Here is a 115,343-nt window from a genome sequence, read left to right as displayed (position 1 = left end):
CCGGTAGCCCAAGTTGGGGTAATAACGCCATTTCCTGATCCTGTTGCTGTGGTCGTTTCAGTAAAAACTGCTGAAACATCTGCACTAACACCTGCGGTTGCCGGTGGTACTACTGTTGTTCTTCCTGTAGATTTACGATTGACATCTGAAAAAGTAACGTTGTTTGCTTTTAAAGAAGTTCCAACAACTGCTATTGATTCATCGTGTTCAACATCAAAACCATCTGCCCAACCGCTAACTACGACGTTATTAAATAGTCCTCTAGTTCCTCTTCGTAATTTTAAAGCATCATTTTCGGGATATGTTGTAGAAGCTGCTGTACTACCTGGACCAACGAGTGTAAGGTTGTTTATAGTAGGGTTAGAGAAAGGCGTATTTGTAAAACCTAATTCAAAGTTATCTGCTTCAATTCCTCTGTTTCCTTTCCCGAAAGAGATTTTACCATACCAGTTTGTATTGGTTCCATTCCAACCTTCTGTCCAATCAAATTGATCATCTTCATTGCCAAAAGCAACTAAATTTGACGTATTTACAGTTCCACCAAAAAATTCAAAACCATCATCTGCACCGTGAAATGTTTGAACGAATTCAACAGTAGTTCCTGAACCAACACCAAATAATGATAAACCATTAAATTCTTTCTCGCTATTAAAAGCAGCACCGCAGTATTCAAGTCTTAAATATCGTATGGTACCAGAATTATCGTTTGCAACAGCTCCTCCATAGGTTAACTCTGCCACTTCAGATTGTGCTGTTGAAGCACCACCAGTAACTCTGTTAATTGGCGCTTTTCCGCAAATTACTAGTCCACCCCAATCACCAGGAGCTTTGGTCGGTAAGCCACTTGTCATGATAACTGGGTTAGTAGCTGTTCCATTGATATTAATTTTTCCTCCTTGTGAAATAGCAATAAAAGATGCAGTTCCGCCAACACCTTCAATTTTTGTACCCGCAGGAATAGTTAAAGTTGCACCTGCATTTACCTGTAATCTTCCCGTTAACTTGTAGATTGTTCCAGCATTTAAAATTACTTCACCATCGTTAATTTGTCCTTTAAAATCTGAAGGGTTTAATTGAAATGATGAGGTAGGGGAATTTTCGTCATCTTCAACGATACAACTTGTGAAGACGAAACCAACAAGAGTTAGAATACTTAATAATTTAAAAATAGATTTTTTCATGTTTAAAAAGTTAAAATTTGATTAATGCAAATCTCGTTACTTAATTTTTATACAGCGTTAACTAAATATCAATGTTCAATTAAAATAAAGTATAGTAAATATTAAGAAAATGTTATTTAGGTTAACAAATAACAAAACTGTTTTTTACTAATAATTATTTTGTGATTTAAAATTGATAAGTAAGGTTTAAACTAAACATCATCCCTTTTTTATAGGATAACATTTTCACATCTCCATTAGAATTTTCTTGTGTTCTCTCGATTTTTGGGTCTAATAAATTTCTTGCAATTAAAGAAATTCCAAGATTTCTATTTATTTTAAATCTATTAACTAAGTCAAGAGTACCAACCGCTTTGTCAACAAGATTACCGTTTCCATTAGTTCCAATAGCATTTATTCTATCAGAGAAATAGGTAAATGCTAAAGTCGATGTTAACGAGGTGTTTTTATCATTCCATTCTTTAAAATAAGTTACATCGGCATTAATAAGCAAATCGGAAGCTCCAGTGAAGGCACTTTCAGTATTTGTGAAAGCAACATTATAATCGGTCTCTCTCTGAATTTTTTCGGCATCAAGATCTTGTGCAGTATGTAAATATGATACATTTAAACCTGAAGATATCTTCGCACCATTTTCTGGACTTAATATATTTTTTCTAATCTCAAGTTCGGCTCCAGTTACATAACCCTTATTCCCTGTGTTAACGAAAGAAACATCATTAGTTGAAGAGGCAATTGTAATCTCGTTGATTGGATTTTGAATATATTTTCCAAAAGCTGTAAATGAAACAACTTCATCCGATTTTGGAAAAAATTCCCATTTCAAATCTAAATTGTAGTTATCTGACTCATATAAATCAGGATTTCCAATTTTTACCTGAAGTACTTCTTCGTAAAGAAACAAAGCTCTTTCTTTAAACTGAGGTAAGGTATAGGTTTTGCTTGCACCCAATCTAAGATTTTGTTTTTCGTTTAGTTCATATTTCATCGTTAAACTAGGTAAAAAAGCATTCTTTATAAGCCTGTCGTTTCCGGTATCGCCTAACTGTGTATCCCACGATACTCTTTGGCTTATTCCTTCTCCTCTAAGGCCAATAACAGTTGTTAATTTGTTAAATTTATATTCTGTATTTAAGTATGCAGCATTAACAAACATTTCTCCGATATATGATTGCGGTCTTGTTGCGCCTGCAAGCTGATAGTTCCCTCTAAAGGTCGTAATTTCGAAAGCACCGTTTGCAAAGTTTGGCTGGTTGTAAAACAGGTCTAAATTATTGGGGTCTACTACCGTGTCTTCAAAACCTTGATTTGCTCTAAAATTAAATTGGTTAGCTGTTAAATCTCTATTTTTTAATCTGAAATTATAACCTGCAGTAATTTTTCCTAAATAATCGCCCTCACTATTTTTTTTAAATTTATAATCGATACTGGCTCTGGCAGCAAATTCATCTTCCGTTATGTTTTGAAAATAACGGTGATTGTCTGGTCTAGAAATGTTCGAAAGGACAAACCCATTAGTTTCCTCTCTAAAAATGTTCTGAACCCTGTCAGGCTGGTCACTTTCTACAGTGTTGTAAGATACACCCCAATTCGCCGAAAATTTTTCGCCAAATTTATGTTCACCCAGTAATTGATTAATCATTAATTGGTTTCTTTCATAAAAAAATCGACGCAGCAATCCATTATCATCATTGGCAATGTCGATAATTGTTCCTTCGTATTCTTCTTTTGATTGGCTAGAAGTATTAATGAATATTGTATTAAAATTGATTTTGTGGTTGGCGTTGATTTTATAAGCTGCGTTACCCATAACAGTCGTATTGGTAGTAAAGCTATTTTGTCTAAATTCTCTAAAATCTTTATTGGCAACGCCAAGACCATTAACACTTCCTTTCGCTGTACCATCGGTTATAGCATTAAATTCGTTGCTATAGTTTGCTGTTCCAAAAAGGCTTAGTTTCCCTTCATCACCTATTGAATAAGATGATCCAGCAGAAATTCCTAAATTTCCTGCATAAGGAGTCTTATTTTCTAATCGTAAAGTTTCAAAGTTGTAGGCAGTAAGCGGATTGTTTGGTTGAGAAGTAGTACTGAAACCTGTAATATTCTGACCTTTATGCAAAGAAAATTCATCTAAAGCAACAGCATTAGTATTTGCTTTTGAACCAATATCAATTTTTACAAATCCTTTTCCTTTGTAATCTTTGGAAACAACATCTACGTTTCCTCCTGCAAAATCTCCATAAAGTTTACTTCCGTATACTTTGTCAATGCCAACAGACTCTACAATATCAGTTGTGAAAATATCTAAATTAATGTTCTTTTTTTCGGGATTGTTAGAAGGTACAGGTAATCCATTGATGGTTGTTGCATTATATCTATCACCCAAACCACGAACAAAAATGTTTCCAGTTCCTTCTTGTTTAGTAACACCAGTGGTTTTAGTTACAGCACCAGACACGTCACTAACTCCTTTACGAGACATTTCTTGAGCACCAATACTCTGTTTAATTTCTACCGCGTTTTTTTGTTCAAGTAATAAAGCCGTTTCTTTTTCTCTACTAACGGTATTTTGTATAACTACATCTTTCAATTGATAACTTCCAGAACCCAATGCTTTATTAATAGTCATTGTTTCACCCGCTTTTACTTCTACTTTTTCTTCTACATTTTCATAACCAACGAAGCTAAAAACAATAATATAGCTTCCCGGTTGTAGGCCTATAGTATATTTACCATTTTCATCCGTAGATACGCCAATATTTAATCCTTTAACTTGTACATTAGCAAAGGGTAAAGGTTCGTTATTAAAGTCTTTATCGGTAAGCGTTCCTGTAATTGTTCCTTTACTTTGAGCAAATCCTAAAGCACTGACAAAAAACAGAATAAACAATAATTTAAATTTCATTTCTACTTATTTAAAAATTTGGTGCAAAGGAACTGTGGCATTGTAAAGAGCATGTTATTGCAATATTATGATTTTGTGTTTTTAGCATTAACAAATTGTTAACAGATTAAATAATGGTTAACTACCTTCTTGTGGCACTTTAACATTTTATATTATCTTTACATTTACATTCACAAAAGCAAGTTTGTCAATTATGAAAAAAAAAGACATTAAAATTTTATTAGTAGATGATGAGCAAGATATCTTAGAAATTGTAGGTTACAATCTCTCACAAGAAGGATATCAAGTTAGTACTGCCACTAATGGTAAAGAAGCGATAATCAAAGCTAAAAAAGAGTTACCACATCTTATCATAATGGATGTGATGATGCCCGAGATGGATGGAATGGAAGCTTGTGAAGCCATTCGTAAACTTCCAGAACTAAATAGTGTTATAATCGCTTTTTTAACCGCACGAAGTGAGGATTATTCTCAAGTTGCAGGCTTTGATGCGGGCGCAGACGACTACATTACAAAACCCATAAAACCAAAATTATTAGTAAGCAAAGTAAAAGCTTTACTGAGAAGATTAAAAAGCGATGAACAAGCTTCAGAAACACTCAATGTAGGTGGAATTGAAGTAAACAGAGAGGAATACAAAATCATCAAAGAAGGTAGAGAAATTGTACTTCCTCGTAAAGAATTTGAGCTTTTTTATCTTTTAGCATCAAAGCCAGGAAAAGTTTTTAAAAGAGAAGAAATTCTAGATAAAGTTTGGGGAAATGAAGTTATTGTAGGCGGAAGAACCATAGATGTACACATCAGAAAATTGCGCGAAAAAATAGGAGAAGATTTATTCAAAACCATCAAAGGCGTTGGCTATAAACTGGAAGTGTAAATGGCGCTAAAATTTAAAAAAACTTATACTTTTGCTTTAATATCTACACTTTACATAACCTTATTTTCATCGGGTTTTTTGGCCTTATTGTTATGGGCTTTCGACGAGTTCTCTCTTCTAATTATTAGTCTTTTTGCAATTTCTATATGTGTTTTTTCATTTTTTGTGATTCAATACAGAGTGGAACGATTTATTTATAGAAGAGTAAAAAAAATATACGACGATGTTTCGCTTTTAGAATCCACTTCTTTCAGAAATCAACCCATAACTACCGATATGGCAACTTTAACCAAACAAGTTAAGAAGTTTGCTACTGATAAAAAGCTAGAAATCGAAACACTTAAAGTTCGTGAAGAATATCGAAGAGAATTTCTAGGAAATGTTTCTCACGAGTTAAAAACACCGTTATTTACCGTTCAAGGTTATCTTGCCACATTACTCGATGGCGCCATGAATGATAAAAATATTCGTAAAAAATATTTAGAAAGAGCTGAAAAAGGAGTCGAACGATTAGTCTATATTGTGGAAGATTTGGATATGATTTCCAAACTTGAAATGGGCGATGTTAATCTGGAAATGTCTGATTTTAATATCGTGGAATTGGTTCAAAGTGTTTTCGATTTACTAGAAATGAAAGCCGATCAAAAAAATATTATTCTAATGTTTGACAGAAAATATAGTAAACCCATCAAAGTTTTTGCAGACAAAGAAAAAATCCAGCAAGTGTTAATCAATCTAGTGATGAATTCTATCAAATATGGTAAAGAAAACGGAACTACAGAAGTAAGTATAGAAGATTTAGTAAATGATAAACTTATCGTTCGGATTAAAGACAATGGCGAAGGAATTGAAAAGCACAATATTCCACGACTTTTTGAGCGCTTTTTTAGAGTTGATAAAAGTGGTGCCCGAAGCGAAGGCGGATCTGGACTTGGACTTTCTATTGTAAAACATATCATTGAAGCGCACGGCGAAAAAATATATGTAGAAAGTGAGTTTGGTAAAAGCTCGGAATTCTCTTTTACTCTAGAAAAGGGATAAAAAGTTGCCTCCAATTAATGGTTTGATTTAGTTTTGGCAGACCTTTATATAATTGAATTTCTATTAAATTTTCAATTCTAAAATTATCCTGATTTGCATAGGGTGCAAATCCATTACGCTTAAACCTTTTGGCCAAATATATTTGCTCAAATTGTCCTGGCGTTGGAATAAAAAACGCTTTTTTCTCTAGTTTTGCCAAATCCATAACTGTTGTATATCCTGACCGTGATAAAACAATCTCACTTTCGTTAAAAGTTTTTTCCAGTTCATCAGAAGTCATGAAATTATAATAAGTCACATTTTCTATCTCTTCTATTTTTTGGATGGGTTCAATAATTCCTTTAATAAAAATTACATTTCCAGCAAAAAGTCGAACCTCGTTTTTTAATTTTTCTTCCAGCATGGTGCGCTGAGGTTCAGGTCCAGAAAGAACTACCATTAATTTATATTTGATTGGCATTTCTTTTTTTTCCAATCTACTCAAAGGTCCAATATATCGTAGCGATAAAGAGCTGTTTTTAAGATGACCCAATTTTCCTGTAAGATTATGAATCTCCTGCATGTCTGGAACCCAACATTCGTTAAATTTTTTGATAAAATGTTGATGAAGTTTACTCGATATCCACGTAGTTTTTCCCGATAAAACATTTAATTGATGGGTAATGAAAATGCTTGGAATTTTTTTATTCCGAACACCTAAACGGTTATCCGAAATGATACCTTTTAAATCAAATTGTACTACCAATTTTTTAACTAATTTTTTTTCATCCAAAATTGCTTGTATCATCTTTGGACTGTTTTTTATCAGTTTCCACTTAAAATCATTACCATCTTTTGCATATTCAATTTCATACGAAGGCAATTCAATTGACTGCAAATGAGGAAATTCTTTTTGAAGCAATTGCAGCGCAATACCATCTGAAGCAATAACAGGTGTAAAACCCTGAATTTCCAAGGCTCGAATTATAGGAATACAGCGAGTAGCATGACCTAAACCCCAATTCAGTGGTGCAATAAGTATGTTTTTTGGCATAAACATTAATTTTTCAGAACACTTATAAATTGTTCTGCAAGTTTATTTTCATATTCAAAATGTTGTTCTTCATCGAAAAAATCATGAACAGGATTATGTTTGTAAAGTTTCCATTTTTTATTTGAATATTCCAATGCGGTCAAATTTTCAATCCAATCACCTGAATTTAAGTAGGTGGTTTTGCCTTTTTCGGTTTCAATCAACTTCATTTTTGGTTCATGAATATGCCCACAAACTACATAATCATACTTGTTTTCGATAGCTAATTCTACGCAAACATTTTCAAAATTAGTAATAAATTTTATGGCTGATTTTACATTATCTTTAATTTTTTTAGACAATGAGTAGGGTTCTTTATTGCATTTTGTCAAAAACCAATTTAAAACTCGATTAATTATTATCAGCAAATCATAACCCCAACCACCAAGTTTTGCCAGCCATTTTGCATGATTAATCGAAGCATCAAAAACATCACCATGAAAAAACCAAGCTTTCTTCCCATCTAAGTTTAACACAAGTTTGTTAATTAAACTCATATTTCCTAGATGTAAATCAGTAAATTTTCTTAAAAACTCATCGTGATTTCCTGTTAAATAGTACACTTTTGTGCCTTTTGTACTCAAAGAAATTAATTTCTTGATTACTTTTAAATGAGAGGCAGGAAAATAGGATTTTCTAAATTGCCAAATGTCGATTATATCTCCGTTTAGGATGAGTGTTTTTGGTTTAATAGCCGATAAATAATCAAATAATTCATTGGCATGACAACCATAAGTTCCAAGGTGAACATCTGAAATTACAACAACTTCTATGTTTCGTTTTTTCAAAATAATTTCGTTTTTCAAAAGAACGATTATTACATTGTAAACAGGTTATTTAAACATTATCAAAACTTTATTTAAACTCACTTGAAAATCATTAATTTTACCGAAAAATTAAATTTGTGGGTAGTAAGAATAAATTAAAGCGATTTAAAGAAAACGAAACTTTTGAAAATGTTTTTCAACCAACGAGAGAAGAAGTTGTAGGTGGCGAATTTCCTTTGAAAGGCAAATGGAATGATAATTTTTTCAAAAACAATAATTCAATCATTATTGAATTAGGTTGCGGAAAAGGTGAATACTCGATAGGTTTAGCAGAAAAATATCCGGATAAAAATTTTGTTGGAATTGATATAAAAGGTGCTCGTTTTTGGCGAGGTGCAAAAACAGCAGTTGAAAACGGTATGCACAACGTGGCGTTTGTTCGAACTCAAATTGAGCTGATTAATTTTATTTTTGATGAAAACGAAGTAGACGAAATTTGGATAACTTTCCCCGATCCACAAATTAAGTACAAGCGCACGAAACACCGAATGACGAACCCAGAATTCCTACAGTTGTATAAAAAAATATTGAAACCTGACGGTGTAGTTAATCTAAAAACAGATAGTGAATTTATGCACGGATACACACTAGGATTACTTCATGGTGAAGGTCACGAAGTCTTATATGCTAACCACAATATATATAAAAACGAAGGTGCGCCAACTGAGGTTACTCAAATTCAAACTTTTTATGAAAACCAGTATTTAGAAGCCAACAAAGCAATTACTTATATTCGTTTCAAAATCAAATAGATGACCATTATTTTTACTTTTGTATTGGGTTTTTGCATTTCATTTTTGGCAGCATTACTTCCAGGATTGATTAATATGACTGCTGCAAAAATTAGTTTACAAGAAGGAAAAACAGGAGCTTTAAGTTTTGCATTTGGTGCTGTAAGTGTTGTTTTAGTTCAAACATTATTAGCAGTCCTTTTCGCTCGTTTCATTAGCAGTCATTTAGAAATTGTTGCTATTATTCAAGAAATAGCCATTTTTATTTTTTTTGGGTTAAGTGTTTATTTTTTTTGGATTGCAAAAAGGCCTAAGAAAATAAAAACAGATATCAAAGTAAAAGGTAAGTCCAATCGGTTCTTTTTTGGAATGCTAATAGCATCAATCAACTTATTGCCCATTCCTTTTTATGTTTTTACAAGCATTAGTTTAGCCGCATCGGGTTATTTTACTTTTGATAAAATTCCTATCGCTGCTTTTGTTTCAGGAGTTGTAAGTGGTTCTTTTTTAATATTTTATATTTATGTAGTTGCATTCAAAAGGATAGAAAAGAAAACGGAGTTTTTATTCCACAACATCAATATTATAATTGGATCAGTTACTGCGCTGATTGCTATTTTTACACTTTTCAAATTCATCTTCAGTTAGCTATGGAAGATAATTTCTTTGAAAGAGTTTATGAAATTGTTCGTCAAATTCCAGAAGGGAAAGTTACATCTTATGGTGCAATCGCAAAAGCTCTCGGAACTGCCCGTTCAGCCAGAATGGTAGGTTGGGCAATGAATGCAAGTCATAATATCGATAATGTTCCAGCGCATAGAGTAGTAAACAGAAGAGGATTGCTCACAGGAAAACACCATTTTGATGGCACCAATTTGATGCAGCAATTGTTGGAAAACGAAGGAATTGTTGTTGTCGACAATCAAATTGTGGATTTTGAGAAACATTTTTGGTTGCCTAAGGTGAAAGAATAATTATTCTAACAAACAAACCGTAAACTTCGTTTGATTTTCTCCATTTTCAAAAGCTAAATAACCACCGTGAGCTTCGATAATATTTTTCGATAACGTCAGTCCAATTCCAGCTCCATCTTTTCTCGTGGTAAAAAACGGAAGGAAAATTTTATCTTCAATTTCACTGTCAATTCCTGTTCCAGTATCGGTAATGATTAAGTAAATTCGTTTTTCTTTCACTTCGGCTGAAATCGTGATTTCTTTGACTTCTTTCTCGGCTAAAGCATACATACTATTCGTTAGCAAATTAATGATAACCTGTTCCATCTGATTTTTATCGACCAAAACCCAACGATTAAAATCAACCAAATTCTCAACGGTTATTTGTTCTTTTTTAAATAACGGTTGCATGATTTGTAAACAACTTTCCAGCAGTTCTGAAAGTTCTGTTTTTTCCTTTTTTGGTGAAGGTAGCATTGCCAATTTTCGGTAGCTTTCAACAAATTCCTGCAAATGATTACTTCGGTTGTGCATCGTGGCAACACTTTGTTTGATGTCGTCTAAATCTTCGGTAGAAAGCGTTTCTTGTTGTACCAATTCGCTTAAATTTTGAGAAAGCGAACGAATTGGTGTAAGCGAATTTAATAACTCATGCGAAATCACTTTCATCAAGTTAATCCAAGCTTCTTTTTCTTTTTTCTCAACCACTTTTTGAATGCTGTCGAGTAAAATAATGTAGTATTCCTGATTGAATGTTCGAGTTGCAGAGGTTTGAATAATAAAGGTTTGCGTATCTTGTTTGTTCACTCTAATTTGCAACGATGTTTTCATTTCCTGAAAATGTTGCTCTTCAATAATTTCGCAAAGCGATGGCAATTGATTTTTTAAATAATGCCATTTGGATACTTTTGGAACAGTAAAATGCTTGGAAAAATAATCATTCATCAAAAAAATATTCCAATCGCTATTTTCCTTTTGTAAAATGATAATTCCGGTTTCAATATTGTTTAAAATCGAACGATAAATAATATCTTTTGAAAGTTCTTCGTGTTGCTTGTTTTTAAGTTTTTCATATAATTGAAATAAACTCGAATAATTTTCATAGGATTTATTTTTGGAAAAATCGGCAGAAAAATCATTTTGCAAAATCGAAGCAATCGTTCGATCATAAATCAAAAAAGCATTTTTGATAAAAAAATAAATTTCAGAAAGCAACAAAACCGAAACAAATACCACAAAAAATCCGGTATAAAGCAAATCTTTTGAAAACAAAAACATACTCAAACCAATACTGATTAAAACCAATACTAATCTAAAAAAAAGTGAGTTGTATATTTTTTGTTTTTTAAACACTGAGTTCGATTTGAAATTAATTGATTTTGTATTAAAACCATTAAGTAATTAAGATAATTAAGCGCAACAAATCTTAATGAAACTTAATTTCTTAATGGTTTTCATGTTTTTTTGATTTTAATTTTTCCGTCTATAATCATATTAAAATGTAATTTTTGAATTTAATGTTTTTTGGAATTTAGTGCTTTTAATTTGGAATTTTTATTTTGTATTTTTCCATTCTTCGATACAAAGCAGCACGAGACAAACCGAGTTCTTCTGCTGATTTACTAATGTTGTAATCGTGTTTTGCCAATACTTTTTCTATAGTTATTTTTTCCATATCTGAAAGCGGAATATCATCACGATTTTCAAAAGTTGTAACGATTTCTAAATCCAAATCGGAAGCCGAAATCGTGTTGTTTTCGCATAAAATTACAGCTCGTTCGATGCGATTTTCCATTTCGCGGATATTTCCGTTCCAAGCGTGTTTTTCTATTAGTTCCAATGCTTTTTCACTGAAAATAATTTCACTTCGGTCATATTTTGAAATCATTTTTTCTAATAAAAATTGTGCCATCGGAATTTTATCTTCTTTACGTTCTTTCAACGAAGGCAACGTAATTTCCATAGTGTTGATGCGATAATACAAATCTTCACGGAAATTCTTTTGGTTGACTTCTTCTTTCAAATTGAGATTGGTTGCCGTAATGATTCTAACGTCCAATGGTCGCGCTTTTGATTCGCCTAAGCGTGTAACGGTTTTGGTTTGGATAACCTGTAATAATTTGGATTGTAAATGCAACGGAACGTTTCCAATTTCATCTAAAAAAATAGTGCCGTTTTGTGCGTTTTCAAATCGTCCAGCGGTATCTGTTTTGGCATCGGTAAAAGCACCTTTGGCATAACCAAAAAGTTCGCTTTCAAAAATGTTATCATTCAACGAACCCAAATCAACATGAACAAAAGCATTATTTTTTCGGTCGGAATTCTGATGAATATAATGTGCCATAACAAATTTTCCGGTACCGTTTTCGCCTAAAATCAATACATTAGCATCGGTTTTGGCTACTTTTTCTCCCAAAGAATACGCTTTTTGTATCGTTTTTGATTCGCCAATAAAATAACGTTCTGCTGGAGTTTCTTTTTCGGCTTTTTTTCGGCTTTTTCTGGATTCGTCAACGGCTTGTTTTACCGTTTCAAGTAGTTTTTCGTTTTCCCAAGGTTTTAAAACATAATCAAATGCGCCATTTTTTAAACCTTCAACAGCAGTTTCAACTTTTCCAAAAGCTGTCATTAAAATCACAATCGTTTTTGGCGAAAGCGTTTTTATTTCTTTCAAAAAATACAAACCTTCGCGTCCATCTTCAAAACCAATGCGATAGTTCATGTCCAAAAGCACAACATCAATATCATTTTCGGCTAATAATTGGATAACATTCTTTGGATTATTGAGCGTAAAAATGGTTTCGAAATGTTTCTTCAAAAGCATTTTTGCGGCAAAAAGAATATCTTCTTGATCGTCAATAACTAAAATGTTGGCATTGGTTTTTTTCATCTATTTTATGTTTAAACCATTAAGATGTTAAGAAAATTAAGCTTTGTAATGCTCTAAATGAACCTTAATTTCTTAATGGTTTATATTTTTTTATAATTACTGTTTTTTCAAAGTGTTCGGTTTCGCACAAATGGTGTTCGATAATGAACACTATTGAAAATTAATCGGCTTGTAATTTATTTAAAATCAATAAATTGTGTTTTTTAAAACTTTGGCACAAAATTGTATTTAAGCATACCAAAGAATTTAAAATGGACACAGTCATCAATCGTAAAAGTAACAAAAAAAAATATCTGGCAATAGCAATTTTCGCCATTATAGTTTTGGGATATGGCGCTTTTTCAATGATTACCAAAAAGAGAACTTTTAATGTAAAGAAATCAGAAATCACGATTAAAACAGTAGAAGAAGATTTTTTTGAAGATTTTATGGTATTTCAAGCGCGAGTTGAACCAATGAATTCGATGTTAGTGAATATTGTTGAAGGTGGATCGGTTCAGGAAATTTTTGTTAGTAATGGTGATAGGGTTGTGCAAGGTCAACCGTTGGCAAGATTATACAATCCAAATACGGAATTGAATTATATGCAACAAGAAACCGCCATTATTGAGCAAATTAATAATCTGAATAAAGCCAAATTGGATTTAAGAAATCAAGAATTGAATTTGGCAAAAGATTTGGTTTCAATCGAACATGATTTTTTGGATGCTAAAAATTTATATGATTTGAATAAAAAACTTTTTGAACAAGAAATTTTAGCTAAAAACGAATGGGAAAAAACACAAGAGAATTTTCGTTTTCAAAAAGAGCGAATGAATATTATCAAACAAAGTGTAACTAAAGAAAAGCAAGCCAATCAAATCCAAATCGGGCAACTCAATCAATCCATCGGAATTATGGAGAAAAGTTTGGGAATCTTGAGAACCAACAAAAAGAATTTTCTAATTGTTGCACCACTTTCGGGAAGATTGTCGTCGTTTGAACCAGTTTTAGGACAAAGTTACCAACAAGGACAAACGTTAGGAAAAATTGACGTGATGAAAGGTTACAAATTATTGGCAGATGTGGACGAATTTTATTTGTCAAAAGTGAAACAAGGTCAAAAAGGAACGGTTGATTTTAATAGTAAACAAGTGGAAGTAGTGATTGCTAAAGTTATTCCCGAAATAAAAAGTGGAAGATTTCAAGTGGAATTGAATTTTGTGTCCAATGAAAATTTAGATTTACAACAAGGATTGAGTTTTGCCGTTCGTTTAACCTTATCCGAAAAAACAAAATCGGTAGTGCTTTCCAAAGGAAGTTTTAATCAAGATACTTCGGGCAAATGGATTTTTGTAGTAAACGGAAACAAAGCAGAAAGAAGAAACATTGAAATTGGGAGGGAAAATCCGTTGTATTTTGAAATCATCAGCGGATTAAAACCTGGCGAACAAGTGGTAACATCAAGTTATAAAGATTATCAAGAAGCAGAAATATTAAATTTTGAATAAAATGAAAAGTATCGTATTCTTATTATTATGTGCAATTAATTTAAATGCACAAACCATCAAATCAAGTGGAACTCATTTTGTTGATGGAATTAAAGACAAAAGTTGGTCCAATGCTAATGGAGAAAATTTTACCAACGCCAAATTCAAATCCTATACAGGTTCATGTTATGCATTGCTGGAAGTTGATGAAACTGTTGAAGTTAGTTTTCAAGCCTTTTCTGAAATAAAAGCTGGAAGACTTGAATTCAAATTAATCGATGAAAAAGAAAATCAGTATTTTTATTGTAGCGCAACGAAAGAATGTGAATTGTTGAAAGACGTTATTCTTGAAAAAGGCAAAAAATACAAACTGCTTTTCACAGGAACAAATGCCAATGGGAATTATGAAGTTACTTGGGAAATAAGAAAAAAATAAAAGTCAATCAAAAAACGAACAGTCATGATAAAAATCGAAAAAATTTCAAAAGTCTTCAGAACCGAAGAAGTAGAAACAAAAGCACTTAGCGAAGTTTCAATCACAATCAATCAAGGAGAATTTGTCACCATTATGGGTGCATCGGGAAGTGGGAAATCGACGCTTCTAAACATAGTTGGGCTTTTAGATGGTGCAACAAGCGGAAGTTACAAATTATTAAATCAAGAAATGATTGGCATGAAAGAACAAGAAAAATCAAAAATCAGAAAACAAAATATTGGTTTCATCTTCCAAAATTTTAACCTGATAGACGAACTTTCAGTTTTTGATAATATCGAATTACCATTGATTTATAACAATGTTCCATCATCGGAACGAAAGAAAAAAGTTGAAGCAATTGCCGAAAGACTAGGAATTTCGCATCGATTGAAACATTATCCGCAACAACTTTCGGGCGGACAACAGCAAAGAGTTGCTGTGGCAAGAGCGTTGATTAGCGATCCACAAATCATTTTAGCCGATGAACCAACGGGAAATTTGGATAGTAAAAACGGAAACGAAGTCATGGAATTATTGACGGATTTACATGCTAATGGTTCCACTATTCTAATGGTAACGCATTCCGATTATGATGCGTCTTTTTCGCAAAGAACGATTATAATGAAAGACGGAATGGTGCTTTCAGAAAAAACAAATAGCAGAAACGTAGATGTTTTTGTATCTTAAAACAATAATTTAAAATCATAAAATCATGACCAAATTAATAGTAACAATTGCCTCATTTATAGTAAGTTTAGTAGCAACAGCACAAGTTTCTGAAAATAGAAATGTAAGCGATTTTTCAAAATTGAAAGCTTCACAAGGAATTGAAGTTTTTTATACGGTTTCCAATTCAAATAGTTTAAAAGTTGAGACGGATGACAACGAAAGAATGCAAATGATTAAAACTGAAGTAGAAGGTGAAACTTTAAAAATTTTCGTCGATACGGATAATGCTAAAAAGCCAAAATCAAAAAAATGGAACAACAGAACCATCAACGGTGTAAGTTTTACTAGTATAAAAGTATATGTAACCGGAAAATCATTATCTGAAATCAAAGCCAGTTCTTCGGCAAGTATCAAAATTCAAAATTTGAATACAACTGAAAGATTAGAAGTTGCAGCAAGTTCTTCAGGAAGTGTTTCAGGAAGTTTTGATTGTACTGATTTTAAAGCCGATGTTTCATCAAGTGGCGATGTAAAAGGACAACTTTCGGCAAAATCAGTTTATGTAGAAGTGAGTAGTTCTGGCGATGTAACATTGGACGGAAATGCAACTTCGCTTGAAGTAAAAGCGAGTAGTTCGGGCGATTGTAATTTGAGAGGTTTATCAGTGGAAAACGCAACAGTAAAAGCCAGCAGTTCTGCCGATGTTACACTAACCGTTACAAAATCGTTAGAAGCTGCAGCGTCATCGAGTGCTGATGTTAATTATTATGGAAATCCTTCGCAAGTGAATGCTGATAAAAGTTCATCGGGTTCGGTGAATAGGAGATAATTATCAAAAGCAATCATCATCAAAATCATTATCAAAAAACGAATAAATCATGCTAAAAAACTGGCTACACCTATTTTTATATCAAATCAAAAACAACAAACTATTTACAGCTTTGAATGTTTTGGGATTGAGTATTGGAATCGCAGGATTAATTTTTGCCATTCTTTACTGGAACGACGAGCAAAGTTACAACGCTTGGAATCCAAACAAAGACAAAGTTTTTCAATCCATTAGTCAAGTTGCTCCAGACATGTATTGGGCAAGCAATGTTGCGGCATTAAAAACGTATTTCGAAAAAGATTTCCCCGAATTAGAAGCTTATTGTTATCTCGAAAATTGGTACTACGAAGAATTAGTTCAATATAAAAGCAAAAAAGAAATTCTAAAAATAACCGATTCTCAAAATAAATTTTTTGAATTTTTCCCGTTTCCGTTTGTTAAAGGTTCTCCAAAAACCGCTTTGAAAGACAATGCAAGTATGGCAATTTCAACAAAAGCTGCCGAAAGACTATTTGGCAATGAAGATCCGATAGGCAAAGAAGTGCGTTATTCAGGAAGAACTTTTGTAATCAGAGGTGTTTATGAAATCACTGGAAAATCTTCGTTAATGCCAGAAGCGGTTACAAATTTGATTGAGCCAAAATTACAAGAGAATATTAATCATTGGGGAAATTTTAATCACGGATTATTGTTAAAACTCAAAAATCCAGATGATGCTCCAAAAGTTGTTGCCCGAATGGAGAAAATCATGTTCGAAAATCGAGTAGTACGATGGGCAAAAGAAGAAGGAATAACGGTTGAAGAATGGCTGAAAAAGAACGGACAAGAAAGTACAAAAATAATTCTTGAACCATTGTCAAAATCTCGTTTGCATTCTATATCTGACGGTTTTGCAGAAGGAAGAGGAAATTATCAATTCTTGATGATAATGCTCGGATTATCCATCTTAATTTTGATTTTATCCATCGTAAACTATATAAACCTTGCAACGGCTAATGCTATAAAAAGAGCAAAAGAAGTTGGTGTTCGAAAAATTATTGGTGCGTCAAAAATGAATATTATCAAGCAATTTATTTTTGAAACTACATTGATTACGTTGTTTTCTATCTTACTTTCTTTGGTAATTGTGGAACTTTCGTTGCCTTATTATAATGAATTTTTGAATAAAAAATTAATCATTCATGGCGAACAATTTTATCTGCAATTGATTTTAATTTTCTTTTTCACTATTATAGTTTCAGGTGTTTTTCCAGCGGTTTATGTGTCAAATTTTGAAACGTTAAAAGTGCTGAAAGGCAATTTTGGCAGAAGTAAAAGCGGCATTTGGTTGCGAAACGGAATGCTGGTTATGCAATTTGCTATTGCAACATTTTTCATCATCGGTTCTTATATTGTTTACCAACAAGTACAATTTTTAAATACTAAAGATTTAGGTTTCAAAGGCGAACAAGTACTTTCTATTCGCTACAGAAATATATACGATTGGAAAGAGAAAGATTATAAGCAAAAACTTTTCAGTCGATATTATATGATTAAAGATCAGGTTTCAAAAATAAAAGGCGTAGAACAAGTTTCCACTGGAGCGTTTGATTTTGGAAATGGTTCGGGTTCGTCTTCTAGTTTTGATTATAATGGGATAACAGTTCAAGGTCAGAACATGGGAATTGATTTTGGAATGCTCGAAATGATGAAAATCGGGTTAAAAGAAGGAAGATATCTTACCGAAAAACTGGCTTCGGATACTATCAACACAATGTTGATTAATGAAACTTCGATGAAGCTAATGAAGGAAAAAAATCCATTAGGAAAAGAAGTTGAGTGGAATGGAAATAAACTTAAAATTGTTGGAGTTGTAAAAGATTTTAATTTGTATAGTCCACAAGCCGAAGTACCGCCAATGGTGTTTTTTCACTTCAAAACCATCGATTGGATGCTTCAAAATGCTAGTAGAATTCACGTAAAAGTGGATGGAAAAAACATGGAACAAACTATTGCCGATATTGAAAAATTTTGGACAAAAAATGTCGATTCTGAATATCCATTTGAATATGACTTTGTTGATAAGGCTTATGCAAGAACCTATGAAGCTTATGTCAAACAAAGAAATCTATTTTCATTATTAAACGTGATTGTAATCTTGATAGCCATTTTTGGATTATTTGCTTTGGCGTCATATTCCATCCAACGAAGAATGAAAGAAATCGCCATTAGAAAAACGCTCGGTGCTGAAACCAATGTTTTACTAAAAGAATTATCAAAACAATATGTGTTTTTCTGTATTATTGGATTTTTAATCGCTGTTTTTCCAGTGTATTATTTACTCGGAAAGTGGCTTGAAAATTTCGCTTCCCGAATAGAGATTAGTTTCGTTCCGTTTGTCGTTGGATTTGTTGTTTTGTTGATTTTAACTCTAATTGTAGTGCTTTCGCGAGCTTATCAAGCCACAAGAATGGATGTTTTAAAATATTTGAAATACGAATAACAATTTCAAAAATCAACATCAAAAGTCAATTTCAACATCAAAAGTCAATTTCAACATCAAAAGTCAATTTCAACATCAAAAGTCAATTTCAACATCAACTTTAAAAATCAAAATCAGTTTAATCCGTGAAATCTGTGGCAAAAAAATATTGACATGAATAAAAAAGTTTTTTTTCTAGTTTTCATTTATACACTTTGTTTTTCTGTATTTGGTCAAGAAAATTCCTGGCCTTTGCAGAAATGCATTTACGAAGCGATGAAGAATTCGATTGACATAAAAATCAGTCAACTTCAAGTAAAAAAATCACAAAAATTGCACAATTCTATAGCAAATCAAATGTTACCAGCAATTTCTTTTACAGGAAATCAAAGCTATAATTTTGGTTCAACCATTGATCCATCTACCAATGGAAGAGTTAGTTCTAACATTCAAAACGATAATTTCTTTTTGAATGCACAAATGAATTTGATTGATTTTAAAAATTTTGCCATGGCGCAAAAGACAAAAATTGACATAGAAAAAGCCAAAGCTGATTTAGCCGTTATTGAAAACGAATACCAACTTCAAATAGTGGAAAGTTATTATCAAGCACTTTTTACTCAAGAATTGCTTAAAATTCAAAATGAACAATTCAAAAACGCACAATTTAACTTGAATCGTGTGCAAAAAGAAGTTGAAATTGGCAGTAAACCTAAAAGCGATTTGTATGATATGCAACTCAGTTTCGCCCAAGAAGAAATGAGGATTTTACAAGCGGAACAATTGTTTTTAATACAAAAAAAGCAACTTTTTCAATTGATGAATGTTGAAAATCTTTCCATAGCCGAAGTTTTTTTGGAAAATTTTATTGATAAAAATACTGCCAAAAATTCCGTTGAAAATAATCCAAAAATTCGAGCTGCCGAACTTGGTTATCAAAGTAGTTTGAAAGATACAAAATTGGAACGAGCTAATAATTTACCAACGTTAACAACCTTTTACGGATTTTCAACTTTTTACTATAAACCATTAAATCAACCCGATGTTGTAGTAGATAATTTCAACAAACAGGTTAGTGACAATAAAAATCACCAACTCGGACTTCAATTAAGCGTGCCAATTTTTAATGGATTTAGAAATAATCGCCGAGTTTCAGCAACTAAGATCGAAGCCGAAAAATCGAAACTTGTAATCGAGCAAGAAAAGTTAAAAGTCAAAAACCAAATCGATATCGAAACCCAAAATAAAGTCAATTTTGAACAATTGGAAAAGAAATTAGAAGAGATGAAAACTTTTGCCGATGCTTCTTTTCGAACATCACAATCAAAATATGCTTCGGGAGTTATCGATGCTATCGTTTTTTCGGCAGTTAAAAATCAGTTGCTTTCTGCGGAATACGATTTGCTTAAAAATCAATTGCAAATTCAGTTTGCCGACATCAAAATCAATCTAATTCAAGGAAAAGTCTTGTAGCGGTTTTTCCCAATCAAACTATAAATATTTTCAATTCTTTAACTATTGTTTCCAAACATTTCGTAGTATCTTTGCAATTCATATTAAGTTTAAATAAAAAGTCTATCAACTTTTAAATTTTTAAACTCATAAACTTTTAAATAAGAAGATGAAGCTAGATAGAAAAGAAATCCTAAAAGCGTTAGAAACTATTACTATTGCTGGTGAAGGAAAAAATATGGTAGAAAGTGGTGCGGTTAAAAACGTACTTATTTTTGGCGATGAGGTAACAATAGATTTGCTGATTGCAACACCTGCAATGCACATAAAAAAACGTGCCGAAGACGATATTAAAAAATTAATTCACGAGCAGTTTTCTCCAAATGCAGTCGTGAAAGTAAATATTAAAGTTGAAGCCAAAGAAAATCCAAACGAAATCAAAGGAAAAGCCATTCCCGGAATTTCAAATATTATTGCAGTAGCTTCAGGAAAAGGTGGCGTTGGAAAATCTACAACTACAGCAAATTTAGCCGTTACTTTAGCCAAAATGGGATTCAAAGTTGGAGTTCTTGATGCCGATATTTATGGTCCAAGTATGCCAATAATGTTCGATGTAGAAAACGAAAAACCAATCTCTGTAGAAGTTGACGGAAAATCAAAAATGAAACCTATTGAAAGTTATGAAATAAAATTACTTTCAATCGGATTTTTCACTTCTCCAAGTCAGGCTGTTATTTGGCGTGGACCAATGGCTTCTAAAGCATTAAACCAAATGATTTTTGATGCCGATTGGGGAAATCTTGACTTCATGTTAATCGATTTACCACCAGGAACAGGCGATATTCATTTGTCAATCATGCAGTCGTTACCAATAACAGGTGCAGTTGTCGTAAGTACGCCACAAGCCGTTGCTCTAGCCGATGCTAAAAAAGGAGTTTCCATGTTTTTATCAGAAGCTATCAATGTTCCTGTTCTCGGAATTATAGAAAATATGGCCTATTTCACTCCAGAAGAACTACCAAATAATAAATACTACATCTTCGGTCAAGAAGGTGCAAAAAATCTTGCGCTTGACCTTCAAGTTCCATTTCTTGGCGAAGTTCCAATTGTTCAGAGCATTCGCGAAGCAGGAGATTATGGTCGACCAGCAGCGTTACAAACAGGTTCTGTCATAGAAACAGTTTTTGAAGAAATTACAAGAAATGTAGTTGAAGAAACGGTAAAAAGAAACGAAACACTTGCTCCAACCGAAGCAATAAAAATAACAACAATGGCAGGATGTTCTGCTGTGAAAAAATAGTACTCAGTTTACAGTCTCAGTTTATAGTTTACACTGTTTTCTGCGACTGAAAACTGCGACTGAAAACTAAAATAAAGTATGACAAACGAAGAATTAATTTTAAACATCGAAAAAGCACTGAACGAAATCAGACCATTTTTGAATTCGGATGGTGGCGATATTAGTTTGGTTTCTGTTGAAGATGAAAAGCACGTAAAAGTTCGTCTTCAAGGCGCATGTACGTCATGTAGTTTAAGCATCAGCACTATGAAAGCTGGCGTTGAAACTACCATAAAAAAGTACGCACCGCAAATCGAAACCGTAGAAAACGTAGCTTAATTTTTTTTGGCGTTACCTTTCAGGTCGGGCTTTCCGTTACAATCTTTTATTTTTTAAAGAAAAAATAAAAGGATTTTCACTGCAAACGAAGTTCTCAGAACTCCAAATTAAATAAATGTAAAGTGAAGAAATCCCTAACGCAAACTGTAAACTGACAAATATCATATGTTTAAAAATTTATGTTTTAGATTTTCACACTGTAAACCTCTAAACTCATAAATTCATAAACTTCTAAACTCTAAAAATGATTACAACAGATATACTCATCATTGGCGCAGGTCCAACAGGACTTTTCACTGTTTTTGAAGCTGGATTATTAAAATTAAAATGTCATATTATAGATGCCTTACCTCAACCTGGAGGACAATTAGCTGAATTATATCCTAAAAAACCTATTTATGATATTCCAGGTCTTCCAGATGTTTTAGCAGGCGATTTGGTCAACAATTTAATGGAACAAATCAAGCAGTTTCAGCCAGGTTTTACATTAGCAGAAACAGCTGAAAACATAGATAAATTAGATGATGGAACTTTTATAGTTACTACTAATAAAGGAACAAAACATCATGCTAAAGCCATCGCTATTGCCGGTGGTTTAGGAACTTTTGAACCAAGAAAACCCGAAATTCCAAATATTGCTTTTTATAAAGAAAAAGGAGTTGAGTATTTTGTAAAAGATCCCGAATTTTTTAGGGATAAAAAAATAGTGATTGCTGGTGGCGGAGATTCGGCATTGGATTGGAGTATTTTTTTAGCTGATGTAGCTTCGGAAGTTACTTTAATTCACAGAAGAAATGAATTTCGTGGCGCATTGGACTCAGTTGAAAAACTTCAGGAATATAAAAAATTAGGTTACGTAAATTTAATTACACCAGCAGAAGTTGTTGCTCTTCACGGTGAAGACCATTTGAATGCAATTACGATAAGCAAAGATGGTAATCAAGAAACAATAGAAACCGATTATTTCATTCCACTTTTTGGATTGACACCTAAACTTGGTGCAATCGCAAATTGGGGTTTAGAAATTGAAAAAAACGCCATTAAAGTTAACAACGCGTTAGATTATCAAACTAATATTTCTGGTATTTACGCCATTGGTGATGTGAATACGTATCCAGGAAAATTGAAGTTAATTCTTTGCGGTTTTCACGAAGCAACATTGATGTGTCAAAGTGTTTACAATAGATTAAATCCTGGAAAAAAATACGTATTAAAATATACAACGGTTTCTGGAGTAGATGGTTTCGACGGAACAAGAAAAGAAGCAGAAAAAGCAGTTGTAAAATCAATTGATTAATTATCCTGCAAGGTTTTTAAAACCTTGTAGGTGTTTATAAAAAGTAAAATGCCACAAGACATCACTCTAAAAATAACCGACCGAAACGGACAAATTCACGAAATTCAAGCACCAACAGACATGAACTTAAATGTCATGGAAGTTATTCGAATGTATGAGTTAGCCGAAGAAGGAACCATTGGTGTTTGTGGCGGAATGGCAATGTGTGCATCATGTCAATGCTACGTTTTAAATGATGTAATTTCGTTAGAACGAAATCCCGATGAAGAAGCTATGCTTTGGGAAGCGTATCATGTTAAAGACAATTCACGACTAGGTTGTCAAATACGAATTACAGAGGAAATTGATGGATTGGAGATAGAAATTGCACCAGAACAATAATAGAAGCGAGATGAAATTCTCGCTTTTTTTGTAACAAAATTTTAACACTTACGTATAAAAGAATATCTCATCAAATCAATTGGGATTTTACTTTTAATGGATCAAAATACCTATTCTCCGGGATTACATAAATTAGTCACACTTCAAGTAGATGAGGTAGATTTGCTAACTAACAGCAGTGCTTTTATCGAGTTTTCTGAAAAAATCATTCAAGATTTTGAACTTGAAAAAGTTGGAATAATTACCCACAATTTTGAAAATAATAGTTTTACCATTGCTATTTGTTTAAAAGAATCTCATATTTGTATTCATACTTGGCCTGAATTTAGACAGCTTACGTTGGATGTTTACTTGTGCAATTATTTACAAGATAACACTCAAAAAGTAAAAAGTATTACCAATGAGTTTGTAACCTTTTTTAAGGCAATTGTTTTAAAAGATTTTGAAATTAATAGATAAATTTGAGTATGGATTTTTCTTGCTATCATTGTAATACGGTTACCAAACTCGATGTCAAAATTGAAGTTTCTTATTTTTCCTGCCCAAATTGTGCAACTATTTATAGTAGAAACGATTCTAATGATTTTGTTTTCAAAGAAAGACACAAAAAAGTTGATTATAACAATGCCTTTTCTGTTGGTCAAAAAGCAGAATTTCATGGAAGTGTATTTACAATCATTGGTTTTTTGGTTAAAAGCGGTGATTACAATATCAGATGGATTGAATATGTGTTGCAAAATGATAAAAAAGAATTTTTATATCTTTCAGAATCATCGGGAAATTTTATACTCTTAGAACAAATTGAGTTTGAAAAAAAAGTAGGTAATCATCCATTAACCGTTGATTATTTGGATAAAACCTATGATAGATTCGATTATTCTTATCCAAAACTTGATTATGCGGCTGGTTTTTTTGATTTTAATGTTTTGAACAAAATAGAATTAATCGAATATATAAATCCGCCATTTATCTTGTCATTTGAAAAATTTGGTAAAGAGCAAACCGCGTTTTACGGTAAGCATATTTCAAGAAGTGCTGTAAAAAAAGCATTCAATGCATCGGCAATACCATCAAAATCAGAGATTGGAATGGTAGAACCTTTCTTTATTAATGTTAGAAATTTGGTCTTGACTTTTTGTGCAGTTGGGTTTTTAATCATTTTTACCCATTGGTATTTCAACCAAGATAGATTAGAACAAGAGGTTTTGAATGCCTCAATTCCATTTGAAAGTTTTACTTCCAAAGAATATGTAAGTCCATCTTTTGAGTTAAAAGGAAGTTCAGCACCATTGCAAATTTCGGTTTCGTCTAATGTAAATAATTCTTGGGCAAATGTTCAAATAGCTTTGGTAAACGAAAATACCAACGAGGAAATTTATGCCTCAAAAGATATCGAATACTATCACGGTTATACCGATGGCGAAAACTGGACTGAAGGAAGTACTTCTGAAGATTTTAATATTTGTGGCGTTGGTGCAGGAAAATATCATTTAACGATAACACCATCAAAAGCACCAGAAGATGTTGTAAATAGTTTAATTTCGGTTAAAGCCAATTGGAATGCACCGTCCAATAGAAATATTTACATGGTATTTATTTTTATGGCAATTGTTGCCGTCGGAATGTACTATTGGTCCAAATATTTTGAAAATAAAAGATGGGGTGAATATTAAAAAGTGAAAATGGAAAAAGTATCAAATTTTATCAAAGAAAATTATTTAGCCCTTTTAATTGGTTTATGTTTCTATGGAATATTTGTTTATTACACAACACAAGGTAATAGACTTTGCGACTGTGAATCGACTGAAAATTACAAACCCACAAATTCAGGACGTAGTTCTGTAAATCGTTTTTATCATAAATAACTAAAAATATAATATCATGAATATATCACAACTTGTTATCAACTCATTAGTGTTTTCTGCCGTTGGAATTGCAATACTTTTTATTGCTTATTTTATTGTTGAAAAAATAACGCCCGAAAACACTTGGAAAAAAATTACTCAAGAAAATAATGTTGCTGTTGCCATCGTTTTTGCGGCCTTAATTATTGGAATTTCAATGATTATTAGCGCAGCAATTCATGGGTAATAAATTCTTAAAATTTGAATATTTATTACTTTTTGCTGTTTTTACCATTGCCACTTGCGGACTAGTTTACGAATTAGTTGCCGGAACTTTGGCGAGTTATTTATTGGGCGATTCAGTAAAACAATTCTCCTTCATCATTGGAGTGTATCTCTTTTCGATGGGAATTGGGTCGTATTTTTCAAAATTTATTACCAAAAATCTACTCAATACTTTTGTGGAAATAGAAATTCTAGTCGGATTAATTGGTGGATTGAGTTCGGTTATTCTTTTTCTATTATTTGAAACCGCTTTTGCCTTTCAATTTATTCTTTATTTTTTAGTTTTCATCACAGGATGTCTTGTCGGATTGGAAATTCCGTTACTGATGAACATTCTTAAGGATAAAGTAGAATTCAAAGATTTGGTTTCTAATGTTTTTACATTTGACTACATTGGAGCTTTATTAGCATCCATTCTTTTTCCGTTAATTTTAGTTCCAAAACTCGGAATTATTGGAACATCTTTATTCTTCGGAATGATTAATATTTCTATTGCTATTGTACTTTGTTATTTGTTAAAATCAGAATTAAAAAAAGTAAAATTACTCAGAGCAAAAGCCATTTTTTCTTTTCTAGTTTTATTGGTTACTTTCTTTTTCTCCGAAAATATCCTGTCCTATTCTGAAGGTAAATTGTATGGAGAGAACATCATTTATACCAATTCAACTCAATACCAACGTATCGTTTTAACCCACAATAAAAGCGATTACCGATTATACTTAAACAACAATCTCCAATTCAGTTCTGCCGACGAGTATCGTTATCACGAAGCTTTGGTTCATCCAGCAATGTCAATGGCTAAAAAAGTTGATAATGTACTAGTTCTAGGTGGTGGAGATGGTTTGGCGGTTCGAGAAATTCTAAAATACAAAGATGTAAAAAAAGTCACTTTGGTCGATTTGGATGAAGGAATGACCAAGTTGTTCAAAACCAATCGGGTATTGGTCGATTTCAATAAAAATGCTTTGAATAACTCTAAAGTTACAGTGTATAACAAAGACGCTTACATTTGGGCAAAAGAAACGAAAGAGAAATTTGATGTCGTAATTATTGATTTTCCTGATCCTTCCAATTATAGTTTGGGTAAGTTGTATTCATTGAATTTTTACAGTACGATGCAACAGCTACTTTCAACGGATGCTGTAGTAGTAATTCAAACGACTTCGCCTTATTTTGCTCCAAAATCATTTTGGTGTATCAACAAGACTGTGATGCAAGTTTTTCCTCAAATTGATGCTTATCATGCTTATGTTCCGTCGTTTGGCGAATGGGGTTTTACCATTGCAGTAAATGGTTTTGGGACTAATTTCAATAAAGTCAATAGAACTGTTGACGGATTGCGTTTTTACAATTATCAATTTGAAAAATTCAATTATTTTTCCAAAGATATGATTTCAAAAGACATTGAAATTAATCGATTAGATAACCAAGTTTTAGTACGCTATTTCGATGAAGAATGGGGAAAATTATAGCAGTTCGAGAAGAAATTTCTTCAAATTTTTAGGAGCAACTTTACTGATTGTTCCGCTTCTCGATGCTTGTAAAGAAAAAGTAATTTCGCTTTTAATTCGGCTATCAGGAACCAATCATATTTTAGGACATAAACTTCGAGTTAAGAAATTTCCAAAACCTTCTAAACAAATTTCTATTCCGTATTTAATTGTTGGTGGCGGAATTACTGGTTTATCTGCTGCAAGACAACTTTCTAAGAAAGGAATTTCCGAATTTTTGTTGGTTGAATTAGAAAATCATTTGGGCGGAAATTCCTCCAATGGTGAAAATCAGTATTCTAAATTTCCTCTTGGCGCACATTATTTGCCTTTACCAAATCAGGAAGATAAAGAGTTGTTGCAATTTCTTGAAGAAGAAAAAATTATTTTAGGTTATGATGAAAAAGGATTTCCAAAGTTTGATGAAACACAACTAACGTTTTCACCAGATGAACGACTATTTTATAAAAACAATTGGCAAGAAGGAATAGTTCCAAAAGTTGGAAATTCAGCAGAAGAAGACGAAGAATTACTTCGGTTTTTTTCGATGATGGATGATTTTAGAACTAAAAAAGATGACTTTGGTTTGTATTGGTTCAATATTCCGATGGCTTTATCTTCTCAAAATGATGCCGTTAAAAGTTTGGATAAACTAACTATGAAAGAATGGTTAGAGCAACAAAATTTTAAATCAAATCCGCTTTTGGTTTATGTAGATTATTGTTGCAGAGATGATTTTGGTTTAGGAATTGAATTCGTTTCTGCTTATGCCGGAATTCATTATTTTGCTGCGAGAAAACAAAACAGTACGCAAGATAAAAATGATAACGTTTTAACTTGGCCTGAAGGTAATGCAAGACTTACGCATCATTTAAAAAAATATTCCAAAGGAAAAACACTGCAAAATCATTTGGTTTACGAAGTGAAAACCGAAAATGGTAAAGCAGTAGCCTTGGTTTTTGATGATAAAACAAAAACTTCTATTGAGATTATTGCCGATAAAATTATTATGGCAACACCGCAATTTGTAAATCAATATTTGTTTGACGACAGAAAAGAATTCACCAAAGATTTTCATTATGCGCCATGGCTTTTGGCAACATTAGTAGTTTCCGATTTGACCGATAATTTCAGTTTTCCTTTGTGTTGGGATAATGTGGCTCACGATTCAAAAGGATTGGGTTATATTTACGATCAACATCAGTCGTTGCAACAAATTCAGGATAAAAAAGTGATTACATATTATTACAGTTTTTCATCATCAAATTGTGGAAAAAGCAGAAGAGATATCTATAAAAAACCAAAGGAATATTGGAAAAGTTTAGTGTTGGAAGATTTAAAAATTTCGCATCCTAATATAGAAGAAGTAACAGAAAGTATCGATATTCATTTGTTAGGACACGGAATGATTAGCCCAAAACCAGAATTTCTATTTGGCGAAAGCAAACAAAGAGCAGCGCAATCTATTGATGATAAAATCTATTTTGCACATTCAGATTTATCTGGAATATCTATTTTTGAAGAAGCTTTTCATCAAGGAATTAATGTTGTAAATAAAATAGTGTAATGGTTCAACCATGGATACATAAAGGCAAAACCGACGGTTATTTTATACTTGCGCCATCTTTTATTGTGTTGGCAATTGTGTTGTTATTTCAAAGTTGGTTAACAGATATCGAAGAAAGTTATTCGTTTTATACTTGGCTGTTTTTAATTGTTTTTATTGATGTTGCACATGTTTATTCCACATTATTTAAAACCTATTTTGTTGCCTCAGAATTTCAAAGAAGGAAACAATTGTACATTGGATTGCCGATTTTTTGCTTCTTAATTGGTTTCATTTTATTTCTATTTGGAAGTCAGGTGTTTTGGTCGGTTTTGGCTTATCTAGCAGTTTTTCATTTCATTCGTCAGCAATATGGTTTTATGCGATTGTACTCTAGAAATGAAGATAAAACGTATGCATGGATTGACAATTTAATTATTTACTCTGCCACAATTTATCCAATGTTGTATTGGTTTTTATCTCCAAAACGAAAGTTCAATTGGTTTGTAGAAAACGAATTTTTGAAGTATGAAAACGCAAAATTACTTGAGGTTTTTAAATGGATTTATTTTGCAATAGTAGTATTTTATCTCGTTAGAACCGTTTATAATTCGATAAAATCAAACTATTTTAATGTTCCAAAAAATGCCATTATCATTGGAACATTACTTTCTTGGTATTTTGGAATTGTATACTTCAATAACGATTTGGTTTTTACATTGTTAAACGTTGTCTCCCATGGAATTCCTTATATGGCATTAATTTATCTAAACGAAATTGAGAAAAAAAGTGAAGAAGATTTGGGGTTTTTAAGTTTATTAAAGCAGCATAAAGGAGTGCTAATTTTTATTTCAATTCTTCTAATTATTGCCTTTTCAGAAGAGTTTTTATGGGAAATTTTAGTTTGGAATGAACAAATTTCAATAGCAAACTTTGACTTTTCAAATTGGCAATTTATCTTAGTTCCTTTGCTAACTGTTCCGCAGTTTACGCATTATTTATTAGATGGATTTATTTGGAAGTCAAAAAAAATATAATTTACAACCCCAAAACCATTTTTGCCCTTGGCAAAATACGTTCTACAAATTTAGTGTAAGCGATCGTTGACGGATGCAGACCATCACTGGCAACCAAATTAGGTTGTAATAATCCTTGTCTAGTAATATCGGTAATGTTTATAAAAGTGATGTTATTTTGAGTGCAATAATTTTCTGTAAAATCATTGTAAGTATCAATTTGAGTTTAAATAGTTGAGTTTCCATTTCCAAAAGGTGTATATGCATAATCTGGTATTGATACTACAATGACATTCTCTTTTTTACCTTTTGCTTTTTGAATAGCTATTGTTACTAATTCTGGAAATTCTTGTTCATATACAGAAAATGGAGTGTTTTGAAACTGATTGTTAACACCTATTAAAAGTGTAACCAAATCAAAATCATTTAAAGGATTTTGGGTAGCAATCGCCGATTTTAAATTGGAAGTTGTCCAACCAGTTTGTGCAATAATTTGAGTTTGAAAAGTGTCGTCTACTTTTAGATATTTCACAATACTGTCTTGTAGTTGAATTGGAAATCTACAACTTGTACAAACACTTTATCCAATAGTATAACTATCGCCAAGAGCTAAATAACGGTAAGTTTTAGAAATAACAACTGGAGTTTCATTTTCAATAATTGTATCATTTTCCGCACTGCATCCAAAAAAAAGTGTGCAAATCAAAAAAAATGATATTATTGAGCGAAAACATTTCATTGTTTATACTATTTCAACAGTTTTTTCGATTTTTTCTTCAATTGCATCCCAAAGTCCAATTCTTTTTTCTAATGCTATAATAGAAACTTCCTCTACGTCGCGCCATTTTTGAGCATCATTTTCGCAAAGCTCAGAAATCATTCGCATCGCCATTGGTCCGTGTTCATCGGCATCCAATTCAATATGTCTTTCAAAGTAATAAATGAGTTTTGATAAATCAGTTTCAGGGAAATTTTGCTGAAAACTTTTTAAAATCTCGGTGAACATATTCGGAATTAAATCTTCTCTACCAAAAGTAAAACAAGCAGCAATTTTATGTGCTTTTCCTTCTTCGATTACCCTAAATGTAAAGTCTAGAAACTCTTTTATATTAGCATGTAAATTACTTTGTTTTATGGCAATAAAAACATTTTTGGTATCGATTACATTTTGAAGAAATGTTTCAAGCTCAGCGGTTTTTGCGCCACAGTCTTTCATGGCATCAACATACATTTCGAAATGACTAAGCCTTTTTCCGTCTATTGATAAATCACTTTCTTCTGCTAAAACAATTTCGTTAATTAAATATCTTGTTTCAGGATTTACAGTGGCAAACCATGGAGTTGTTGTACAAGTCAATTTGCTTTGTAATGCTTTTAAAAGCGACATAAAATCCCAAACTGCATAAACATGACATTCCAAAAACTGTTGTAAATCATCAATTGTTTTTACTTTTTCATAGAGGGAATGAGTAAGTAATTGTTGCTTTTGCAAATCTATTTTAGTCTTAATTTGATCAGTAGTCATAATTTTTATATAAAAATTTAAAACAAAAGTAAAAATGCTTCACACAACAGCGAAGCATTTTATATCAATTTTATTTATTGTTTAATCTTATTTAAACGCAGGAATTCCTGTAATATCGGCACCTGTGATTAACAAGTGAATGTCGTGTGTTCCTTCGTATGTAATCACCGATTCTAAGTTCATACTGTGACGCATAATTGAATATTCGCCGGTAATCCCCATACCACCAAGTATTTGTCTAGCTTCACGAGCAATGTTTATAGCCATATCTACATTGTTTCTTTTTGCCATCGAAATTTGAGCTGTTGTTGCTTTTCCTTCATTTCGCAAAACACCTAATCTCCATGTCAATAACTGCGCTTTGGTAATTTCGGTAATCATTTCGGCTAATTTTTTTTGTTGTAATTGTGTTCCAGCAATAGGTTTGTCAAACTGAATACGCTCTTTTGCATAACGCAAAGCCGTGTCATAACAATCCATCGCAGCACCAATTGCACCCCAAGCAATTCCATATCGAGCGGAGTCCAAACACATCATCGGCGCACCTAATCCTGATTTTCCTGGCAGTAAATTTTCTTTCGGAACTTTTACATTATTGAAAACCAACTCGCCTGTTGCACTAGCACGAAGCGACCATTTATTATGCGTTTCAGGTGTAGTAAAACCTTCCATGCCGCGTTCTACAATCAAACCGTGAATTCTTCCTGCTTCATCCTTAGCCCATACTACTGCAATATCAGCAAATGGCGCATTCGAAATCCACATTTTGGCACCATTTAAAAGATAATGGTCACCCATATCTTTAAAATTGGAGGTCATTCCGCTTGGATTAGAACCATGATCAGGTTCGGTCAATCCAAAACAACCCATGAATTCTCCTGTGGCTAATTTTGGTAAGTATTTTTTGCGTTGTTCCTCTGTCCCAAATTTCCAAATAGGATACATTACTAATGAAGATTGCACCGATGACGTGGAACGCACACCGGAGTCGCCTCTTTCTATTTCTTGCATAATTAAACCATATGAAATTTGGTCTAATCCCGCGCCACCATATTCTTCTGGAATGTATGGTCCAAAACCACCAATTTCGCCCAAACCTTTGATGATTTGTTTTGGAAACTCAGCGCGTTGTGCATAATCTTCTATAATAGGAGAGACTTCTTTTTTAACCCAAGCTCTTGCTGAATCTCTAACTAATTTGTGTTCCTCAGTTAATAAATCGTCTAATAAATAGTAATCTGGCGATTGAAATAAATCTGGTTTCATAATGAATTTTTAAGTAACGAAAACGTTTGCAAATTTAGGTAAACTAAAACAAGAAACAAGTGAACAATTGTTATTTATTACTTTCAATAGGCTTTTTGAAGTCTTCATTTTTGTTTAATAAAAATTTTGTCGTTTCTAGTAGGTTTTGCCTTTCTGAAATGCCTTTTGATTTGATGTCAACTTCACAAAACGCTAAAAATAGTGGTACTTCATCAGGTTTTAGCTTGAGTTCATTAATAAAAAAATCAGATTTAAAATGTAGCGCGATATATTCACGGAAATCCATAAAAGGTTTTTGTTTTTTCTTGAACCAATTACCAATTCCTTTTCCAATTCTAACAAAGTCAACTCCGTTTTCGATTTCGCCAGTATGAACATTTTGAACTTTCAAGGTATTTTGTTGTTTGATTAACTTGGCTTCATCCATATCAGCTTGTGTAACTTTTATTTTCATACTTTCAGCTCTGGAAACAGTAACTCCGTCTAACTCAATTGGTCTTTTTTCAAGTTCAATAACTATACTTTCTTGCTCAAATAGTTTTTTGAATACAGTGATTTGTTGATCAAAATAATCGTTAGAAATAATGTAAAGTTCATCACCCATTTTAGCCTGAATGGTAAAATTTCCTTTATTGTCCGATTTTGTTACTTTTTTGGTTGTGCTATTAACAATATCAATTGCGGGTAAAGCAGTGCCTTCACAAACTAATCTTCCGCTGATATTTTTTGCGGTTTGGGAAAATCCGACAGAACTATAAATGAAAAGAAACGAATAAAATAAAAACTGTTTGATCATGGACTGTCGATAAAATTGATTGTCGAAAATTACATAAACTTTGTTTCTTTCATTAAAAAAAAATGTTAATTCTAAATTTGAGTTAAATAGTTAAACTTTTCCACCAGATAATTGAAAAGCATCTGCTGTAATTATCTTCCTATTCAAGATTTTGCATAAAGTTAAGTTAAATAAAATAGGGGAATTTTCTAAAATTTTACTTTTATAAATATTTCAAAATAACAACCGATGAAAAAAATCATCCTCCTATTCTTTCTGATTATCTATTCTCATGGTTTTTCGCAAGTTACTATTTCTGAAGTTGAAAAAAATAAGCAATTTGGCTTAGTGTGGGGTTTATTGAAATACCATCATCCTGAAATTAGTAATGGTAAATATGATTGGGATTTAGAATATGTAAATACATCAAGTTCATTAGATACTATCAAAAATCAGGACGGAATGAATGCTTTTTTATTTCGTTTTATTTCGAAATTTAAGACAGATAAGTTGAAAACAAAGAAGCTAACTACCGAACGTTTGTTTGTTAAAAATGTAGATTATGATTGGATTGACGAAACTGTTTTTGGAAAACAACTGACAAAAACCCTTCTAGAAATTAAAGAGAACTCAAATAAAAACAACTATTATGCTTCAACGAATAAGTTAGCTAAAATGCTATCATTTGATAACGAAAAAGGCTATCAAGATTTCAACTATGCTAATAAAAACCATAGATTATTGTTGCTTTATAGTTTTTGGAACGCAATTCAATATTGGAATGTAAACAAGTATTTAATGGACCATAACTGGGTCAGTATTTTACATCCAATGACTGAACTTTTTATAAACTGCAACACCAAGTTAGAATTTGAAATAGCAAAGTCAAAATTGATTGCCAAGTTAGATGACTCCCATTCTTATCATCTTTCCGATATTGTATTTGATACATTATTTAAGAATAAGCCCTATTTTTCAGTAAAAACAATCAGCGACTCTTTATTGGTCACTTCAATATTTAATAAATCTTTAGCCAAAAAAGACGGTTTAGAGCTAGGTGACATCATAACAAAAGTAAACACAACCGATATTTCAACAGCCATACATGAAAAAATAGCACCAATACTCTCTGTTTCAAATAAGAGTTTTTTAAATAAATGGTGTAATTGGTTGTTTTACAGTCAAAGTGACTCCATTAATGTTGCTATTAATAAGAAGAATGGTAGTGGTAAAAATCAATATATCCATCTTTATGAAAAATATGAAGTTGAAAATCCTACATATTTATGGACAGAACGAAATGATAAATGGACTTTAATTAAACCAGATATTGCCTATATTAATTTAGATGAAATAACTCAAAAAGAGTTGAAAGCCGTTTTCAAGCAAATAGCCAATAATACAAAAGGTTTGATTCTCGATTTAAGGAAAAATACCAAAAACATCAGAGAAAGTGATCTGTCAGATTTTTTATATCCAAAAAATAAAGAATTTATAAAAGTGCTTTTCCCAATGGAGAATTACCCGTCTTATGGAGAATATGATGGAGAAGCACCATTGAAACTAATTTCAAATCCCTTTCATTCCGGAAAAAATAATCCTGATTATTATAAAGGTAAAGTTATTCTTCTTGTTAATAGGAGAACGCAAAGCAAAGGTGAGTATATTGGGATGGCAATTCAACAATCCCCAAATTGTGTTACAATAGGAGAACAAACAGCTGGTTCAGTTATGAATATTGTAAGTTATAGGATGCCAGATAAGACGGAAGTTTATTTTACCGGATTAGGAGGATTTTATCCTAATGGTGATGAGGTTCAAAGAAAAGGGTTAAAAATTGACTATAATATAAAAGAGTCTACTAAAAATTACGACCCCGAATTGTATATCAAAGAGGCAATCAAGATTATTGAAAACTAATAATATTACATCTTCAAATAAAAATCTTTGGTCAAATTGATGTAGTCATCAGTGTATTCGTGACGATTAATTTCAATTACCAATTCATCAGCTTCTAGAACAGCAAGTTCGTAGCGTTTAAAAGCCAATAAACTTCTGACTATTGGAGTGGAATGCGACCCTTTTACACGAGTAACTTTTATAGGAAAAAGTTCCACTTCGGAACATAAATCGATAAATCGTTCTTCTTCTTTGTATGGAATAATGACTGCAAAAATGCCATTTTCAGATAATAATAAATCAGCGGCTTCCACCAAATCTTCAAAAGGCAGCGCATCCTCAAAACGCGCTAAATCTCTGGATTCACTATTGGTTTTGTAATTTTCGGAATAAAACGGCGGATTGGAAATAATGATATCATACTCTTGTTCGGGTTCTTCAACGAATTCGTCTAATCCAGCATGGAAACAAAATAATCTGTCAGACCAAGGTGAGTTTTCAAAATTTTCAACACATTCTTCGAAGGCATCTTCATCAATTTCTATAGCATCAATTTGTTCAGCCTTTGACCGTTGAGCAATCATCAAGGATAAAATTCCAGTTCCTGCTCCAATATCTAAAACAGAAAAAGGTTGATTTTCAATAGGACACCAAGCGCCAAGTAGAACGCTATCAGTACCAATCTTCATTGCAGATTTGGCTTGTTGAACTGAGAATTGCTTGAATTGGAACATGGAATTTTAAGATTATAAATTAAATAGTATTCTTTTTAGACTTTTATGATACTGAGCACTAAAAACTGTCCCGAAGCTTCGGGACTGAATACTTTTTAAAGGTACATTTCCACCAAACCTTCTGGTAAATCCATGATGACTTTTTTATTCTCTCTATCAATTTTTACCAAAAACTGATCAATCATTGGGACTAAAATTTCGACATTGCCATTTAAAACTTCAAAAAGGGGTTGTGCAGAAGTGTCATTAATAGAAACAATTTTTCCAAAAACACCTAATCGTTTGTCCTCTATTTCAAATCCAATAACTTCGTGAAAATAAAATTTGTTGCCCGAAAGCTTTGGTAACATTGAGAGTGGAAGATAAATAGAACAACCAAGTAATTTGTCAGCTTCTTCTTCGTTGTCAACATCTTCAAATTGCACTCGAAGAAAATCGCTTTTATGAAGCGAACTGCTTTGAATAAAAAATGGAACCAGATTATTGTTGAATTCAACAAAAACTGATTCCATATTCTCATATAATTCGGGTTGGTCTGTATCTAAGTAGATAAGTACTTCCCCTTTAAAACTAAATTTTTTAGCGATTTTGCCAAGATAGAAACATTCTTCTTTACGCATTATCGCAATAAATTAAGCTTCTGTTTCTTTGTTAGTTTCTTCGGTGGCAGGAGTTTCTTCTGTTGCTACTTCAGCAACAGTTTCTTCAACCGCAACTTCTGGAGTTTCTTCAACCGCAACTTCCTCTTCTACTTTTGCAGCTTCAACAGCAGCAGCAATTCGTTTCTCATTAGCTTCTTTTTCAGCTTTCAATGCTTTTGCTTTAGCAGCTTCTTGGGCTTTTGTTAAACCTTCTTTTTTGCTGTCAACTTTTCCAGCTTTCTCTTCCAACCATTTTGCTAATTTAGCATCAGCTTGTTCTTGTGTTAAAGCACCTTTACGAACGCCACCATCAAGGTGATGTTTCAACAAAGCTCCTTTGTAAGATAAAATTGCTTTAGCGGTATCTGTTGGTTGAGCTCCATTGTGTAACCATTGAACCGCTTGGTCTAGGTTTAATTCAATAGTAGCAGGGTTTGTGTTTGGATTGTAAGTTCCTAATTTTTCAAGGTATCTACCATCTCTTTTTGATCTAGCATCTGCAGCTACGATCCAATAAAAAGGTTTTTGCTTTTTACCGTGTCTTTGTAATCTAATTTTTACTGACATAATCTTTTGATTAATTTGAGGTACTCGACCTCGGTTATTTAAGGGCGCAAAGATAGTTTTTTTTGTTAAACAAACTAATTAAATTTTAAAAATCTAAATGTATTTTATTGTTTTAATACTTGTCTTTTAATTTTTTAATAATTCTTTAGTATTTATACATTAAAAAGTTATTTTTGTACTAAATATAATATCAAATGAAAAGATTTTTGCCCTTAATTTTAATTTCTATTGTTTTCGCATCATGCCAAGAAGATGTAAGATTTAATACACCAGGTTTTCAAGGACTTAAAGATGATGTCTTTTGGAGATCAAATGATACAAGAGCTTATATTTCGTCAACGGGACAACTAACAATTGAAGCTTTAACGCCTTTTGAAGAAATTACGCTCAGTACTTCAAGCGCTAATGTGGGAACTTTTATACTAGGTACAACTAATGTCAATAATTCGGCTACATACTCTTCGAGTTTTAACGATGTTCTTCTAGAATATGATACAGTTGCTGTTCCTGGTCCGGTTTCTGGTGTAAGTTTAAATAATAGCGGAACTGGATATTCAAGTGGCACTGCAGTTGCAACTACCGGTGGTTCTGGAAGTGGTTTGACGGTAAACGTAGTAGCAAATGCCTCAGGTGTTGTTACAAGTGTTTCAATTTCCTCGAGAGGAAACGCCTACCTAGCTGGAGATATTGTTACGGTTGCTGCCGGAAATTTAAACTGCAGAATCAGAATCTTAAACACTTTAAGCAGTAACGGAGAAATTCAAATTACTGAGTACGATAATGTAAATATGACTGTAACTGGAAAGTTTAAATTTAATGCAGCTAATACAAACAATAGCCCGTTTGGTGGTTCTGTTGTGAATTTTCAATTTGGAGAATTTTATAAAATTCCTATTTTTCCATCAATGTAGATTGATAATAAATGGTAATAAGTCAACCGTCTTCGGATGGTTTTTTTGTTAATTTAATAATAAAGTCCAAATTAATAGCAGTTTACATTTTAATTGAACTACCTTTGTATTTGAATTTTAAAAATTAAATATGAATATTTTTGTTGGAAGTCTCCCGTTTAGTATCGACGAAGCAGACTTAAGAGAATCTTTCGGGGTTTATGGAACGGTTAATTCCGTTAAAGTTATTACAGATAAATTTACTGGAAGAAGTAAAGGATTTGGTTTTGTGGAAATGGAAAATGACGCAGAAGCTGAAAAAGCAATTCAAGAGTTAAACGGTGCAACTGTTGAAGGACGTACTATTGTAGTAAACAAATCGGAACCAAAACCAGAAGGTGAAAGAAGAACCTTCAATAACAACCGTTCAGGCGGTGGTGGTTATAACGGTGGCGGAAATTCTAGAGGTGGCGGAAGCTACAATGATAGAAATAGTGGTGGTGGAGATAGAGGAAGATACTAGTCTTTTTTTAAACTAAATTATACCAAGAACCATTCGAGAAATCGGGTGGTTTTTTAGTTTTTTGTTGATAACTAAAATTGATTTTTAAATCGGTTACATGTACTTTTGAAAAACCTCCTTTTGCCAAGAAATTGCCAGACTTTATTGGAATTTGGATCTTAATTTTGGAATTTTCTACCTATGTACTTAATATTTGATACCGAAACCACTGGTTTGCCTAAACGCTGGACAGCGCCAATTTCTGATACCGATAACTGGCCTAGATGTGTTCAAATTGCGTGGCAACTCCATGATTCTTGGGGAAACCTTATCGAACATCAAGATTATTTGATAAACCCGGACGGATTTAATATTCCATATGACGCCGAGAGAATTCATGGAATTTCTACTGAATTGGCACAACAGAATGGGATACCGTTACAAGAAGTTTTAGAAAAATTTAATCTCGCTTTAGCTAAAGCCAAATTCATCGTTGGACAAAACGTTGGGTTTGATATTAACATTATGGGATGTGAATTCTACCGTACAGGAATTCAATCGCCCATGTCACAAATGCCAGTTTTGGACACTTGTACCGAAGTAACGGCTTCGCTATTAAAACTTTCTGGTGGTCGTGGTGGAAAGTATAAATTACCTACACTAACTGAGCTACACAGTTATCTTTTTAATATTCCATTTGATGAAGCGCACAATGCCACTGCCGATGTAGAGGCTACAACACGTTGTTTCTTAGAACTAATACGAAGAGAAATTTTCACAAAAGAAGAACTTGACGTTTCCGAGGATTATTTCAAAGATTTTAAACAGTATAATCCCGATGAAGTTCAGCTTATTGGACTAAAACACATTAATCTCAAGCAAGCTTCTGATGACATTAGAAGGCAATTTCAAAATAAGAAAGAAGATGGCGAAATAATAAATGTTGATAAAGTAGTTCATCATAACGTTTCCGAAGTTGATTTTGTGCATTTACACAACCATACACAGTTTTCGGTTTTACAATCCACCATTAGTGTTAAAGATTTGGTGGTAGCTGCAATTCAAAATAAAATGCCCGCAGTTGCCATGACTGATCATGCTAATTTAATGGGCGCTTTTCATTTTGTGCGAGATATTTTATATCACAATAAATCTGCTGAAGTCAAAAATAAACAAGCTTTAGAAAATGGAGAATTACCCGCAGAAACAATTGTTAAACCAATAGTTGGATGCGAGTTTTATGTTTGTGATGACTTAAGCGATAGAACAAGAAAAGACAATGGTTACCAAGTTGTTTTTTTAGCCAAAACAAAAAAAGGCTATCATAATTTAGCTAAACTTTCTTCCATAGCATACACCGAAGGATTTTATTACGTTCCAAGAATTGATAGAAAAGTGATACAGCAGTACAAAGAAGATATCATTATTTTATCGGGGAATTTATATGGTGAAATACCAAGTAAAATTTTAAATGTTGGCGAAAATCAAGCGGAAGAGGCACTGCTTTGGTGGAAGCAAGAATTTGGCGATGATTTTTATATCGAGTTGATGCGCCACAATCAAGAGGATGAAAATCGTGTAAACGCAACATTGATTGCTTTAGCTAAAAAACATCAAGTAAAAACGGTTGCCACAAATAACGTTTTTTATATCAATAAAGAAGACGCCAATGCGCATGATATTTTATTGTGTGTTCGCGATGGCGAAAAGCAATCCACACCTATAGGTCGAGGAAGAGGATATCGTTATGGTTTTGCCAATCAAGAATATTATTTCAAATCAGGCGATGAAATGAAAAAACTATTCTATGATTTGCCCGAAGCCATTGCTACTACAGAAGAAATCGTCAATAAAATTGAAATTTTCGACTTGTCTCGTGATGTATTATTGCCTAAGTTCGATATTCCTGATGCGTTTGTAGTAGCAGAAGATGATACTGATGGTGGCAAGCGTGGCGAAAACAAATACTTAGCGCATCTCACTTTTGAAGGTGCAAAAAAACGTTATGGAGAAATTACACCCGAAATTCAGGAGCGAATAGAATTTGAGTTAAAAACGATTGAAAACACGGGTTATCCTGGCTATTTTTTAATTGTTCAAGATTTTATTGCAGCAGCGAGAAATATGGATGTTTCTGTTGGACCAGGTCGTGGTTCCGCAGCAGGTTCAGTTGTAGCTTATTGCCTTGGAATTACAAATATTGACCCATTATTATATGATTTACTTTTTGAGCGCTTTTTGAATCCTGATCGTGTTTCTATGCCTGATATCGATATCGATTTTGATGATGAAGGCAGAAGTCGTGTTATGGATTATGTCATCAATAAATATGGCTCCAAACAGGTGGCTCAAATTATTACTTATGGAACTATGGCGGCTAAATCATCCATTCGCGATACCGCTCGAGTTTTAGATTTACCGCTATTTGAAGCCGATAAAATTGCCAAATTAATACCTACTACACTCAATTTAGCCAAGATTTTTTCTCTTGATAATGACAAGTTAAAAGCTGCGCTGCGTGCAGAAGATTACGACAGAGTAAAAGAACTAATTGTTCTTGCCAATGCCGATGACCTCGGTGCAGAAACTATTCAACAAGCCAAAATATTAGAAGGAAATCTCAGAAACACAGGAATTCATGCTTGTGGAGTTATAATAACTCCTGATGATATTACTAATTTTGTTCCTGTCGCTACTGCAAAAGACTCGGATTTATATGTTACCCAATTTGATAACTCAGTAGTAGAAAGTGCTGGATTGTTGAAGATGGACTTTTTGGGTTTGAAAACGCTAACGCTTATCAAAGACACAGTAAAACTCGTTAAATATAGAACAGGAGTGGAACTCGATCCTGATACTTTTCCTATAGACGATGTCAAAACTTATGAGTTGTTTCAAAGAGGCGAAACAGTTGGGATTTTCCAGTATGAGTCACCAGGAATGCAAAAATATTTAAAAGATTTAAAGCCTACTGTATTTGGAGATTTAATCGCCATGAACGCGCTCTATCGTCCTGGTCCATTAGAATATATTCCTTCTTTTGTGCGAAGAAAAAACGGAGAAGAACCCATCACTTATGACCTAGAAGCCAATGAAGAATACTTAAAAGAAACCTATGGTATCACAGTATATCAGGAGCAAGTGATGTTATTGTCTCAAAAATTGGCTAGTTTTTCCAAAGGCGATGCCGATGTGCTGCGAAAAGCCATGGGGAAAAAGCAAAAAGATGTGCTAGATAAGATGAAATCTAAGTTCATTGAACAAGCTGTTTCAAATGGGCATCCAGCCGATAAATTAGAAAAAATATGGAAAGACTGGGAAGCATTTGCCCAATATGCGTTCAATAAATCACATTCTACTTGTTATGCTTGGATAGCGTATCAAACTGCTTATTTAAAAGCGCATTATCCTGCAGAATATATGGCAGCTGTACTTTCAAATAATATGAACGATATCAAGCAAGTTTCGTTCTTTATGGAAGAATGCAAACGTATGGGATTGCAAGTGCTTGGTCCAGACGTAAACGAAAGTTTCTATAAGTTTACGGTAAACGAAAACTATGCGATACGCTTTGGAATAGGCGCCGTAAAAGGCGTTGGAGCGAATGCTGTAGACACCATAGTTCAAAACAGAAAAGATGCGCCTTATAAATCGATATTTGATTTAGCTAAGAAAATAGACCTTCGGGCAGCAAATAAAAAAGCGTTTGAAAGTTTAGCTTTGGCTGGAGGTTTTGATTGTTTTCAAAACACACATCGTGCACAATATTTTCATATTGAAGGCGAAGGCATCACTTTTCTTGAAAAAGCAATCCGTTATGGGTCAAAATATCAAGATAATGAAAATTCGTCTCAAGTAAGTTTATTTGGCGAAAGTAGCGATGTTCAAATTGCTGAGCCAATTGTGCCACCTTGTGAGGAATGGAACACTATGGAAAAATTGGCCAAAGAGAAAGAAGTTGTGGGAATTTATATCTCGGGACATCCTTTGGACGATTACCGTTTTGAAATGAAATATTTCTGCAATAGTAAACTTGAAAATCTAAAAAATCTTGGTAGTCATATCGGGAAAACGTTGAGTGTAGCAGGAATTGTAACCAATGTTCAATATAAAACCGCAAAAAATGGCAAAGATTGGGCATCGTTTACATTAGAAGGTTATGACGAAAGTTTTGATTTTAGAATTTTTAATGAAGAGTATTTAAAATTCCGTCATTTTTTAGTCAATAACCAGTTTATCTACTTTAAAATAAATATAAAAGACGGTTGGGTAAACAGAGAAACTGGCAAAAAATCTGACCCACAAATCAATTTTATTGAGGCAAAATTACTAGCCGATGTATTACCCACTTTTGCCAAAAAACTCGCTATTCAATTAAATATTCAGGATTTAAAACAAAATTTAATTCAGCAATTAAATGCAGTTTTTAAAGCTAATGAAGGCGATAAACAAGTAGATTTTGAAGTGATTGAAACTGAAGTTGTAAAACAAACAATTGACACAAGTGTTGTTAAAACGCAACCCATATTGAATGCAATTGATGAAGACACAGATGAGCGTATTGAAATAGAAATGGAAGAACTTGATAATGAAAGTGAGCCAAGCGACGAAACACCTATTACTGCTGAAAAAACCTATTTAGATGAAGTAAAAAAAGTAACTACACTCGAAATGAAAAGCCGAAAACTGAAAGTAAGAATTTCTAAAGATTTACTTGAAGAGTTGGAGAAAATGCAGATAAATTTTAGGTTGAATTAAAGTGTTTGTTTAAGAAATATTGTGATAATGAAATTACAAAAAATCAAACCTTGTGGAAGTTGAAATAACTCGTAATCTAATTAATAGTATGTTCGTAAATAAATTTTATACTTAGATGTAGTAGGTTTTTTCAGTACGTAAATAGTGGAACTATTTTTATTAATAATTAAAACAACTTTAACACACCATCGTAATTATCCTCGAGGCTATTTTTTCTGAATGACAGACTTTTTTTATTATCAAGTAGCAATTTATTTTCATCTACCAAATATGCTTTTAATAAACTGATTGCACATTTAAGTTGCTCATCAGTAGCATATTTAGTGAAGGGTTTGTTTATTTTTAAATCCCATTTGTCTTGAACTGTTATATCATAAGCAACTCTTAAAAAACAATGGTTTCTTAGATTTAACATCGTAAAATAGATTTTTTCAAGCCTATTGGAAAGAAATTTTATTTCGTTTACTATTTCTTTTTTATTCTTATTCATACTATTGCCGTAAAAAACACCATAAATATATGTGAAAAATAGCACTATCAATTCTATAAATCTACTGATAATTTAAACCGATTTATAATTAACATTGTCTTAAGGAAATAATTACTAATTTTGGTTTTAGTTATTTAAAACAATTCTAAAAAAAATAAATATGGCTTTAGCAATTACCGATGCTACTTTTGAAGAAGTAGTATTAAAATCAGATAAACCAGTAGTAGTAGATTTTTGGGCAGCTTGGTGTGGACCATGCAGAATGGTTGGACCAGTTATAGATGAAGTAGCAACAGAATATGACGGGAAAGCCGTTGTAGGAAAAGTAGATGTGGATGCAAACCAAGAATTTGCCGCAAAATATGGTGTTCGCAATATTCCAACAGTTTTGGTTTTCAAAAATGGAGAAGTAGTTGGTCGTCAAGTAGGTGTTTCACCAAAAAAGACTTACACTGATGCTATCGACGCTCTCTTGTAAAAAATAATTCGTCATTTTAAGGTGACTTGTACATAAGGTTCAATCGGGTTTTTAAAACTAGATTGAACTTTTTTTTGCTTTTTACCAGTCACAATACACTTATTACTATCTTTGAAATATGAAGTTAGAAGAACAAAAAGAAGTAATATCAGGGTTTAAGCACTTGGAATTACTCGCCAATCAAGTGGTGGAAGGTTTTATTTCAGGAATGCATAAAAGCCCTTTTCATGGTTTTTCGGCAGAGTTTGCAGAACATAAAGTTTATAATTCTGGTGAAAGTACGAAGCATATCGATTGGAAACTATTTGCCAAAACCGATAGATTGTATACAAAGAAATATGAGGAAGAAACCAATCTTCGATGTCATTTAATCATAGATAATTCGTCGTCAATGCATTATCCAAAATTGAAAAAAGAGGAGCTTTTTTTTCATAATAAAATTGGGTTTTCCGTTTTGGCATCAGCAGTTTTAATGAATTTACTCAAAAAACAGCGAGATGCAGTAGGTTTAAGCGTGTATTCAGACACCTATGAATATTATGCTCCTGAAAAAGGTAGTGATCGACACCATCGAATGATTTTGAACAAATTGGAAGATTTATTAGAAAATCCGAAGCAAACAAAAAGTACTGATACAGTTACCTTTTTACATCTGATAGCCGAAAAAATTCATCGTCGTTCGATGATTGTTTTGTTTACCGATATGTTTCATCCCGAAACTTCGGGAGCAAATACAGAAGCGCTTTTTAATGCACTACAACATTTAAAGCACAACAAACATAAAGTGGTTGTTTTTCACGTTTTTGATAAGAAAACAGAAATAGATTTTAAGTTTGATAATGCACCTCGCAAGTTTATTGACTTAGAAACGGGAGAGGAAATAAACATTTTTGCCGATACAATAAAAGAAGCTTACGAAGGGAAAGTTAATGATTACTTTAAATTACTTGCTATGACTTGCGCTCAAAATGGTATAAAGTATGTGCCAGTTGCTGTGGAAGATAATTTCGAAAAGATTTTGACAACCTACTTAGTTGAAAAGCAAATGTTTGGTTAGAAAAAAAATATTAATTTATTTTTTATAAAAAAAAGTTGCAGAAACAAAAAACGATTGTATATTTGCAACCGCAATAAAGCGAGGTTTGGTAGTTCAGTTGGTTAGAATACATGCCTGTCACGCATGGGGTCGCGGGTTCGAGTCCCGTCCAGACCGCTAGGAATAGCGAATTTAGGAAAAGGTTTTCAGAGATGAAAACCTTTTTTGTCCAAAAAGCATTTAAGATTAGTTGTGTTGTTTTGCTACGAATTTGTAACTCGTAGCTCGGTTTAGTAGTTAGACCAATGAAAAGCTTTCCCTTAACTGGGATGGCTTTTTTGATTTTATAGCGTTTCATTTCTAATAATGTATTGAAAATTTGTACATTGCGTTGCATTTAATGCAATGTGAAATTGTACATCTGTCAACCAACCAAACCAATTTTGAAATGAAAAAACAACTACTATTTTTAATTCTCGCGATTTTTGGAACTTTTCAATCCATTTATGCACAACCCACGTGTGGTTCGCTATTTACTGATCCTGCTGGTCCAAATGGCAATTATGCTAACAACACTGATGTTACTACAACAATTTGTCCAGCAAACGTCGGTGAGGTAGTTACCATAAACTTTTCCTCATTTGCCTTAGAAACTAACTTTGACTTTCTGAAAGTATATAACGGACCCAGCACAACTTCACCTTTATTAGCCAACTTAACTGGATTATCAATTCCACCATCGATTACATCAACAGATCCATCAGGTTGTTTGACCTTTGTCTTTACTTCCGATTCTTCTGTAAATTATGCGGGTTGGATTGCCAATATAATTTGTACTCAGCCAGTAAGTCCAAATTGTGTAGCGCCAACTTCGCCAATTGTTTCTAATGTTACTGCTGCTTCTGCCACGATAGGATGGACAGCTGGATCTAATGAAACAAGCTGGAATTTAAATATTGGTACTGCTGGTTCATCAACTACATCAATCGCGATGTCGCAAAATCCATTTGTGCTTGTTGGATTGGATTGCAATACAGTTTATAATTTTTCAATTACTGCTGTCTGTGGTAATTTTGTCTCTTTACCATCCAATCAAGTTTCGTTTGCTACTTTACTGTGTTCATCGCAACCAGGACAGCCAGTTGATTTATTCCAATGTTCGTTACTAGGCCAGGCTTGTTTTGATTTAACTGAAAATAATCTAACTATTTTAGGAGATTTAAATCCATCTGATTATGTGATCACCTATCATGAAACTTTAACTGATGCTAATACAGGTTCAAATTCGCTCGTTTCACCTTATTGTAGTTTAAGTGAAGTACAAACTATTTATACACGCTTAACAAAAGTTGTTGACAATTCGTTCCAAATTTTGACATTTACCATAAATGTGCAGTCCTTTTCTAGTGATATAATTGCACTTTCGAATATGGAGGAATGTGATGTGGATAACAACGGTTTAATCACGTTTAATTTCACAACAAATGCTGCTCAAATAAACACAACTAATACTTTAATGTATTATGCTAGTTTAACAAATGCTCAAAATGAAGTCAATCCTGTTGCTGTGCCAAGTAGCTTTGTTCAGAGTGTTCAACCCAATCCAATTGTGTTTTTCATTAGAGAAAATGTTCCAAATGGTTGTGATATCATTTATAGTTTTCAAGTGAGAGCTTATGCTAATTGTAATATTGCCTCGACTTGTTCGGGTGCTAATTCTTTGTGTAACTCGCTTGGTGTTCCATTCCAAAATACTGTAAATGCGGGATCAACTGGTCAAGCGGGTTGTTTAGGTTCAACGCCAAATCAAACTTGGTTTTATTTGCCAGTTTCAAGTGCAGGAACAATCAATTTGAAAATTGAACAGACTGTCGCAGCGACAGGTCAATTTTCAGATGTAGATTATATAGTATATGGTCCGTTTACATCGCTTTCTACTGCTTGTAGTCAAATTTCGCCAAACAATATTGCTAGTTGTAGTTTTTCTGCTGCTTCGATCGAGTTTCCTGTTATTCCCAATGCGCAACCTGGACAGTATTATTTAATGATGGTGACCAATTTTAGTAATCTATCGGGGTTAATCACTATTACGGCACTTGGAACCTCAACGGGTGCCATTGATTGTTCTGGTTTACGATTAAATGCCTTTTTAGATACTAATAATAATTCGATAAAAGATACTGGAGAACAAAACTTCACCTTGGGTCAATTTGAATATGAGTTAAATGATGATGCTGTAGTTCACAATGTGATTTCGTCAACAGGAGTTTATACTATTTATGACACCAATGCGGCCAATTCTTATGATTTGAGTTATTCTATAGACCCAAATTATTTATCTTATTATGGAATTTCTACTTCTTCATATGATAATGTAAATGTTGTTATTGGTTCGGGTGTGCAAACTTATAACTTCCCCATAACAGTTGCGCAACCTTATACTGATTTAGCTATAAACATTGTGCCCGATAATGCGCCACGACCTGGTTTTAGTTATCAAAATAAAATTGTTTACACTAATAATGGTAATCAAATTATTGGTGCAGGAACAGTGACTTTTGAAAATGATTCCGATGTAACCATTATTGCCAATTCGCAAGCAGGAGTGGTTCCAACTGCTACTGGATTTACTTATAATTTTACGAATTTATTACCTTTTGAAACAAGAATTATTACTGTTACGATGCAAGTGCCCAATATTCCAACAGTCGCACTAGGAGATTTATTGACTAACACGGCCAGTATTGTTCCTGTTAACGGTGACCTAATTGTACAGAATAACAGTAGCAGTTGTTCGCAAATCATTATTGGTTCTTATGATCCAAACGATAAGATGGAATCGCGTGGAGAAAGGGTTTTATTCTCTTCATTTGGCATTGATGATTATTTATATTACACTATTCGTTTTGAAAATACTGGAACAGCAAGTGCTATCAACGTTAGAATTAATGATGTGTTAGACAACCAAATTGATGAAAGTTCCTTGCGAATGATTAGTTCAAGTCATAGTTATGTTTTAGAAAGAGTAGATAACAATTTGACATGGCGATTTGATAATATATTTTTGCCGGTTTCTATTGCTGATACTGAAATAGGGAAAGGATATGTTACTTTTCAGGTGAAACTTAAACCTGGTTTTGCTCTTGGCGACATTATTCCTAATACTGCTTTGATTTATTTTGATTTTAATCCGGCGATTATTACTAATACCTTCCGTACTGAATTTGTACAGCAATTAGGCATCAATGACTTTGAAAATGGCGATTTTATTTTTTATCCTAATCCGGTTAGTGATGTAGTAACTATTTCAGTAAAAGATAGTAGTTTGATTTCTACTATTGCAGTGTATGATGTTCTTGGTAAGCAAATTTTGGTAAAAAAACCATCTGATGCTTTGTCTACGCAAACACTAGATTTATCAGCTATTGCGAAAGGGATTTATTTACTTGAAGTGACTTCGAATGCTGCTGTTAAAGTGGTAAAAAAGTTGATTGTAGAATAAAGTTATCTATTATTTGAATAAGCCTTCTCTAGGGAAGGCTTTTCTTTTTATGTCAAACGATAGTCTCGTAGCTATAATTTCTTATTTTTGAAAATAAAATGAATTCTTTGATGAAAAAGGTTTTTCATGTTGTTGTCTTATCGTTATCATTGCTTGTATCAAGTGAAGGTTTTGGACAAGAAAGCGTTTCAAAAGATGTAGATTTTCCGTTAAAAGAAAGCTTGTATAAAAAGTATAAGAAACAAATACAAGCCTATGATAAAAAAGAGTTTGAAGCGTTGTTTTTTGAATTTTTCCAAAAGCAAAATGATAAATGTTTGCTATTGAATAAAGAAGAATATTATACTTATACTATAAAGATTGCTGCTTATTCTGAGCGATTGGGACTGTTATATAAAGATCAAAAGGAAGAGTCGCAACGTACTAAACAGGAATGGTTTGACAAGAAGTATTCGGATTATTTAGTATTTAAAAAGCAATAATTTTGAAAAAACTTTTACCTCTTATTGCCTTTCTGTTATTGCAATCTTGTCAATACTTTGAGAAGAATGTTCCCAATGAAAAGGATTTGCTCGAGAAACAAATGAAGGAAATTGATTGGAAAGAAGTAGACGAATATCCATCGGTTACTGATTGTGAAAAGCTGACTGATAAGGAATTGCAAAAACAATGTTTTTTTGATTTTTTGACGGCTACTATTCAAGAAAAATTGGCTGTGGATACTCTTTCGAGTTTGTTTCCCAAACTAGATACTATAGAGGTAAAGGTTACTGTTTTTCCTAATTCAATGCTTGAGTTTGAGCCACAATTTCCGCAAGATTCTGTTGCTTATGATACTATTAAAATAGATAGTATTCTTAAAGCGCGCTTGGTAGATTTTCCACAAATTAATCCGGCTATTAAAAGGGGAATTCCTGTAAAAACACAGTTTGTATTGCCTGTTATTATTAAGCAGGAGTAGTTGGCATCCCTTGCTATTGCTACAACTGTTGACGTCATATGAGTTACTGTTGATGTCATTTGAGTAACTGTGGACGTCATTTGAATAACTGGAAGTGTCAAATGATTTACTGTGGGTGTCAAATGAGTTTTTTAGATTGTCAAATGAGTTTTTGTTGGTGTCAAATGATTTTCTGAGGGTGTCATTTTTACTACTGTAGGTGTCATTTTGTTTTACGTTGGTGGCAGATGAGTTACTGTGTTTAGCAGATGGGTTTTTGGGTGTTACTATTGTTTTGATAGCTATGTTGTATAAAAAAATCCCGCTGGTGGCGGGATTTTATATTAGGTATTTGTGGTAGCTTTTTTGGTGTTGTTTAATGCCTTGGCTACCTTGTTGAAGCTGAATTGGTCGGCTAAAGGTTTTTTATCTTTATAGAATTTAGAGGCTATTTGGGCTATTGCTATTATTTGATCGTAGATGGCGTTGAATTCTGCAATGGCTTCTTCGGTGATTTCTTTTCTTGTTCCTTTTGCTATTTCTTGTTCTACGTTTGCGTCTTTGAGTTTGTCTGCGTAGGTTGTTATTTCGTCGAGTGATGCTTGTGCTGTTCCTTTGTCGACTATTTTGCTGGCTAGTTGTGGGGTTAGGTTGGTTTTGAATTGGTAGAGTAGATCGATGAGTGCTTCTTGGTCACCGCGACGTGCTTTTGCGTAGTAGGTAGTATAGCCTAGTGTGTTTAGGATTTCGGATTTTTGCTCGGGTGTGTCTTTAAAGTCTTGCTCTATTTGGACTTTTACTTCGGCTAGTAGTGTGTTTGCGGGTTTTACAATGGCGAATACTGCTTGTGATTTTTCGCGGAGTTGTTTTGCGTTGTCCACGCCGAGGTGGGTTTGGATGGCGTTTTCGATTTGTGTTTCGATTGATTGAAAGAATGGCAGAGTCCACGTGGAGCGTTTTGTGCCGAGGAAGGCTTGGTTTGCGATAGCGCTGTTGATAATGGTGTCGGAAGTGATTAGGAATTCGACGTCTTTAATTGGGTATTTTCTTTGTAGTGTCATGATGTTTGTGTTTTTTAAATGTTATTAAATGATTTATTATATTAAAATTTGTGTACTCGTTACTATTTAAAAATTTGAGAATTTGTTTAATTTTTTGTGTTTATTATAGGTTAGTTTGTTTAGTGGTCACAGGTTATGAATGGGCTTTATCTGTAGACCGCTTTTTTAACTTCTTTTTACCATTTTTGCCGAGAGGAACATGTCTGTAGTTTTCGATAAATTTTTTAGTGAAAAACACTTTTTTTTCTTTAAAATCAAGCGTTTCTTCATATAGGAAAACAGTATCATTTTTTTCTACATCAACTATTTGAGGAATGATATCGTTAATTAATTTATAATCATTTTCAGTAGCGATTTGAGAAAAGACAGTATTAGAAAATAGTGTAAACACAATTAAAGTTATTATTGATTTCATAGCGTTTATAAAGAAGTTTTACAAAAAGAAATTGCCATTTGAAAATAGTAGCATTAAAGATTAATTAATTGAAAGGACAATGTTACAACATTGTGTATTGTCAAAAAAGGGGGATTCCCGCAATTCGTGTTGCGGGAATCCCCCTTTTTTTAGTTTTTAAAAAGGTAGTTACGGTTTTTTTACCGCAGAGGTCACGAAGAAGGCGCTAAGGACGCGAAGGGTTTTGAGGTGTTTTTTTTTACCACGAAGGTCACGAAGAAGGCGCGATGGACGCGAAGGGTTTTGAGATGTTTTTTTAACCACGAAGGTCACGAAGAAGGCGCTAAGGACGCGAGGGGGTTTTGAGATGTTTTTTTTACCACGAAGGTCACGAAGAAGGCGCTAAGGACGCGGAGGATTTTGAGGTGTTTTTTTTTATCACAAATGTCACGAAGAAGGCGCTAAGGACGCGGAGGATTTTGAGATGTTTTTTTTACCACGAAGGTCACGAAGAAGGCGCTAAGGACGCGAAGGGTTTTGAGATATTTTTTTAACCACGAAGGTCACGAAGAAGGCGCTAAGGACGCGGAGGATTTTGAGGTGTTTTTTTTTACCACAAAGGTCACGAAGAAGGCGCTAAGGACGCGAAGGGTTTTGAGATATTTTTTTTACCGCAAAGGTCACGAAGAAGGCGCTAAGGACGCGGAGGATTTTGAGATGTTTTTTTTTACCACGAAGGTCACGAAGAAGGCGCTAAGGACGCGGAGGATTTTGAGATGTTTTTTTTACCACGAAGGTCACGAAGAAGGCGCGATGGACGCGAAGGGTTTTGAGATGTTTTTTTTTACCGCAAAGGTCACGAAGAAGGCGCGATGGACGCGAAGGGTTTTGAGATATTTTTTTTACTGCAAAGGTCACGAAGAAGGCGCTAAGGACGCGGAGGATTTTGAGATGTTTTTTTTTACCACAAAGGTCACGAAGAAGGCGCTAAGGACGCGAAGGGTTTTGAGATATTTTTTTTACCGCAAAGGTCACGAAGAAGGCGCTAAGGACGCGGAGGATTTTGAGGTGTTTTTTTTTACCACGAAGGTCACGAAGAAGGCGCTAAGGACGCGGAGGATTTTGAGATGTTTTTTTTTACCGCAGAGGTCACGAAGAAGGCGCTAAGGACGCGAAGGGTTTTGAGATATTTTTTTAACCACGAAGGTCACGAAGAAGGCGCTAAGGACGCGAAGGGTTTTGAGGTGTTTTTTTTTACCACAAAGGTCACGAAGAAGGCGCGATGGACGCGAAGGGTTTTGAGATGTTTTTTTTTACCACAAAGGTCACGAAGAAGGCGCTAAGGACGCGAAGGGTTTTGATAAGGGCTGCTTGGATTACTGCAAATTTATTAGCGTGTAAACCTTCTGCCTTTCCAGGAAAAACTACCGAATAACGAGTAAATACCCACCAAACTGCTGTAGAAAGGATAGATCATACTTGAAGCTAGAGGCAAAATCCATTTTCCTTTAAGCAAATAGGTATTGGTTTTGAAGAGTAAGGCATAATCAACACCATATTTGGCTAAAAATAGTAGGAGAAGGATTTTCCAATTGAACAAGGGAAAAGGGAAAAGGGAAAAGGCAATAGCTATTGAGAGGTTCATTAGTAATACAACAATGGCTAAAAATTTTGCATAATTGCTGTTATACCCTGAGGTTTTGCTTGCCCAACGCACGCGTTGCATAAAAAGGTGGAACAGATCGTTTTCGGGTTTTGTTTTTACGATGAAATTCGGATTTTTTAAATAATGGATTTTATCCAAATGATTTTTTGTTGCTTTTTGTAACAAAAAAACATCGTCGCCACTTGCTATTTTGTTGTTTCCGTTGAAACCGTCAAGCGCACGAAATAGTTTTTTGGTGTAAGCAAAATTGGCACCGTTGCACATAAACGGTTTTCCGATGCCAAAACTCCCAATAGTTGTGCCTTGTAAACTCAATAAATCGAGCTGTTGGAATTGATGGAACCAGTTGTTTTTGGTTTTATAAACAACGGCACCAACAATCATTTCAACCTCATTATTTTGAATATAGTTATCCAAAGTGAGCAGCCAGTTTTTATTGACGGTGCAATCGGCATCGGTGGTGATAATCCAATCGTGTTTTGCGATGGGCATTGCTCTACCGATGGCATCTTTTTTTGGGGAATTAGACAGTCGGAGATTTTCTAGAAGTGTGGTATCGAGGTATTCATGTTCTAAACGCCATTTTATGCAAACACGTTCGGAAGTATCGGTAGAAAAATCGTCAACTAGTATGACTTCGATTAATTTATAGGGATAATTCAGTTTAGAAAAAGACTGTAAAAGTTTGGGTAGATTTTTTTCTTCGTTTCGAAAAGGAACTATGATGGTGAAAGCTGTTTTGGGAGAGACATCGGTTCTTTTAAATGATTTTACTTTATCATAACCCAAAATTAATTGGATAATGAAAACACTGTAGACTACTACAATCAAGCAGAGAAAAATTGGGATTAATTCCATTTTGGTTTAAATTTTAAGACAAAATAACTTCCGATAACAACAGGCAACACCACATTCAAAAACCACATTAAGGTTGAAATGAAAACGACAATCCATTCGTTAACCTCTAATTTTCCGAAGAAAAAAACGGCTACACTTCCTTTTACTGCAAAGTCCAAAAATTGAAAACTGGGTAAAGACGATGCCAAAAAATATACCGTTGCAATGGTTGCCATCATGGTTAGATAGTGTAAATCTACATCAAAAGCGAGAAATAAAAAATAGTATTGGTGCGAAAAAACTAAGTAGCGCGCAAGAGCCAGTATATTGTTTTTGGTGTGAATTTCTTTGGGTATTTCATTTAACTTCACCAAAAGTTTTTCGATGGAATAACCTTTTATTTTCACTTTTTTTGAGAGAAAAGAAAATAGAATAAAGAAAATAGACAGGCCAACAATAGCTAAAGCCCAGTGCCAATACCCAAGAATAAAAAGTCCAATAGTTCCAAAAACGATAGTGAAGAACATTTGAATTCCGTTGCAGATGAGGTTGAGAAAGATGATTTTTTTTGTTTTCTTTTTGTCGAAATAAAGTGCTTTTCCGGCGTATTCACCCAAGCCATTAGGAGTGAAAATTCCGGCAGTTAAGGCGCCAAGCACTTGCTTTGTAGATTCGCCAACGGTAATAGGTTTTATGTAACTAACCAGATTTTGCCATTTTAGAATTTCCAGATACCGATTGGCAATACTAAAGGAAAGCAAGAATAGAATTCCTAAAATGGATTGTTTTTCTTCGACCAAAGCGATAAACTTTTCCCAATCTAATTGGTCATTGTGGGCTAATTGATCGTAGATGAAATAAAAAGCACCAAGAACAATCAAAAGTTTGATTAGAAAAACGCCGAATTGTTTAGCTTTGTGAGGAATTGAAATCATTGTTGCAAAATAACGAAAATAAAAATTGGCAAACGAACGCATCATATTAGGAATTGACCCAGGAACCACCATTATGGGTTTTGGGTTAATTAAAGTAGTCAACAAAAAAATGGAATTCATTCAGTTGAACGAATTGCAACTATCCAAATATGACAATCATTACCAACGATTAAAATTGATTTTTGAAAGAACCATTGAACTTATCGACACGCACCATCCCGATGAAATTGCGATTGAAGCACCGTTTTTTGGTAAGAATGTGCAATCGATGTTGAAACTAGGAAGAGCACAAGGCGTGGCAATGGCAGCTGGACTTTCAAGAGATATTCCCATTACTGAATATGAACCTAAGAAAATAAAAATGGCAATCACCGGAAACGGAAATGCTAGTAAAGAACAAGTGGCAAAAATGCTGCAACAACTTCTCGGTTTGAAAACATTACCTAAAAATCTCGACAGCACTGATGGTTTGGCAGCTGCCGTTTGTCATTTTTTCAACTCTGGGAAAACCGTTGGGGAAAAAAGTTATACGGGTTGGGATGCTTTTGTGAAACAGAATGAAAGTAGAGTAAAAAAATAGTTTGCAGTGCTCAGTTTTTAGTGTTCAGTTAAAAATATACTTATGAGATTTCAAGATTTATTAGCTTATAAAAAAGGATTTGATTTAGCAATGGAAGTTTTTGCAATTACAAAATATTTCCCAAAGGAAGAAACTTATTCTTTGACAGATCAAATAAGAAGAAGTTCAAGAAGCGTTACAATAACTATTGCAGAAGCATATAGAAAAAGAGAATATCCAAAATATTTTCACAGTAAACTGACTGATGCTGATGCTGAATATTCAGAAACGCAGGGTTGGCTAGAATACGCCTTTGCATGTAAATAAATTTCTGAAGAGACATTTAATTATTTAACAGAAAAATCAAACGAAGTCGGAAAGTTAATAAACTACATGATTTTAAATCCTGAAAAATTTGGTGTCAAAAAGGAGTAATGATTACAGAAATGTCTACTGAACACTAAAAACTGAACACTGAGCACTTTCTAATGAGCGGCATCTACATCCATATTCCCTTTTGCAAACAAGCTTGTCATTATTGTGACTTTCATTTTTCGACTTCATTGAAAAAGAAAGACGAAATGGTTTTGGCATTGGCAAAAGAGATTGAATTGCGAAAGGATGAATGTGCTGAAGTTATTGAGACAATTTATTTTGGTGGTGGAACGCCTTCGATATTGTCGATTTCTGATATTAGATTTTTGATTGATGAAGTGTATCGAAGTTATAAAGTAATTGAGTGTCCTGAGATTACAATTGAAGCCAATCCGGATGATTTATCAAATGAACAAATTATAGCGCTATCAAAAAGTAAAGTAAATAGATTGAGCATTGGCGTTCAGTCATTTTTTGAAGATGATTTGAAACTCATGAATCGTGCGCATAATGCTGATGAAGCCAAAAAATGTTTGGAATTTGCTACCCAGTATTTCGACAATATTTCTATTGATTTGATATATGGTATGCCGAATATGAGCAATGAAAAATGGTTGAAAAACATCGAAACCGCTTTGTCTTTCAATATTCCACACATTTCCAGTTATGCTTTGACAGTTGAACCTAAAACGGCTTTGAAGAAATTAATAGCAACCGGAAAAATCGACGAACCAAAGGACGAAGTAGCTCAAGAACATTTTCAAATTTTGGTTGACAAACTATCCGAAAATGGATTTATTCATTACGAATTATCCAATTTTGGGAAGTCAACTTATTTTTCTAAAAACAATTCCGCTTATTGGTTGGGCAAAAAATACATTGGAATTGGACCATCAGCGCATAGTTTTGATGGTGTTTCCAGAAGTTGGAATATTTCTAATAATTCAATTTATATAAAATCAATAGCTGAAAATAAATTGCCATCCGAGACGGAAATTTTATCCAAAAATGATTGCTATAACGAATATGTTATGACGGGTTTGCGAACCATTTGGGGAATTTCTTTGGATAGAATTGAAAACGAATTTGGAACTGATTTTCTAGAATATCTTTTGAAACAATCCGAAAAATTTATTGCAGATGATTTACTTTATTTTGATGAAAAGATTTTAAAAGCAACCCAAAAGGGAAAATTTCTTTGCGACGGAATAGCAAGTGACTTGTTTTTGTTAAATTTGGAAAAATAACCACTAAGAACACGAAGAAGGCACAAAGAAACACTAAGCTTTGTGAACTTAGTGAAAACCTTGTGACCTTTGTGGTTAACTTTATGATAGCAACAATAAACAACTTCCAAATCGACTTATCAAAACCAATTGATATTTCCATTCCATTAACCAATACGGATGAAAACCCAATTGCGTGGTATCTAGAAAAACCAGTAATTGAACCAGTAAAATTTGGTTCCGAAGGTTCGGAATGGATTGGAAAAGTTTCGGAAGGAAGTTCGACCAATTTTAACAATATCTTCTTCAATCCGCATGGACATGGAACGCACACCGAATGCGTTGGACATATTACACGAGGGTTTTATTCGATTAATCAATGTTTGAAACAGTTTTTCTTTACGGCTGAATTGATTTCGGTTGAGCCAAAAACTATAGGTGAAGATTTGGTAATTGCGTTGGAATGCATCTCGACTACGCTCGATGTGACAAAAAATTGTCAAGCTTTAATAATCAGAACGCTACCAAATCTTGAAGAGAAAAAACATAAAAATTATTCACATACCAATCCGCCATATCTTTCAGAAGAAGCTGCGATTTTCATTCGAGAAATCGGAATAAAACATCTTTTAATTGATTTACCGAGTGTTGATAGAGAAGAAGATGAAGGCAAATTATTGGCACACAAAGCTTTTTGGAATGTGAAAGATGTCAATAATCTTAATGACGATGCACGTTTGGATTGCACTATTACCGAAATGATTTTTGTTCCCAATGAAATTCTAGATGGAAGTTATTTGTTAAACATTCAAATTGCTTCGTTTGAAAATGATGCAAGTCCGAGTAAACCGATTTTGTATAAAATAGAATAAAAATGAACATCCAACAACTCTATGAATACTGTCTTTCTAAAAAAGGGGTAACCGAACATTTTCCGTTTGATGAAGATACTTTAGTGTTTAAAGTAGCCGGAAAAATGTTTTGTTTGGCCTCGCTAAAAGATTGGGAAAATGGCAATCCATCTGTAAATCTAAAATGTGATCCAAATTATGCGATAGAACTTCGAGAAAAATTTGAAAGCGTTACGCCAGGATATCATTCCAATAAAAAGCATTGGAACACTGTTTTTGTAAACAAAGAAGTTGATGATAAAAAAATTATTCATTTTATCAATCATTCCTACGAATTGGTCGTGGCCGGTTTGCCAAAAAAAGAACGAGAAGCGTTTAAAAATGAGATTTAGGTATTACTTTTGCGAAACAATTATATAGAAACAACAAGAATCGAAAGATTCTGAAATAAATTCAGAATAAATGATTGATAATTTAAAGAAAATATTAAACGAAGATCAAGATCCAAAAGCCATCGAGAAGATAATTTCGAAACTTGATAATCTATTGATGTCTAATGAAGAAATAGGATACATTGCAGTACAAAAAAAACCTGCCGTAACTATTTTACCCGATAGTATTGTGGTAACCAATAAGCGAATTATTCTTTGCAAACCAAAAAATCTAGGATTATCCATGGAATTTGTTGATTATGATTGGGATGATGTTGCAGCAAGTTTTGTAAAAGAAGGAATTTTGGGTGCGGAATTTACGTTTTCTACCAAGTCTGATTTAACGCATACGGTAGATTATTTACCAAAAAATCAAGCCCGAAAGTTATATACTTTTGCCAAAGAGCAATTGGATTTATTGAAAAATCCGGTTGTGAATTCACCAATAATTGACGAACCAAAAGCTGTTGAAACTCCTGTTGAAATTATTGAAGAAGCAGAAGCTATCGAAGAAGTTCAAGCGGAAGAAGTAACCAATTTTGCAGAAATTATTCCTGTTTCTGGCTACAGAGATGAAAAGCAATTTCCTGATGACAAAAATGGTTTATCAGATCTATCGCAAGAAGCACTTTTTTCTAAACTTCAAAACTATAAAAAATTGTTAGACAACGGATTAATTCTTCAAGGCGAGTATGATAAGTTGAAAGCTGAGATTATAAAATATATGTAAAAGTGTATTTTTCTTTAAAATTAACCCTGTCAGAGTTTCAAACTCTGACAGGGTTTTTTCTATGTACTTATGCAATTAAACTACATTGATTTCTTTTGTTTTTCTACAAAACCATCGGCTTGAAGTTTCAATAATTCGGTTGCGCCTTTTTTCTTGTAATTGTACAATTCCTTGTCGTCTTTGATATCAGCGTACACTTTATCATAGATTTCAGCATCGGTTTTTCGTTGCAAGTCACTTTGATAACGATTTTGAGCTATTGCGTTTTTAATGCCCATTTCGCCATCTTCTTGTTTGAAATCATATTCACCTTTTGGCGATAATAATTTGGCAATAATAGGCGAAGTTTCTATTGCTAAAAATAACAACATAATAAAGAAGGATGGCAACCAAGGCAATTTGTTCAAAGCATTAATTCGCGCCATTAATCCGTCGAAACCATCAATAATAGGTTGGGTTTCGGTTACTTTTTTGTCTAGGTCAGCTTGTAGCGTTTTGGCTTTAACTTCCAAATCGGCAATTTTTGTTTGATTAGTTGTTTTCAAAGTGGCTAAATCTTGCAAAGCCGCATCGTGTTTTTCGCGTTTTTCTTTATAAACTGGACCTTTTCCTAACTTTTTGGTTCCGGCTGTTCCTTCAGCTTCGGTGATATAAGTTGAGTATAAATCGTTTACTTCTTTTTCTTTTTTGGTAATATCGCTTTTCAAACTATCTATTTGTGCTTTGTTTTTATCCAAATCACTTTGAAAGTAATTGGCAACTTGCTTTTTATTTGCCAAAGCCATTTCGTTTTTTTCTTTTAATAAAACGGTATTGATTTCTTTTTCAAAAATTTTGATTTCCAAAGGTTTTGAAATTACTACAGCAATGATTATTGCCAAAATAATTCGCGGCGAAGCTTGAATAAATTCGTCTAGAAAATTATCTCTTTTTTTGATAGTCGATACGATAAATCGGTCGAGATTGAAGATTAAAAATCCCCAAACTAAACCAAAAGCAATAGCAATATAAACGTTGTCAAAAACGGTAAATAAAGCATAAGAAGCGGCGATAAACGCCATAACAGCAGTGAAGAAAACTGTGGCCCCAATTCCGGCATATTTGTTTTGTTCGCCGTTGGAACAACCGTTCACAATGTCAGTATCGACACCAGAACAAAGAAGAAAAAAACGTTTTAACATGATTGATTGATTTTTGATTAATGATAACAATACAATTATAACGCCAAAAAATAGGTAATGTTGTAAGTTGATGGAAATTAGTTTAGTTAGCTACTAATTTGTCGCTTGTTTTACAAGAAAAATCCGCTTATTACAGCGGATTATTTAACCTCAATTTCTGAAAGTTGAATACCACTTTCATAATATTTTAACTTTATTAGCTTTCCTTTTTCGTCAAATACTTTCCATTCGTCGTGGTAGAACCAATGTGTTTCATCTTCTTTAATCTCTAATTTTGTGTTGCCTTCGAGACTCTTTTTTCCGTTGGGATAATAATAAATAACATGGCAAATTGTGCCTTTGTATTTTTCGGTCTTGTAGATTTTTTTGTTTTTAAAAATTTTCCACGTTTTAACTTCATTGCCTTTTTTATATTTCTCTACAATTTTAAGGACATCGTTATTTACTGTGTCTGTTAATATCCATTTACCTTCTTTTAATCCATTAACCGTTTGGTTGGTTTTACAACCAGAAAGCATTAAAATAATGATAGAAAAGAAAATGATTTTGAAATTCATTTGTTTTTATTGTATTGAAATAGGCAAACTATACATAGTCCGAACTGGTTTCTCTTTTACCTTTCCTGGTGTCCATTTTGGGGATTCTTTTAAAACTCGTATTGCTTCATCTCCAGTGCCGTAACCCATATCTCGAAGCGTTTTAATGTTAGACAAACTGCCATCTTTTTCGATAATAAATTGAACAAAAACTCTGCCTTTTAATTTGTTTTTTGTCACTTGTTCAGGAACTTTATAACTGGAACCAATATATTTATAAAAGGCTTCAAAACCACCATTGAAACTTGGTTTTTCTGTTAAGTCAATACTAGTATAAACTTTAGTTGTATCTTGAAAAGCTATATTTTCTTTATCATTTTCTTTCTTTTCTTTATTTTTCTGTACTCTATCAAAATTTGAAATTCTCATTTTTAGAGTATCTCCTTTGAATTTTAAATGACTATTTTTTAAATTTTTATCAAAATATTTTTTTGTGTACAGTGCATATTGGTATTCTTGAGGGAAACGTTTTGATCTAGCATTTTTGTGAACAAAACTGTAGGTATAATAGTTAAAATCGGTTCGTTTGTATTTCTTGATTTCCTCTTTAGAACTTACTTTTTCGTTAATCCAAACTGCCATGTTTTGGGTTTTCATTTTTTCAAATAATGCTGCAGGAAGTTCTTTTTCACTTATACTTTTTGGAATCCAGTTTAAATACCTTCTTTTCTCTTCTAATGTTAAATCCTCGTACATTTTATTGATTTCTAAATCGTATCGATTATCTATTAAAATAATACGAACTCCTGAGTAGTATTTGTCTCTTTTTTTGTCATCAATAGTAGAATCGCTTAATTCAATACCAGAAACTTCAACTGCTGTTGTGGCTTTTTCTATTGTTTTTTCTTGCGCTACAACTTCAATACAGAAAAAGTAAATTAATCCGGCAAGAATTGGAATAATTGCAACTTTTTTTAATAGTGCCATTTTTCGCGAAGTGTTTTTCGTCATCATGAGTAGTCGTTTTTTGGTTACTAAATAATTCAAATTACTGGCCAAGTAAATCGTTTGAACGTTGTTGCTTTTTTGCAAAAGTAAATTTTGGTAGAATAGAACATTGTTATAAGTTTTAACAATGGCTTCATCGGCAAGGAATTCGTGATTGAGTTGAATAGCTTTCTTGTAATAATAAAACAACGGATTGAACCAAAATATAACTTTGAGAATTTCGATAAACAAAATGTCTAACGTATGTTTTTGCGTTACATGAACCAATTCGTGGGCGTATAATTCGTCTTCAATGCTACTTTTATTATAATCATCGAAATTGATGAAAATTGAGTTTAAAAATGTGTGAGGAAGTATTCTTTCTTCTATTAAAACTAGTTTGGCACTTTGATAGTTTACCGATGGATTTGACCTTGCTTTCGAAATAAGTTTCCAGATATTTTTACCAAATCTTACTAAAAGTAGCATGCTAATTATTCCGTACAAACTCCATAAAACGTTGGGCATGTAAACTGTTTTTTCTTCAATATAGGTTTCTGTTGATGGAATAATGAAGGGTTCGTCGACAATAGTGTCAAAATGCTGTACAGCCGGAACAATTTTGATAATTTCAAATGTCAAAAATGGAATCGCAAATGAAATTATAATCGAACCCAATAGGTAAAATCTATTGAAGTTGTGCATTTTTTCTTTTTCTAAAAGCAAATAATAGGCAGCTAGAAAAATGCTCAAACAAACCGATGATGTTATTATGAAGTTTATCATTTTTTCTTTTTTTGAAGTTGAACATCAATAATTTTTTTAAGTTCTTCCAGTTCTTTTTCCGAAAGATTAGTTTCGGTTGTAAAAAAGGAAGCAAACTGTGATGCTGAATTGTCGAAGAAATTTTTAATTAAACCGTTCACGTGTTTCGAGAAATAATCCGATTTTTTGACTAATGGATAATATTCTCGTGAATTTCCAAACTCGTTGTAAGCCACAAATTTTTTATCAATCATTCGTTTTAAAAGTGTGGCAACGGTTGTTGTTGCAGGTTTTGGTTCTGGAAATGCTTCTAGCAAATCTTTCATGAAAGCTTTTTCAAGTTTCCATAAATGTTCCATTAGTTGTTCTTCAGAATTGGATAATTGCATTTCTACATTTTTAGAATTAACTCTACAAATGTAGAATTAATTTTTCATTCTACAAGTGTAGAATGAAAATTTAACATTTATTTCCTTTTGGTTGGGTTTGCGTTAGGGATTGCAGTGGAAATCCTTTTCCTTTTTTGTTTAAAAAGGGAAAGATTGTAACGTAAAGCCCGACCTTGTTGCTTAGGAAATTTTCAAATTATAGACAAAACGTTCTGCAACAAGGTAACGCCCAAAAGAAAAATCCGTTTACTCAGTAAAGAATAAACGGATTGAAATTTTAACCCTGTCAGAGTTTATCCCGAGACTTCGGGACTGACAGGGTTTAGTGTAGAAAATTTACTTACTCAACTCCACAAAATATTTATAAAACAAAGGAATAGTTTCAATTCCTTTTAAGTAATTGAAAATCCCAAAATGCTCGTTTGGTGAGTGAATGGCGTCGCTGTCGAGACCAAATCCCATCAAAATAGTTTTTGATTTCAACTCTTTTTCGAATAAAGCTACAATTGGAATACTTCCGCCAGAACGAACAGGAATAGCCTGAACACCAAAGGTTTCAGTATACGCTTTGTTAGCGGCTTTGTAGCCAATACTGTCGATTGGAGTAACATAACCTTGTCCGCCATGATGCGGTTTTACTGTTACTTTCACTGATTTTGGCGCAATACTTTCAAAGTGATTTTTAAACAATTCGGTGATTTCTTCCCAATCTTGATTTGGAACTAAGCGCATGGATATTTTTGCAAAAGCTTTACTGGCAATTACGGTTTTGGCACCTTCGCCAGTATAACCACCCCAAATTCCGTTTACATCCAGCGTTGGACGAATGGAGTTTCTTTCGTTGGTTGAATAACCTGTTTCGCCATGAACGTCGGCGATGTCTAATGCTTTTTTATAATTTTCTAAAACAAAAGGAGCTTTGGCCATTTCGGCTCTTTCAGCGGTAGAAAGTTCTTCGACTTTGTCATAAAAGCCAGGAATAGTAATGTGATTGTTTTCGTCGTGAAGTGACGCAATCATTTTGGTCAACACATTTATTGGATTGGCAACTGCGCCGCCATACAATCCAGAATGTAAATCGCGATTTGGACCTGTAACTTCAACTTCTACATAGCTTAAACCACGCAAACCTGTCGTAATCGAAGGTTGTTGGTTTGAAATCATTCCGGTGTCAGATATTAAGATGACGTCACAAGCTAATTTTTCTTGGTTGCGTTCTACAAACCAACTTAACGATTTTGAACCCACTTCTTCTTCGCCTTCAATCATGAATTTTACGTTGCAAGGCAAACAATCGCTGGCAATCATATATTCAAAAGCTTTCACATGCATGTACATTTGACCTTTGTCATCGCATGCGCCACGAGCAAAAATAGCTCCATCAGGGTGAATTTCGGTAGTTTTTATTACAGGTTCAAATGGTGGTGAAGTCCATAATTCCATTGGATCTGGTGGTTGAACGTCATAATGGCCATAAACCAAAACTGTGGGTAAAGATGCGTCGATGATATGTTCGCCAAAAACAATTGGATAACCTGGCGTTTCGCAAATTTCTATGTGTTTGCATCCTGCTTTATCCAAACTTGCTTTTACAGCTTCAGCCGTATTGATAACATCTTGAGCATAAGCGCTGTCTGCGCTTACCGAGGGAATTTTTAATAATTCAATTAATTCGTTTATAAATCGTTCTTTGTTTTCTTGAACGTAGTTTTTTATATTATCCATTATTTAGTTTGTAATTTATTGATTCAAAATTACTAAAAAAGACTTTTAAAAAAATTCATAATTCATAATTTATAATTCATTTTAATCTTTATATTTGCATTCACAATTTTTGCGGATATGGTGAAATTGGTAGACATGCCAGACTTAGGATCTGGTGCCGCAAGGCGTGTAGGTTCGAGTCCTATTATCCGCACAAAAGTTATATTTTAAATCCCTTTAGTCAACTGATTAAAGGGATTTTTGTTTTACTCTTTTCTTAATTTTAAACAAACGGTTGTTTATTTTGAATGTATGCGTCTTTATAATTGAGTAAACTGCAATTGAAGAAAGAGTTACTTTTTCACAACTTTGCTAAAATTCTCTTCAAATCATTTTAGTGGTTTTTTTACTGAAAATTTTTCATGAATTCTATTGTAAGTCTGTCAGTATGACATCTTTCAGTTTTTCAAGTATGCCTTTTTTTCTTTCATATAACTATGGCCTTTTTTTTGTAAATTGTAAAATGTTTAACTTTAAATTTTATGTATTATGGACTTAATTAAAAGAAACAACAATTTAATTTTTCCATCATTTTTAGATGAGATTTTTAGAGCAGACTGGAATGGCGGAACTCAAGATTTTAAGAGCACATTACCAGCGGTAAACATTAAAGAAAATGATGTGAACTTTACGGTAGAGGTTTACGCACCTGGATTTAAAAAAGAAGATTTAAAAGTAGAAATCAGCCAAAAAACATTGAGTATTTCTTCTGAAAAAGAGTATGACAATGAAACAAATCGGGAACACTACTCACGAAAAGAATATTCTTCAAATTCGTTTAAAAGAGTATTTAATCTTCCCGAGACTGTAAATGTTGATGCGGTGCAAGCTAATTATGAAAACGGTGTTTTGAATATATCGCTACCGAAACGGGAAGAAGCGTTACCAAAACCTAAAAGGTTGATTGAAATTACTTAATCGTTATCGGTACACTAATTTTAAAGCTTTCAAATTTTTGAAAGCTTTTTTTTATACTAAATTTAAAGAGTTACGCAATTAGTTGTTACACTTTCTGTTGAATTTATTTTTTCCTAATTAGATTAAGCATTATCTACACATGAAGTTACTTTATCCAGTAAAAATTACTGTTTATCGTTTAAATTTTTAATTTCACTTTTGAGGCTGTACATTCGTTCGCTATCTCATAGAAATATCTAATGAAGAACAAATCACTTGGAATTCTAATTTTAACACTGCTAGGTTATTTTCTAATTTTGCTATCCATTTTTTTCTTATACCAAGGAATAAGTTCAACGCGTGATGAAGTCGCGGAAACCAAAAAAGAACTTGAAAAAGCCAAAAAGAAAATAGAAAGTCTTAACAACCAAATAGTTCAAAAAAAGAATTTACCTATTAAAGCGACAAGTGTAGTTTTTCCAAAGTCTGATGAGTTTGCTGCGATGCTAGGTAAAAATATTCCGTTAATTGAAATCACTGATTTAGATTTATCCAACAAAAAGAGAAAAAGTAAAAAATCAGGTAAGTTATTGACTTATCAATTTCGATTTTATCTTTTTAATGTTGGGAAGAATTCGCTGAAAGATGTAATTGTGTCCGTTAAAGATATTTACAATGATCCTAGAAAAATTGAAATGAAAAGCCGAACTATAGGTAATGTGGAAGATGAAAGTGTGGCAACTAATGATTTAGAAATTGGAACATTTGAAAATTTTAATATCAATACTTTGAACTTAAAATCGCGGCGATTGGTTTATGCTAGCACCATGACTACAGAATATGGTGCTGATGGATATATTTTTAATGTAATTGTAGAATGGAAATGTGGTTTTTATCAAATTCAGGTCAAGATTAATAAAGTTAATGGCAAGCTCAATTATGTTTATGAGTATTATGATAGTAACGGAAAGCCAATTGATTTCGACAAATTGAAAAATGGCATAGTGAAATAATGTGTCCGTTTATAACCGTCAGCTAATTTTTGGTTGATAATGTGTTTACATATTATGATTATCACTTGCGAAACCTTTTTAAAATTGCTATATTTTTACAACATAATCAATTAATTACAGTATTTGTTCTACTGAAAGATAAACCTTATGATAACTGCGTTTTTAGCATTTTTTGGATTTGTATTACTAGCATTATCAGTTTACCTTCTTTATAAAAATGAGAATAGTAATGTGCCAGCTTCGAAGTTAAAAGAATTAGACGAAGCAATAAAACAAATTGAAGTACTTCATGCCGAAATTGTGGAAAGAGATAGAGTGGTTGAAGTTGCCGAGCAAAATATCAGAAAATTAAAATCGGCACCAATAGGTTTAACAACAGGGCAAAATTTACCAATTATTGAAATTGTCAATAATGATTTAAGCGAAGATACTGCCATGGATGAAGGTGATAAAAAAGTCCATAGATTAATGTATCATCATCAAATTCGATTTTCGTTGCTAAATGCCGGTAAAAGCTCTTTAAAAGATGTTATTTTTTCCATAAAAGATGATTACAATAGTAATAAAGAAAAGAATAAAAAATCGAAAGCAAAGGCAAGCGTTGACTATCTGGGTAAAAAAGTAGATAACGAAGAAATAGGTGCTTATCAAAATATTGAGGTAAATGTTCTCAATTTAAAATCAAAAAAATTGCTTTACACCAGTAATTTACCTGGTAGTTTTGGTATAGGAAAGTATCAATATCACATTATTGTTGAATGGAGTCAGGGTTTCTACCAAATGTTTTTAAAAATAGAAGAACTTGACGGGAAGTTAAAATACCATTATTCGTTTTATGATGTTCATGGGCACGCTATAGATTTCTCTAATTTAGAAAAGAGTATTACAGATTAAAAAAAATGCCTCTCTCCCGAAATTTCGGGAGAGAAGCATTTCTAACTTATTTTCCGGTCGCAATCCAGTTATTAATTTTCTTTTCCAATAATGCCAACGGCATAACTCCTGACTCTAAAACTTTTTGGTGAAAAATTTTGATGTCAAATTTGTTTCCCATTTTGTCTTGCGCTTTTTGACGCAACTCCACTATTTTTAACTGACCAATTTTGTATGATAATGCTTGTCCTGGCCAAGCCATGTAACGCTCAATTTCAGCAATAATACTTGACTCGCTTTCAGCTTCATTTTCTAATGAATATTTAATAGCCTGTTCGCGTGTCCAACCTTTTGAATGTATTCCAGTATCCACAACCAATCGAATAGCACGATGAATTTCATTGCCCAACATTCCAAAATATTGATAAGGATCAGTATATAATCCTAAATCTTTCCCTAAACTTTCGGTATATAATGCCCAACCTTCACCATAAGCGCCAAACCAATTGTATTTTCTAAAATCGGGTAAAGCGGCATTTTCTTGTTGCAACGAAATTTGGAAATGATGACCAGGAATGGCTTCGTGCAAAAACAAATCTTCATCACCATAATAATTATATTGTGTAACATCAGGAATAGGAACGTAGAAAGTTCCTGGTCTTGTGCCGTCTGCTGATCCTTGAACATATTCTGCACTAGCAGTTTTTTCCCTAAATGCTTCCGTTCTTTTTATAATGAAAGGAGTTTTCGGTTGTAATGAAAAAAACTTGTCCACATTAGGTTTTATAATTTCGTGAATTTTTTCAAAATTAGCTAGGACTTCTTCTGGTTTTTTAAAAGGCATTAACTCTTTTTTATTTCTTACATGATCAAAAAATTCAGTAATAGATCCTTTAAAACCTACTTGGTCTTTTACTTTTTCCATCTCAGCTCTAATTCGAGCAACTTCTTTCAACCCTAATTGGTGAATTTCATCCGGAGTTTTATCAGTTGTTGTTTGTTGTTTTACATATATTTTATATAAATCATTTCCTCCTTTTATACTTGCGATGCCACTTGTTGCTCTGCTTGCCGGAAGATATTCGGTCTTCATAAAGCTTATAAATTTCTGAAATTGTGGAATGAGTTTTTCTTCAATGGCTGTTGCATATTGTTTTGAAAATGTATTTTTTTGTTCCGCAGTAAAATCAGCGGGGAATTTTTTACAGCTAGAATAAAACAAATTATCTTCTACTTTCGCTGTGATTAATTCTTCAAATTGAGGAATGATTTTTACAGTTAACGCTTTGGGTAAAACCACTTTTTCTTTCATTCCTTTTTTCATATACACCAGCGCTGAGTCTATCCAAATGGAATACAAATCAATTCTTTTCAAGAAATTTTGATAGTCTTTCTCTGTTTTAAATGGTTGCGCACTTTCTGCACTAGCAAACTGACCCATTGTTAAATGCGTTCCGTCAAACTGATGAATGGGCATCAAATTGGCATTTTGATTTAATAATGAAATCCCAATTTCAGATTCCCATTTTATGATGTCATAACTGATCTTTTCTTCAACGCTAAGTTGTGTGGTATCAATGCTTTTTAAATCGGTTAGGTATTTTTCAAAAAAAGTTCTTCGCTTTTTCCGGTAGGAGTCAGTCATCTCAAAAACCAATTGGTCATTGTATTGTTCTTGACCATTTAGAGTCGCTTCCAATGGGCTTAATTCATTTTTACCATCAAAATAAGAATCGGTTAGTGCTTTAAAATCTTGTTCTTTTTTCTCTGATTTACAGTTAATGAAAAGCAAGGATAAAAAAATTACCAGTGAAAATTGGATTACTTTTTTCATAAATAAATTTGTTTTAGTGTTGTAAAGCTATACTATTTTTTGAACTATTGAAGATAAATTGAGAATTATCCGTGATAAACTCTTGATGCGATAATCTTCCCTTCTTTGGTTTCTAATACTTCTGCAACTAGCATATCTTCTTCATTAGCTACCTTTCGAACATATTCCATAAAAACCCTATCAGCATTAGATGTTAACGACGTCACTTTATAATGCAATGTTGGCAAACGGTCAAAAGCATCTTGCCACCAGGAACGCAATGCCTCTTTTCCCGAAACCAACCCATTAGTTTCAGGTTGGCGTATTTTTAATTTAGGACTATAATGTTGTGCATCGTCATCATATAATGACAACAATTTTTCAAGATTATGAGCATTAAACGCTTCAAACCAAAGATGTGCAATGGATAAATTTTTTTCTGTTGACATAGTTTTTTATATAAAAAATCCTCGCGTTCGAATAAACTTGAGGATTTATGGATTGTAAATATTTTGTTTTTAAACGTTTTTCAAATTGATAATTTCTTGCTCTGTTAAAAAACGCCAATTACCACGTGGTAGATTCTTTTTGGTTAAACCTGCAAAAGCAACACGGTCTATTTTTATAACATCATACTTAAAACTTTCAAAAATGGCGCGAACCACCTTCACGTTTGGAGTTCTTAATTTCAAACCAATTTCAGTTTTAGGTTCGCCTTCAACATAGGAGATTTCATCTACATAAAGCTTGTGTCCATCTAAAGTTACACCATTTGAAATTTTTTCTAAATCTTCAAATTTCAAATTTTTATCCAAGGTGACTTGGTAGATTTTTGCAGATTTTTGATTAGGTAAACTGAATTTTCTAACCATATCAGTGTCGTTAGTAAATAACAATAAACCCGTGGTGTTTTTATCCATTCTGCCAATAGGTTGTATGTTTGCTTTGGTTGCTCCACGAACTAATTCCAATACATTTCTATGATCAGCATCATCTTCATTGGAAGTAGTGAAGTTTTTAGGTTTGTTCAAAACGATGTATTCTTTGCGCTCTGGTGTTAAAACAGAACCATCAAAATTTACCACATCACCAGGTTTAACTTTGTAACCCATTTCAGTGATTACTACATTATTTACTTTCACATTTCCTGATTGGATGTAGATATCAGCATCACGACGAGAACAAACACCCGAGTTTGAAATGTATTTATTCAAACGAATATCGTCTGATTTTAACGGTTTTGAAATATTATTTTGTGCTGACTTTGGTGTTCTTGATACACGACCAGGCGCTGCAGATTTCTTTTTATCTGTTACAGTTTCTGTAGTTGGCTTCACTTTTTTTGGTCCTTGTGCTCTTTTTGCCATAGCAGGTTTTGGCTTATTAGAATTGGGTCGCGAACTATTGGGTCGTGAACTACTTCTTTTATTGTTGCCTTCCTTGTTATTCATAAATAGTGTATTAACTTTTTCATTTTGGTCATTTTGACCATGAAAGGGCAAAGATACGCATTTCTGTTGCTTTTTTTGGAGCTATTTCCAGCTATCCGCAGTATCTTTTTATTTGTCTTGCCACGGGTTTAAAACCGCGGCAAGACAAATAAAAAGGATACTTGCTTCTATCTGGGCTAAATATTGTAGCGTTTTAACTTATTTTATGATGACAGTCTCTATAACTTTTTTCCCATGGATCAGCACATCGGGTTCAATAAGGACAATGCAAAACACACCCGAAACGACAAGAAATTTTAGGATATTGTGTAGTTTTAAGTAATCAAGTTTGGAATTAGATTTCCACAACATTTGTAAAAAGAAAATTAGAACAATCAAACTAACATAGAAATAAATGTCCATATAACCTACTTCAAAAATTTCCACCAAAAAATAGATTGGGATAATTGTTGAAACGGTTAGTAAAGTGATTATTTTTTTGGAAATATTTTCGCCATACAACACTGAAATGGTTTGGTAATTATTGGCAATATCTCCTTTTATATTTTCTAAATCTTTTATCATTTCTCTAATCAAAAGCAATAAAAAGAGAAAGGTAGCGTGAGCAAAAATTTGTGGATATAAGTTTTTATAATACAATAAAATGGCAAAAAAAGGCAAAACCGCTAAAAACGAGGCAGTCAAATTTCCAACAACCACTATCTTCTTTAGTTTATGAGAGTAAAACCAAATCAAAAAGATATACACCGAAAAAAACAAAACGGCTCTAAAGGACACAAAAAAAGCTAACAGAAAAACAATAAAGTTAATACTAAAATAAACTTGAAGCTTGGTTTTTTGTCGCACCAATCGGTCCAATTGTGACTTGTTGGGACGATTAATAAGGTCTTTTTTGCTATCATAAAAATTGTTGATGATATAACCAGAGGCAATTGTTAAGCTAGAAGCAACAACAAGAATAAAAAGATTGAAATCTAAAACAACGTCAAGGGCTCTTTTGTTGGGAGAAAAAATAAAAACGGCCGAAAGATACTGAGCCAGTGCAATAATGGGAATGTTATAACCACGAACAACAGAAAACATACTGAAGATTTTCAGTAACAATAGTTTAGTTTTTCGGTTGGTCATTTTAGGGAATTAAAATTGGTAAACCACTTCTAATTCATAGTCTTTCAACGATTTTTTTGCTTTTTCTAAATCTTCGGTGAAACCAAGAATATAACCGCCACCACCAGAACCGCAAAGTTTTAAGTAATAATCGTTAGTGTCAATTCCTTGTTGCCAAATGCCATGAAATTGCTCAGGAATCATAGGTTTGAAATTATTCAAAACTACTTTAGATAATTGTTTCGTATTGGCAAATAACGATTTCATATCGCCACCCAAGAAACTTTCCACACAAGCATCAGTATATTTTATAAACTGCGATTTTAGCATGTTTCGGAAACCTTCTTCTTTTAGTTTTTCCATAAAAATGTTTACCATTGGAGCAGTTTCTCCCACAATACCTGAGTCTATTAAAAACACAGCACCCTTTCCAGTGGCACTTTGAGATGGAATTCCGGTTGCTTCAATATTATCTTTTGAATTAATAAGAATTGGAATGCTCAAATAACTGTTTAATGGGTCAAGGCCCGAACTTTTTCCGTGGAAAAAAGATTCCATTTGAGAGAAAATAATTTTTAATTGTAACAGTTTTTCACGAGTTAAATTTTCTAAAACCGTGATTTTATCATTAGCATATTTATCATAAATAGCAGCTACCAAAGCACCACTACTTCCAACACCATAGCCTTGTGGAATACTCGAGTCGAAATACATGCCACGTTCTACATCAGTTTTTAAAACTTCCATATTGAAAGTGGCCAACTCGGGTTGGTCTTTTTGCAATTGTTCCAAATAAGTAACAAACCGTTTCAAACTGGCATTGGATTCAATGGCAGCTGAAGAAGGATTTTCGTCGACTTTCAAAGCGCCGTTGTAAAAATTGTAAGGAATTGATAAACCTTTGGAATCTTTGATAATTCCATATTCTCCAAAGAGAAGAATTTTCGAGTAAAATAATGGTCCTTTCATATTTATTTAATGGATAATTAACAATTGATAATTGATAATTATTTTGTTTTTGAAGTATTAATTATACTAGTAAGCAATTTTAATATTTCTATTGTTTTTGGTTTAATCTTTTGAAATTCAACTTCCGTTAAATAATTAGTTTCAAATAGTAAATCTAACCAATATTCTGTTTCGTTTGCTTCTTTTAATGAAATAGATAATTTATGAATAAAATCAGCCTTACTTTGTGCATGTTCAGATTCTCTAACATTTGCTCCAATTGATGTTCCTGAACGTAATAATTGCTTTGATAAAACATATTCTTTTCTCTCGACTAAAACTTTGTAAAGAGAAACAATTTCGATGGCAAACAAAAAAGATTTTTCTTTGATAACATTCTCTCTCGCCATTCATTTTTTAAATTATCAATTATCAATTATCAATTATCAATTATCAATTATCAATTATCAATTATCAATTATCAATTATCAATTATCAATTATCAATTATCAATTATCAATTATCAATTATCAATTATCAATTATCAATTGACTCCCATTTCCAATTGTGTCACAAATATAGTTACCATTTTGACAATAGCCAACTAATTCGTCCTTAATAAATTGCAACACTGTTTCTCTAACGTTTTCGGGATACAAAACATGTACGTTTGCTCCTGCATCCAATGTAAAACAAACAGGAATTTTCGTTTCGCTTCTGAATTTCCTTATTTTGTTAATGATTTCCAATGTATTGGGTTTCATCAGTATAAAATAGGGAAGTGATGTCATCATCATAGCATGCAAAGTCAGCGCTTCACTTTCAACAATCGTTATAAATGCTTCCAGATTACCAGTTTCTAAAACAGATTTTATTTTGGATAAGTTTTCGTGAGCTTGCGCAAATCGTTGTGCTGCAAATGGATGATTGTGCATCAAATCATGGCCAACCGTACTCGAAACTTGTTTTTCGCCTTTATCTACTAGCAAAATCGTGTCTTGATAATTTTTAAAATTAGCATGAATTTGCCCCGAAAATTCCACCCCAAATAAATCGGAACTTCCATTTATTGCTGCATGTTTGCCCCAAACTACAACACTTCCTTTCACACTTCTACACGCACTTCCCGAACCCAATCGTGCTAAGAAAGAAGCTTTCTGATAAAAAAATGCTGCGGTAATTTTTGGGTTCAAAGCTTTTTCCAAACTCATAATATTCATGGCCAATGCCGCTATGCCTGAAGCCGATGACGCAATGCCAGAACTATGCGGAAAAGTATTTTCGGTAGCAATGATAAAATGATATTCGGTTAAATAAGGACAATATTTTTCGATGCGCTCAAAGAATTTTTGAATTTTTGGCTTAAAATCTTCTTTGGGTTTTCCTTCGAATAGCAAATCAAATGAAAATTTCTCTTTTGTGGCGCCAATCGTAATCGTGCTATTTTTTTTAACAAATGAGAGTTTGGTGATTGTTTTACAGTTATTCAATGTAAAACTAATCGAAGGGTTGGCTGGAACTTGGTTTTCTTTTTTCCCCCAATATTTTACTAAAGCAATATTACTTGGTGCACTCCATTGAAAATCACCTGCATCAATTGTATTGGCTGCGCTGGTAAATACAAAATCCTTTTCGGTTACCATAAATTCTAAATTTCAGCAAAGATACTTTTTTTATAAAAGGACAGCTGATTTGTTTAGTATATTTGGCTTTTATTTAAACATTTATCCAATGCAAAAGATTGTAAGAATTGCTTTAGTTGTAACCACATGTGTTATTATTGGTTATTTATCAGGAATGGTTACTCGCGAAAGCATTACCACTTGGTATCCAACATTGGTAAAACCCGTTTTTAATCCGCCAAATTGGATTTTTGCTCCTGTTTGGACTATTTTATACATTATGATGGGTGTTGCTGGTGGCATGATTTGGAATCGTATGGAAACCGATGAAGAGAATGTAAAAAAGGCATTTAAATTTTTTATTTTACAATTAGCTTTAAATGCTTTGTGGTCATATCTTTTCTTTGGTTTACAAAATCCTTTGTTAGCTTTAATCGAAATAATTTTGTTGTGGTTATTGATATTTGAAACCTATAACCAGTTTAAAAAGATTGATAAAGTAGCCGGAATGCTCTTAGTACCTTATTTAGCTTGGGTAAGTTTCGCTACAGTTTTAAACGGAAGTATTTGGTGGTTGAATAGTTAAAAATCGAATTGTTTTTAACCACGACAAAAATAGATGTGCGTTAAACGGAAACTCTTTTGACACGATTAGAAATTAATTTGTCCTCCTCTGAAACTCTTTTGACACCACCAAAAATCAATTTGCTATCGACAAAAATGCTTTTGACATCATTAAAAACAAATTTGCTATCGGCAAAAACGTTTTTGTCACCAACAGTAAAACATATGACGCCCTCAAAAGCTAATTTGACACCGACAGTAACCTTTATGACGTCGACAGTTGTAGCAATGACAAGGGTTAACGACCGATAAATTTTTAAAATCGAATAAAGGATAAATTAGTCAACCACACTATTTGCCACAATAAATCCACTTGTCCAAGCATTTTGAAAATTAAATCCGCCAGTGATAGCATCAATATTAACAATTTCGCCAGCAAAAAATAAGTTTTCGTGCAATTTGCTTTCCATGGTCTTGAAGTGTATTTCCTTTAAATCAATGCCACCAGCAGTAACAAACTCTTCTTTAAAAGTGCTTTTCCCGTTCACTTGAAATTCGCCGTTGGTCAATTGGCTGGCCAAATTTGTGAGCTGTGTTTTGGATAAATCTGCCCATTTCACTTCGCTATCAATTTGGGAAGCTAAGACCAAACTCTCCCACAATCGATTTGGTAACTCAAAAGGTGATTTTTTAGAAACAACTTTTTTAGCGTGTTCGTGTTTTAGTTCTTTTAATTGCTCTAAAGTTGCTTCAAACGTGGCATCACCCAACCAGTTGACTTGTATGATAAACTGATACTTTTTTTCAGCCAAAATAATGGCACCCCAAGCTGAAAGTCTTAAAATTCCTGGTCCACTCATGCCCCAATGGGTAATTAATAATGGTCCAACAGCTTCAAGCTTTGTGTCTTTTACTTTTACTTTGGCGAAAGCTGAAACACCCATTAAAGCTGCAATTCGGCTATCTTTGATATTAAAAGTAAATAATGAAGGAACAGGCGAAACAATCGTGTGTCCTATATTTTGTAGCATTTCCCATATCTTAGGATTACTACCTGTAGTCATTATTAGCTTTTGACACGAGTAGGTTTCATGATTAGTTTCCACTTTCCAATAGTCATTTCCTTTAAAAATCGATTGCACACTTTGTCCGGTCAAAACTTCAATTTTCAATTTTTTAACCGCAATCAAAAAGCAATTTATAATGGTTTGTGAATTATCCGTTGTGGGAAACATGCGACCATCATCTTCTATTTTCAATTCCACACCATGTTTCTCAAACCATTCAATAGTATCGCCCGAACAAAATTGATGAAATGGTCCGCGCAATTCTTTTTCTCCACGAGGATAAAATTTAACCAAATCATTGGGAACAAAACAAGCATGCGTCACATTACATCGTCCGCCACCAGAAATCCTAACTTTTTCTAAAACGCTTTTTCCTCTTTCGAGGATAGCAACCTTTATATGCGGATTATTTTCTACGATATTAATAGCCGTAAAAAACCCTGCTGCACCGCCACCAACGATTATTATATCAAAGTTTGAGTTCATGTTTTTTAAACCATTAAGGTCATTAAGTTTCATTAAGATTATTCATCTGCTAATCTAAAGAAATATTCATTTACAAGAGGCTTTGTAGATTTTGTAATATTTGTAGAATTAAAATTAATCAACAATCCTTGAGGAATACTTAATAATTTCATATAAGTCATCAATTTTGCTTCGTCTATTGGATGAAACTTTTCAACTGTTTTTAATTCAACTATTATACAATCATTTACAAGTAAATCTAGTCGTAAAGGATTCTCCAATTGTAAATCATAGTAATCAACTAATTTCATACGATAATTGAGTTACTTCTTTTTTTGTCATTTTTCAATTTTTAAGTGTAATTCGCTTGTATCTAGCTTAATTCTCTTAACTTTCTTAATGGTTATAAATCTATATTCTATCGGGATAATCCGTTATTATGCCATCAACATTCAAAAACTTCACAAAGGTAATGTCTGTTTGGTCATTAACCGTCCATGGAAAAACTTTAAAATTTCGAGATTGCATTTGTGCCACGTTTTCTTTGTTGAGCAATTTATAGTGAGGATGAATGGAGTAAGCTTTTATAAATTTGGCGAAGGCTATGGCGAGCTCTAAATCAGTTTCGGTTAAAACACCAATCCGAATTTCATCATCATGAAACCGAACTTCTTGCAAAGCATTCCAATCAAAACTCGAAATCAAGATTTTGTCTTTTGAAAAAATATTCGAATCTATTAAATCCAAAATGCTTTTTACCGCTTCAAATTCTTTGATTTCAACATTAATGTCACATTGATTATTAACCAATTGAAAAACATCTTGTAAAGAAGGAATGCCAAATTCTTGAAGTTCACGTACAGAAAAACTAGAAACCAAACCAAAGCCAGAAGTTGTTCTATCTATTGTCTTATCGTGAATGACAACTGGAATAGTGTCTTTACTCAAAAAAACGTCTAATTCTATCATGTCGACATTGAGTTGTAAAGCTTTTTCGAAAGAAGCCAAAGTATTTTCGGCTAGGTGTCCTTTTGCTCCACGATGTCCAATTAGTATCATTTAGTCAATAAAGCATTGGTACGACGGATGGCTTCTTCATCTTTATAGTCAAGCCACGCTTGCCCTTTTCTTTTTCGCATCCAATTATCATAGTGTCGAATAATGGCCACATTTGCAAATCCTTTCAATAAATTACTAGGTTTGCTTGCCAATGAACGTAAGCTTAATGAAAAACCGGGTGTTAAATACTTCATATAGTGCCACCAACCTTCGGGCATGTATAACATTTCGCCGTGCTTTAAGTGGGTAATATAAGGTTTAACATGTTTTAAAGCAGGAAATTTATCAAAATCAGGGTTTTCAAAGTCTATATCTTCGTGGCAGAGCCAAGAATAGGGAAGACGATACATGTATTTGGTTTCTTTTGGGTCAATGATGATACATTGTTTTTCTCCTTGAAAATGAAAGTGAAAAAGATTTGGAAAATCAATATCATAATGGATAAAAACTTTTGCACCTTCACCTCCGAAAAACACCAATGGTAAACTTTTTAGTAATCTCGGACCTAAATCGGGCCACTTCATATCGTCTTTCATTGATGGCACATCTTTCATAAGGTTATAAAGAAAGATGCGTAAATCTGTTGGTCCTTTTTCTAAAATATCGATATACTCAGACATTGTCATTGTAAAATCGGGCTCGTTCACTTTTTTAGTGTAGTCGGTTTTTCGACTGTCATACAACGGGACAGTTTTATCGCCTGCAACTTCTCTTAAAAAGTCAAAATTCCATTTTGTAAAAGCGGGCCAATCTTCAATTTGATTAGTCACCACCACAGGTTTTTGAGGTTTGTAGTAATTTTTTATAAATTCCTCTTTAGTAAGTTTTTCAACTCTTTCAATTTCAATGTATTCAAAAGGCATAATTTATAAAGGTGTTTTTGTATTAAATCTTACATTTTTTCAAGTAATACGATGTTGTAATTCGTATCGATACTTACTTTTTTATTTTCAACTATTGCTGTTTTTCCAGAATAAGCATCTTTGACTTTGGTCCCATTTGCAAAAATAGTACCTACGTTTATTTCTTTTTTACCAGATGGTAAATCTAAACCTACTACTACTTCGTCTTTGTAATTATTTTTTACGAAGGTACGACTAAAAACATAAGGAGTGCTAGAAATTTGTTTATGAATTCCTGCGCCTATTGCTGGGTGATTAGCTCTAAATTGTCCTAACTTTTTATAATGCTCATGAATTTTATAGGTCGTTTTATTAAATTCAAATTCTTCCCAGTTCATAAAAGAACGTAGTGTAGCATCACCTTGTGTACCAGGAATATCTAACGGTCTAGATGTTTCATCACCATAATAAACTTGAGAAATTCCGGGAGTTAATAAGAGTTTTGTTCCTGCTTCAAAAATCTTTTCTCTTTGCTTGTCAAAGGGATATCCATCATCATGCGATGAAACATAATTCATTACGCTGTAGCCTTTTAAATCGTTTTGAAGTATCGAATTGTATTTTGAAAATAAGTCTTCATAATTCATTTTGGCTTCGTTTCTAAAATCAAAATTGATTAAACTAGAAAATCCATTTATAAAATAGTCTACCTTTTTGTCTCCAAAATCATAGAACTTTTTTCCGCTGATATTGTAACCATATACTTCACCAACGGTAAAGAATTTGTTATCGTCAAGCACTTTTGCTGGATTATTTTTTTTGTATTCCTCAAAAGTTGATTGACAAACGGTTTCAAAATCTTTCCAAACATCTTCGTAAGTGTGTTTCACGGTATCAGCTCTGTAGCCATCGATTCCAAAATCGGCAATGTAATCTGCCAACCATTTCATGATATAATATCGAGGTGCACGAGGATAACCTGTTTTTTTAAAAAAAGCATCTAGTTCGGCTACTTCTTGTTCATAGCGTCCTTCTTTTTTCCATTTTTCAACTAGCATTGGTGGCAAAGAAACTTCTTTGTTGCTTTCAGTTAAAACGTCGGGAAGATTTTCAACTAACGTACAATTTATGAAAGTGTCATACGAGTTGTAAGTACATTTTGGCGAAGTTCTAACCCAATCGCTGGGGAAAACGGGATCCAATTCAGTAACTGGACCAGTATGATTGATTACTGCATCGAGTATAATTCTAATTCCTTTGGAATGCGCTTTATCTACTAATTCTTTTAAATCAGCTCGCGTACCATAACTGGGATCAATAGCTGTCCAATCTTTAGTCCAATAGCCATGAAAACCATAAGTATTTCCAGTTCCTTCATCAACGCTGCCATGAATTTGCTCTACAACAGGTGTCATCCAAATCGCGTTGATACCCAAATCGGTAAAATAACCTTCGTCTAATTTTTGAATAACTCCACGAATATCACCACCTTCAAACCCACGAAGTTTTCCTGTAGGTTTTGTTCGATTAATTATTTTGTCATTCGCTGCATTACCATTTTTAAAACGGTCAATTAATAGAAAATAGACATTGGCACTTTCCCAAACAAAAGGTGTTTTAGATTGTTGTTTATAAGTTACTTCCTTGGTTGAATTACAGCTAATGAATAGGAGCGAAGCAGAAATAGAAAGGATTATTTTTTTCATTTTAAAATTCTAATTTAATTTCAGGGGTTGTATTTTTTAACCATGAAATAGGAATCATTATACTATTGTTTTCTTTCGTAAAATAAGTAATTTTTCCATCAACATAAATCGATTTTGGGTTACAATTATGAATTTTTAGAGTAACAATTTTATCTGTTGGATTGTAATTTTTTCCAATATTGCTATTGAAAGTAATTACTGTGCCTTCATCGATAGACATAGAGGTAAATCGCATCAATTCATAATTGCCGTTTTCAATAGTATTTGGGGAAGTGCCGTCATCATGAAATAAATTATCCATTGAAGCTTTACAATCTTCATCAAAATAATAATGCAAATCAAAATAGTTTAAAGAATAATTTGACGTGTTTTGAAGCGATGTTTTCATTGGGATGAAACTGCCACCACGAACATAGGTTGGAATATTTTCAGGATTTACAGTAACATTGTGGGTTGTTCCGCGTTCGTATTTTTTGTCGGTATAAAAGTCAAACCAATTGGATGATTTTGGAAAATAGACGTCTGTTGAGGTTTCACCTCTTTTGGTTATTGGTTTTATTAAAAAGTTATTTCCCCATAAATAACTCTCCTTTTCGTTTAGTAGTCTTTCATTATTTGGTTCTGCAAAAAACAAAGGACGCATAAAAGGTTGCCCTGATACCGAATTTTGATAGGCTAAAGTATAATTATAAGGCAATAATTGATAACGCAATTCCACCGATTTTTTGGCTGTTTCCATAGTTACAATATCTTTATAAACTACTTCAGAAGCAACATCATCTTGAGCATGCGGACGGAAAATAGGATTAAAAACACCATATTGCAGCCAGCGCAAATACAATTCGTTATCATAATAATCACCAGCAAATCCGCCTAAATCAGAGTGTATGTATGCCATACCTTGCATTCCCATTTGCAAAGCTATTTCCATTTGCGACTGCAAACCACCCCAACTTCGAGAAACATCGCCGCTCCATGGTATCATCCCAAAACGTTGACTTCCTGAATATCCTGCTCGCATTAAAATAAACGGTCTTTGTTTTGGAAAATCTTTTTTATAACCTTCAGCAATGAGTTTTGCCCAATGGTGTCCATAAATATTGTGGACTTCATCGGCAGTTCCACCAAATGTTTTAGCAAATGAAGGAAAAACTTCGGGTTCGCCTAAATCGCCCCAAAGTCCCGCAACACCTTGATTAATTAGTCGTTTATAAACATTCCAAAACCATTCTTTTCCTTCAGGTTTAAACACATCAACAATGCCAGTATTTCCAAAATAGAAATCCCATGTTGCAGGCGTATCATTCTTAGTAGTCGCTAAAACTTTTTTATCGACTGTTTCTTGCCATTTCGAAGATGTTGTTAAAATAAAAGGTTCAGTAATTAGAACGGTTTTGATGCCTTTTGCATTCAAATCGCTAATCATTTTATCAGGATTTGGGAATGTTTCTTTATCCCAATCGAGATTACCCATCGTTCCTTTTATAGTTTTTCCAAACCAATACAAATCGAGAATAATCGCATCAACAGGAATTTTTTCGTCTTGAAATTTCTTTATAGTTTTTTCTACTTGTTCTTGCGAACGGTAACCAAATCGTGAGGAGAAATTTCCAAAAGTCCATCGTGGTGGCAAAGGTTGTTTACCTGTTAAATCGGTATAATTTGACAATAAATCACTCCAAGTTTCGCCCACAATTACTTGATAGGTTTTTCTACCTGAAATGGTTTCATAAGAAAGCGTATTGTCTTTTTTACTGTCTAAATCGAGATAACCAATGGCAGCGTTATCAAAATGAACGGCATATAATTTTGATGATAAAACCAGTGGAATACAAAAATTCATCAGTTCGGCGCGTGTTTCATAACCATAATGCGCTCTATTGTATAATTGCAAACGATTGCCACGACGGTTCATTCCTAGTGCTCTTGCGCCACCGCCAAATAATACTTCATCTGAAGTAATATTTAAATCAATCATTTCAATAGAATCTTTTTTAGTGTAGCCGTTTTTTTCGAATATAATTAAGTTATTGTTTTTGAGATAATGAACTGAAAACGGAGATTTTTCAATATTTACTGTTAGGTGTTTTGTACCTATTTCTATTTCATTTTTATTTTCTTTTTTTGTTACTTTTAAATTTTTAGGCTCAATAATTACTGCATGAGAAATGGAATCGAATTTTTGCCCTTTTGGGATAAAAGTAGTTTCCGAAATTTTATCAGAAAGCATTTTAATTCTGTATTCTCCGTCGTTAACTAGAATTATTAAGGAATTCTGTTTCCAATGATGAGAAATGTATTTTCTATTTACATTTTGAGCAAATGAAAATGTGGTAGCTAATAGTAATAGAATTAATTTTTTCATATTGTTTTTTTTTAACCATGTAAGGCATATAAGGTCGTTGGAAGTTTCTTATACTTCCTTACATGCCTTATATGGTTTATTTATTTTTTCAGCTCTAATACTAATACGGATTTTCCGTCGATGGTAATTTCATTTTTCAAATCAATAACTTTATCCGTCACAATGTCTTTTCCAGACGTGAATTTTTGAATGTTTTCTGCAAAACGATTGGTTTTGACCGTTTGTTTATCGGCTGAATTATTAATTACAATCATTACCGTTTCTTTGTCATTATACCTAAAATAAACATAAACGTTATTTTCTGGAACATAATGAGTAGTTTTTCCAGAGTGAATTACTGATTTTGATTTTCTCCAGTTTAATAATTTAGCGGTAAAATCGAAGTATTGTCTCTGAACATCAGTCCGACCAGAAGCCGTAAATGCATTGTTTTTATCACTAATCCATCCGCCAGGAAAATCTTGACGAATATCAGCATCGCCTTTGTCTTTATTTCCTGCCATGCCAATTTCTGAACCATAATATAGTTGAGGAATGCCTCGAATGGTAGCAATTAAAGTAATTGCCATTTGGTATTTTTTAAAATCGGGATACAAATGGTTGAAGCGTTGTGTATCATGATTTTCTATAAAAGTTAAAAGATTATTCGGATTTGGATATAAAAAATCATTTGTAAAATTTTCATACACCTTAACTATTCCTTTATCCCATGTCGCTTTATCTTCGTTAAAAACAGTTCCAAAAGCATCGTGTAAGGTAAAGTCCATTACACTAGGTAAATAAGAATTGAAACTTTGTATTTCGCCAATTTTACTGTCTTTTTGCCAATAAGCCATTTGCGCTTGGTCGTGCATCCAAACTTCACCAACAATATTGAAATAAGGATATTCATCGGTGATTGCTTTAGTCCATTTTGAAATTCCTACTTTATCGTTATACGAATAGGTATCTACTCGAAAACCATCTAAATCGGCATATTCAATCCACCAAATGGCATTTTGAATGAGATAATTTAATACCAAAGGATTGGATTGATTTAAATCGGGCATTGATTTTACAAACCAACCGTCCATACAGTTTTTTGCGTCAATTTCGGAAGCATTTGTATCAAATTGAGTGGTCATTCTGAAATTAGATTGTGTAAATTCTGGAAATTGATGTAGCCAATCGCGAGTAGGCAAATCGTTCATCATCCAATGTTTCCAACCCCAATGATTGGTAACATAATCCATAATATTTTTCATGCCTTTTTTGTGTAATTCTTGGCTCAATTTTAGGTAATCCTCATTGGTGCCATAACGTGGGTCAATTTTGTAGACATCAGATTGTCCATAAGTGTGATAGGAATAGTTCTCGTCATTATCTTCGCAAACAGGTGTTGACCAAATGGCCGTTACACCAAGTTCATTTAAATAATCAATATTTTTAATAATTCCTTCGATATCGCCACCATGTCTTCCGCCAGGCAAATCGCGATTGTATTTTTCGGTAACCGAAGGATGACTATCGTTGTTTGGATTTCCATTAGCAAATCTGTCGGGCATTAAAAGGTAAATTACATCAGCGCTGTTGTAACTTTCGCGGAAGCGAGAATTTTCTTTACGCTGTTTGAGTTCGTAGTTTTTTGTAAATGATTTTTTACCGTTTTTGAAAGTGAAAACGATGTTTTGAGCACTTGCATTTTTGGTATCAATAGTAACGAAAACATAGTTTGGGTTTTCGGTTTTTTGAATTCCTTTGATGATGATGCCATTAGAAACCGACACTTCGTTTTGCGCAATATTTTTTCCGTAGAACATAATTTGAACATCGGAAAGATTCATATCGCTCCACCAAAATGGAGGTTCAACTTTATCAATTTGTGCGTAAGTTGCTATTGAAAACAGAAGTAATAGAAGTGCTTTTTTCATTTTATAAATAATTAAAAAACCCTGTCAGAGTTTTAAACGCTGACAGGGTTAGTGTTAGGTTCATTTAAACCGTTACCAAACTATTCGGTTCAACTAAAATTTCTTTTCCGTTTACAAAAACTGGAATTGCAGTTTCGCCTTCTAAAGAAAAATTGGTTTCATTTTGTTGAACAGCCACTTTTAAAATTTGGTTTCTGAAATTGATTTTAAATGAATAACCATCCCATTCTTTTGGAATTCTTGGTTCAAAATGTAATGCATTATTTTTTACACGCATTCCACCAAATCCTTCTACAATACTCATCCACGTTCCTGCCATTGAAGTGATGTGTAAACCTTCTTCTACTTCTTTATTATAATCGTCTAAATCTAGACGCGATGTTCGTAAATAGAAGGTGTAAGCCATTTCCATTTTGTTCAAAATTGCTGCTTGAATAGAGTGCACACATGGTGACAGTGAGCTCTCATGAACGGTAAATGGTTCATAAAAATTGAAGTGTTTTTCTAATTGTTCTTTGGTGAAATGGTCTTCAAAAAAATAAAATCCTTGTAACGTATCGGCTTGCTTGATGTATGGAGAACGTAAAATTCTATCCCAAGACCATTTTTGATTTATTGGACGCTGTGATTTATCAAGATTGGCCACTGTAATTAATTCTTTGTCTAGGAAACCGTCTTGTTGAAGATAAACGTCATGTTCTTCGGAATAAGGGAAATACATATTATCTGCTACTTTTTTCATTTCTGAAATTTCTGACTGAGATAATTTTACTTTATTGAGAATTCGAACATAATCTGAGTTGTATTTATTTTCAACGACTTGAATTTGTTCAATAGCATAATCAATACACCATTTCGCAATATAATTGGTGTAGAAGTTATTGTTTACGTTATTTTCATATTCATTTGGACCAGTTACTCCCAAAATTACATATTGATTTTTTTGTGTTGAAAAAGTGGCTCTTTGGTGCCAAAAACGAGCAATCCCAATTAGGACTTCTAATCCTTTTTCGGGAATATAACTGTAGTCACCTGTGTATCGGTAGTAATTAAAAATTGCGAAGGCAATGGCACCATTTCTATGGATTTCTTCAAAAGTAATTTCCCATTCGTTGTGACATTCTTCACCATTCATAGTAACCATTGGATACAATGCTGCGCCATTTTTAAAACCCAATTTTTCAGCGTTTTCAATGGCTTTTTGTAACTGATTGTAACGATACGCCAATAAATTTCTTGCTACTTGTTGGTCTTTGGTCGCCATGTAGAAAGGAATACAATACGCTTCAGTATCCCAGTAGGTAGAACCACCATATTTTTCGCCTGTAAATCCTTTTGGACCGATATTGAGTCGAGAGTCTTTTCCAGAGTAGGTTTGGTTTAATTGAAAGATATTAAAACGAATTCCTTGTTGTGCTTTAACATCTCCCTCGATGGTAATATCACTCATTTTCCAAATTTTCCCCCATTCAGTTTTTTGATCTTCGAATAATTGATGATAACCAACAACTAATGCTATTTCTATGATATTTTTTGCTGCAGCAAATGTATTTACATGATTTGTAGAGACAGTGTATCCGCCAAATTTCTGAATCGCAACTTTCTGCTCTTTTTCAACAGAAATATTGTAGGCAAGCATTATTTTATCATCTGTTTGCTCTGTTACAACTGGCTTTACGTCTTGTAAAACATCATTAAGTAAAATGCTGTTTTGCATAAAAGTAGTCGCTTCAAAATGTGTTTTAAAAGTTCTAGCAGTAACAAAAGCTTGATTGCTATCATGGGCAACACTTATTGGTTCCCAAAATTTTTCTTCCCAATTGGCATCTTCGTTATGAACTCCAGCATCAAGATAGGGTTTAAAAATTATCGTGGCATCAGAATTTAATGGAGTTATTTCATAATTAATTACACCAACTTCATCTAAATCTAAAGACAAAAAACGGCAAACATTGACATTAATTTCAGTTCCATTTTGTAAAATTGCGTTGAATGACCGGTAATAGATACCTTCTTTCATGTTTAATTCACGACGGAAATTCGAAACAGACTTGCAAGTAGCTAAGTCTAGGTTTTCACCATTAATCTCAATGTTGATCCCAATCCAGTTTGGAGCATTTAAAACTTTAGCAAAATATTCGGGATAGCCATTTTTCCACCAACCTACTTTCGTTTTATCAGGATAGTAAACTCCTGCAATATAACTTCCTTGAAATGTTGCGCCAGAGTAGTGCTCTTCAAAGTTGGCGCGTTGTCCCATCGCACCGTTCCCGATACTAAATAAGCTTTCGGAGGATTTTACTCGTTCAGTATTAAATCCTTCCTCGATAATCGACCAGTTATCTGGTTTTATATAATCTTGGTTCATTTTTTTCTACGTTAAAAAAAGTTTTAAGTTTTGGTATGCAAACAAGAAACAAAAATTAATTAATTAATGACTCTATAAAAGCTTCGTCAATAAATGTAAAATCTTTAAATATGTATTTAGCTTCATGTAATATTTTTTCATCTCCAATACCAATACTAATCATATTGGCACTATTTGCCGCTTGTATTCCTGCAACAGAGTCCTCAAAAACAAGGGAATTTTCATTTTTTGATTGTAACAAATGTGCTGCTCGAAGGAAAACTTCAGGGTCAGGTTTTGCATTGGTAACATCATTACCGTCTACAATAGCATCGAACAAATTTAAAATTCCTGTTTTTTCAAGAATAGGCCTTGCGTTTTTACTCGCTGAACCTAAAGCGATAAGTTGGTTTTTTTCTTTGATAAATTCTAAAATCGGAAGCACACCTGGTAGTATTTCGTTTTGGTTCATATCAACTAAATAGGATAGATAGTCCTCGTTTTTTTGAATAAGCCATTTATCTTTATCTTCTTGAGAAGCTTTTATTTTTCCAAGTTCCAATATGATATCGAGAGAACGAACTCTACTCACTCCTTTCAGTTGTTCGTTGTGCTCTGGGGTAAATTCAATCCCTAATTGCGCTGCTATTTTTTGCCATGCTAAAAAATGGTATTTTGCCGTATCAACAATAACGCCATCAAGGTCGAATATGAATGCTTTTTTATTTGTCATTTCGATATTTTTTATACTAAATCAGATGCTTTTTCTTTCACCGAAAAAACAGAAAGACCTGCAAGAACAAGTGAAATTCCTGCTATTGTTATAATAATTATTGGTGGAAAATTATAGCTTGCAATAATACTTCCTAAAATGCCCGAAACTATTTGAGGTATTGTAATGGTAGCATTAAATAATCCCATGTAAACTCCCATTTTATTTGCAGGAAGAGAACTAGAAAGCATTGCATATGGTAATGCTAATATTGAAGCCCAAGCAATCCCAACTCCCACCATCGAGAAAAGCAACAACGTTTTGTCATGAATAAAATACATAGAAATTAGACCTAAACCTCCTAAAAATAATGAAAAACCGTAAGTCTTTTTTCGGCCAATGGCCTTTGCAATATAGGGAATCATCAGCGCAAAAATGGCGGCGATGGCACTATAAAATCCAAACATAACACCGGTCCAGTTTCCCGCTTCATTAAAACCCAGTGATGTTGCGTCATTTGCTTCTGCACCCCAAACTTGGTTTGCGATTGCTCTAGTGGTATAAACCCACATTAAAAATAAAGCAAACCAGGAGAAGAATTGTACTATTCCTAATTGCCAAAATATTTTTGGTGCAGCAACGATTAATTTTATGAAATTTGTTTTTTCTTTGACCTCAGGCGCAGTAAGATCAATATTATTGTATTCTGCATGTTGTTTTGGAGCATATTCTTTTGTCCTAAAAACAGTCCACAAAACACTTAAAAGTAGTATTGCACCACCAATGTAAAATGACCAAATCACAGAGTCAGCTACTTTTTCTCCAGCTGCTGGAACGTTCGCTACATTTAATTTAGTTAAGATATAGGGCAACAAAGAACCAAAAACAGCACCAAAATTGATTAATGCACTTTGCAGTGAGTACCCTAAGTTTTTTTGTTCATCGTTTACCATATCTCCAACTAATGCTCGAAAAGGTTGCATAGTCACATTAAAAGAAGTATCCATTAATAATAATGCCGAAGCACCAAAAATAAGTGGTGGAATTATATGAGTAAAACTTCCCGCATTGGGCATAAAGAACATGGCCAAAGCCGAAACTATTGCACCAAAAAATATGAAAGGAATGCGACGACCTAATCTAGTCCAAGTTTTGTCACTCGATAAACCAATAATTGGTTGAACTATTAAGCCAGCTAATGGTGCCGCGAGCCAAAAAAGACCGATACTATGCACATCAGCGCCGTATGCCTCTAAAATCCTGCTAGTGTTTCCGTTTTGTAGCGAATAGCCAATTTGAACGCCAAGGAATCCGAAGCTAAGATTCCAGATTTGCCAAAAACTTAGTTTGGGTTTTTTCATTATCGTAAATGTTAATTTATACGATAAGCTATGCGCTTATCAAAACTTTATTTTTGTTTTCGAAGTAAAAAGGACAAGCTTTGATAATGGTTGTAAATATAATAAAGAATTTAAAAGGTGATGGTTTCGGCTTAAAAAAAAACGACGAACTAGTTACGAAAACGTTTTTTGTTAATAAATATAGCCAACTTATTTAGTAGACTCTCTTTCAACAAGCTCCGTTTCGATAACTTCTATTTTGTATTGCTCTTCGGCAGCTTCTTCTTCGTTTTCCAATCTTTCAATCAGCATTTTTGCGGCTTTGCCTCCCATTTTAATACCGTTTTGGCTCACTGTAGAAATACTTGGAGTAGCATATTTTGAAATAATACCGTCGGTAAAACCGATAACAGACAAATCTTCTGGAACTTTAATATTGTGTTTTTTAGCTATTTTCAACGCTGTAACAGCAAATATTTCATTGACAGCAAATAGGGCTTCTATTTCGTTGTTAAGAATTAAATTTTCTATTGATGCCTCGAAATTTTCTGTATCTTCAATTTTCAGAATTATATTTTCGTCAACCTTTATGTCATTGTTTGTAAGCGCTTTCCTGTATCCATCGGTTCGTAGTTTACCCACACTCACATAATCAACAGTACTAATAATAGCAATTTTTTTTAGTCCTTTATCGATCAAAAATTGTGTTGCATTGTAGGCAGCTAAATTATCATCAATGATTACTTTATCACAAAGAATATCATTAGTAACTCTATCAAAAAGTACCACTGGCATTCCTTGATTTATTACTTCTGCGATGTGATGAAAATCCTTTTTTTGTTGGGTTTCTTTGGATAAAGACATGATAAAACCATCAATACTACCATTGGCTAACATTTCCATGTTAATTACTTCTTTATCAAAAGATTCGTCAGATAAGCAGACTATAACATTGTATCCGTTTTCATTGGCAACAGCTTCAACTCCGCTAATAACAGTTGCAAAAAAGTGATGAATAATTTCTGGTATGATTACACAAATTGTTTTAGTCTTTCTGTTTTTTAAGCTTAATGCAATGTTGTTTGGCTTGTAATTATATAATTTAGCAAAAGCTTGCACTTTTTGTCTGGTATCTTCACTTATTTCCAGACTGTTTTTTAAAGATTTTGAAACAGTTGAAATGGAGACATCGAGTTCTTTAGCTATTTCTTTGAGAGTTACTTTTCTTTTCATTAGATATGTTTTGTGAATACAGATTTCTGAATAAAGATATATTATATTTTTACATTTGTTAAATTTAATCCCAAAATAATAAAATATTCAAAAAGTTTTCAACACGCAAACGTTTTCGAAGCAAATTTAACATGTGTTTATTTCAGAGATGGCTGATTTTAAATAATTTTAACTAATTTTAACATTCGAAGTAAAAATACAAGCACAAAACTAACTTTTAACCTAAACAAAATGTATGAAAACAATTTATAAAAAGTTGTTATTTTTATTACTAGCGCTGCCTTTTAGTCTACTTGCACAAAGTACATTGACAGGTGTTGTTTTTGATTCTAATACTAATCAACCTTTACCTGGTGTGAATGTTGTCGTTCAAGGTGCTAATAGTAGCACAACAACCGATTTTGACGGAAAATTTAAACTTGGAGGTGTTAAAAACGGAGATAAAATACTTTTCTCCTATATTGGTTATGACTCCAATACAATCACTTTTTCCGGACAAAAAGAAGTAAGTGTTACACTTACAGAAGCATCCAACTTATTGCAAGAAGTGGTAGTCCAAGTAGGATATGGTGGTGTTAAAAAGAGAGACTTAACAGGTTCTGTAACACAGATTGCTGCGAAAGATTTCAATAAAGGTGCAAACGTAACCGCTGAAAATTTATTGGCCGGTCGCGTTGCTGGTTTGACTATTAATGCGGGTGGCGGTGCGCCTGGAAGCGGATCTCAAATTAGAATTCGTGGTGGTTCGTCTTTAAGTGCATCTAACGATCCTTTAATTGTAATTGATGGTTTACCTATTACAAATGACGCTAACGTAGGTGCTACATCAATCCTAGCCTCATTGAACCCAAATGATATAGAAAGTTTCAACGTGTTAAAAGACGCGTCTGCCTCTGCAATTTATGGTTCAAGAGCTGCTAATGGTGTTATAATTATCACTACAAAGCGTGGCGGAAAGAAATTATCAGTAGATTATAACTTCCAATACGGTTCTGGTCGTATTATCAACAAATTGGACATGATGAATGCGCAGCAGTTTACGAGCTTTTTACAGCAAAATCATCCTTCACGCGTTGGAGAACTCGGCATTTTAAATCCAAATATTGTGGATAATCCAGCGACTCCTGAAAATGAGGCTAGAGAATTTTATAATACAGACTGGCAAGATGCTATTTACAGAAGAACAGATTTTGTAGATAACAATTTAAGTTTGAGAGGACAATTATTTAATAAGATTCCTGCTAAATTAACCATTAATAATACTTATCAGCAGGGATTGCGTTTAACAAACGATTTTACGAGAAATAACGTTTCGGTGGCATTAAACCCTAAGTTCTTTGACGACCATTTAAAACTTAATGTTTCAGCTTTATATAGTAATGAACGTAACAGATTTGCTAATAACGTTGAAGGTACCGCGATTCGTTTCGACCCAACCAAACCAGTTAGAAATCCTTATAGTAATAATTTTGGTGGTTTCTTTGAATATGAAAATCCGACACAGCCGGACGGTTTAGTTCCTCAATCGCCACGGAATCCTGTTGCGGAGTTATTGCAAACTGATGACACAGGTGTTAATAACCGTTTTTTAGGGAATTTTGAAATCGACTATAAATTTCATTTTTTTCCATCTTTGAGAGCAGTTGTTAATTTAGGTTTTGACGAATCTAATGGTATTAGAAGGATAAATAGAGGCACAGTTGGTGTGGCAACAAGTCCGTTTTTAATTGACACTTTTATTGGAACTAATATTAGAGATGAAGATACACGCAGAAACAAATTGCTTGATGCGTATTTTGTTTACAACAAAAAATTTGGCACTACAAGTATAGAGGCAACTGCTGGTTATTCATATCAAAAATTTGAGTTTAGTGGCTTCAGAAGTAGAAACAGAAATAACCCTGCAGATGCGCCTGATGTTATTGATGCGCCAGATGAAGTTTTACTTGGATATTTTGCAAGGACTAATATAGGGTTTAAAGACAATAAGTATCTATTGACATTATCTTTTAGAAGAGATGGTACTTCGCGTTTTTCAGAGGAAAACCGTTGGGGCAATTATCCTTCTGCTGCTTTTGCTTGGAAAATGAAAGAAGATTTCTTTAAAGACAGTAAGATGATTTCTGATTTTAAATTAAGATTGGGTTGGGGGATCTCTGGACAACAAGCCATTCCTGTTGGGGATTTTTTCTTGCCAAAATATACTACCGGACTACTTAATTCGCAATATAGTTTCGGTGGGCAATCATTTCTTGCAGGAGTTCCAAATGCATATAATCCAAATATCAAATGGGAAGAAACAGCATCTTACAACGCAGGTATTGATTACGGATTATTTGACAACAGATTATCAGGAAGTGTAGATGTTTTTTATAAATTAACTGATGATTTATATTTTAGAGATACTCCGTTTGCAGATGGTAGCAATTTTACCAATCAAGGACCAGCAAGCGGTGGTAGTTTCTCAACGAAAGGTATCGAGTTTAATTTAAATGCAGAGGTAGTTAGAGGCGACAATTTTAATTGGAACGTCAATTTTAATGCTACTTCATTTGAGAGAAGAATTGAAGAACTTCCTGCTGGAACAAGAGAACAATTTTTTGGTGGTTCAGGTGGAGGTTTTGGAGGTACATCATTAATAAATAGAGTTGGTTTTACACCAGGGTCATTTTTTGTGTATAAACAGTTGTATAATCCAAATGGTTCGCCTATCGATGGTGCTTTTGCCGATTTAAATAGCGACGGAATTATTAATGCTAGTGATCGATATTTATATAAAAATGCTGATCCCGATGCGGTATTTGGTTTTTCATCAAATATGAATTACAAAAACTTTGACTTCTCTTTCTTTTTAAGAGCAAGTGTTGGAAATAGAATATTGAACCAAGTAAATGCTACACGTGCTTACTCTGAATATGCAGTTGGCAACGACGCTCAGCTTGCTAATATCCCTAACGCCTTTAATAATACTGGTTTTGGTACACCTAATGATATTACAGCTCTTTCCGATATTTATGTTGAGAATGGTTCTTTTTTACGTATGGATAACATCACTGTAGGTTATACATTCCCTGAATGGTTAGATGGCAAAGCATCGTTACGTCTATTTACTGGTGTACAGAACGCATTTATAATAACAGAATATTCAGGTTTAGATCCTGAAATTACAAATGATGGACTTGATAATACAATATATCCAAGACAAAGACAATTTTTGTTCGGAGCAAATTTAAAATTCTAAAATAACTATGAAAAAAAGTAAGTTTAATTTTATTTATCTAGCGCTTATTGCAGTTGTTTTTACTTCATGTGAAAGCGATTTAGATATTACACCAAATGATCCTGATACGTTTCTTTCGGAAGAGTTTTTTTCTCAACCTGATGCTTACAAAAAAGGATTAGCAGGTGTTTACGGTAATTTGGCTTTAACTGGAACAAATGGTCCAGAATCGTCAAACATTGGTGGTATCGACGCAGGTACTAGCCAATACGGTCGTTGTTTATGGTATTTGCAAAATCTTTCTACAGACGAAGCTATCTGGAGTTATGAAAATGATGGTGGTGTGAGAGATTTACAACGTAACATTTGGAATGCTGACAATGTCATTATTAGAGGTATGTTTAGTAGAGGAATGTTTCATGTAGCTTTATGTAATGAGTATTTAAGACAAACAACTCCTGAAAAATTATCAGCAAGAGGTGTGACAAACGCTACTTTATTGAGCGATATTCAAGATTATAGAAATGAAATGAAAGCTATGAGAGCGTTGGCCTACTATCATTTGATGGATATGTTTGGTAAAGCTGCGTTTAATACAGAAGATCAGGCGGTTGCTATAGCTGGTGTCCAATATAATAGACAGCAACTATTTCAATTTATTGAAACAGATTTAACAGCTTTAATTCCGCTTTTAAAAGCACCAAGAAGCAATGAAAGCGGTCGTTTAGATCAGGCATTTGCAAGAATGATTTTAGCAAAGATGTATCTTAATGCTGAAGTTTATGTTGGACAAAATAGATATCAGGATTGTATGACGCAATGTGAAGCAATTATCGCTGGTGGTTATGTTCTTGAACCTAATTATTTAGATAATTTTAGAGCTGATAATAACACATCCACAGAGATGATTTTTGCTATTCAATCTGACGGTTTAGTAACGCAAAATTTTGGACCAACAACAGTTATGGTCAACGGTTCTGTTGGTTCACTTGAGACTAACGGTATTTCGCTAGGAGTTAATGCCGGTGGTTGGGGTGGTGCCATTCGTTTAAGAAAGCAGTTTGTTGAAAAATTCAACGGATCAGATTTTGACTTTGATGCAAGAAAAACGCTGTCAGGTGGCGGATTGAGAACGTTAGATATCTTAGATATTAATAATAGAAATCAAGGTTTTATTTTAGCTAAGTTTTCCAATGTTTCTTCCAATGGATTACCTGGTTCGAACCCTACATTTGTTGATACAGATTTCCCACTATTTAGATTAGCAGATGCTTACTTAATGTACGCCGAGGCACAGATGAGAAAAGATGGTGCAACAAATGGTAGTTCTGTAACTAATTTAACTTCACAATCTCTCGGATATATCAATGCTTTGAGAGAAAGAGCTAACGATGGAAATTTTGCTAATGTAACATCAAACCAAGTTACTCTTGACTTTATATTAGATGAAAGATCACGAGAATTGCATTGGGAAGCACACAGAAGACAAGATTTGATCCGTTTCGGCAAATATTCTGGTGGGAATTATATTTGGGCATGGAAAGGAAATGCTCCAGCAGGTATTGCTATTTCGGCAAACCGAAATGTTTACCCAATTCCACAACTTGCTTTAGTAGCAAACCCTAATTTAACTCAAAATACAGGTTATTAATAATTAATAAAGTAAATATGAAAAATATAGTAAAATCAATTTTAGCAGTAACAATCAGTGCTTTTCTTATCACATCGTGTGAGGATGAGCAAGATTTAAAGTTCATAAGACCAGCTGAGTCGTTTTCAATAATTACGCCTTTAACAGGTGATGCGGTTGTTTTGAATGAAACTACCCCAAGCAATCCAGGAATTTCTTTAACATGGTCAGAGGCAGATTTTTCAACGCCTACTGAAGTACAATATGCGGTAGAGTTGGCACCTGCAGGATCAGATTTTTCTACTGCACAAGTGTTGGCTACAACAACAAATGAATTCATAAGCGTTCAATCAAGTCAATTAAACTTTGCAGTTTTAGTTGCTGGTGGTACTCCTTTTGTTCAAAGTCCAGTTGATATTAGAATTAAAGCAACTGTTGGCTCTTCTGAACCAACTTATTCTAATACTATTACTTACTTGGTAACAACTTATGGCTGTTTAGGACAATTTGCAGTTGGTGCAGGAATTCCTTCTGCTGGCTGGAATTGGGACAATCCGTTAAATCTAATCTGCGATGATAATGTGTTGACTGCATCAGTAACTTTTGCCAACGGTACTTTTAGATTTTTTACAGAAGAGTCAAATTGGGGATCAGGAAGAAATTTTCCATACTACACTGGTCTTGGTTATAAAATAAGTACAAATTTTGAAAATGCAAACGATGGAGACTCTAATTTTAGATTTATAGGTACACCTGGTGTTCACCGTTTAAAAATTGATGAAAATCAAAAATCAATTACGGCATTCCAAGGTGCAACAGCGGCAAATTCTTATTGGTTAGTTGGTCGTGCTACACCTGGAGGATGGTCGTGGACAGGTAATAATGAGTCTGAATTAGGTCTTGTCGCTCCAGGTATTTATCAGGCGATCATCCGTTTTAGTTCTGAGGCTGGTGCTGAAGCGACTTTCAGAATTTGGTTAGCAAATGACGGCGGTGACAGTTGGAGTTCTCCAAATAGAAATTACCCTTCTTTCGATAATGATGGTTATACAATTGACGATGAGTTAGAAAATTCAAACGATGGAGATAGTAACTTTAGATATACTGGACCAAATGCCGTTCGAAGATTTACTGTTAACACAATCACAAAAGTGATTACAGTTGACTAATTAAAATTTAATTTTATAGGGCTGAATCTAGTAAAACTGTTCAGCCCTTTTTTTTATCAAAAAATTAATAAAAGTTATGAAAAAAGCATTCCTTTCTCTCTTTCTCGCATTCGTTTTCAATATGAATGCACAGATTACAACATCACCTTCACCGGTGTTAGCCGATCAACCAGCGACAATTACTTTTAATAAAGCTGGTACACCTTTAGCGGCTTACAATGGTATTATTTATGCTTATGTAGGCGTAACCGTCAATGGTACTCAATGGCAAAATATTAAAGGTAGTCCAATTTGGGGAAATAATATTCAACCTCAAATGACCCAGACAGCGCCAGGTGCAAATACCTACACTTTAAGTATTACACCTGATTTATTTACGTATTTTGGTGTTTCACCAGCCAATTCAATCACACAGATTTGCATTATTTTTAGAAGTGCAGATGCTACCTTGCAAACATCAGACGCATTCATTCCTGTTGGAGCATTTCAATACAATTTGTCGTCACCATTGTTAAACAGTAGTTCTATAATTAATAGTGGCGCCAATCAACTGATCACCGCAAGTAATACAAATGGAGTTGCAACTTACAATTTACTAGCTAATGGGGTTACTATTAACACTGCAACTACTTCAAATTACTCTTTTACTGATACAAACATTACTGTTAATAAAAATTACGAATTAAGAGTTACACAAGGCAATACAACTTTTACAGCCAGATTCTCTGTAATTATTAATCCTGGGACAAATTCGGCAGCTATGCCTGCGGGATTAGTTGATGGTATAAATTATAATCCAACAGATCCAACTAGAGCAACCCTCGTTTTAAATGCTCCTTTTAAAAGTTTTGTATACGTTGCTGGAAGTTTTAATAACTGGCAACCAACATCAGGATTTGCAATGAGAAGAGATAGTGCACCAGGATCGACGAGGTTTTTCCTTGAATTAACAGGATTGACGCCGGGACAGATTTATGCTTATCAATATTGGGTTTGTGATGTCGTAAATTTACCAGTTGGTTCGCCTGCAATTGTTAAAACTGCTGACCCATTTTCTACTCTTGTCCTGTCACCATTTGACGACCCAGAAATACAGACACTTGGAGTATTCCCTAACTTGCCTGCTTATTCAACAATTGCGCCAGGTCAAGAAAGAGAAGTAACCGTGCTACAAACAGGACCGAATAATTTATTTTCTTATAATTGGAGCAGCGCGACCACAAATTTTGTTAAACCTAAAAAGAAAGATTTAGTGTTTTATGAAGTTTTGATCAGAGATTTTGATGCAACAAGAACGTATCAAGATTTAATTAATAGAATCGATTATTTTAAGAATCTGAAGATAAATGCTATTAAATTGATGCCAGTTATGGAGTTTGAAGGTAACATGAGTTGGGGTTACAATACGGTTTTTCATATGGCGTTGGACAAACGTTACGGTCCGCCAGTTAAATTGAAAGAATTTGTAGATTTATGTCATCAAAACGGTATTGCGGTAATTTTAGATATAGCATTAAATCATGTTTTTGGACGTTCACCTTTAGAAAGAATGTGGATGTTAGATTCTGATAACGATGGTTGGGCTAACGGAACAGGGCCAAGAACAACTACCGAAAACCCTTATGTTAATCAAGTTGCCTTACATAGCTATAATGTGGGAAGTGACTTAAATCATTTTAGAGAAACAGGTCCAGGCGGGAATTTAACAAATACTTATGCTATTCGTACAATTCAATATTGGATTAATGAATTTAAAATTGATGGTTACCGTTGGGATTTAACGAAAGGATTTACAAACCAGTGTACTTCAATGGATGAAGGTTGTACAAATGGCTATAGAACCGATCGTGTTGCGAAAATGAAATGGTATGCGGACAATCAATGGGCAGCAGATCCACTTTCGCTTGTAATTTTTGAACATTTAGGAACTGGTGGTTCAGCGCAAGAAGAAGTGGAATGGGCCAGTTATAATAGAGTTGGAAACCAAGGTGGTATCATGCAGTGGAGAAAAATGACTGATCCTTATGCAAACTTATTGAAAGGAAATGCGACAAACCTTGCAGCGGTTACTGATCCATCTGATAGAATGATTGGCTACGCAGAAAGTCATGATGAAGAGAGAGTAGTTTATAAAGCATTGAATGAGGCCGGACAAACCGTTGGTAATTTAGATAAAGTTTTACAAAGATTGCCTGCAATGGGTTCAGTTTTATTTATGGTGCCTGGACCAAAAATGATTTGGCACTTTGGTGCACTTGGATGGGATGACTCTTTATTCTTATGCAGCAACGGTACCGTTCAGTTTAATGATGGATGTAAATTAGATACTAAACCTCAGCCTCAATGGGCAGAAAATTGGTTACAAAATCCTGCTAGAGCAAACGTTTATAACCAATGGGCTAGACAAATTGATTTAAGAATAAGGGAAGATGTGTTTGAAAATGGTCAATTTGCATGGAATTTTAGCCAAGTTGGAAGACCACGATTAGATGTTTGGACATCAACATCTCCCACACCGTCATTGAGTTATGTGTTTGTGTTGACAAATTTTTCAGATAGCACTTATAATGTTCCGGGTGGTTTCCCTTTTACCGGTAACTGGGTGAATTTAATGGATAATACTACATTAAACGTTACTAATCAAAATCAAAATGTTTCTATTGAACCCGGTGGTTATCGAATATTTGGTAACCAGCAAAGTGCTCTGGATATTGTAAACAATGAATTTAGAAGTTTAGCTCTTTATCCAAATCCAACGTCTGGAAGTTTTACTATAAACGGCTTAGTATCGAAAGTCGATGTTTACTCAGTAACTGGACAATTAGTAAAATCATTTGACTCTATATCTACAGAAAATTATCAATTTGATGTGAATGATTTAAACAGAGGTGTCTATTTAGTTAAAATAGTAGATGCTAATAATAACACTAAGACTACAAAGTTAATTAAAGAATAAAACACGAGTTAAAAATTAATTCAGAAAGCCACGTTTTTAGAGCGTGGCTTTTTTTGTATTTTTACCGTTTATTTATTGGCAATTTTTAATCATTAACAATGCAAAAATCAATTAAATATAAAGGGTTAAAGTTTTTTAAAATTTTAGGAGTTGCGATGGCTTCAATTCTTTTTTTGATGTTCGTGCTTCCAATTCTTTTTCCTGAAAAAATTGCTAATGAAGTAAAATTATTTGCAAATAAAAAGCTCACAGGCGAACTTGACTTCAAAGAAACGAAACTTTCCTTTTTTAATCATTTCCCATCACTAACTCTTACTCTCACCGATTTTTCACTAAAAGGCTCAGCACCCTATGTTAAAGAAACTTTAGTTTCAGCACAAGAAGTGGCTTTTGGTATTAATTTAAAGTCGCTTTTACTTGATAAAAAAATAAATATTGATAAAATTTTTGTTTCCGATGCTGTTATAAATGTTCGCGTAAATGAAAAAGGTCAAGCAAATTATAATGTTTATATCGCGGAACCTAGAAAAAAGAAAAAAAGTAATGATAGTGAAACTGCACTGCGACTTGAAAAAATTGTTATCGAAAACACAAGGTTAGTTTATGATGATAAAGCAACTAAAATGTTAATCGATGCAAAAGGTTTCAATTATGCTGGTAATGGTGATTTAGATTTAGCGGTCTTTGAAATATATACAGAGGCACAAATTGACGATTTTAGTTTAACATACAACGGCGAACAATATTTGAAAAATAAAAAGGTCGACGCCGATTTAATAACTAATATTAATACAAACTCTTTGGCTTTTGTATTTCAACAAAACAACTTAAAAATTAATAAACTACCAGTTGATTTCATAGGGAAGTTTGACTTCTTGAGCAATGGATACAATATGGATTTTAATATCAAATCTACCAATAGCAAGCTAAATGACTTTTTTACTGCATTACCTCCAAGTTATGTTACGTGGCTCAAAAAGACAAAAGTGGAAGGAAACACCGATTTATCGTTTACTTTAAAAGGAAAATATATTGAGTCCAAAAATCAAAAGCCCGATTTAGCCTTCAATATGAAAATTAGAAACGGTATGATAAATTATAGCGATGCTCCATTCCCTGTTTCCAATATCTTTTTAAATTTTGACACTAAATTACCTTCTTTGGATACTGAAAAACTACTTGTAAATATTGACTCGGTATTCTTCAATGTCAATAAAGATTATATAAAAGGAATTATCAAAACTGAAGGAATGTCAACACCAAAAATAGATGCTCGAATTAATTCAAAAATTGATTTGGCAGCTATGGGCAGAGCATTCGGTATACAAAATATGGATTTGAGAGGCATTTTGAATATGGATATTAAATCAAATGGTATTTATGATAAAAAAATGGCAAAATTCCTGTAACTAATGGTTCGATTTCTTTCAAAAACGGGTATATCAAAACGGATTATTATCCTAATCCTTTAAAGAATATTACGCTTTTAGCAAACGTTGTTGACAAGAAAGGTACGCTTCAAGATTTGAATGTAAGCATCGCTCCAGCGTCATTTGAATTTGAAGGAAAACCTATATATGTTAATGCAAAACTTAAAAACTTTGAAAACATTTATTATGATATAAAAGCCAAAGGCGAACTTGATATTGCTAAAATATATAAAGTGTTTTCTCAAAAAGGATTAGAATTAAAAGGATATATAAATGCTGATGTTGCCTTTAAAGGATCTCAAAATGATGCTATGAACAGAAGATATAATAAACTTCAGAATAGCGGAACATTGAAATTGAGAAATATCAAAACCACTTCGGAATATTTACCACAACCATTTATTATCAAAGAAGGGACTTTTATTTTCAATCAAGATAAAATGAATTTCAATAACTTTTTAGCTTCTTATGGTCAATCCGATTTTAAAATGAATGGATATTTACAAAATGTCATCGATTTTGTACTAACAGATAATGCAATTTTAAAAGGCAACTTTACGCTGCATTCAAATTATATTAATATAGATGAATTTATGCTGCCAAATGAAATAACAACTGTTTATCCTCCGATGACTGCTCCAACTGAAACCAAAGTTGAAACTGGTGTTGTTGTAATTCCGTCCAACTTCGATTTGTAATTTAATGCCACAGCCAATAAAATTAATTTTGATGGTTTAGACATTGATAATTTGAAAGGTAACATGAAAATCAATCAGGGAAAACTTGAACTTAGAAAGGCAGGGTTCGATTTGATTGGCAGTACTGTTCTTATGGATTTAGTTTATGGAAGTCAATCTACCGAGAAAGCATTTTTTAATTTTAAAGTGGATGCCAAAGAGTTTGACATAAAACGTGCTTATGACGAAGTAAAAATGTTTAGAGAAATGGCTTCTGCTGCCGAAAGCGCTGAGGGAATTGTATCACTGAATTATAAAGTAGCAGGAATTCTTGATGGTAATATGTCGCCCATTTATCCTTAGTTAACTGGTGGTGGAACATTATCCGTTAAAAATGTGAAAATGAAAGGATTTAAAATGTTTGGAATAGTAAGTAAAAAAACAGGTAAAGAAGCCATAGCAAATCCTGACTTGTCTAAAGTTGATATTAATACAACCGTAAAAAATAATATTATTACTATAGAGCGTTTCCGATTTAAAGTTGCTGGTTTCCGCCCACGAATAGAAGGGACAACAAGTTTTGATGGATTATTAAATATTAAAATGCGGTTAGGTTTACCTCCGTTAGGAATTATTGGAATTCCACTTAAAATAACGGGAACAAAAGACAATCCAAGGGTAAGGTTAGGTAAAGAAACCCAAGACCTTGAAGAGACAGAGTATGATGGTGATGTTCCTCAATCACTTTCAACGGAACCAAAATAATAAATTGTTCCGCGCGCATGCTAAACACTATCGATTAATACTGTCTCGTACGCTATTGCTATTAGTTTTTCTTCTGATACAATTTTAATGTAATTGTGTTTTATTTCCTTTTTTTAAGATAGTAGCCTTTCTAAATTTATTTCTTCTATCTGTTTTTTCTGTTTTATTTGATATTATTAAAAATTTGAAACAAATGATTAAATATTGAGCTTACATATCAATTTTTAATAAAAATATCTGTACTTCCGTAGAACTATTGTGTATTAAATGTAAACATAGAAAAGCGCGTTAAAAAGTTTAGGATTAAAAAGTTACAATAATTTTAAACGGAGCTAAATCTTAAAAAATTTGTAAATTTTTCTTAAAGTCTGATAATTTATTAATTTGTTAACATTTTAACAATTGACTAATATTGTATTTGTTTTGTTAAACAAAAAAGCAATCACTATGAAGAAAATTTCCCACTTATTAAATTTGTTGCTCTTATTTACAGCAACTGCCGGCTTTGCTCAGACTGCCAGAGTACAAGTCATTCACAACTCTCCCGACTTGGCAGCACAACAAGTTGATATTTATATCAACGGTGTTTTAGAGTTGGACAATTTTGCCTTTAGAACGGCAACTCCTTTTCTAACTCTACCTGCTCACACGAGTATTACTATTGACGTGGCACCGAGCAACAGTACATCAGTGTCTCAAACACTGTCTACTACAACAACAACATTAACTGCTGGTGAAACTTATATTATAGTAGCCAACGGTATTATTAGTCCAACTGGGTATTCAGTTGCACCAAATTTTGCATTGAATATTTATACAGGCGGTCGTGAAGGAACACCTGTTCTAACAAACACTGATGTATTAGTAGTTCACGGCTCTCCTGATGCCCCAATTGTGGACGTTGTAGAGTCGGGAGTTGGATTAGGAACATTTGTTGATAATTTAGCTTATGGTACGTTTACTAATTATTACGAATTACCAACGGCTAATTATGTTTTAGATGTAAAAGATCAAACTGGAACAACAACTGTAGCACGATATTCAGCTCCTTTAAGTGATTTGTTTCTACAAAGTGATGCAATAACTGTAGTGGCTAGTGGATTTTTAAATCCTGCAGTAAATAGTGATGGTCCAGCCTTTGGATTATTGGTTGCTACTGCTGCTGGTGGTGATTTAATACCGTTACCATCGCCTGTAAACCCAACAGCTCGTTTGCAAGTAATTCACAACTCGCCTGATGCTGCTGCACAAACGGTTGATGTATATGTAAACGGTGATTTATTTATAGACAATTTCCAATTTAGAAAAGCTACTGAGTTTAGAACAGTTCCTGCTGGTGTTGCTTTAACTATTGATATTGCTCCAGGAAACAGTACATCTGTTGCAGAAAGTATTTATGACATTACTACTACTCTTGCAGATGGTGAAACCTACATTGCAGTTGCCAACGGAATTGTTTCTCCAACTGGATATAGCGTAGCTCCAAACTTTGCTCTAAATGTATTTGCTCAAGGTCGTGAAACGGCTTCTAATCCAGCAGAAACAGATGTATTAGTAAACCATGGTTCACCTGATGCTCCAACAGTGGATGTTGTAGAAACGGGTGTTGGTGCAGGAACTATTGTAAACGATATCTCTTTCCCAGAATTTCAAGGCTATTTAGAGTTACGTAATTTAGATTTCACCTTAGAAGTTCGTGATGCAACTGGAACAACCACTGTGGCAAGATATTTAGCTCCGCTTCAAACATTAAATTTAGATGGTGCAGCTATAACTGTAGTGGCTAGTGGATTTTTAAATCCTGCAGTAAATAGCGATGGTCCAGCCTTTGGATTATGGGTAGCTACTGCTGCTGGTGGTGATTTAATACCGTTACCAACAGTTCCATTAAATGTCAATGATTTTAATCTTGACCAAATTGCTGTTTATCCTAATCCAGCTAACACGGTTTTAAACATAAACATTCCGTTTGCATTTGAGAGTTCAAAGGCAACGCTTTACGATTTAAATGGTAGAGTAATTATTAAAAATACGTCTACTGTTAATCCAATTGATGTATCAGGAATAGCTAATGGTGTTTACATGTTATCTTTAGATGTTGATAATAACGTCATCAACAAAAAAATTGTTATAAAGAACTAAGTTTAAGCAAATGTAGTTAATTGAAAAGGTCGTTTTTATTTAAAACGGCCTTTTTTTGTAGTTTCTAAAATGTATCTTTGTTTTATTTTTAAGTAAATTTTATCTATGAATAGTGCAATTGCCGGATTTTCTAAATTATCCAAAGAAGAAAAAATCAATTGGATTGCCAACGAATATTTCGCTAATCCATCAGAAGCTTTAACTACTATAAAACAATATTGGAACAATGATTCCAAGTTGCAACAATTGCACGATGAGTTTATAGAAAATACGATTACCAATTTCTATTTACCAATGGGAATTGCTCCTAATTTTTTAATCAACGGAATATATTATTCGGTTCCAATGGTGATTGAGGAAAGTTCGGTTGTGGCAGCAGCAGCTAAGTCAGCTAAGTTTTGGAGTACGCGTGGCGGTTTTAAGGCGACGGTTTTAAATACCGAAAAAATTGGACAGGTTCATTTTTTATACAAAGGTGATTTTCAAAAACTAGAGCAATTTTTTATCCAGATTAAGCCAAAACTTTTCCAAGAAACCGAAAGCATTACCAAAAACATGCAAAAGCGTGGCGGAGGAATTCTTTCTTTAGAACTTAGAGATAAAACAAGTGAATTAGATAATTACTATCAGTTGCACGTTACATTTGAAACCAAAGACAGCATGGGTGCTAATTTCATCAACTCGTGTTTAGAACAATTGGCTAAAACAATAAAAGAACAAGCACAAAATTATCCTGATTTCACTGAAGCCGAAAAAGGCATTACTATCGTGATGAGTATTTTGTCTAATTATGTTCCTAATTGTATTGTTCGTGCCGAAGTTTCCTGTGCTGTTGAAGACTTGGCCGAAAAGAATCCAAAAGTTTCGGGAGAAAATCCACAAGAGTTTGCCGAAAAATTTGTGCAAGCTGTTCGCATTGCTGAGATTGAACCTTATAGAGCTGTAACGCATAATAAAGGAATTATGAATGGTGTAGATGCGGTAGTATTAGCATCGGGAAATGATTTTCGTGCCGTAGAAGCTGGCGTTCATGCTTATGCTTCTCGAAATGGTCAATATTCCAGTTTATCCCATGCCAAAATTGAAAATGGGATATTTAGTTTTTGGATGGAAATTCCGTTGGCTTTGGGAACTGTTGGCGGTTTGACTTCTTTGCATCCATTAGTAAAAATCGCGTTGGAAATATTAGGAAAACCTTCGGCTCAAGAATTGATGCAAGTGGTTGCCGTTACTGGTTTGGCACAAAACTTCGCTGCACTTCGTTCGTTAACCACAACCGGAATTCAAGAAGGACACATGAAAATGCACTTAAATAATATTTTAAATCAATATCAAGCCACATCAGAAGAACGAAAAGCGATTGCCAAATATTTTGAAAATACTGCAATTTCTCATGCTTCAGTGGTTGAATTATTAGAAAATTTAAGAAAGTAACAAGCATAACCCTATCAGGGTTTCAAACCCTGATAGGGTTTTTATACTAAAATGATACAAACTTTTTACAGCAACGGAAAACTCCTCATCACCGGAGAATATGTAGTGCTCAATGGCGCAAAAGCTTTTGCATTGCCTACCAAGTTTGGACAAAATTTAATCGTTGAGGAAGCGACTGATGAACACATTCATTGGACAAGTTATGATAGTGATGGCAGCATTTGGTTTGAAGACACTATACTATTTTCTTCTATCATCAATAAAGAACGTTTTGACGACGTTGCATCTATCAAAAATACCTTAATCGGAATTTTGCATGAAGCTTATTTGATGAATGGTGATTTTATTTCTAAAGGAAAAGGATATACAATTAAAACGGAATTAACATTTCCTAAATTTTGGGGTTTAGGGACATCTTCTACGTTAATTAACAATATTGGGCAATGGTTAGAAATCGATGCTTTTGAGCTGCTGAAAAGAAGTTTTGGAGGTAGTGGTTATGATATTGCGTGCGCTCAAAATAATTCAGGAATACTTTATCAGTTAAAAGAGGATAAACCATCAGTTGAAGTAGTGCATTTCAATCCAATTTTTACAGATAAAATTTATTTCATCTATTTGAATAAAAAGCAAAATAGCCGAGAAGCTATCGCAGCATATCATAGGAACAATGCCAATGTTCAAAAAACAATTCCAATGATTGATGCTATAACTAAAACAGTAGTGGAAGCAAACCAACCAAAAGAATTTGCACAAGCTTTGGAACAACATGAAATTATAATGAGTAATGTTCTAGAATTGACCACTATTAAAGAAACACTTTTTCAAGATTTTGATGGAGTGATAAAAAGTCTTGGTGCTTGGGGTGGCGATTTTATAATGTGTATTTCAAAGCAAAACCCAACGGACTATTTTAAAGAAAAAGGGTTTGAGGTTGTGGTGCCTTATGGTGAGATGATATTATAAAAATGCAAGTTTTTGGTTTTAGAACTATTAGGAGCGAATCGCTTGCGCACTCTTGCCATCCATTTTCAAATGTAAAAAAGACGAACTTATAGCTCGACTTTTTACTGTAAATGTTTATTATTTACTGATTTACAAATGGTCAAATGGTTGATTTTTGTGCATCACTAACTTTGGAACATTACCTGATGATTTTAATCATTTTCCAACTTTATCTAGATACTCTAAAATCTCATCTCTAGTCTTCCTCATTTGAGACCGGTCATGTTTGCCAGTTTCACTTTCAAAGTCTTCATATTTATAATATTTTGAAGTTAAAATTTCTCTCAAACTAAAAGCTTCTTGAGTTGATTTATCTAATCCTCCAATGATAGAAACGGTATCAGGAATAGCTATTTTTTTTTCTATAACAAAACACTTCAAAATTTCCATACTATTACCTGAAAGCGCAACCGCCAAAACCCCTTCACATATTTCAGAATCTGGTTGTCGATAGCAACAGTTGATATCTGCACCACTATCAACCAATAGCTTAATAAGATCCAAACATTCATTAACTCTAGCTGTATTTGCATGAATAGCAACAAGGAGTGGAAAACTATTGTAAAAAGTATATTCTGGTTGTGGATTTTTTATTTCTAAATTAGGGTCTGCTCCAAACTGCAACATGCTTTTTACATAAAACAGATCACAATTAGAAACTCTCTCCAATGACATTGTATTTTCAATACCATAAATAAGCGGTGTAGCATTTGCTGGATTTCCTAATAATAAATTGGGGTTAGCTCCTGCTTTTAATAATGCTAAAAAAGCATTTTTTTTATCATTATGAATTGATAATGCAAGTAAAGTCTGTTGATATTCTGGGTCTTTAAAATCTATTTCTAATTTTTCATTCTTTAAAATTTTAGTAACTTTTTCAGCATCGTCAGCTCGAACTGCTTTTGCCAAATTCCATACTGGAGTTTTTTTGAAATTATCAAAATTGTATCCTCGTTGTTCTAAATTTAATGCACAAGAATTTAAAACTATTCCAAGCATAAAAACTATTAAATATTTTTTCATTTGTATTGAAATTTGAGTTTAAAAACACCTTGGACTTTGAGAAACTACGATGTCATCTTCATCCACTATTTTACGCGATAGCGCATTCTAAGATAAAAAACAAATCTAATAAAATAACTTCTACTCATTATCAATACTCCATAATTTCAATATGATTTTATAAAAGCAATCGCTAAAGGTTATCATATTAGAATAAAAAAATCCCGAAGCATAACTTCGGGATTTTCTTTATGAAACGTAGAACGATTAATAAAAATCAGCTCTGTTATCTTGAATATCAGCATCATCTTTCAGGGCTTGTAGAAATCTTCCGGCATTGCCCACAGCTTGTGGTTTTAATTTAGTCACATAGTCCGTATATTTTGGTAACGCAGGGGCTTTGGTCACTACTTTAGTTGCAATTACATATACGCCTGAGTTTCCTTCAATAGGTTGAGAAACTTTACCTGATTTTGATGAAAATGCCATTCCTACTACTTTTGGCTCAAAACCAGCTCCAGGAACATTTGGATTTTCAAGGGTTAAATCGGCAGCATTCGCTACAGTCACTTTGTTAGCAGCGGCAATGGCGGCTAGCGAACTGCCTTTCATTTTAGCACTAATTTTTTCGGCTTTCTTTTTATTCTTTAAAATAGGTTCTACCTGTGGTCGTGCATCTTCAACAGCCATTAACCCTTTTTCGTTTACTTTTTTCAATTTAGCAATAACATGTCCTACGTTCACAATTTCAAAACGTTTTACATTACCTATTTTAGTGCCACTTTCAAAAGCCCATTTTACTATTTGTCTTTGGTTGCTCATTGAACCAAAGTTCTCGTCAACAGCTTTCACTCTTACCGATGGATTTACGGTTAGCTTCATTTCTTTGGCTAAAGCCGCAAAATCTTTACTAGCAGCGTCCATTTCAAATTTGGTAGCTTGCGTATAAATCTTATCGTTTGTCACTTCTGATGGCTCAATTTTTTGCGCAATCGTTGCTAGTTTAATGGCATCTTGCTTATCGGTTACATTAATTACGTGGTATCCAAATTCCGTTTCTACCAAACCTATTTTTCCAATAGGGTTATTAAACACAAAATCGTTGAATGGTTTTACCATTTGACCTGGAGAAAAGTAGCCTAAATCGCCGCCTTGTTGTGCTGATGAGTCATCTGAATTAGACATAGCTAGAATCATAAACATCGAAGGATTAGCTTGTGCTTGTGCCAATAAACCTTCGGCTTTCGCTTTGGCTTGTTCTTTTGTTCTTTTTTCTTTTTTATTAGGTACTTGTGTTCCTTCCCAGCTAATTAAGATGTGACTGGCTTTAGATTTTGCGCCTGCTTTTCTTCCTAACGATTTAGAAATGCAGTAATAATTATTGTACATATAAGGACCATAAATGGCACCAGTAGCTAAGTTGAATAATTGTTCTGCATTTTCTGCTGGCAAATCTTGTTTGGAAACATAGGTCGAGTCAAATGGAATATCAGAATTCATGTTAACAAATTCAGCCACATTAGAAGCCGATTGAAAACCAGGAATGGTATCGTTTTTACCTGTTTCTTTGTTGTATCTAACACTTGGAAGTAAAAGGGCATCCACGTTTTTCTTAATCTCAGCCTCGTCTTGTGCCGATGGTTTTTCTTCGATTAATACATAATCCAATTCGCGAGATTCCTCTGATTTGAATTTCTTTTCCTTAGTTTTCATGTATGCAATAATCTCATCGTCAGAAATTTTTACATCACTATCTTTAATAGTTGAAAACGGAACAGCTACAAAATCAAAATTTACTTTGTTCATTTCTGCTTCATATTTCATTTTTCCTTCGGCTTCGGTAGTATACATCGCGCCTTTCACTAAGGAATTATAAATTTGATATTTAGCGTTCAACTCAGCATCCTTTTCTCGGTCTTTCAACATTTGAATTCCCTCAGGGTTTGATTTAAAGTATTCTTTAAATTTCATCAAATCAAATTTTCCTGCAGCATTGAGGAACATTTGGTTTTGGCCAATGTTGGGATCGGCTTTGAATACTTCTACAATATGTTTTTCGCCTACTCGAAGACCTAATTTTTCAAATTCGGCGGTAAGTAAAGCGATGCTGACTTCTTGATTCCATACTTGATTGGAAGCTTGCATAGCCGTCATGGTTTGCCCATTTTGTCCGTTTTTTTCAGTATTAGCTACTTTGATTCTAAAATCTTCAAAAGAAATATCTTTTCCGTTAACACTTCCTACTTCTTTTGAAAAGCTTTTCATGCCGCTGCTAAATAAATCTTGCACTACAAAAGCCAATAAAGCAAAACCAATTGCGAGTAAAAGTAAACCTGAACGTTTTCTAATTTTTGATAAAACTGCCATTTTTATTCTTGTTTATTTATTTTCAGTCTGCGAAAATACAATTATATGTTAAATAATAATACTTACAGCGTTATAATTTCATTTATTTTTTTGATTTTCAATAGAAATTAATCTAGCCAACTCATTTTTACTATTTCAATTTTCTTGTTGGTTGCTGCTTCAATGCTCAACTGGAAATTTCCGATGGTAAATTGAGTTCCTTTTTGCGGAATTTCTTTCGAAAAATCAACAATAAAACCACCTAGAGTGCTGTACGAGTCATTTTCGGGAATATTTAATTTATAGGTTTCATTTAAATAGGCTACATCGTGTCTGGCTGAAAAAAGGAAGCTGTTTTTTTCTATTTGTTGTTCAACTAATGCTTCATCTGAGTCGTGTTCGTCTTCAATTTCGCCAAAAAGTTCCTCAACAATATCTTCCATCGTAATGATGCCTGATGTTCCACCATATTCGTCTAAAACTACAGCCACACTTTTTCGTTTCTTAGTGAGCAAATCCATAGTGTCTTTGATGAAAACCGTTTCTGGAACAAATTCAACAGGAATTAGTATTGATTTTATGGTTCTTGGTTTTTTAAATAATTCAAAAGAATGAACATAACCTATAATATCGTCTAATGTATTGTGATAGATTAAAATTTTTGAATACCCTGTTTTAATAAACAGTTCTCTTAATTCAACCACAGAACTATGCAAATCTACTGCTACAAGTTCTGTGCGAGGTGTCATAATATCTCGTGCTTTTACCCCTGAAAATTCAAGCGCATTCTGAAAAATTTGAATTTCGGAGTCTACATTTTGATTGTCTTCTATGGAATTCATTTGTTCGGTGATGTAATTTCCTAATTCTACTTTGCTGAAGGAAAGCGTGATTTGGTCGCCTTCGGTTTTAAAAAACTTTTTTAGAACAAAATCTGAAATCCCAATTAAAAAAGAAGAGATGTAGTAAAACATCGTGTAAAAGAAATAAGCAGGTAAGGCGAAAATTTTAATGAAACTATTAGCATAAATCTGAAAAAAGACTTTGGGTAAAAACGCGGAGGTTAGCAAAACAACTAGGGTAGAAATAATGATTTGAAGAAATATATTTGACAAATCAGATAAATTTAGCCCTAATTTTATGAACCAATTCATCAAAAGATCGCCCATAAAAAAGCCAAATATGACCCTGGTGATCGTATTGCCCACTAGCATTGAAGCAATAAATTTTGACGGTTTGCGCGTTAGTTTTGTTAAAATTTTAGAAATAAAATCATCTTGTTTCTTCTCGATTTCAAGATATATTTTATTGGAGGAAACAAAAGCAATTTCCATTCCTGAGAAAAAAGCGGAAAGTATCAAACAAACGGTGATTATTCCGACTTCCATTTATTATGGTTTTTTATTTCTTTCTGCAAATTTCTTGGCAAAATTTCTTCTAAAAAAGAACATAAACACGCCGATTGCGGTAAATCCAAATCGTAAATAAGCGCCTTCTTTATTTCCTGCATTGTACTCTCTGATGCCATCGATAGCAAAAAGGATGGCAGCAATTAAATAAGCGTATTGGGTAAATTTTAAATAGTTCATAAGTTATTCTGATTGGATTTCTCCTGATATTTTTTGTGAATTAATTATTTTGAAATCTTTACTAAAATCTATTCCTTCACCATAGGAAACTCCTTTTAGTGAGGTAAATTTAAACTTTTTTTCGGTAAAAAACCATTCGTTTTTTTGGTCATAATACAATTGTTCGGTTTCAAGAAGTTCGCCGCTTTGATTGGATATTTTTACTTTTCCTTGTAAATCAATAATGTTGGTCGCTTTATATGAAATGGCATAATTAGCATCGATATAGGTTTCTTTTGCATTTTTATCATAAAGCGTCAGATGCATTCCTTTTGGAAATTCGGTGTAAGGAAACTCCACAGTGGCATAATCTAGCATTTTCGGGCTAATTAAATTGGCTGTAATTCGTCCGGAGTCGGTATATTTTAAATTTATAGAATCGGCGTCACCGCTTGGAGCAAACTCTGTAATGCCCATTTTTTTCACCTCATTAAAATTACTTTCACATGAAATACTAGTGACACATAATACTACTGATGCTAAAAATAAAGAAAATTTATTTTGAAAAAAGCGAGTCATTATTTAGATGGGAATGTGATGGTTTCATTAATCCAACAGCCTATCTTTATAGACTTGCCGTTCATTTTTTCTTTATTTATATCAGTTGAAGATACTGATTTAGAAGCAAATTCACTGGCCATTTTATCGGCTGTAGTTTTTAATTTTGTATCAGCAATACTTGCTTTATTTAGTGTTTGAATGGCCAAATAATAAATAGCTTTCTTTTCAAATTCAGTATTGGCGCATTGTGCGCTACTATTTGTATATAATTGTGCTAAATACAAGTAGGCTTTGCCCATTTTTGGATTGGCATCTAATGCCTTGTTTAAATATTCTTTGGATTTTGCTTTTTCTCCACTCAATAATCCTGTTGCTAAAGTATAATAAATTGTGCTCTTTACCACAGGATTTTGTTCTAGTTGTGCTGACTCGTCATAATATCGAATAGCTTCTTGAAATTTTTTTTGTTTCATCGAAGCCAACGCCATGAAATAACTAGATTGAGAAGTAACCTGGACCGAATAAAGTTTTTCTGCCATTGTAGTAAAAATGGGTTTGGCGCTGCATTTTGCTGATAACGTATTTAAAGCTTGTGTTATCCATTGGATGTTTTCTTGGTTTTCTGCAATCTTCTTTTCATAATAAACGCTCAAGTTGTCGCAAGTTGTCACGTCTTTAGCTAAAGCATTGATGCCTCTTTTTGCTGCACTGTAATCTTCTTTTTTATCAGCATTTGCAACTTCAAGTTGAGCAAGCAACGAATTTACCAATGTATATTTTTCAATTAAAACGTCAGAAGTAATTGATTTGTCATTTTTAAATTTTTCGATGTAAAAATTAAAATAAAGATAGATGGCACTTGGATTGTTTACGCTATTTGGAGCATTTTTAAACCCGTTTTCTAGCAATCCAAAAATTTCTTCTTTCGAATCAATTTTATTATCATGTAAAGTCATGGCTTTATTTACTTCATAATCTGTCGAAGCCAAAGGAAAATATTTATTGTATTGATCATACAATTTCATTTTTTCTCTTACTAAAACTAGTTTATCGTCTTCATTTGTAGCATTATCAATTTTAAATTGAAAAAGAGTAAATCCATCGGTATAAATATCCTCATTTTCTTTTGGACAATTTTTTTTCACTTCGCTCCAAATTTCAAATGCTTCAACTACTTTTCTTTCCTTGTAAAGTTGCTTGTATGCCTCTGACTTAGCCACGCAGTCATACTTTTGCGCGCTTACTGTAATAACAGAAAACAGGCCAAGTATTGAAAGTAGTTTTTTCATATCTGTACTTTTATTAATCGTATTTACGTTTGACAAACCATCGGTCACTAAAGGACAATCCAACAACAAAGTTGATATAGTTTTCTTCTACCAAACCGTTAAAAACCGTACCTCTTTTCCCAATTTCAACTGCAAAATTTAAATTTGAAAAAGTCCCGTTTAAAGGCATACCTACTCCAAAAGTTCCCGCAAAATCAGTTATAGATTTGTTTTGAAGTACTAGACCTGTATTTTCATAGCGCAATCCCGCTCTGTAAGTGAGACGTTTGAAATAGCTTGAAAAAGAACTGTAGTTTGGAATAAAATATCCTCCTATATTATAACGAATCGTATTTTCAAAAAAGTTCTCTTCAATGTCATCAAAACGGTTTGTCAATACACTATTGTTTATAAATGAAATTTCTGCACCAACAAGCCATTTTTTAACTTTACCATATCCCGTTCCAATGGTTAACTTAGAAGGTGTGGTTATCGTACTTTGTGGCACGTCAATAGCTGCGGTCTCAATAACACCAACTGCTCCAGAACTTAAAAACTGAATAATATCAATACTTCGCGTATTATTTAGTCTCAATTTCGACTCGGGAGTATAGGCTAAGCTAGAAAAAAAAGAACGATTATTTTTGAACTTTGTTTGGTAGGTTATCCCAAAATCAGCATTAACACCTTGTAAATCTGATAAATTATTTTCCCGTGTACCATATTCAATTCCGTTAATGAAACGCAAACTTGTTGTTTCAATAGTTCCAAAGTTGTATTGAAAAGAAACACCGATATTAATTTTTTTGGTTAATTGATAACCAGCACCAGCAAAAACTCTGTTGACACCACCAATACCGTTGAACCGAGAAAAAATAGGAGGAGTATCACCTGACAAACTTTGAATTTTGTAGCCTACAGATGAGTAAGGAAATAATCCAATTGAAAAACCTAATTTACCAGTTGGAATTCCCACTGCAAAATAATCAAGAGTGGTTCGATTAGCATTTTGCTCTTGGGTTTCCGTTTTATAATTGTTTGTGTTATAGGCTCCAGCGGCTGTAAAAGTAGTTAATTTAAGACTTGCTAAATGCGCTGGATTTTGAATATTTAGATGAATACTATCCGGAAAAACAGAAACTCCACCCATCGCTCGTGTATCAACAGTTCCTTTAAAACGAACATCGCCGATACCATAAAAAGAGTAAGGCGATGATGTACCTTCTTGAGCAAAAGCAGTAAGTGTAATAAGCAAACAGATGTTTACTATAATTTTTTTAATCATTTTTGATTGTATTGAAAGGTTTGGTTCAAGCTCTCTAAAAGAAAATTTGAATTGGCAAATATGGTATTTTTTAATCGTTCAGCCAAAAATTCCGCATCGCCTCCGGTTAAAATTATGATAAATTTAGCGTATTGTTCTTTGTATTGTGCAATAAACCCATCTATTTCGTGAATAACGCCTTGAGCGACACCTGAGTGAATTGAATCGTGGGTTGAATTACCGATAAAATTTTCAGGATATTCTCTAGAAAGTAAGGGTAATTTTGCTGTGTATTGATGCAAAGCTTCGTATCGCAATTTTATGCCAGCAGAAATAGCGCCACCAAGATAGTTGTTGTTTGAGTCGATAAAATCATAAGTAATGCATGTTCCTGCATCAATTACTAATCTGTTTTGGTTGGGAAATTGTAGCACAGCACCACATGCTAAAACCATTCTATCGATACCAAGAGTTTCGGGAGTACTGTATAAATTAGTAAAGGGAAATTTATCTTTATTGGTGATGTAAAAAACAGTAATTTTTGACGAATACTTTAGAAAGTCAGTTTTTTTAAGGTTTCCAACAGATGCAATCACCATTGTTGTTATCTTTTCAAATTTATCTAGAATAAAATCTATTTTTGAAATCAATTCTTTTTGATCAAAAAAAAGTACATCGATAAGTGTACTTTCTTTAAAGACAGCTGCTTTTATTCGAGTATTTCCTATATCAATAGCTAAAACCATAGGGTGATTTTTGATTTGGCAAAGTTACAAATTGTTTTTTTTAAGAATTTGTTTTGGATAAATTAAAAATCCTTCTATATTTGCACCCGCATCAAAAAAGGTACCTTAGCTCAGTTGGTAGAGCAATGGACTGAAAATCCATGTGTCCCTGGTTCGATTCCTGGAGGTACCACTGAAACCCATCACTGAAAAGTTGATGGGTTTTTTGTTAAATCTAGACTATGCATTGTTTATATATAACCCGTTGGGTGTAATTATTTGAAGTAAAATAAATTGATTAGATATTGGTCAAGATACTGAAATGCAGTATCTTGAAGTCGCAAAACAACCAATATCTATGTCAAATATAGTAAAAAATTATTTTAGAGTTTTAGAAGTTATAAGTTCTTTGAATTGTGAATTAGAATATAAATCAGATGTTGGCAGAAAACAAAAAATGTCTGATTTAGAAGTAGTTGCATTGAGTTTAACCGCTGAATTTATGTCTATTGATAGTGAAAACTCCTTATTTAAAGAGATAAACAAAGAACAAATTTCTAATTTAATTGAGCGAAGTCAATTCAATAAAAGAAGGCGAAAATTGTTTTTATTTTTAGAAGAAGTAAGAATAAAATTAGCCTCTCGATTTTTAGAATTTGAAGATTATTATATTGTCGATAGTATGCCGTTGGAAATTTGCAAGTTTGCTCGTCATAGGAGAATTAAAATTTGTAAAAATGAGTTTGAAACTGCTCCTTCAAAAGGGTTTTGTGCTTCTCAAAATAACTGGTTTTACGGATATAAATTACATGGAGTTTGTTCTATAGATGGTGTTTTTCATTCTT

At 33.4% G+C, this 115,343-nt stretch carries 100 protein-coding genes, 3 tRNA genes and 1 pseudogene (1 of these 104 running past the window's edge); 55 read left to right on the top strand and 49 right to left on the bottom strand.

What is annotated here, in order from left to right; genetic code table 11:
* On the bottom strand, positions 1-1,181 hold the 5' portion of the coding sequence (locus WFZ85_RS03880) for a hypothetical protein (RefSeq protein WP_342694970.1). It extends 19 nt beyond the left edge of the window; the window shows 1,181 of its 1,200 coding nt (coding positions 1-1,181); it begins with the start codon at positions 1,179-1,181; its stop codon lies off the left edge, out of view.
* Positions 1,182-1,347: 166 nt separating this feature from the next.
* Positions 1,348-4,089 carry a TonB-dependent receptor gene (locus WFZ85_RS03875; RefSeq protein ID WP_342694969.1) on the bottom strand — a complete coding sequence of 914 codons (2,742 nt, stop codon included), beginning with the start codon at positions 4,087-4,089 and terminating at the stop codon, positions 1,348-1,350.
* 193 nt (positions 4,090-4,282) lie between these two features.
* Between WFZ85_RS03875 and WFZ85_RS03870 the strand changes: the two genes are divergently transcribed.
* Both WFZ85_RS03870 and WFZ85_RS03865 read left to right on the top strand, forming a co-directional pair.
* Positions 4,283-4,966 (top strand): response regulator transcription factor, encoded by a 684-nt coding sequence (locus WFZ85_RS03870; protein WP_342694968.1) that lies wholly within the window; start codon positions 4,283-4,285, stop codon positions 4,964-4,966.
* Positions 4,967-6,007, top strand: a complete 1,041-nt coding sequence (locus WFZ85_RS03865; protein ID WP_342694967.1) for a sensor histidine kinase — start codon at positions 4,967-4,969, stop codon at positions 6,005-6,007.
* Here WFZ85_RS03865 and WFZ85_RS03860 read toward each other — a convergent pair.
* Positions 5,988-7,040, bottom strand: a complete 1,053-nt coding sequence (locus WFZ85_RS03860) for a glycosyltransferase (protein WP_342694966.1) — start codon at positions 7,038-7,040, stop codon at positions 5,988-5,990. The genes WFZ85_RS03865 and WFZ85_RS03860 overlap by 20 nt on opposite strands.
* A 5-nt stretch (positions 7,041-7,045) precedes the next feature.
* Positions 7,046-7,867 (bottom strand): UDP-2,3-diacylglucosamine diphosphatase, encoded by an 822-nt coding sequence (locus WFZ85_RS03855; RefSeq protein WP_342694965.1) that lies wholly within the window; start codon positions 7,865-7,867, stop codon positions 7,046-7,048.
* 116 nt (positions 7,868-7,983) lie between these two features.
* On the opposite strand from WFZ85_RS03855, the gene trmB reads away from it, so the two are divergent.
* The 3 genes from trmB to WFZ85_RS03840 are packed head-to-tail and all read left to right on the top strand — an operon-like array spanning position 7,984 to position 9,611.
* On the top strand, positions 7,984-8,658 hold the full coding sequence (gene trmB, locus WFZ85_RS03850) for a tRNA (guanosine(46)-N7)-methyltransferase TrmB (protein ID WP_342694964.1): 675 nt from the start codon (positions 7,984-7,986) through the stop codon (positions 8,656-8,658).
* Positions 8,659-9,285 (top strand): lysine transporter LysE, encoded by a 627-nt coding sequence (locus WFZ85_RS03845; protein ID WP_342694963.1) that lies wholly within the window; start codon positions 8,659-8,661, stop codon positions 9,283-9,285.
* A gap of 2 nt (positions 9,286-9,287) precedes the next feature.
* Positions 9,288-9,611, top strand: a complete 324-nt coding sequence (locus WFZ85_RS03840; RefSeq protein ID WP_342694962.1) for an MGMT family protein — start codon at positions 9,288-9,290, stop codon at positions 9,609-9,611.
* Here WFZ85_RS03840 and WFZ85_RS03835 read toward each other — a convergent pair whose 3' ends face one another.
* Entirely contained in the window at positions 9,612-10,943 is a 1,332-nt protein-coding gene (locus WFZ85_RS03835; protein WP_342694961.1) for a sensor histidine kinase, read from the bottom strand. It lies immediately after the preceding gene.
* A gap of 187 nt (positions 10,944-11,130) precedes the next feature.
* On the bottom strand, positions 11,131-12,480 hold the full coding sequence (locus WFZ85_RS03830; protein ID WP_342694960.1) for a sigma-54-dependent transcriptional regulator: 1,350 nt from the start codon (positions 12,478-12,480) through the stop codon (positions 11,131-11,133).
* 251 nt (positions 12,481-12,731) lie between these two features.
* On the opposite strand from WFZ85_RS03830, the gene WFZ85_RS03825 reads away from it, so the two are divergent.
* From WFZ85_RS03825 to WFZ85_RS03750, 16 genes are all read left to right on the top strand, one after another.
* Positions 12,732-13,970: an efflux RND transporter periplasmic adaptor subunit gene (locus tag WFZ85_RS03825; RefSeq protein ID WP_342694959.1), complete on the top strand. Its 1,239-nt coding sequence runs from the start codon at positions 12,732-12,734 to the stop codon at positions 13,968-13,970.
* 1 nt (position 13,971) lies between these two features.
* Positions 13,972-14,385: a hypothetical protein gene (locus tag WFZ85_RS03820; RefSeq protein ID WP_342694958.1), complete on the top strand. Its 414-nt coding sequence runs from the start codon at positions 13,972-13,974 to the stop codon at positions 14,383-14,385.
* Between the two features lie 24 nt (positions 14,386-14,409).
* Positions 14,410-15,111 (top strand): ABC transporter ATP-binding protein, encoded by a 702-nt coding sequence (locus tag WFZ85_RS03815; RefSeq protein WP_342694957.1) that lies wholly within the window; start codon positions 14,410-14,412, stop codon positions 15,109-15,111.
* 25 nt (positions 15,112-15,136) lie between these two features.
* A complete protein-coding gene (locus WFZ85_RS03810; RefSeq protein ID WP_342694956.1) occupies positions 15,137-15,922 on the top strand; it encodes a head GIN domain-containing protein in 786 nt (261 codons plus the stop codon).
* A gap of 49 nt (positions 15,923-15,971) precedes the next feature.
* Positions 15,972-18,404: an ABC transporter permease gene (locus WFZ85_RS03805; RefSeq protein WP_342694955.1), complete on the top strand. Its 2,433-nt coding sequence runs from the start codon at positions 15,972-15,974 to the stop codon at positions 18,402-18,404.
* Positions 18,405-18,557: 153 nt separating this feature from the next.
* Complete coding sequence (locus tag WFZ85_RS03800; protein WP_342694954.1) at positions 18,558-19,856, top strand: TolC family protein; 1,299 nt, start codon at positions 18,558-18,560, stop codon at positions 19,854-19,856.
* Between the two features lie 148 nt (positions 19,857-20,004).
* Positions 20,005-21,135: an Mrp/NBP35 family ATP-binding protein gene (locus WFZ85_RS03795; protein WP_187655991.1), complete on the top strand. Its 1,131-nt coding sequence runs from the start codon at positions 20,005-20,007 to the stop codon at positions 21,133-21,135.
* A 78-nt stretch (positions 21,136-21,213) separates the two neighbouring features.
* Entirely contained in the window at positions 21,214-21,453 is a 240-nt protein-coding gene (locus WFZ85_RS03790) for a NifU family protein (protein ID WP_133533236.1), read from the top strand.
* A 244-nt stretch (positions 21,454-21,697) separates the two neighbouring features.
* Entirely contained in the window at positions 21,698-22,750 is a 1,053-nt protein-coding gene (locus WFZ85_RS03785) for an NAD(P)/FAD-dependent oxidoreductase (protein WP_342694953.1), read from the top strand.
* 48 nt (positions 22,751-22,798) lie between these two features.
* A complete protein-coding gene (locus tag WFZ85_RS03780; RefSeq protein WP_342694952.1) occupies positions 22,799-23,131 on the top strand; it encodes a 2Fe-2S iron-sulfur cluster-binding family protein in 333 nt (110 codons plus the stop codon).
* A 96-nt stretch (positions 23,132-23,227) separates the two neighbouring features.
* Entirely contained in the window at positions 23,228-23,590 is a 363-nt protein-coding gene (locus WFZ85_RS03775) for an S-adenosylmethionine decarboxylase family protein (protein WP_187655994.1), read from the top strand.
* A gap of 8 nt (positions 23,591-23,598) precedes the next feature.
* Positions 23,599-24,804, top strand: a complete 1,206-nt coding sequence (locus tag WFZ85_RS03770; RefSeq protein ID WP_342694951.1) for a DUF4178 domain-containing protein — start codon at positions 23,599-23,601, stop codon at positions 24,802-24,804.
* 208 nt (positions 24,805-25,012) lie between these two features.
* Positions 25,013-25,222 (top strand): DUF350 domain-containing protein, encoded by a 210-nt coding sequence (locus WFZ85_RS03765; protein WP_342694950.1) that lies wholly within the window; start codon positions 25,013-25,015, stop codon positions 25,220-25,222.
* Positions 25,215-26,732: a polyamine aminopropyltransferase gene (locus tag WFZ85_RS03760; RefSeq protein WP_342694949.1), complete on the top strand. Its 1,518-nt coding sequence runs from the start codon at positions 25,215-25,217 to the stop codon at positions 26,730-26,732. The genes WFZ85_RS03765 and WFZ85_RS03760 overlap by 8 nt, the downstream gene beginning before the upstream one ends.
* Positions 26,710-28,317 (top strand): FAD-dependent oxidoreductase, encoded by a 1,608-nt coding sequence (locus WFZ85_RS03755; RefSeq protein ID WP_342694948.1) that lies wholly within the window; start codon positions 26,710-26,712, stop codon positions 28,315-28,317. Before WFZ85_RS03760 ends, WFZ85_RS03755 begins: the two co-directional genes overlap by 23 nt.
* Complete coding sequence (locus tag WFZ85_RS03750) at positions 28,317-29,333, top strand: hypothetical protein (RefSeq protein WP_342694947.1); 1,017 nt, start codon at positions 28,317-28,319, stop codon at positions 29,331-29,333. Before WFZ85_RS03755 ends, WFZ85_RS03750 begins: the two co-directional genes overlap by 1 nt.
* 205 nt (positions 29,334-29,538) lie before the next feature.
* Here WFZ85_RS03750 and WFZ85_RS03745 read toward each other — a convergent pair whose 3' ends face one another.
* From WFZ85_RS03745 to WFZ85_RS03730, 4 genes are all read right to left on the bottom strand, one after another.
* The gene (locus tag WFZ85_RS03745) at positions 29,539-29,844 is read right to left on the bottom strand and encodes an SGNH/GDSL hydrolase family protein (protein WP_342694946.1); all 306 of its coding nucleotides are present in this window, start codon (positions 29,842-29,844) and stop codon (positions 29,539-29,541) included.
* 210 nt (positions 29,845-30,054) lie between these two features.
* A complete protein-coding gene (locus WFZ85_RS03740; RefSeq protein WP_342694945.1) occupies positions 30,055-30,837 on the bottom strand; it encodes a DUF3050 domain-containing protein in 783 nt (260 codons plus the stop codon).
* 87 nt (positions 30,838-30,924) lie between these two features.
* On the bottom strand, positions 30,925-32,103 hold the full coding sequence (locus tag WFZ85_RS03735) for an acyl-CoA dehydrogenase family protein (protein WP_342694944.1): 1,179 nt from the start codon (positions 32,101-32,103) through the stop codon (positions 30,925-30,927).
* Positions 32,104-32,173: 70 nt separating this feature from the next.
* The gene (locus WFZ85_RS03730) at positions 32,174-32,899 is read right to left on the bottom strand and encodes a hypothetical protein (RefSeq protein ID WP_342694943.1); all 726 of its coding nucleotides are present in this window, start codon (positions 32,897-32,899) and stop codon (positions 32,174-32,176) included.
* Positions 32,900-33,127: 228 nt separating this feature from the next.
* Between WFZ85_RS03730 and WFZ85_RS03725 the strand changes: the two genes are divergently transcribed.
* A complete protein-coding gene (locus WFZ85_RS03725) occupies positions 33,128-34,798 on the top strand; it encodes a S41 family peptidase (protein ID WP_342694942.1) in 1,671 nt (556 codons plus the stop codon).
* Between the two features lie 5 nt (positions 34,799-34,803).
* Here WFZ85_RS03725 and WFZ85_RS03720 read toward each other — a convergent pair whose 3' ends face one another.
* The 3 genes from WFZ85_RS03720 to WFZ85_RS03710 form a co-directional block, all read right to left on the bottom strand.
* Entirely contained in the window at positions 34,804-35,511 is a 708-nt protein-coding gene (locus tag WFZ85_RS03720) for a tRNA1(Val) (adenine(37)-N6)-methyltransferase (RefSeq protein ID WP_342694941.1), read from the bottom strand.
* Between the two features lie 95 nt (positions 35,512-35,606).
* Positions 35,607-36,131, bottom strand: coding sequence for a ribosome maturation factor RimM (rimM, locus tag WFZ85_RS03715; RefSeq protein WP_342694940.1), 525 nt, complete (start codon positions 36,129-36,131; stop codon positions 35,607-35,609).
* A 12-nt stretch (positions 36,132-36,143) separates the two neighbouring features.
* Positions 36,144-36,719, bottom strand: coding sequence for a 30S ribosomal protein S16 (locus tag WFZ85_RS03710; protein WP_342694939.1), 576 nt, complete (start codon positions 36,717-36,719; stop codon positions 36,144-36,146).
* Between the two features lie 194 nt (positions 36,720-36,913).
* Here WFZ85_RS03710 and WFZ85_RS03705 point away from each other — a divergent pair, with 194 nt between their 5' ends.
* From WFZ85_RS03705 to dnaE, 3 genes are all read left to right on the top strand, one after another.
* Entirely contained in the window at positions 36,914-37,630 is a 717-nt protein-coding gene (locus tag WFZ85_RS03705) for a DUF6252 domain-containing protein (RefSeq protein WP_342694938.1), read from the top strand.
* A 130-nt stretch (positions 37,631-37,760) separates the two neighbouring features.
* A complete protein-coding gene (locus WFZ85_RS03700; protein WP_342694937.1) occupies positions 37,761-38,132 on the top strand; it encodes an RNA recognition motif domain-containing protein in 372 nt (123 codons plus the stop codon).
* A gap of 180 nt (positions 38,133-38,312) precedes the next feature.
* Positions 38,313-42,869 (top strand): DNA polymerase III subunit alpha, encoded by a 4,557-nt coding sequence (dnaE, locus tag WFZ85_RS03695; protein WP_342694936.1) that lies wholly within the window; start codon positions 38,313-38,315, stop codon positions 42,867-42,869.
* A 166-nt stretch (positions 42,870-43,035) separates the two neighbouring features.
* Here the strand turns inward: dnaE and WFZ85_RS03690 are convergent, their stop codons facing one another.
* On the bottom strand, positions 43,036-43,359 hold the full coding sequence (locus WFZ85_RS03690) for a hypothetical protein (RefSeq protein WP_342694935.1): 324 nt from the start codon (positions 43,357-43,359) through the stop codon (positions 43,036-43,038).
* 160 nt (positions 43,360-43,519) lie between these two features.
* Between WFZ85_RS03690 and trxA the strand changes: the two genes are divergently transcribed.
* From trxA to WFZ85_RS03660, 6 genes are all read left to right on the top strand, one after another.
* The gene (trxA, locus tag WFZ85_RS03685) at positions 43,520-43,837 is read left to right on the top strand and encodes a thioredoxin (RefSeq protein WP_342694934.1); all 318 of its coding nucleotides are present in this window, start codon (positions 43,520-43,522) and stop codon (positions 43,835-43,837) included.
* Positions 43,838-43,955: 118 nt separating this feature from the next.
* Positions 43,956-44,894, top strand: a complete 939-nt coding sequence (locus tag WFZ85_RS03680) for a DUF58 domain-containing protein (RefSeq protein ID WP_342694933.1) — start codon at positions 43,956-43,958, stop codon at positions 44,892-44,894.
* 82 nt (positions 44,895-44,976) lie between these two features.
* Positions 44,977-45,050, top strand: a tRNA-Asp gene (locus tag WFZ85_RS03675).
* Between the two features lie 271 nt (positions 45,051-45,321).
* Positions 45,322-48,375 (top strand): DUF7619 domain-containing protein, encoded by a 3,054-nt coding sequence (locus tag WFZ85_RS03670; protein ID WP_342694932.1) that lies wholly within the window; start codon positions 45,322-45,324, stop codon positions 48,373-48,375.
* 110 nt (positions 48,376-48,485) lie between these two features.
* Positions 48,486-48,857, top strand: coding sequence for a hypothetical protein (locus WFZ85_RS03665; RefSeq protein ID WP_342694931.1), 372 nt, complete (start codon positions 48,486-48,488; stop codon positions 48,855-48,857).
* 2 nt (positions 48,858-48,859) lie between these two features.
* Entirely contained in the window at positions 48,860-49,336 is a 477-nt protein-coding gene (locus WFZ85_RS03660; protein WP_342694930.1) for a hypothetical protein, read from the top strand.
* 323 nt (positions 49,337-49,659) lie between these two features.
* Here the strand turns inward: WFZ85_RS03660 and WFZ85_RS03655 are convergent, their stop codons facing one another.
* The 4 genes from WFZ85_RS03655 to WFZ85_RS03640 form a co-directional block, all read right to left on the bottom strand.
* Positions 49,660-50,376: a hypothetical protein gene (locus WFZ85_RS03655; RefSeq protein WP_342694929.1), complete on the bottom strand. Its 717-nt coding sequence runs from the start codon at positions 50,374-50,376 to the stop codon at positions 49,660-49,662.
* Between the two features lie 133 nt (positions 50,377-50,509).
* Positions 50,510-50,791 carry a hypothetical protein gene (locus WFZ85_RS03650; protein WP_342694928.1) on the bottom strand — a complete coding sequence of 94 codons (282 nt, stop codon included), beginning with the start codon at positions 50,789-50,791 and terminating at the stop codon, positions 50,510-50,512.
* Between the two features lie 1,369 nt (positions 50,792-52,160).
* Positions 52,161-53,294 carry a glycosyltransferase family 2 protein gene (locus tag WFZ85_RS03645; RefSeq protein ID WP_342694927.1) on the bottom strand — a complete coding sequence of 378 codons (1,134 nt, stop codon included), beginning with the start codon at positions 53,292-53,294 and terminating at the stop codon, positions 52,161-52,163.
* Positions 53,285-54,208, bottom strand: coding sequence for a hypothetical protein (locus WFZ85_RS03640; RefSeq protein WP_342695074.1), 924 nt, complete (start codon positions 54,206-54,208; stop codon positions 53,285-53,287). Before WFZ85_RS03640 ends, WFZ85_RS03645 begins: the two co-directional genes overlap by 10 nt.
* A 25-nt stretch (positions 54,209-54,233) precedes the next feature.
* On the opposite strand from WFZ85_RS03640, the gene ruvC reads away from it, so the two are divergent.
* The 6 genes and pseudogenes from ruvC (at position 54,234) to WFZ85_RS03610 (ending at position 58,380) form a co-directional block, all read left to right on the top strand.
* Positions 54,234-54,788 (top strand): crossover junction endodeoxyribonuclease RuvC, encoded by a 555-nt coding sequence (ruvC, locus tag WFZ85_RS03635; protein ID WP_342694926.1) that lies wholly within the window; start codon positions 54,234-54,236, stop codon positions 54,786-54,788.
* Between the two features lie 42 nt (positions 54,789-54,830).
* Positions 54,831-55,202, top strand: a pseudogene (locus tag WFZ85_RS03630) (four helix bundle protein).
* Between the two features lie 53 nt (positions 55,203-55,255).
* Positions 55,256-56,389: a radical SAM family heme chaperone HemW gene (gene hemW / locus WFZ85_RS03625; RefSeq protein WP_342694925.1), complete on the top strand. Its 1,134-nt coding sequence runs from the start codon at positions 55,256-55,258 to the stop codon at positions 56,387-56,389.
* An 83-nt stretch (positions 56,390-56,472) separates the two neighbouring features.
* Entirely contained in the window at positions 56,473-57,240 is a 768-nt protein-coding gene (locus WFZ85_RS03620) for a cyclase family protein (RefSeq protein WP_342694924.1), read from the top strand.
* Positions 57,241-57,242: 2 nt separating this feature from the next.
* A complete protein-coding gene (locus WFZ85_RS03615; RefSeq protein WP_342694923.1) occupies positions 57,243-57,611 on the top strand; it encodes an MmcQ/YjbR family DNA-binding protein in 369 nt (122 codons plus the stop codon).
* Between the two features lie 70 nt (positions 57,612-57,681).
* On the top strand, positions 57,682-58,380 hold the full coding sequence (locus tag WFZ85_RS03610; protein ID WP_342694922.1) for a PH domain-containing protein: 699 nt from the start codon (positions 57,682-57,684) through the stop codon (positions 58,378-58,380).
* Between the two features lie 80 nt (positions 58,381-58,460).
* Here WFZ85_RS03610 and WFZ85_RS03605 read toward each other — a convergent pair whose 3' ends face one another.
* The 5 genes from WFZ85_RS03605 to WFZ85_RS03585 form a co-directional block, all read right to left on the bottom strand.
* A complete protein-coding gene (locus tag WFZ85_RS03605; RefSeq protein ID WP_342694921.1) occupies positions 58,461-59,561 on the bottom strand; it encodes a DUF4407 domain-containing protein in 1,101 nt (366 codons plus the stop codon).
* A 140-nt stretch (positions 59,562-59,701) separates the two neighbouring features.
* Positions 59,702-60,118 carry a hypothetical protein gene (locus WFZ85_RS03600; RefSeq protein WP_342694920.1) on the bottom strand — a complete coding sequence of 139 codons (417 nt, stop codon included), beginning with the start codon at positions 60,116-60,118 and terminating at the stop codon, positions 59,702-59,704.
* A gap of 6 nt (positions 60,119-60,124) precedes the next feature.
* Positions 60,125-61,870, bottom strand: coding sequence for a M56 family metallopeptidase (locus WFZ85_RS03595; RefSeq protein WP_342694919.1), 1,746 nt, complete (start codon positions 61,868-61,870; stop codon positions 60,125-60,127).
* Positions 61,867-62,238, bottom strand: a complete 372-nt coding sequence (locus tag WFZ85_RS03590; RefSeq protein ID WP_342694918.1) for a BlaI/MecI/CopY family transcriptional regulator — start codon at positions 62,236-62,238, stop codon at positions 61,867-61,869. The genes WFZ85_RS03595 and WFZ85_RS03590 overlap by 4 nt, the downstream gene beginning before the upstream one ends.
* Positions 62,239-62,574: 336 nt before the next feature.
* A complete protein-coding gene (locus WFZ85_RS03585; RefSeq protein WP_342694917.1) occupies positions 62,575-63,963 on the bottom strand; it encodes a dipeptidase in 1,389 nt (462 codons plus the stop codon).
* Positions 63,964-64,074: 111 nt separating this feature from the next.
* Between WFZ85_RS03585 and WFZ85_RS03580 the strand changes: the two genes are divergently transcribed.
* From WFZ85_RS03580 to WFZ85_RS03565, 4 genes are all read left to right on the top strand, one after another.
* A tRNA-Leu gene (locus WFZ85_RS03580) sits at positions 64,075-64,156 on the top strand.
* Positions 64,157-64,491: 335 nt separating this feature from the next.
* Complete coding sequence (locus WFZ85_RS03575; RefSeq protein ID WP_342694916.1) at positions 64,492-64,920, top strand: Hsp20/alpha crystallin family protein; 429 nt, start codon at positions 64,492-64,494, stop codon at positions 64,918-64,920.
* A gap of 239 nt (positions 64,921-65,159) precedes the next feature.
* Positions 65,160-65,912 (top strand): hypothetical protein, encoded by a 753-nt coding sequence (locus WFZ85_RS03570; protein ID WP_342694915.1) that lies wholly within the window; start codon positions 65,160-65,162, stop codon positions 65,910-65,912.
* Between the two features lie 147 nt (positions 65,913-66,059).
* Positions 66,060-66,806, top strand: a complete 747-nt coding sequence (locus WFZ85_RS03565; RefSeq protein WP_342694914.1) for a hypothetical protein — start codon at positions 66,060-66,062, stop codon at positions 66,804-66,806.
* A gap of 46 nt (positions 66,807-66,852) precedes the next feature.
* Here the strand turns inward: WFZ85_RS03565 and WFZ85_RS03560 are convergent, their stop codons facing one another.
* The 7 genes from WFZ85_RS03560 to WFZ85_RS03530 form a co-directional block, all read right to left on the bottom strand.
* A complete protein-coding gene (locus WFZ85_RS03560) occupies positions 66,853-68,619 on the bottom strand; it encodes a DUF885 domain-containing protein (RefSeq protein ID WP_342694913.1) in 1,767 nt (588 codons plus the stop codon).
* A 65-nt stretch (positions 68,620-68,684) separates the two neighbouring features.
* Positions 68,685-69,047 (bottom strand): nuclear transport factor 2 family protein, encoded by a 363-nt coding sequence (locus WFZ85_RS03555; RefSeq protein WP_342694912.1) that lies wholly within the window; start codon positions 69,045-69,047, stop codon positions 68,685-68,687.
* 69 nt (positions 69,048-69,116) lie between these two features.
* Positions 69,117-70,049 carry a pseudouridine synthase gene (locus WFZ85_RS03550; RefSeq protein ID WP_342694911.1) on the bottom strand — a complete coding sequence of 311 codons (933 nt, stop codon included), beginning with the start codon at positions 70,047-70,049 and terminating at the stop codon, positions 69,117-69,119.
* Positions 70,050-70,247: 198 nt separating this feature from the next.
* Positions 70,248-71,177, bottom strand: a complete 930-nt coding sequence (locus WFZ85_RS03545; protein ID WP_342694910.1) for a geranylgeranylglycerol-phosphate geranylgeranyltransferase — start codon at positions 71,175-71,177, stop codon at positions 70,248-70,250.
* Between the two features lie 9 nt (positions 71,178-71,186).
* On the bottom strand, positions 71,187-72,125 hold the full coding sequence (locus WFZ85_RS03540; RefSeq protein WP_342694909.1) for a mevalonate kinase family protein: 939 nt from the start codon (positions 72,123-72,125) through the stop codon (positions 71,187-71,189).
* Positions 72,126-72,163: 38 nt separating this feature from the next.
* A complete protein-coding gene (locus WFZ85_RS03535) occupies positions 72,164-72,514 on the bottom strand; it encodes a four helix bundle protein (RefSeq protein WP_342694908.1) in 351 nt (116 codons plus the stop codon).
* 120 nt (positions 72,515-72,634) lie between these two features.
* Positions 72,635-73,747 (bottom strand): diphosphomevalonate decarboxylase, encoded by a 1,113-nt coding sequence (locus WFZ85_RS03530; protein WP_342694907.1) that lies wholly within the window; start codon positions 73,745-73,747, stop codon positions 72,635-72,637.
* A gap of 88 nt (positions 73,748-73,835) precedes the next feature.
* Between WFZ85_RS03530 and WFZ85_RS03525 the strand changes: the two genes are divergently transcribed.
* Entirely contained in the window at positions 73,836-74,312 is a 477-nt protein-coding gene (locus WFZ85_RS03525) for a TspO/MBR family protein (RefSeq protein ID WP_342694906.1), read from the top strand.
* 316 nt (positions 74,313-74,628) lie between these two features.
* On the opposite strand, the gene WFZ85_RS03520 is transcribed toward WFZ85_RS03525, so the two are convergent.
* From WFZ85_RS03520 to WFZ85_RS03470, 11 genes are all read right to left on the bottom strand, one after another.
* Complete coding sequence (locus tag WFZ85_RS03520; protein ID WP_342694905.1) at positions 74,629-75,843, bottom strand: BaiN/RdsA family NAD(P)/FAD-dependent oxidoreductase; 1,215 nt, start codon at positions 75,841-75,843, stop codon at positions 74,629-74,631.
* A gap of 38 nt (positions 75,844-75,881) precedes the next feature.
* A complete protein-coding gene (locus WFZ85_RS03515) occupies positions 75,882-76,133 on the bottom strand; it encodes a GxxExxY protein (protein WP_342694904.1) in 252 nt (83 codons plus the stop codon).
* 100 nt (positions 76,134-76,233) lie between these two features.
* Positions 76,234-76,881, bottom strand: coding sequence for a glycerophosphodiester phosphodiesterase (locus WFZ85_RS03510; RefSeq protein ID WP_342694903.1), 648 nt, complete (start codon positions 76,879-76,881; stop codon positions 76,234-76,236).
* Entirely contained in the window at positions 76,878-77,744 is an 867-nt protein-coding gene (locus tag WFZ85_RS03505) for a cupin-like domain-containing protein (RefSeq protein ID WP_342694902.1), read from the bottom strand. Before WFZ85_RS03505 ends, WFZ85_RS03510 begins: the two co-directional genes overlap by 4 nt.
* A gap of 29 nt (positions 77,745-77,773) precedes the next feature.
* Positions 77,774-79,429, bottom strand: coding sequence for an alpha-amylase family glycosyl hydrolase (locus tag WFZ85_RS03500; RefSeq protein ID WP_342694901.1), 1,656 nt, complete (start codon positions 79,427-79,429; stop codon positions 77,774-77,776).
* Position 79,430: 1 nt separating this feature from the next.
* Complete coding sequence (locus WFZ85_RS03495; protein WP_342694900.1) at positions 79,431-81,794, bottom strand: glycoside hydrolase family 31 protein; 2,364 nt, start codon at positions 81,792-81,794, stop codon at positions 79,431-79,433.
* Positions 81,795-81,874: 80 nt separating this feature from the next.
* Positions 81,875-83,704, bottom strand: coding sequence for a glycoside hydrolase family 13 protein (locus WFZ85_RS03490; RefSeq protein ID WP_342694899.1), 1,830 nt, complete (start codon positions 83,702-83,704; stop codon positions 81,875-81,877).
* A gap of 64 nt (positions 83,705-83,768) precedes the next feature.
* A complete protein-coding gene (locus WFZ85_RS03485) occupies positions 83,769-86,072 on the bottom strand; it encodes a glycoside hydrolase family 65 protein (protein ID WP_342694898.1) in 2,304 nt (767 codons plus the stop codon).
* Positions 86,073-86,127: 55 nt separating this feature from the next.
* Entirely contained in the window at positions 86,128-86,784 is a 657-nt protein-coding gene (gene pgmB / locus WFZ85_RS03480) for a beta-phosphoglucomutase (protein ID WP_342694897.1), read from the bottom strand.
* Positions 86,785-86,795: 11 nt separating this feature from the next.
* Positions 86,796-88,124, bottom strand: coding sequence for an MFS transporter (locus tag WFZ85_RS03475; protein ID WP_342694896.1), 1,329 nt, complete (start codon positions 88,122-88,124; stop codon positions 86,796-86,798).
* A 189-nt stretch (positions 88,125-88,313) separates the two neighbouring features.
* Positions 88,314-89,336: a LacI family DNA-binding transcriptional regulator gene (locus tag WFZ85_RS03470; protein ID WP_342694895.1), complete on the bottom strand. Its 1,023-nt coding sequence runs from the start codon at positions 89,334-89,336 to the stop codon at positions 88,314-88,316.
* 235 nt (positions 89,337-89,571) lie between these two features.
* On the opposite strand from WFZ85_RS03470, the gene WFZ85_RS03465 reads away from it, so the two are divergent.
* The 11 genes from WFZ85_RS03465 to WFZ85_RS03415 all read left to right on the top strand — a co-directional run bounded on the left by WFZ85_RS03465 (position 89,572) and on the right by WFZ85_RS03415 (position 105,725).
* Positions 89,572-92,577: a SusC/RagA family TonB-linked outer membrane protein gene (locus WFZ85_RS03465; RefSeq protein WP_342694894.1), complete on the top strand. Its 3,006-nt coding sequence runs from the start codon at positions 89,572-89,574 to the stop codon at positions 92,575-92,577.
* 7 nt (positions 92,578-92,584) lie between these two features.
* Entirely contained in the window at positions 92,585-94,207 is a 1,623-nt protein-coding gene (locus WFZ85_RS03460; protein WP_342694893.1) for a RagB/SusD family nutrient uptake outer membrane protein, read from the top strand.
* A gap of 17 nt (positions 94,208-94,224) precedes the next feature.
* Entirely contained in the window at positions 94,225-95,355 is a 1,131-nt protein-coding gene (locus WFZ85_RS03455) for a SusE domain-containing protein (protein WP_342694892.1), read from the top strand.
* A gap of 76 nt (positions 95,356-95,431) precedes the next feature.
* Positions 95,432-98,311 (top strand): T9SS type A sorting domain-containing protein, encoded by a 2,880-nt coding sequence (locus WFZ85_RS03450; protein WP_342694891.1) that lies wholly within the window; start codon positions 95,432-95,434, stop codon positions 98,309-98,311.
* 98 nt (positions 98,312-98,409) lie between these two features.
* Positions 98,410-99,720: an AsmA family protein gene (locus tag WFZ85_RS03445; protein WP_342694890.1), complete on the top strand. Its 1,311-nt coding sequence runs from the start codon at positions 98,410-98,412 to the stop codon at positions 99,718-99,720.
* Positions 99,721-99,836: 116 nt separating this feature from the next.
* Positions 99,837-100,439 (top strand): hypothetical protein, encoded by a 603-nt coding sequence (locus WFZ85_RS03440; RefSeq protein ID WP_342694889.1) that lies wholly within the window; start codon positions 99,837-99,839, stop codon positions 100,437-100,439.
* Positions 100,440-100,502: 63 nt separating this feature from the next.
* Positions 100,503-100,781, top strand: a complete 279-nt coding sequence (locus WFZ85_RS03435; protein WP_342694888.1) for a hypothetical protein — start codon at positions 100,503-100,505, stop codon at positions 100,779-100,781.
* 39 nt (positions 100,782-100,820) lie between these two features.
* On the top strand, positions 100,821-101,183 hold the full coding sequence (locus WFZ85_RS03430; RefSeq protein WP_342694887.1) for a hypothetical protein: 363 nt from the start codon (positions 100,821-100,823) through the stop codon (positions 101,181-101,183).
* A gap of 447 nt (positions 101,184-101,630) precedes the next feature.
* Complete coding sequence (locus tag WFZ85_RS03425; protein WP_342694886.1) at positions 101,631-103,325, top strand: DUF4397 domain-containing protein; 1,695 nt, start codon at positions 101,631-101,633, stop codon at positions 103,323-103,325.
* Positions 103,326-103,430: 105 nt separating this feature from the next.
* Positions 103,431-104,759: a hydroxymethylglutaryl-CoA reductase, degradative gene (locus tag WFZ85_RS03420; RefSeq protein WP_342694885.1), complete on the top strand. Its 1,329-nt coding sequence runs from the start codon at positions 103,431-103,433 to the stop codon at positions 104,757-104,759.
* 51 nt (positions 104,760-104,810) lie between these two features.
* On the top strand, positions 104,811-105,725 hold the full coding sequence (locus WFZ85_RS03415; RefSeq protein WP_342694884.1) for a GYDIA family GHMP kinase: 915 nt from the start codon (positions 104,811-104,813) through the stop codon (positions 105,723-105,725).
* Positions 105,726-105,920: 195 nt separating this feature from the next.
* Here the strand turns inward: WFZ85_RS03415 and WFZ85_RS03410 are convergent, their stop codons facing one another.
* The 8 genes from WFZ85_RS03410 to WFZ85_RS03375 form a co-directional block, all read right to left on the bottom strand.
* Positions 105,921-106,787, bottom strand: coding sequence for an ankyrin repeat domain-containing protein (locus tag WFZ85_RS03410; protein ID WP_342694883.1), 867 nt, complete (start codon positions 106,785-106,787; stop codon positions 105,921-105,923).
* A gap of 246 nt (positions 106,788-107,033) precedes the next feature.
* Positions 107,034-109,133: a peptidylprolyl isomerase gene (locus tag WFZ85_RS03405; protein WP_342694882.1), complete on the bottom strand. Its 2,100-nt coding sequence runs from the start codon at positions 109,131-109,133 to the stop codon at positions 107,034-107,036.
* Between the two features lie 107 nt (positions 109,134-109,240).
* Positions 109,241-110,500, bottom strand: coding sequence for a hemolysin family protein (locus WFZ85_RS03400; protein ID WP_342694881.1), 1,260 nt, complete (start codon positions 110,498-110,500; stop codon positions 109,241-109,243).
* Between the two features lie 3 nt (positions 110,501-110,503).
* Positions 110,504-110,701 carry a hypothetical protein gene (locus WFZ85_RS03395; protein WP_342694880.1) on the bottom strand — a complete coding sequence of 66 codons (198 nt, stop codon included), beginning with the start codon at positions 110,699-110,701 and terminating at the stop codon, positions 110,504-110,506.
* 3 nt (positions 110,702-110,704) lie between these two features.
* Positions 110,705-111,157 (bottom strand): LPS export ABC transporter periplasmic protein LptC, encoded by a 453-nt coding sequence (lptC, locus tag WFZ85_RS03390; protein WP_342694879.1) that lies wholly within the window; start codon positions 111,155-111,157, stop codon positions 110,705-110,707.
* Positions 111,158-111,258: 101 nt separating this feature from the next.
* Entirely contained in the window at positions 111,259-112,530 is a 1,272-nt protein-coding gene (locus WFZ85_RS03385) for a hypothetical protein (protein WP_342694878.1), read from the bottom strand.
* A 13-nt stretch (positions 112,531-112,543) separates the two neighbouring features.
* Entirely contained in the window at positions 112,544-113,794 is a 1,251-nt protein-coding gene (locus tag WFZ85_RS03380) for a hypothetical protein (protein WP_342694877.1), read from the bottom strand.
* Positions 113,791-114,519 (bottom strand): type III pantothenate kinase, encoded by a 729-nt coding sequence (locus WFZ85_RS03375; protein ID WP_342694876.1) that lies wholly within the window; start codon positions 114,517-114,519, stop codon positions 113,791-113,793. The genes WFZ85_RS03380 and WFZ85_RS03375 overlap by 4 nt, the downstream gene beginning before the upstream one ends.
* 99 nt (positions 114,520-114,618) lie before the next feature.
* On the opposite strand from WFZ85_RS03375, the gene WFZ85_RS03370 reads away from it, so the two are divergent.
* Both WFZ85_RS03370 and WFZ85_RS03365 read left to right on the top strand, forming a co-directional pair.
* A tRNA-Phe gene (locus WFZ85_RS03370) sits at positions 114,619-114,691 on the top strand.
* Between the two features lie 165 nt (positions 114,692-114,856).
* The coding region (locus WFZ85_RS03365) for a transposase family protein (RefSeq protein WP_461782266.1) at positions 114,857-115,343 on the top strand (487 nt) is incomplete at its 3' end.

The sequence above is a fragment of the Flavobacterium aureirubrum genome, from assembly GCF_038739835.1.
Classification (GTDB): Bacteria; Bacteroidota; Bacteroidia; order Flavobacteriales; family Flavobacteriaceae; genus Flavobacterium; species Flavobacterium aureirubrum.
The sequence above is the reverse complement of the archived record's forward strand: the minus strand, read 5'-3'. Positions and strand labels throughout refer to the sequence as shown.

Bases quoted from the DNA above. Each gene is read 5' to 3' on its own strand.
- WFZ85_RS03700 (WP_342694937.1), top strand. From the start codon at position 37,761: ATGAATATTTTTGTTGGAAGTCTCCCGTTTAGTATCGACGAAGCAGAC.
- WFZ85_RS03615 (WP_342694923.1), top strand. From the start codon at position 57,243: ATGAACATCCAACAACTCTATGAATACTGTCTTTCTAAAAAAGGGGTA.
- WFZ85_RS03730 (WP_342694943.1), bottom strand. From the start codon at position 32,899: ATGATCAAACAGTTTTTATTTTATTCGTTTCTTTTCATTTATAGTTCT.
- WFZ85_RS03380 (WP_342694877.1), bottom strand. From the start codon at position 113,794: ATGATTAAAAAAATTATAGTAAACATCTGTTTGCTTATTACACTTACT.
- WFZ85_RS03495 (WP_342694900.1), bottom strand. From the start codon at position 81,794: ATGAAAAAATTAATTCTATTACTATTAGCTACCACATTTTCATTTGCT.
- WFZ85_RS03655 (WP_342694929.1), bottom strand. From the start codon at position 50,376: ATGACACTACAAAGAAAATACCCAATTAAAGACGTCGAATTCCTAATC.
- WFZ85_RS03870 (WP_342694968.1), top strand. From the start codon at position 4,283: ATGAAAAAAAAAGACATTAAAATTTTATTAGTAGATGATGAGCAAGAT.
- WFZ85_RS03515 (WP_342694904.1), bottom strand. From the start codon at position 76,133: ATGAAATTAGTTGATTACTATGATTTACAATTGGAGAATCCTTTACGA.
- WFZ85_RS03725 (WP_342694942.1), top strand. From the start codon at position 33,128: ATGAAAAAAATCATCCTCCTATTCTTTCTGATTATCTATTCTCATGGT.
- WFZ85_RS03470 (WP_342694895.1), bottom strand. From the start codon at position 89,336: ATGAAAAGAAAAGTAACTCTCAAAGAAATAGCTAAAGAACTCGATGTC.
- WFZ85_RS03485 (WP_342694898.1), bottom strand. From the start codon at position 86,072: ATGAACCAAGATTATATAAAACCAGATAACTGGTCGATTATCGAGGAA.
- WFZ85_RS03775 (WP_187655994.1), top strand. From the start codon at position 23,228: ATGGATCAAAATACCTATTCTCCGGGATTACATAAATTAGTCACACTT.
- WFZ85_RS03540 (WP_342694909.1), bottom strand. From the start codon at position 72,125: ATGAAAGGACCATTATTTTACTCGAAAATTCTTCTCTTTGGAGAATAT.
- WFZ85_RS03640 (WP_342695074.1), bottom strand. From the start codon at position 54,208: ATGATTTCAATTCCTCACAAAGCTAAACAATTCGGCGTTTTTCTAATC.
- WFZ85_RS03460 (WP_342694893.1), top strand. From the start codon at position 92,585: ATGAAAAAAAGTAAGTTTAATTTTATTTATCTAGCGCTTATTGCAGTT.
- WFZ85_RS03525 (WP_342694906.1), top strand. From the start codon at position 73,836: ATGCAAAAGATTGTAAGAATTGCTTTAGTTGTAACCACATGTGTTATT.
- WFZ85_RS03375 (WP_342694876.1), bottom strand. From the start codon at position 114,519: ATGGTTTTAGCTATTGATATAGGAAATACTCGAATAAAAGCAGCTGTC.
- WFZ85_RS03795 (WP_187655991.1), top strand. From the start codon at position 20,005: ATGAAGCTAGATAGAAAAGAAATCCTAAAAGCGTTAGAAACTATTACT.
- WFZ85_RS03740 (WP_342694945.1), bottom strand. From the start codon at position 30,837: ATGACTACTGATCAAATTAAGACTAAAATAGATTTGCAAAAGCAACAA.
- WFZ85_RS03520 (WP_342694905.1), bottom strand. From the start codon at position 75,843: ATGAACTCAAACTTTGATATAATAATCGTTGGTGGCGGTGCAGCAGGG.
- WFZ85_RS03450 (WP_342694891.1), top strand. From the start codon at position 95,432: ATGAAAAAAGCATTCCTTTCTCTCTTTCTCGCATTCGTTTTCAATATG.
- WFZ85_RS03750 (WP_342694947.1), top strand. From the start codon at position 28,317: ATGGTTCAACCATGGATACATAAAGGCAAAACCGACGGTTATTTTATA.
- hemW (WP_342694925.1), top strand. From the start codon at position 55,256: ATGAGCGGCATCTACATCCATATTCCCTTTTGCAAACAAGCTTGTCAT.
- WFZ85_RS03505 (WP_342694902.1), bottom strand. From the start codon at position 77,744: ATGCCTTTTGAATACATTGAAATTGAAAGAGTTGAAAAACTTACTAAA.
- WFZ85_RS03560 (WP_342694913.1), bottom strand. From the start codon at position 68,619: ATGAAAAAAGTAATCCAATTTTCACTGGTAATTTTTTTATCCTTGCTT.
- WFZ85_RS03530 (WP_342694907.1), bottom strand. From the start codon at position 73,747: ATGGTAACCGAAAAGGATTTTGTATTTACCAGCGCAGCCAATACAATT.
- WFZ85_RS03595 (WP_342694919.1), bottom strand. From the start codon at position 61,870: ATGATAAACTTCATAATAACATCATCGGTTTGTTTGAGCATTTTTCTA.
- WFZ85_RS03735 (WP_342694944.1), bottom strand. From the start codon at position 32,103: ATGAAACCAGATTTATTTCAATCGCCAGATTACTATTTATTAGACGAT.
- WFZ85_RS03865 (WP_342694967.1), top strand. From the start codon at position 4,967: ATGGCGCTAAAATTTAAAAAAACTTATACTTTTGCTTTAATATCTACA.
- WFZ85_RS03545 (WP_342694910.1), bottom strand. From the start codon at position 71,177: ATGACCAACCGAAAAACTAAACTATTGTTACTGAAAATCTTCAGTATG.
- WFZ85_RS03510 (WP_342694903.1), bottom strand. From the start codon at position 76,881: ATGATACTAATTGGACATCGTGGAGCAAAAGGACACCTAGCCGAAAAT.
- WFZ85_RS03575 (WP_342694916.1), top strand. From the start codon at position 64,492: ATGGACTTAATTAAAAGAAACAACAATTTAATTTTTCCATCATTTTTA.
- WFZ85_RS03825 (WP_342694959.1), top strand. From the start codon at position 12,732: ATGGACACAGTCATCAATCGTAAAAGTAACAAAAAAAAATATCTGGCA.
- WFZ85_RS03760 (WP_342694949.1), top strand. From the start codon at position 25,215: ATGGGTAATAAATTCTTAAAATTTGAATATTTATTACTTTTTGCTGTT.
- WFZ85_RS03550 (WP_342694911.1), bottom strand. From the start codon at position 70,049: ATGAATAACAAGGAAGGCAACAATAAAAGAAGTAGTTCACGACCCAAT.
- WFZ85_RS03650 (WP_342694928.1), bottom strand. From the start codon at position 50,791: ATGAAATCAATAATAACTTTAATTGTGTTTACACTATTTTCTAATACT.
- WFZ85_RS03690 (WP_342694935.1), bottom strand. From the start codon at position 43,359: ATGAATAAGAATAAAAAAGAAATAGTAAACGAAATAAAATTTCTTTCC.
- WFZ85_RS03800 (WP_342694954.1), top strand. From the start codon at position 18,558: ATGAATAAAAAAGTTTTTTTTCTAGTTTTCATTTATACACTTTGTTTT.
- WFZ85_RS03475 (WP_342694896.1), bottom strand. From the start codon at position 88,124: ATGAAAAAACCCAAACTAAGTTTTTGGCAAATCTGGAATCTTAGCTTC.
- WFZ85_RS03830 (WP_342694960.1), bottom strand. From the start codon at position 12,480: ATGAAAAAAACCAATGCCAACATTTTAGTTATTGACGATCAAGAAGAT.
- WFZ85_RS03445 (WP_342694890.1), top strand. From the start codon at position 98,410: ATGCAAAAATCAATTAAATATAAAGGGTTAAAGTTTTTTAAAATTTTA.
- WFZ85_RS03645 (WP_342694927.1), bottom strand. From the start codon at position 53,294: ATGGAATTAATCCCAATTTTTCTCTGCTTGATTGTAGTAGTCTACAGT.
- WFZ85_RS03860 (WP_342694966.1), bottom strand. From the start codon at position 7,040: ATGCCAAAAAACATACTTATTGCACCACTGAATTGGGGTTTAGGTCAT.
- WFZ85_RS03425 (WP_342694886.1), top strand. From the start codon at position 101,631: ATGAAGAAAATTTCCCACTTATTAAATTTGTTGCTCTTATTTACAGCA.
- WFZ85_RS03490 (WP_342694899.1), bottom strand. From the start codon at position 83,704: ATGAAAAAAGCACTTCTATTACTTCTGTTTTCAATAGCAACTTACGCA.
- dnaE (WP_342694936.1), top strand. From the start codon at position 38,313: ATGTACTTAATATTTGATACCGAAACCACTGGTTTGCCTAAACGCTGG.
- WFZ85_RS03680 (WP_342694933.1), top strand. From the start codon at position 43,956: ATGAAGTTAGAAGAACAAAAAGAAGTAATATCAGGGTTTAAGCACTTG.
- WFZ85_RS03720 (WP_342694941.1), bottom strand. From the start codon at position 35,511: ATGTTCCAATTCAAGCAATTCTCAGTTCAACAAGCCAAATCTGCAATG.
- WFZ85_RS03590 (WP_342694918.1), bottom strand. From the start codon at position 62,238: ATGCAATTATCCAATTCTGAAGAACAACTAATGGAACATTTATGGAAA.
- WFZ85_RS03585 (WP_342694917.1), bottom strand. From the start codon at position 63,963: ATGGATAATATAAAAAACTACGTTCAAGAAAACAAAGAACGATTTATA.
- WFZ85_RS03705 (WP_342694938.1), top strand. From the start codon at position 36,914: ATGAAAAGATTTTTGCCCTTAATTTTAATTTCTATTGTTTTCGCATCA.
- WFZ85_RS03610 (WP_342694922.1), top strand. From the start codon at position 57,682: ATGATTGATAATTTAAAGAAAATATTAAACGAAGATCAAGATCCAAAA.
- WFZ85_RS03765 (WP_342694950.1), top strand. From the start codon at position 25,013: ATGAATATATCACAACTTGTTATCAACTCATTAGTGTTTTCTGCCGTT.
- lptC (WP_342694879.1), bottom strand. From the start codon at position 111,157: ATGGGCATTACAGAGTTTGCTCCAAGCGGTGACGCCGATTCTATAAAT.
- WFZ85_RS03415 (WP_342694884.1), top strand. From the start codon at position 104,811: ATGATACAAACTTTTTACAGCAACGGAAAACTCCTCATCACCGGAGAA.
- WFZ85_RS03790 (WP_133533236.1), top strand. From the start codon at position 21,214: ATGACAAACGAAGAATTAATTTTAAACATCGAAAAAGCACTGAACGAA.
- WFZ85_RS03385 (WP_342694878.1), bottom strand. From the start codon at position 112,530: ATGAAAAAACTACTTTCAATACTTGGCCTGTTTTCTGTTATTACAGTA.
- WFZ85_RS03605 (WP_342694921.1), bottom strand. From the start codon at position 59,561: ATGTTAAAACGTTTTTTTCTTCTTTGTTCTGGTGTCGATACTGACATT.
- WFZ85_RS03820 (WP_342694958.1), top strand. From the start codon at position 13,972: ATGAAAAGTATCGTATTCTTATTATTATGTGCAATTAATTTAAATGCA.
- WFZ85_RS03430 (WP_342694887.1), top strand. From the start codon at position 100,821: ATGAAAGGATTTAAAATGTTTGGAATAGTAAGTAAAAAAACAGGTAAA.
- WFZ85_RS03410 (WP_342694883.1), bottom strand. From the start codon at position 106,787: ATGAAAAAATATTTAATAGTTTTTATGCTTGGAATAGTTTTAAATTCT.
- pgmB (WP_342694897.1), bottom strand. From the start codon at position 86,784: ATGACAAATAAAAAAGCATTCATATTCGACCTTGATGGCGTTATTGTT.
- WFZ85_RS03405 (WP_342694882.1), bottom strand. From the start codon at position 109,133: ATGGCAGTTTTATCAAAAATTAGAAAACGTTCAGGTTTACTTTTACTC.
- WFZ85_RS03755 (WP_342694948.1), top strand. From the start codon at position 26,710: ATGAAGAATGGGGAAAATTATAGCAGTTCGAGAAGAAATTTCTTCAAA.
- WFZ85_RS03770 (WP_342694951.1), top strand. From the start codon at position 23,599: ATGGATTTTTCTTGCTATCATTGTAATACGGTTACCAAACTCGATGTC.
- WFZ85_RS03500 (WP_342694901.1), bottom strand. From the start codon at position 79,429: ATGAAAAAAATAATCCTTTCTATTTCTGCTTCGCTCCTATTCATTAGC.
- trxA (WP_342694934.1), top strand. From the start codon at position 43,520: ATGGCTTTAGCAATTACCGATGCTACTTTTGAAGAAGTAGTATTAAAA.
- WFZ85_RS03665 (WP_342694931.1), top strand. From the start codon at position 48,486: ATGAAAAAGGTTTTTCATGTTGTTGTCTTATCGTTATCATTGCTTGTA.
- WFZ85_RS03565 (WP_342694914.1), top strand. From the start codon at position 66,060: ATGATAACTGCGTTTTTAGCATTTTTTGGATTTGTATTACTAGCATTA.
- WFZ85_RS03465 (WP_342694894.1), top strand. From the start codon at position 89,572: ATGAAAACAATTTATAAAAAGTTGTTATTTTTATTACTAGCGCTGCCT.
- WFZ85_RS03400 (WP_342694881.1), bottom strand. From the start codon at position 110,500: ATGGAAGTCGGAATAATCACCGTTTGTTTGATACTTTCCGCTTTTTTC.
- WFZ85_RS03780 (WP_342694952.1), top strand. From the start codon at position 22,799: ATGCCACAAGACATCACTCTAAAAATAACCGACCGAAACGGACAAATT.
- WFZ85_RS03785 (WP_342694953.1), top strand. From the start codon at position 21,698: ATGATTACAACAGATATACTCATCATTGGCGCAGGTCCAACAGGACTT.
- WFZ85_RS03840 (WP_342694962.1), top strand. From the start codon at position 9,288: ATGGAAGATAATTTCTTTGAAAGAGTTTATGAAATTGTTCGTCAAATT.
- WFZ85_RS03815 (WP_342694957.1), top strand. From the start codon at position 14,410: ATGATAAAAATCGAAAAAATTTCAAAAGTCTTCAGAACCGAAGAAGTA.
- WFZ85_RS03420 (WP_342694885.1), top strand. From the start codon at position 103,431: ATGAATAGTGCAATTGCCGGATTTTCTAAATTATCCAAAGAAGAAAAA.
- WFZ85_RS03435 (WP_342694888.1), top strand. From the start codon at position 100,503: ATGAAAATCAATCAGGGAAAACTTGAACTTAGAAAGGCAGGGTTCGAT.
- rimM (WP_342694940.1), bottom strand. From the start codon at position 36,131: ATGCGTAAAGAAGAATGTTTCTATCTTGGCAAAATCGCTAAAAAATTT.
- WFZ85_RS03710 (WP_342694939.1), bottom strand. From the start codon at position 36,719: ATGTCAGTAAAAATTAGATTACAAAGACACGGTAAAAAGCAAAAACCT.
- WFZ85_RS03555 (WP_342694912.1), bottom strand. From the start codon at position 69,047: ATGTCAACAGAAAAAAATTTATCCATTGCACATCTTTGGTTTGAAGCG.
- WFZ85_RS03600 (WP_342694920.1), bottom strand. From the start codon at position 60,118: ATGAATTTCAAAATCATTTTCTTTTCTATCATTATTTTAATGCTTTCT.
- WFZ85_RS03805 (WP_342694955.1), top strand. From the start codon at position 15,972: ATGCTAAAAAACTGGCTACACCTATTTTTATATCAAATCAAAAACAAC.
- WFZ85_RS03395 (WP_342694880.1), bottom strand. From the start codon at position 110,701: ATGAACTATTTAAAATTTACCCAATACGCTTATTTAATTGCTGCCATC.
- WFZ85_RS03810 (WP_342694956.1), top strand. From the start codon at position 15,137: ATGACCAAATTAATAGTAACAATTGCCTCATTTATAGTAAGTTTAGTA.
- WFZ85_RS03535 (WP_342694908.1), bottom strand. From the start codon at position 72,514: ATGGCGAGAGAGAATGTTATCAAAGAAAAATCTTTTTTGTTTGCCATC.
- WFZ85_RS03455 (WP_342694892.1), top strand. From the start codon at position 94,225: ATGAAAAATATAGTAAAATCAATTTTAGCAGTAACAATCAGTGCTTTT.
- WFZ85_RS03845 (WP_342694963.1), top strand. From the start codon at position 8,659: ATGACCATTATTTTTACTTTTGTATTGGGTTTTTGCATTTCATTTTTG.
- WFZ85_RS03875 (WP_342694969.1), bottom strand. From the start codon at position 4,089: ATGAAATTTAAATTATTGTTTATTCTGTTTTTTGTCAGTGCTTTAGGA.
- WFZ85_RS03670 (WP_342694932.1), top strand. From the start codon at position 45,322: ATGAAAAAACAACTACTATTTTTAATTCTCGCGATTTTTGGAACTTTT.
- WFZ85_RS03570 (WP_342694915.1), top strand. From the start codon at position 65,160: ATGAAGAACAAATCACTTGGAATTCTAATTTTAACACTGCTAGGTTAT.
- WFZ85_RS03620 (WP_342694924.1), top strand. From the start codon at position 56,473: ATGATAGCAACAATAAACAACTTCCAAATCGACTTATCAAAACCAATT.